Origin of the sequence: Neorhizobium sp. T7_12 (assembly GCF_002968535.1) — a bacterium.
Classification (GTDB): Bacteria; Pseudomonadota; Alphaproteobacteria; order Rhizobiales; family Rhizobiaceae; genus Neorhizobium; species Neorhizobium tomejilense.
In genome coordinates this window covers 1-111,821 of record NZ_PVBK01000007.1, presented here as the reverse complement: position 1 = coordinate 111,821, position 111,821 = coordinate 1, and the positions used below count along the sequence as shown (strand labels likewise).

114 protein-coding genes, 1 tRNA gene and 1 pseudogene (1 of these 116 running past the window's edge) are annotated in these 111,821 nt (G+C 62.1%); 63 read left to right on the top strand and 53 right to left on the bottom strand.

The features are described 5' to 3' along the window. A protein-coding gene (locus C5J26_RS17345) for an LLM class flavin-dependent oxidoreductase (RefSeq protein ID WP_105402886.1) crosses the window boundary here: on the top strand, positions 1-12 show its final stretch. It extends 1,011 nt beyond the left edge of the window; the window shows 12 of its 1,023 coding nt (coding positions 1,012-1,023); its start codon lies beyond the left edge, outside the window; it ends in the stop codon at positions 10-12. 135 nt (positions 13-147) lie between these two features. Here the strand turns inward: C5J26_RS17345 and C5J26_RS17340 are convergent, their stop codons facing one another. After that, positions 148-993, bottom strand: a complete 846-nt coding sequence (locus C5J26_RS17340) for an SDR family oxidoreductase (RefSeq protein ID WP_105402885.1) — start codon at positions 991-993, stop codon at positions 148-150. 93 nt (positions 994-1,086) lie between these two features. Here C5J26_RS17340 and C5J26_RS17335 point away from each other — a divergent pair, with 93 nt between their 5' ends. From C5J26_RS17335 to C5J26_RS33540, 4 genes are all read left to right on the top strand, one after another. Further along, the gene (locus C5J26_RS17335; protein ID WP_105402884.1) at positions 1,087-2,013 is read left to right on the top strand and encodes an AraC family transcriptional regulator; all 927 of its coding nucleotides are present in this window, start codon (positions 1,087-1,089) and stop codon (positions 2,011-2,013) included. A gap of 114 nt (positions 2,014-2,127) precedes the next feature. After that, a complete protein-coding gene (locus C5J26_RS17330) occupies positions 2,128-2,826 on the top strand; it encodes a phosphatidylserine decarboxylase (RefSeq protein WP_105403013.1) in 699 nt (232 codons plus the stop codon). A gap of 17 nt (positions 2,827-2,843) precedes the next feature. Further along, positions 2,844-3,683 (top strand): CDP-diacylglycerol--serine O-phosphatidyltransferase, encoded by an 840-nt coding sequence (gene pssA, locus C5J26_RS17325; protein WP_105402883.1) that lies wholly within the window; start codon positions 2,844-2,846, stop codon positions 3,681-3,683. A 173-nt stretch (positions 3,684-3,856) separates the two neighbouring features. Continuing rightward, complete coding sequence (locus tag C5J26_RS33540; RefSeq protein WP_255759033.1) at positions 3,857-3,985, top strand: hypothetical protein; 129 nt, start codon at positions 3,857-3,859, stop codon at positions 3,983-3,985. Between the two features lie 42 nt (positions 3,986-4,027). Here the strand turns inward: C5J26_RS33540 and C5J26_RS17320 are convergent, their stop codons facing one another. Genes C5J26_RS17320 through C5J26_RS17300 form a run of 5 tightly spaced genes read right to left on the bottom strand, consistent with a single transcriptional unit; the run spans position 4,028 to position 6,395 of the window. Then, on the bottom strand, positions 4,028-4,645 hold the full coding sequence (locus C5J26_RS17320) for a LysE/ArgO family amino acid transporter (protein WP_206051198.1): 618 nt from the start codon (positions 4,643-4,645) through the stop codon (positions 4,028-4,030). 37 nt (positions 4,646-4,682) lie between these two features. Then, positions 4,683-5,450 (bottom strand): SOS response-associated peptidase, encoded by a 768-nt coding sequence (locus C5J26_RS17315; RefSeq protein WP_105402881.1) that lies wholly within the window; start codon positions 5,448-5,450, stop codon positions 4,683-4,685. A 55-nt stretch (positions 5,451-5,505) separates the two neighbouring features. Then, entirely contained in the window at positions 5,506-5,832 is a 327-nt protein-coding gene (locus C5J26_RS17310) for a YnfA family protein (protein WP_105402880.1), read from the bottom strand. Between the two features lie 7 nt (positions 5,833-5,839). After that, the gene (locus tag C5J26_RS17305) at positions 5,840-6,121 is read right to left on the bottom strand and encodes a type II toxin-antitoxin system RelE/ParE family toxin (protein ID WP_371681929.1); all 282 of its coding nucleotides are present in this window, start codon (positions 6,119-6,121) and stop codon (positions 5,840-5,842) included. 13 nt (positions 6,122-6,134) lie between these two features. Beyond that, the gene (locus C5J26_RS17300) at positions 6,135-6,395 is read right to left on the bottom strand and encodes a type II toxin-antitoxin system ParD family antitoxin (protein WP_105403012.1); all 261 of its coding nucleotides are present in this window, start codon (positions 6,393-6,395) and stop codon (positions 6,135-6,137) included. A gap of 112 nt (positions 6,396-6,507) precedes the next feature. Between C5J26_RS17300 and C5J26_RS17295 the strand changes: the two genes are divergently transcribed. The 9 genes from C5J26_RS17295 to C5J26_RS17255 all read left to right on the top strand — a co-directional run bounded on the left by C5J26_RS17295 (position 6,508) and on the right by C5J26_RS17255 (position 12,197). After that, complete coding sequence (locus tag C5J26_RS17295) at positions 6,508-6,816, top strand: HigA family addiction module antitoxin (RefSeq protein ID WP_105403011.1); 309 nt, start codon at positions 6,508-6,510, stop codon at positions 6,814-6,816. A gap of 36 nt (positions 6,817-6,852) precedes the next feature. Continuing rightward, positions 6,853-7,269 carry an NUDIX domain-containing protein gene (locus C5J26_RS17290; protein WP_105402878.1) on the top strand — a complete coding sequence of 139 codons (417 nt, stop codon included), beginning with the start codon at positions 6,853-6,855 and terminating at the stop codon, positions 7,267-7,269. A 46-nt stretch (positions 7,270-7,315) separates the two neighbouring features. Next, positions 7,316-7,744: a TIGR02301 family protein gene (locus C5J26_RS17285; protein ID WP_105403010.1), complete on the top strand. Its 429-nt coding sequence runs from the start codon at positions 7,316-7,318 to the stop codon at positions 7,742-7,744. 101 nt (positions 7,745-7,845) lie between these two features. Beyond that, positions 7,846-8,103, top strand: a complete 258-nt coding sequence (locus tag C5J26_RS17280) for a hypothetical protein (protein WP_007752665.1) — start codon at positions 7,846-7,848, stop codon at positions 8,101-8,103. A 15-nt stretch (positions 8,104-8,118) separates the two neighbouring features. Further along, a complete protein-coding gene (locus C5J26_RS17275; RefSeq protein WP_105402877.1) occupies positions 8,119-8,877 on the top strand; it encodes a hypothetical protein in 759 nt (252 codons plus the stop codon). A gap of 298 nt (positions 8,878-9,175) precedes the next feature. Beyond that, on the top strand, positions 9,176-10,018 hold the full coding sequence (locus C5J26_RS17270) for a folate-binding protein YgfZ (RefSeq protein WP_105402876.1): 843 nt from the start codon (positions 9,176-9,178) through the stop codon (positions 10,016-10,018). Between the two features lie 35 nt (positions 10,019-10,053). Beyond that, the gene (locus tag C5J26_RS17265; RefSeq protein WP_105402875.1) at positions 10,054-10,632 is read left to right on the top strand and encodes a YfbR-like 5'-deoxynucleotidase; all 579 of its coding nucleotides are present in this window, start codon (positions 10,054-10,056) and stop codon (positions 10,630-10,632) included. Beyond that, entirely contained in the window at positions 10,629-11,153 is a 525-nt protein-coding gene (locus C5J26_RS17260; protein WP_105402874.1) for a tyrosine phosphatase family protein, read from the top strand. Before C5J26_RS17265 ends, C5J26_RS17260 begins: the two co-directional genes overlap by 4 nt. 120 nt (positions 11,154-11,273) lie before the next feature. Then, positions 11,274-12,197 (top strand): mechanosensitive ion channel family protein, encoded by a 924-nt coding sequence (locus C5J26_RS17255; RefSeq protein ID WP_105402873.1) that lies wholly within the window; start codon positions 11,274-11,276, stop codon positions 12,195-12,197. A gap of 86 nt (positions 12,198-12,283) precedes the next feature. On the opposite strand, the gene C5J26_RS17250 is transcribed toward C5J26_RS17255, so the two are convergent. Both C5J26_RS17250 and C5J26_RS17245 read right to left on the bottom strand, forming a co-directional pair. Then, positions 12,284-12,976 (bottom strand): RES family NAD+ phosphorylase, encoded by a 693-nt coding sequence (locus C5J26_RS17250; RefSeq protein WP_105402872.1) that lies wholly within the window; start codon positions 12,974-12,976, stop codon positions 12,284-12,286. Further along, entirely contained in the window at positions 12,973-13,362 is a 390-nt protein-coding gene (locus tag C5J26_RS17245) for an antitoxin Xre-like helix-turn-helix domain-containing protein (RefSeq protein WP_105402871.1), read from the bottom strand. Before C5J26_RS17245 ends, C5J26_RS17250 begins: the two co-directional genes overlap by 4 nt. Before the next feature lie 134 nt (positions 13,363-13,496). Between C5J26_RS17245 and C5J26_RS17240 the strand changes: the two genes are divergently transcribed. Then, positions 13,497-13,991, top strand: a complete 495-nt coding sequence (locus C5J26_RS17240) for an HIT domain-containing protein (RefSeq protein WP_105402870.1) — start codon at positions 13,497-13,499, stop codon at positions 13,989-13,991. A gap of 50 nt (positions 13,992-14,041) precedes the next feature. On the opposite strand, the gene C5J26_RS17235 is transcribed toward C5J26_RS17240, so the two are convergent. From C5J26_RS17235 to C5J26_RS17225, 3 genes are all read right to left on the bottom strand, one after another. After that, complete coding sequence (locus C5J26_RS17235) at positions 14,042-14,863, bottom strand: ABC transporter permease (protein ID WP_046637490.1); 822 nt, start codon at positions 14,861-14,863, stop codon at positions 14,042-14,044. Next, a complete protein-coding gene (locus C5J26_RS17230) occupies positions 14,860-15,648 on the bottom strand; it encodes an ABC transporter ATP-binding protein (protein WP_172745881.1) in 789 nt (262 codons plus the stop codon). Before C5J26_RS17230 ends, C5J26_RS17235 begins: the two co-directional genes overlap by 4 nt. Positions 15,649-15,886: 238 nt before the next feature. After that, a complete protein-coding gene (locus C5J26_RS17225) occupies positions 15,887-16,927 on the bottom strand; it encodes an ABC transporter substrate-binding protein (protein WP_105402869.1) in 1,041 nt (346 codons plus the stop codon). Positions 16,928-17,290: 363 nt separating this feature from the next. Between C5J26_RS17225 and C5J26_RS17220 the strand changes: the two genes are divergently transcribed. The 3 genes from C5J26_RS17220 to C5J26_RS17210 are packed head-to-tail and all read left to right on the top strand — an operon-like array spanning position 17,291 to position 21,601. After that, positions 17,291-20,092 (top strand): DUF2339 domain-containing protein, encoded by a 2,802-nt coding sequence (locus tag C5J26_RS17220; RefSeq protein ID WP_105402868.1) that lies wholly within the window; start codon positions 17,291-17,293, stop codon positions 20,090-20,092. Continuing rightward, entirely contained in the window at positions 20,089-20,739 is a 651-nt protein-coding gene (locus tag C5J26_RS17215) for an HD domain-containing protein (protein WP_105402867.1), read from the top strand. The genes C5J26_RS17220 and C5J26_RS17215 overlap by 4 nt, the downstream gene beginning before the upstream one ends. A gap of 10 nt (positions 20,740-20,749) precedes the next feature. After that, entirely contained in the window at positions 20,750-21,601 is an 852-nt protein-coding gene (locus C5J26_RS17210; RefSeq protein ID WP_105402866.1) for an MOSC domain-containing protein, read from the top strand. Between the two features lie 217 nt (positions 21,602-21,818). Here the strand turns inward: C5J26_RS17210 and C5J26_RS17205 are convergent, their stop codons facing one another. Next, complete coding sequence (locus C5J26_RS17205; protein WP_105402865.1) at positions 21,819-23,042, bottom strand: MFS transporter; 1,224 nt, start codon at positions 23,040-23,042, stop codon at positions 21,819-21,821. 158 nt (positions 23,043-23,200) lie between these two features. Here C5J26_RS17205 and C5J26_RS17200 point away from each other — a divergent pair, with 158 nt between their 5' ends. Continuing rightward, on the top strand, positions 23,201-23,818 hold the full coding sequence (locus C5J26_RS17200) for a TetR/AcrR family transcriptional regulator (protein ID WP_105403008.1): 618 nt from the start codon (positions 23,201-23,203) through the stop codon (positions 23,816-23,818). A gap of 16 nt (positions 23,819-23,834) precedes the next feature. Here C5J26_RS17200 and C5J26_RS17195 read toward each other — a convergent pair whose 3' ends face one another. Then, positions 23,835-24,581 (bottom strand): NADPH-dependent F420 reductase, encoded by a 747-nt coding sequence (locus C5J26_RS17195; RefSeq protein WP_105402864.1) that lies wholly within the window; start codon positions 24,579-24,581, stop codon positions 23,835-23,837. 95 nt (positions 24,582-24,676) lie between these two features. Between C5J26_RS17195 and C5J26_RS17190 the strand changes: the two genes are divergently transcribed. Further along, positions 24,677-25,066, top strand: a complete 390-nt coding sequence (locus C5J26_RS17190) for a helix-turn-helix domain-containing protein (RefSeq protein ID WP_105402863.1) — start codon at positions 24,677-24,679, stop codon at positions 25,064-25,066. Between the two features lie 130 nt (positions 25,067-25,196). Here the strand turns inward: C5J26_RS17190 and C5J26_RS17185 are convergent, their stop codons facing one another. After that, positions 25,197-25,553 carry an antibiotic biosynthesis monooxygenase gene (locus C5J26_RS17185; RefSeq protein ID WP_105402862.1) on the bottom strand — a complete coding sequence of 119 codons (357 nt, stop codon included), beginning with the start codon at positions 25,551-25,553 and terminating at the stop codon, positions 25,197-25,199. Positions 25,554-25,676: 123 nt separating this feature from the next. Here C5J26_RS17185 and C5J26_RS17180 point away from each other — a divergent pair. From C5J26_RS17180 to C5J26_RS17170, 3 genes and pseudogenes are all read left to right on the top strand, one after another. Next, positions 25,677-26,564: pseudogene (locus tag C5J26_RS17180) on the top strand (LysR family transcriptional regulator). 151 nt (positions 26,565-26,715) lie between these two features. After that, the gene (locus C5J26_RS17175; protein ID WP_105403007.1) at positions 26,716-27,615 is read left to right on the top strand and encodes a DMT family transporter; all 900 of its coding nucleotides are present in this window, start codon (positions 26,716-26,718) and stop codon (positions 27,613-27,615) included. A gap of 105 nt (positions 27,616-27,720) precedes the next feature. Next, complete coding sequence (locus tag C5J26_RS17170; RefSeq protein ID WP_105402861.1) at positions 27,721-28,980, top strand: MFS transporter; 1,260 nt, start codon at positions 27,721-27,723, stop codon at positions 28,978-28,980. A gap of 13 nt (positions 28,981-28,993) precedes the next feature. Here the strand turns inward: C5J26_RS17170 and recO are convergent, their stop codons facing one another. Next, complete coding sequence (gene recO / locus C5J26_RS17165) at positions 28,994-29,746, bottom strand: DNA repair protein RecO (RefSeq protein WP_046668412.1); 753 nt, start codon at positions 29,744-29,746, stop codon at positions 28,994-28,996. 187 nt (positions 29,747-29,933) lie between these two features. Here recO and C5J26_RS17160 point away from each other — a divergent pair, with 187 nt between their 5' ends. Continuing rightward, positions 29,934-30,323 carry a hypothetical protein gene (locus C5J26_RS17160; protein ID WP_105402860.1) on the top strand — a complete coding sequence of 130 codons (390 nt, stop codon included), beginning with the start codon at positions 29,934-29,936 and terminating at the stop codon, positions 30,321-30,323. Positions 30,324-30,332: 9 nt separating this feature from the next. On the opposite strand, the gene C5J26_RS17155 is transcribed toward C5J26_RS17160, so the two are convergent. The 7 genes from C5J26_RS17155 to C5J26_RS17125 form a co-directional block, all read right to left on the bottom strand. Beyond that, complete coding sequence (locus tag C5J26_RS17155) at positions 30,333-30,830, bottom strand: PAS domain-containing protein (RefSeq protein WP_105402859.1); 498 nt, start codon at positions 30,828-30,830, stop codon at positions 30,333-30,335. A 163-nt stretch (positions 30,831-30,993) separates the two neighbouring features. Then, positions 30,994-31,947 carry a GTPase Era gene (era, locus tag C5J26_RS17150; protein WP_105403006.1) on the bottom strand — a complete coding sequence of 318 codons (954 nt, stop codon included), beginning with the start codon at positions 31,945-31,947 and terminating at the stop codon, positions 30,994-30,996. A 10-nt stretch (positions 31,948-31,957) separates the two neighbouring features. Next, positions 31,958-32,677 (bottom strand): ribonuclease III, encoded by a 720-nt coding sequence (rnc, locus tag C5J26_RS17145; RefSeq protein WP_105403005.1) that lies wholly within the window; start codon positions 32,675-32,677, stop codon positions 31,958-31,960. Next, positions 32,674-33,423, bottom strand: a complete 750-nt coding sequence (gene lepB / locus C5J26_RS17140; RefSeq protein ID WP_046605691.1) for a signal peptidase I — start codon at positions 33,421-33,423, stop codon at positions 32,674-32,676. The genes rnc and lepB overlap by 4 nt, the downstream gene beginning before the upstream one ends. A gap of 83 nt (positions 33,424-33,506) precedes the next feature. Further along, complete coding sequence (gene acpS / locus C5J26_RS17135; protein ID WP_037080909.1) at positions 33,507-33,908, bottom strand: holo-ACP synthase; 402 nt, start codon at positions 33,906-33,908, stop codon at positions 33,507-33,509. Positions 33,909-33,947: 39 nt separating this feature from the next. Further along, the gene (locus tag C5J26_RS17130; protein WP_105402858.1) at positions 33,948-34,508 is read right to left on the bottom strand and encodes a DUF2062 domain-containing protein; all 561 of its coding nucleotides are present in this window, start codon (positions 34,506-34,508) and stop codon (positions 33,948-33,950) included. Positions 34,509-34,736: 228 nt separating this feature from the next. Then, positions 34,737-34,892, bottom strand: coding sequence for a DUF3563 family protein (locus C5J26_RS17125; protein ID WP_080951252.1), 156 nt, complete (start codon positions 34,890-34,892; stop codon positions 34,737-34,739). A 279-nt stretch (positions 34,893-35,171) separates the two neighbouring features. On the opposite strand from C5J26_RS17125, the gene C5J26_RS17120 reads away from it, so the two are divergent. Further along, a complete protein-coding gene (locus tag C5J26_RS17120) occupies positions 35,172-35,825 on the top strand; it encodes a glutathione S-transferase family protein (protein WP_105402857.1) in 654 nt (217 codons plus the stop codon). A gap of 185 nt (positions 35,826-36,010) precedes the next feature. Next, positions 36,011-37,489 carry an FAD-dependent oxidoreductase gene (locus tag C5J26_RS17115; protein ID WP_206051196.1) on the top strand — a complete coding sequence of 493 codons (1,479 nt, stop codon included), beginning with the start codon at positions 36,011-36,013 and terminating at the stop codon, positions 37,487-37,489. A gap of 2 nt (positions 37,490-37,491) precedes the next feature. Here the strand turns inward: C5J26_RS17115 and C5J26_RS17110 are convergent, their stop codons facing one another. From C5J26_RS17110 to rpoZ, 3 genes are all read right to left on the bottom strand, one after another. Beyond that, the gene (locus C5J26_RS17110; RefSeq protein ID WP_105402856.1) at positions 37,492-37,929 is read right to left on the bottom strand and encodes a VOC family protein; all 438 of its coding nucleotides are present in this window, start codon (positions 37,927-37,929) and stop codon (positions 37,492-37,494) included. Positions 37,930-38,099: 170 nt separating this feature from the next. Then, positions 38,100-40,328: a bifunctional (p)ppGpp synthetase/guanosine-3',5'-bis(diphosphate) 3'-pyrophosphohydrolase gene (locus C5J26_RS17105; RefSeq protein WP_046637507.1), complete on the bottom strand. Its 2,229-nt coding sequence runs from the start codon at positions 40,326-40,328 to the stop codon at positions 38,100-38,102. 158 nt (positions 40,329-40,486) lie between these two features. Further along, positions 40,487-40,894 carry a DNA-directed RNA polymerase subunit omega gene (rpoZ, locus tag C5J26_RS17100; RefSeq protein WP_046629916.1) on the bottom strand — a complete coding sequence of 136 codons (408 nt, stop codon included), beginning with the start codon at positions 40,892-40,894 and terminating at the stop codon, positions 40,487-40,489. A 289-nt stretch (positions 40,895-41,183) separates the two neighbouring features. Here rpoZ and C5J26_RS17095 point away from each other — a divergent pair, with 289 nt between their 5' ends. Both C5J26_RS17095 and C5J26_RS17090 read left to right on the top strand, forming a co-directional pair. Next, the gene (locus tag C5J26_RS17095) at positions 41,184-41,759 is read left to right on the top strand and encodes an NYN domain-containing protein (RefSeq protein ID WP_105402855.1); all 576 of its coding nucleotides are present in this window, start codon (positions 41,184-41,186) and stop codon (positions 41,757-41,759) included. 85 nt (positions 41,760-41,844) lie between these two features. After that, entirely contained in the window at positions 41,845-42,906 is a 1,062-nt protein-coding gene (locus C5J26_RS17090) for a bifunctional transcriptional activator/DNA repair enzyme AdaA (RefSeq protein WP_105402854.1), read from the top strand. 33 nt (positions 42,907-42,939) lie between these two features. Here C5J26_RS17090 and C5J26_RS17085 read toward each other — a convergent pair whose 3' ends face one another. The 4 genes from C5J26_RS17085 to dapA all read right to left on the bottom strand — a co-directional run bounded on the left by C5J26_RS17085 (position 42,940) and on the right by dapA (position 45,856). Beyond that, complete coding sequence (locus tag C5J26_RS17085; RefSeq protein ID WP_105403003.1) at positions 42,940-43,905, bottom strand: YbhN family protein; 966 nt, start codon at positions 43,903-43,905, stop codon at positions 42,940-42,942. Between the two features lie 81 nt (positions 43,906-43,986). Then, positions 43,987-44,280, bottom strand: coding sequence for a WYL domain-containing protein (locus tag C5J26_RS17080; protein WP_105402853.1), 294 nt, complete (start codon positions 44,278-44,280; stop codon positions 43,987-43,989). 92 nt (positions 44,281-44,372) lie between these two features. Further along, complete coding sequence (smpB, locus tag C5J26_RS17075) at positions 44,373-44,849, bottom strand: SsrA-binding protein SmpB (RefSeq protein WP_105402852.1); 477 nt, start codon at positions 44,847-44,849, stop codon at positions 44,373-44,375. 122 nt (positions 44,850-44,971) lie between these two features. Continuing rightward, on the bottom strand, positions 44,972-45,856 hold the full coding sequence (gene dapA, locus C5J26_RS17070) for a 4-hydroxy-tetrahydrodipicolinate synthase (protein ID WP_105402851.1): 885 nt from the start codon (positions 45,854-45,856) through the stop codon (positions 44,972-44,974). A 275-nt stretch (positions 45,857-46,131) separates the two neighbouring features. Between dapA and C5J26_RS17065 the strand changes: the two genes are divergently transcribed. Further along, positions 46,132-48,207 carry a lytic transglycosylase domain-containing protein gene (locus C5J26_RS17065; RefSeq protein WP_105402850.1) on the top strand — a complete coding sequence of 692 codons (2,076 nt, stop codon included), beginning with the start codon at positions 46,132-46,134 and terminating at the stop codon, positions 48,205-48,207. Positions 48,208-48,355: 148 nt separating this feature from the next. Here C5J26_RS17065 and C5J26_RS17060 read toward each other — a convergent pair whose 3' ends face one another. From C5J26_RS17060 to C5J26_RS17030, 7 genes are all read right to left on the bottom strand, one after another. Then, positions 48,356-49,432 carry a porin gene (locus C5J26_RS17060; RefSeq protein ID WP_105402849.1) on the bottom strand — a complete coding sequence of 359 codons (1,077 nt, stop codon included), beginning with the start codon at positions 49,430-49,432 and terminating at the stop codon, positions 48,356-48,358. An 87-nt stretch (positions 49,433-49,519) separates the two neighbouring features. Further along, positions 49,520-50,446, bottom strand: a complete 927-nt coding sequence (locus C5J26_RS17055; protein ID WP_105402848.1) for a site-specific integrase — start codon at positions 50,444-50,446, stop codon at positions 49,520-49,522. Positions 50,447-50,602: 156 nt separating this feature from the next. Then, entirely contained in the window at positions 50,603-51,652 is a 1,050-nt protein-coding gene (locus C5J26_RS17050; RefSeq protein ID WP_105402847.1) for a porin, read from the bottom strand. 178 nt (positions 51,653-51,830) lie between these two features. Next, positions 51,831-52,910 carry a porin gene (locus C5J26_RS17045; protein ID WP_105402846.1) on the bottom strand — a complete coding sequence of 360 codons (1,080 nt, stop codon included), beginning with the start codon at positions 52,908-52,910 and terminating at the stop codon, positions 51,831-51,833. A 419-nt stretch (positions 52,911-53,329) separates the two neighbouring features. Then, positions 53,330-53,419, bottom strand: a tRNA-Ser gene (locus tag C5J26_RS17040). A gap of 126 nt (positions 53,420-53,545) precedes the next feature. Next, complete coding sequence (locus C5J26_RS17035; RefSeq protein ID WP_105402845.1) at positions 53,546-54,346, bottom strand: aldolase/citrate lyase family protein; 801 nt, start codon at positions 54,344-54,346, stop codon at positions 53,546-53,548. Between the two features lie 11 nt (positions 54,347-54,357). Further along, positions 54,358-55,587, bottom strand: a complete 1,230-nt coding sequence (locus C5J26_RS17030; protein WP_105402844.1) for an NAD(P)/FAD-dependent oxidoreductase — start codon at positions 55,585-55,587, stop codon at positions 54,358-54,360. A 282-nt stretch (positions 55,588-55,869) separates the two neighbouring features. On the opposite strand from C5J26_RS17030, the gene C5J26_RS17025 reads away from it, so the two are divergent. From C5J26_RS17025 to C5J26_RS17015, 3 genes are all read left to right on the top strand, one after another. Then, positions 55,870-56,223 carry a PilZ domain-containing protein gene (locus tag C5J26_RS17025; protein ID WP_080951253.1) on the top strand — a complete coding sequence of 118 codons (354 nt, stop codon included), beginning with the start codon at positions 55,870-55,872 and terminating at the stop codon, positions 56,221-56,223. Between the two features lie 341 nt (positions 56,224-56,564). Next, on the top strand, positions 56,565-57,428 hold the full coding sequence (locus tag C5J26_RS17020) for a LysR family transcriptional regulator (protein WP_105403002.1): 864 nt from the start codon (positions 56,565-56,567) through the stop codon (positions 57,426-57,428). 77 nt (positions 57,429-57,505) lie between these two features. After that, entirely contained in the window at positions 57,506-58,615 is a 1,110-nt protein-coding gene (locus tag C5J26_RS17015; protein WP_105402843.1) for a pyridoxal phosphate-dependent aminotransferase, read from the top strand. A 187-nt stretch (positions 58,616-58,802) separates the two neighbouring features. Here C5J26_RS17015 and C5J26_RS17010 read toward each other — a convergent pair whose 3' ends face one another. Then, entirely contained in the window at positions 58,803-59,069 is a 267-nt protein-coding gene (locus C5J26_RS17010; protein ID WP_046637522.1) for a sel1 repeat family protein, read from the bottom strand. Between the two features lie 538 nt (positions 59,070-59,607). On the opposite strand from C5J26_RS17010, the gene C5J26_RS17005 reads away from it, so the two are divergent. From C5J26_RS17005 to C5J26_RS16960, 11 genes are all read left to right on the top strand, one after another. Further along, positions 59,608-59,946 carry a DUF2147 domain-containing protein gene (locus C5J26_RS17005; protein WP_046629900.1) on the top strand — a complete coding sequence of 113 codons (339 nt, stop codon included), beginning with the start codon at positions 59,608-59,610 and terminating at the stop codon, positions 59,944-59,946. 573 nt (positions 59,947-60,519) lie between these two features. Next, entirely contained in the window at positions 60,520-60,738 is a 219-nt protein-coding gene (locus tag C5J26_RS17000) for a hypothetical protein (RefSeq protein ID WP_105402842.1), read from the top strand. A gap of 86 nt (positions 60,739-60,824) precedes the next feature. Next, entirely contained in the window at positions 60,825-61,094 is a 270-nt protein-coding gene (locus tag C5J26_RS16995) for a hypothetical protein (RefSeq protein ID WP_105402841.1), read from the top strand. Positions 61,095-61,180: 86 nt separating this feature from the next. Next, a complete protein-coding gene (locus tag C5J26_RS16990) occupies positions 61,181-61,396 on the top strand; it encodes a hypothetical protein (RefSeq protein WP_105402840.1) in 216 nt (71 codons plus the stop codon). Between the two features lie 86 nt (positions 61,397-61,482). Next, complete coding sequence (locus C5J26_RS16985; RefSeq protein WP_105402839.1) at positions 61,483-61,749, top strand: hypothetical protein; 267 nt, start codon at positions 61,483-61,485, stop codon at positions 61,747-61,749. Between the two features lie 86 nt (positions 61,750-61,835). Further along, entirely contained in the window at positions 61,836-62,090 is a 255-nt protein-coding gene (locus tag C5J26_RS16980; RefSeq protein ID WP_105402838.1) for a hypothetical protein, read from the top strand. A 451-nt stretch (positions 62,091-62,541) separates the two neighbouring features. Beyond that, positions 62,542-62,838: a hypothetical protein gene (locus C5J26_RS16975; RefSeq protein WP_105402837.1), complete on the top strand. Its 297-nt coding sequence runs from the start codon at positions 62,542-62,544 to the stop codon at positions 62,836-62,838. A 299-nt stretch (positions 62,839-63,137) separates the two neighbouring features. Beyond that, positions 63,138-63,308, top strand: coding sequence for a hypothetical protein (locus tag C5J26_RS32745; protein ID WP_156376348.1), 171 nt, complete (start codon positions 63,138-63,140; stop codon positions 63,306-63,308). A 76-nt stretch (positions 63,309-63,384) separates the two neighbouring features. Then, positions 63,385-64,887, top strand: coding sequence for an AMP nucleosidase (amn, locus tag C5J26_RS16970; protein WP_105402836.1), 1,503 nt, complete (start codon positions 63,385-63,387; stop codon positions 64,885-64,887). A 59-nt stretch (positions 64,888-64,946) separates the two neighbouring features. After that, a complete protein-coding gene (locus C5J26_RS16965) occupies positions 64,947-65,177 on the top strand; it encodes a type II toxin-antitoxin system VapB family antitoxin (protein WP_105402835.1) in 231 nt (76 codons plus the stop codon). Then, the gene (locus C5J26_RS16960; protein ID WP_105402834.1) at positions 65,174-65,563 is read left to right on the top strand and encodes a PIN domain nuclease; all 390 of its coding nucleotides are present in this window, start codon (positions 65,174-65,176) and stop codon (positions 65,561-65,563) included. The genes C5J26_RS16965 and C5J26_RS16960 overlap by 4 nt, the downstream gene beginning before the upstream one ends. Here C5J26_RS16960 and C5J26_RS16955 read toward each other — a convergent pair whose 3' ends face one another. Next, positions 65,564-66,526 (bottom strand): lysylphosphatidylglycerol synthase transmembrane domain-containing protein, encoded by a 963-nt coding sequence (locus tag C5J26_RS16955; protein ID WP_105402833.1) that lies wholly within the window; start codon positions 66,524-66,526, stop codon positions 65,564-65,566. A gap of 82 nt (positions 66,527-66,608) precedes the next feature. On the opposite strand from C5J26_RS16955, the gene C5J26_RS16950 reads away from it, so the two are divergent. After that, positions 66,609-67,628: a glycosyltransferase family 2 protein gene (locus C5J26_RS16950; protein WP_105402832.1), complete on the top strand. Its 1,020-nt coding sequence runs from the start codon at positions 66,609-66,611 to the stop codon at positions 67,626-67,628. Continuing rightward, complete coding sequence (locus tag C5J26_RS16945) at positions 67,612-69,111, top strand: glycosyltransferase family 39 protein (RefSeq protein ID WP_172745880.1); 1,500 nt, start codon at positions 67,612-67,614, stop codon at positions 69,109-69,111. Before C5J26_RS16950 ends, C5J26_RS16945 begins: the two co-directional genes overlap by 17 nt. 165 nt (positions 69,112-69,276) lie before the next feature. Here the strand turns inward: C5J26_RS16945 and C5J26_RS16940 are convergent, their stop codons facing one another. Further along, positions 69,277-70,644 carry an aspartate aminotransferase family protein gene (locus C5J26_RS16940; protein WP_105402830.1) on the bottom strand — a complete coding sequence of 456 codons (1,368 nt, stop codon included), beginning with the start codon at positions 70,642-70,644 and terminating at the stop codon, positions 69,277-69,279. Positions 70,645-70,728: 84 nt separating this feature from the next. Between C5J26_RS16940 and C5J26_RS16935 the strand changes: the two genes are divergently transcribed. Then, positions 70,729-72,063 (top strand): glutamine synthetase family protein, encoded by a 1,335-nt coding sequence (locus C5J26_RS16935; protein ID WP_105402829.1) that lies wholly within the window; start codon positions 70,729-70,731, stop codon positions 72,061-72,063. Here the strand turns inward: C5J26_RS16935 and C5J26_RS16930 are convergent. Next, positions 72,060-72,770 carry a hypothetical protein gene (locus C5J26_RS16930; protein WP_105402828.1) on the bottom strand — a complete coding sequence of 237 codons (711 nt, stop codon included), beginning with the start codon at positions 72,768-72,770 and terminating at the stop codon, positions 72,060-72,062. The genes C5J26_RS16935 and C5J26_RS16930 overlap by 4 nt on opposite strands. Before the next feature lie 316 nt (positions 72,771-73,086). Between C5J26_RS16930 and C5J26_RS16925 the strand changes: the two genes are divergently transcribed. Next, on the top strand, positions 73,087-73,830 hold the full coding sequence (locus C5J26_RS16925; protein WP_105402827.1) for a GGDEF domain-containing protein: 744 nt from the start codon (positions 73,087-73,089) through the stop codon (positions 73,828-73,830). Between the two features lie 40 nt (positions 73,831-73,870). On the opposite strand, the gene C5J26_RS16920 is transcribed toward C5J26_RS16925, so the two are convergent. After that, the gene (locus C5J26_RS16920; protein WP_105402826.1) at positions 73,871-74,809 is read right to left on the bottom strand and encodes a diacylglycerol kinase family protein; all 939 of its coding nucleotides are present in this window, start codon (positions 74,807-74,809) and stop codon (positions 73,871-73,873) included. Between the two features lie 272 nt (positions 74,810-75,081). Here C5J26_RS16920 and C5J26_RS16915 point away from each other — a divergent pair, with 272 nt between their 5' ends. After that, entirely contained in the window at positions 75,082-76,323 is a 1,242-nt protein-coding gene (locus C5J26_RS16915; protein WP_105402825.1) for an MFS transporter, read from the top strand. 197 nt (positions 76,324-76,520) lie between these two features. Here the strand turns inward: C5J26_RS16915 and C5J26_RS16910 are convergent, their stop codons facing one another. After that, the gene (locus C5J26_RS16910; RefSeq protein ID WP_046637542.1) at positions 76,521-76,916 is read right to left on the bottom strand and encodes a helix-turn-helix domain-containing protein; all 396 of its coding nucleotides are present in this window, start codon (positions 76,914-76,916) and stop codon (positions 76,521-76,523) included. A gap of 123 nt (positions 76,917-77,039) precedes the next feature. On the opposite strand from C5J26_RS16910, the gene C5J26_RS16905 reads away from it, so the two are divergent. Beyond that, positions 77,040-78,056 (top strand): zinc-binding alcohol dehydrogenase family protein, encoded by a 1,017-nt coding sequence (locus tag C5J26_RS16905; RefSeq protein WP_105402824.1) that lies wholly within the window; start codon positions 77,040-77,042, stop codon positions 78,054-78,056. 75 nt (positions 78,057-78,131) lie between these two features. On the opposite strand, the gene C5J26_RS16900 is transcribed toward C5J26_RS16905, so the two are convergent. Beyond that, entirely contained in the window at positions 78,132-78,743 is a 612-nt protein-coding gene (locus C5J26_RS16900) for a L,D-transpeptidase (RefSeq protein WP_105402823.1), read from the bottom strand. Between the two features lie 187 nt (positions 78,744-78,930). On the opposite strand from C5J26_RS16900, the gene C5J26_RS16895 reads away from it, so the two are divergent. Beyond that, complete coding sequence (locus C5J26_RS16895; RefSeq protein ID WP_105402822.1) at positions 78,931-79,152, top strand: type II toxin-antitoxin system VapB family antitoxin; 222 nt, start codon at positions 78,931-78,933, stop codon at positions 79,150-79,152. 46 nt (positions 79,153-79,198) lie between these two features. Here the strand turns inward: C5J26_RS16895 and C5J26_RS16890 are convergent, their stop codons facing one another. After that, positions 79,199-80,860, bottom strand: coding sequence for an electron transfer flavoprotein-ubiquinone oxidoreductase (locus tag C5J26_RS16890; protein WP_105402821.1), 1,662 nt, complete (start codon positions 80,858-80,860; stop codon positions 79,199-79,201). A gap of 258 nt (positions 80,861-81,118) precedes the next feature. Here C5J26_RS16890 and C5J26_RS16885 point away from each other — a divergent pair, with 258 nt between their 5' ends. The 5 genes from C5J26_RS16885 (at position 81,119) to C5J26_RS16865 (ending at position 87,254) form a co-directional block, all read left to right on the top strand. Beyond that, the gene (locus tag C5J26_RS16885; protein WP_105402820.1) at positions 81,119-81,907 is read left to right on the top strand and encodes an SDR family oxidoreductase; all 789 of its coding nucleotides are present in this window, start codon (positions 81,119-81,121) and stop codon (positions 81,905-81,907) included. A 127-nt stretch (positions 81,908-82,034) separates the two neighbouring features. Then, positions 82,035-82,403, top strand: a complete 369-nt coding sequence (locus C5J26_RS16880; protein WP_105402819.1) for a hypothetical protein — start codon at positions 82,035-82,037, stop codon at positions 82,401-82,403. 100 nt (positions 82,404-82,503) lie between these two features. Then, complete coding sequence (locus tag C5J26_RS16875) at positions 82,504-82,707, top strand: hypothetical protein (protein WP_046668452.1); 204 nt, start codon at positions 82,504-82,506, stop codon at positions 82,705-82,707. 201 nt (positions 82,708-82,908) lie between these two features. After that, positions 82,909-84,132 (top strand): efflux RND transporter periplasmic adaptor subunit, encoded by a 1,224-nt coding sequence (locus tag C5J26_RS16870; protein ID WP_105402818.1) that lies wholly within the window; start codon positions 82,909-82,911, stop codon positions 84,130-84,132. Then, entirely contained in the window at positions 84,129-87,254 is a 3,126-nt protein-coding gene (locus C5J26_RS16865) for an efflux RND transporter permease subunit (RefSeq protein ID WP_105402817.1), read from the top strand. The genes C5J26_RS16870 and C5J26_RS16865 overlap by 4 nt, the downstream gene beginning before the upstream one ends. 215 nt (positions 87,255-87,469) lie before the next feature. Here the strand turns inward: C5J26_RS16865 and blaOXA are convergent, their stop codons facing one another. Next, the gene (gene blaOXA, locus C5J26_RS16860; RefSeq protein WP_105402816.1) at positions 87,470-88,294 is read right to left on the bottom strand and encodes a class D beta-lactamase; all 825 of its coding nucleotides are present in this window, start codon (positions 88,292-88,294) and stop codon (positions 87,470-87,472) included. 104 nt (positions 88,295-88,398) lie between these two features. Between blaOXA and C5J26_RS16855 the strand changes: the two genes are divergently transcribed. Then, positions 88,399-89,283, top strand: a complete 885-nt coding sequence (locus tag C5J26_RS16855; RefSeq protein WP_105403000.1) for a LysR family transcriptional regulator — start codon at positions 88,399-88,401, stop codon at positions 89,281-89,283. Here the strand turns inward: C5J26_RS16855 and C5J26_RS16850 are convergent. After that, complete coding sequence (locus C5J26_RS16850; RefSeq protein WP_105402815.1) at positions 89,280-92,369, bottom strand: type ISP restriction/modification enzyme; 3,090 nt, start codon at positions 92,367-92,369, stop codon at positions 89,280-89,282. The two genes, C5J26_RS16855 and C5J26_RS16850, sit on opposite strands and share 4 nt — an antisense overlap. Positions 92,370-92,610: 241 nt before the next feature. Here C5J26_RS16850 and C5J26_RS16845 point away from each other — a divergent pair, with 241 nt between their 5' ends. The 4 genes from C5J26_RS16845 to C5J26_RS32740 all read left to right on the top strand — a co-directional run bounded on the left by C5J26_RS16845 (position 92,611) and on the right by C5J26_RS32740 (position 95,657). After that, positions 92,611-93,903 (top strand): Hsp70 family protein, encoded by a 1,293-nt coding sequence (locus C5J26_RS16845; protein WP_105402814.1) that lies wholly within the window; start codon positions 92,611-92,613, stop codon positions 93,901-93,903. Positions 93,904-94,210: 307 nt separating this feature from the next. Beyond that, entirely contained in the window at positions 94,211-95,110 is a 900-nt protein-coding gene (locus tag C5J26_RS16840) for a uracil-DNA glycosylase family protein (RefSeq protein WP_105402999.1), read from the top strand. 176 nt (positions 95,111-95,286) lie between these two features. Next, positions 95,287-95,478 carry a hypothetical protein gene (locus C5J26_RS16835; RefSeq protein WP_046637552.1) on the top strand — a complete coding sequence of 64 codons (192 nt, stop codon included), beginning with the start codon at positions 95,287-95,289 and terminating at the stop codon, positions 95,476-95,478. Positions 95,479-95,504: 26 nt separating this feature from the next. After that, positions 95,505-95,657: a hypothetical protein gene (locus C5J26_RS32740; RefSeq protein WP_172724101.1), complete on the top strand. Its 153-nt coding sequence runs from the start codon at positions 95,505-95,507 to the stop codon at positions 95,655-95,657. 26 nt (positions 95,658-95,683) lie between these two features. Here C5J26_RS32740 and C5J26_RS16830 read toward each other — a convergent pair whose 3' ends face one another. After that, positions 95,684-96,622 (bottom strand): DMT family transporter, encoded by a 939-nt coding sequence (locus C5J26_RS16830; RefSeq protein WP_105402813.1) that lies wholly within the window; start codon positions 96,620-96,622, stop codon positions 95,684-95,686. A gap of 342 nt (positions 96,623-96,964) precedes the next feature. Between C5J26_RS16830 and pepN the strand changes: the two genes are divergently transcribed. After that, positions 96,965-99,613, top strand: a complete 2,649-nt coding sequence (pepN, locus tag C5J26_RS16825; RefSeq protein ID WP_105402812.1) for an aminopeptidase N — start codon at positions 96,965-96,967, stop codon at positions 99,611-99,613. 16 nt (positions 99,614-99,629) lie between these two features. Here pepN and C5J26_RS16820 read toward each other — a convergent pair whose 3' ends face one another. Continuing rightward, positions 99,630-100,193 carry a TetR/AcrR family transcriptional regulator gene (locus tag C5J26_RS16820; RefSeq protein ID WP_105402811.1) on the bottom strand — a complete coding sequence of 188 codons (564 nt, stop codon included), beginning with the start codon at positions 100,191-100,193 and terminating at the stop codon, positions 99,630-99,632. A 121-nt stretch (positions 100,194-100,314) separates the two neighbouring features. On the opposite strand from C5J26_RS16820, the gene C5J26_RS16815 reads away from it, so the two are divergent. Together C5J26_RS16815 and C5J26_RS16810 are read left to right on the top strand one after the other, a co-directional pair. Next, on the top strand, positions 100,315-101,517 hold the full coding sequence (locus tag C5J26_RS16815; RefSeq protein ID WP_105402810.1) for an MFS transporter: 1,203 nt from the start codon (positions 100,315-100,317) through the stop codon (positions 101,515-101,517). 164 nt (positions 101,518-101,681) lie between these two features. Further along, positions 101,682-104,024 carry a PAS domain-containing sensor histidine kinase gene (locus C5J26_RS16810; RefSeq protein ID WP_105402998.1) on the top strand — a complete coding sequence of 781 codons (2,343 nt, stop codon included), beginning with the start codon at positions 101,682-101,684 and terminating at the stop codon, positions 104,022-104,024. 37 nt (positions 104,025-104,061) lie between these two features. Here C5J26_RS16810 and C5J26_RS16805 read toward each other — a convergent pair whose 3' ends face one another. From C5J26_RS16805 to C5J26_RS16785, 5 genes are all read right to left on the bottom strand, one after another. Continuing rightward, positions 104,062-107,013 carry a bifunctional [glutamine synthetase] adenylyltransferase/[glutamine synthetase]-adenylyl-L-tyrosine phosphorylase gene (locus tag C5J26_RS16805; RefSeq protein WP_105402809.1) on the bottom strand — a complete coding sequence of 984 codons (2,952 nt, stop codon included), beginning with the start codon at positions 107,011-107,013 and terminating at the stop codon, positions 104,062-104,064. Between the two features lie 32 nt (positions 107,014-107,045). After that, positions 107,046-108,437, bottom strand: coding sequence for an ATP-binding protein (locus tag C5J26_RS16800; protein WP_172745894.1), 1,392 nt, complete (start codon positions 108,435-108,437; stop codon positions 107,046-107,048). 27 nt (positions 108,438-108,464) lie between these two features. After that, entirely contained in the window at positions 108,465-109,142 is a 678-nt protein-coding gene (locus tag C5J26_RS16795) for a response regulator transcription factor (RefSeq protein WP_046628356.1), read from the bottom strand. 156 nt (positions 109,143-109,298) lie between these two features. Next, on the bottom strand, positions 109,299-110,888 hold the full coding sequence (locus C5J26_RS16790) for a Do family serine endopeptidase (RefSeq protein WP_105402808.1): 1,590 nt from the start codon (positions 110,886-110,888) through the stop codon (positions 109,299-109,301). Between the two features lie 146 nt (positions 110,889-111,034). Next, positions 111,035-111,463, bottom strand: coding sequence for a cytochrome c-type biogenesis protein (locus tag C5J26_RS16785; protein WP_206051195.1), 429 nt, complete (start codon positions 111,461-111,463; stop codon positions 111,035-111,037). Positions 111,464-111,821 lie beyond the last annotated feature (358 nt).

The following is a 111,821-nucleotide window of genomic DNA, read 5'->3' as shown; positions in this document are numbered from 1 at the left end:
GGGTGGCGCTGAGATAGCCCACAGTCGGAGAACGCAGTTGCCGAAAGCTCCAGCGACCTCCTTGCGGGATGTCGCTGGAGCCAGTAGGGGGCGGTGATGCGGCAGGCACGGCGGTCGGTTGGGATCGGCCTGCTGTAGCCTCAGCGATCACTTCGGCATTTCAAGCCAGGCGGTGTGTCCGGTCAGCCGGTGCATCCCGGCACGATATTCATCTTCCGAGGTCGACCAGCGCAGGCGGGCATATTCTTCCACATCCGGGCCGACCTGATAGCGAAGGCGACCCGTCGCGTCGACGGCCGCCGCATAGATCGCCTCGACCACCGACTGCTCTTGCGTCGAAGCGAACGGGTAGTTGATCATCGACTGCAGCATGTGGTCGAAATAGGGTTTATAGCTTTCCGGCAGCGGAGCCGCTTGTGATGCGGCCATTCCGGTGGCGGTGAAATTCGTGCTGCGCATCGCGCCCGGCTGGATCAGCCGGACCTTGATGTTCTGCGACGCCAGTTCGTAGGAGAGCGATTCGGACAGACCTTCCACGGCCTGCTTTGAGGCACTGTAGAGCGATAGCAGCGGCATGGCCGCGATCCCGACACCCGAACCGACGTTGACGATAGTGCCGCCGTTTCGCCGGTGAAGATGCGGCAACGCCGCCTGGATGACGTTCATCATGCCGAAGACATTGGTCTCGAAGATCTGGCGGATCGCCTCCGCCGGCGTCGCCTCGAAGATCGAGACCATGGTGATGCCGGCATTGTTGACGACCGCGTCGAGGCCGCCGAAGCGCTCTACGCCGGCCTGGATTGCGGCCTCTATGCTCGCCGGATCGGCGACGTCGAGGGCTGCGACCAGAATGCGGTCGGGATACTGATTGGCAAGATCCGGGTCCGGCCTGCGCATCGTCGCGATGACGTTCCAGCCCTTTCCCGCGAAATGGCTGGCGGTCATCTTTCCGAGGCCCGACGAGCAGCCGGTAATGAGAATGGTCTTGGTCATGATCTGGCTCCAATATGTTGATGCGCCTTCACTAGACCAGCCGATCGGAACATTCTATAATGGAAACTCCGAAAACTATTACGGATCGTCCCGATGGATGCTCTTGCCGACGTCATCAAGCTGCTTCGCCCGTCCACCGTTCTGCTCGGCAGCATGTCGGCCAGAGGGAGGTGGGGCGTTCGCGTGCCGGAACAGCCGGGGCCGACCTTCTACTTCGTCACACAAGGCCGGTGCTGGTTCAGGACCCATGACGGCGGCCCCGTCGAGCTGCAGGAGGGAGATTATATTCTCTCGGCTAGACCGCTTTCGGATTCGTTCCTCAGCGATATCAACGCGCAAACCGAGCTGTCGGACGATGCCTTCAAGGCCCGACATACCGTTGACGGCGAGATTCGTGTTGGCGAAGAGGGATCGGGACCAGCGACGCGTGTCCTCGGCGGCCTCATCCAATGTGATCCCGCCAATGCCGATCTGCTGATCGGGCTTCTGCCGCGTCTCGTACATGTGCGGGCCACGGAGCAGACTGGCGCGCGATTGCGGGCGCTGGTCTCGATGATCCTGGAGGAAGCCGGCGACCCACGGCCCGGGCGCGACGCCGTCCTCTGCCGCCTGATCGAGGTCATGCTCATCGAGACCCTGCGCCGCGAGGCGGCCTGGGCGCCACATGCGGGCCTGCTGGGAGGGCTTGCCGATCCGCAGCTCGCCCAGGCGCTCGGCCATATCCATGCCGATGTCGCCCGCGGCTGGACGGTCGGCGAGCTGGCAAGGCGGGTCGGCATGTCGCGCTCGGTCTTCGCCCGCCGTTTTTCCGAGACTGTCGGCGTCGCGCCGGTCGAATATCTGCTCGGCTGGCGGATGGCGTTGGCGAAAGACGTGCTGCTGCGCGGCCGCGGATCGCTGGAGGAGATCGCCGGGGCGGTCGGCTACAAGTCAGCCAGCGCCTTCAGCACTGCCTTCAGCAACAGGGTCGGTTGTCCGCCGAGCGAATACGCATCGCATCTGCAGGCCGGGCGGAAATGAGGATCGGCATTTTTCCGGCATATCCGCGCTGCGGTTTCGGCGATACGGAACCGCATTGCCGCAAAAACGGTTTCGCTGTAGTCAGATGGCACTGACATACGGGAGAAAACGTTGATCAACCTCTTCGACACCATCCGCAACACGCTCGTGCCGATCCACAAGGAAGGTTACATCTTCGTCGCCGCCTTCTTCATCGCCTCGCTGATCCTCGGTTATATCGCCGAGCCGCTGTTCTGGATCGGCCTGGTGCTGACTTTGTGGTGCGCCTACTTCTTCCGCGATCCGGAACGGGCGGTGCCGCAGGACGACGACCTCATCCTCAGCCCTGCCGATGGCCGCATCAGCCATGTCGCCATGGTCGTGCCGCCGGTCGAACTGCAGCTGGGTTCCGAACCCATGCTGCGCATCTCGGTGTTCATGAACGTGTTCGACTGCCACATCAATCGCTCGCCGGTGCGCGGCCAGGTGTCGCGCATCGAATACCGCCCAGGCCAGTTCATCAATGCCGAACTCGACAAGGCCTCCGAGGACAACGAGCGCAACGGCCTCGTCATCGAAACCCGCCACGGCAAGGTCGGCGTGGTGCAGATCGCCGGCCTGGTGGCGCGGCGCATCGTCTGCTGGGTGAAGCCCAGCGAACCGGTCAATGCCGGCGAACGATTCGGCCTGATCCGCTTCGGCTCCCGACTCGACGTGTTCGTGCCGGCCGGCGGCCAGGCGCGAGTGTCCGTCGGCCAGCTCGCCATCGGCGGCGAGACCGTGCTTGCGGAATTCGGCTCGACCAAGGGCCCGATCATCAGCCGCCGCACGTAAAGGGAAGACAAAGCCTCATGGAGACGCCCGCCTCGCCGCCCTCGCCCCCTCATTCGCACAGGGAACACAACCGCCCGAACGAAGAGGCCCGCGGGCCGCGCCTGCGCGAAATCCCGCTCCGGCTGCTGGTGCCGAACCTCATCACCGTGCTTGCCATCTGCGCCGGCCTCACCGGGATAAGGCTCGCCTTCGAGGGGCGTTTCGAACTGGCGGTCGCCATGGTGCTGCTGGCCGCCTTCCTCGACGGCATCGACGGGCGCGTGGCACGGCTCCTGAAGGCCACCTCCAAATTCGGCGTGCAGATGGATTCGCTTGCCGACATTATCAATTTCGGCGTCGCGCCAGCATTGGTCTCCTACGCCTTCCTGCTCGACCAGGCACATTCGATCGGCTGGATCGCGGCGCTGCTCTATGCGATCGCCGCCGGCCTGCGCCTCGCCCGGTTCAACGTCATGGAGGACCGCAACATCAAGGCCGACTGGCAATCGGAATTTTTCGTCGGCGTGCCGGCGCCGATGGGCGCCATGCTGGTGCTGCTGCCGGTCTATCTGGGCTTCCTCGGGCTCGAGGCGACGCCTGTCTTCGTATACGTCAGCGTCGCCTATACGCTGCTGATCGGCTACCTGCTGGTGTCCCGCCTGCCCGTCTGGTCCGGCAAGTCGAGCCGCATCCGCCGCGACCTGATGCTGCCGATCATGCTTGCCGTGGTGCTCTATGTGGCGCTGCTGATGAGCTATACGTGGGAAGTGCTGTCGATCACCGTCGTCGGGTACCTCCTCGTCCTGCCGTTCAGCGCGCGCGCCTGGCACCGCCGCTACGGCACGATCACGATCGAGGATGACAGTGCTAACGTCTGAGGGCAGGCGCACTCGGTAAGTTGCAACTTCCGCGCAACAGTTTCCCGCAAGATGACAGTTCTACGAATACCGGGCGGCACTGCCGGCTTGCCGGCCACGATTCCGCCCGCTTTTATGGGAAAAGCCGCGATCGCAAAATGCAAACAAGAGATTCGCGTGTTGAGGAGACAGCCATGAGCACCGAGAAGAAGATTGAATCCAAACCGGAAATGACCACGCCCTACCGTCCGCTGGGCCTGAAGGCCGTGGTTGCGGCCGCCCTGATGCTGAACCGCAAGCCGAAGCTTACCCCTGCAGGCTGATCAGGCCCGCTGAGCCGGATCAGGGACCAGGCAAGCGACGAGTCATTCGCCGCTGAAAAAGCTCCACAGGAGTCCCAGCGCGAGAAGGCCCATGACGATCCCGATCACGACATCCAGCACCCGCCAGGCGGCGGGTCTGGCAAACAGCGGCGCCAGAAACCGCGCGCCGTAACCGAGCCCGAAGAACCAGACGAACGAGGCAATCGCCGCACCGGCGCCATAGGCCACGCGTTCCGCCCCTTCGAAGGCCGCAGACAGGCTGCCGAGCAGCACGACCGTATCCAGATAGACATGCGGGTTGAGGAAGGTGAAGGCCAGGCAGGTCAGAACCGCCGCCTTCAGCCCCATCGGTTCCGGCGCGCCCGCCACCAACGCGGCCGGTTTTACCGCCCGGCGGAAGGCCATCACGGCATAAAGCCCGAGAAACACCGCGCCGCCCAGCGTCACCACCGAGATCAGCACGGGAGATTGCGCGACGATCGTGCCGAGCCCGCCAACGCCGGCGGCGATCAACGTCGCATCCGACAGGGCGCAGATCAGGCAGAGGATGAAGACATGGGCGCGAATCAGCCCCTGGCGCAGGATGAAGGCGTTCTGGGCGCCGATGGCGATGATCAGCGAAGCCCCGAGTGCGAGGCCGGAAAGGCCGGCGGAAAACAGGTTCATGGCATTGTCCGTCTAGGAAGGAGGCCGAGGATCAGAAAAGCGACATCTGGGTGGAGTCGGATTTCGGCTTTTTCGGCGGCTCCTCTTCCGGTTGGGCGACAGCGACCGGTTTCTGCAGATCCGGACCCATGTTCGCGACCTTGTTGACGAGGTCGGAGACCGGCAGCGCCTCGAAAAAATCTTCCTGAACGGGCCGCATCAGGTCGGCCACCTCGCGCGGCTCCTGCGTCCTGCAGTCTAGCCAGCGGGAAAAATCCTCGGGCGCGACGACGACCGGCATGCGGTCGTGGACATGGCGGATGCCGCCGTTCGCCGTGGTCGTCATGATCGCGGCGGTATCCACCTCGGAACCGTCGGCCGAAGACCAGGTTTCCATCAGGCCGGCAAAGGCGACGACGCCGCCGCGCTTGGGACGTATCCAATAGGCCTGCGGCTTGACGCCGCTTTCCTTCGGCGGCCGGCGCCATTCGTAGAAACCGGTGGCGGGGATCAGGATACGGCGATGGCGCATGGCGGCGCGGAATGACGCCTTTCCGATCGCCGTTTCGGAGCGCGCGTTAATCAGCAGCGGAAACTCCTTCATGTCCTTTACCCAGCCGGGAATCAGGCCCCAGCGGGCAAGGAAGGCACGGCGCTCCGGCAGGTTGCTGCCCGGCTCACGTTTTTCCGAGGACATGACGACGAGGATCGGCTGGGTCGGCGCGATATTGTAGCGTGCAGGGAAATCGTCGAGATCCGCCAGGCTGAAGAATTCCGAAATATCCTTGGGAGTCGCCGTCAGGGCGTAGCGTCCGCACATGCGAACTATGTGGCATCGGCCTTTCAAAGGGTCAAGCGCCGATCAGGCGCTGATGTCATGCGCTCCTGGGGCCAAACAGGATGATCGCCCCGCCGACCAGGCACACAGTGACGCCGAGAATGTCCCAGCGGTCCGGCACCCGGGCCTCGATGGCCCAGAGCCAGAGGATCGAGGCGAGGATATAGATGGCGCCATAGGCCGCATAGGTGCGGCCCGCCGCCTCGCTCGGCACCAGCGCCAGCAGCCAGGCGAAAGCGACCAGCGATACCATGCCCGGCACCAGCCACCAGACCGGCTTTCCCAGCCTGAGCCATGCCCAGAAGGCGAAACAACCGGCAATCTCGGCAAGGGCGGCGAGGAAGTAGAGGGTGTAGGTTTTCATCGATTGCCTACCCGAAATCCTGCGGCTTCACATCCTGCGCACCGTGCATGACCCGGAGAACCACGATCCGGTCGAGATAGCAGCGATAGTAGATGCAGCGTTGCCGATAGGGAAAGCCGCGCAGGCCGGGCGAAATATGGTCACGCGGCGAACCGGTGAAATCCACCTCGGCAATCCAGGCGATCTTGGCGGTGATGTCCGCCAGGAACTCCCGGGCATAGAAGGGACTGCTTTCTGCGATAAAGTGACGGATGGCACGCAGGTCTTCGCGCGCAAGAGGTGCTACGATGAGGCGCTTGGGGCTAATGACCGTCGCCTTCGCTCATGACGTCAGCAAGCAGGTCTGCACCCGAGGCATATTCCTCACCGAGGCCCGCCTCGATTTCCGCATCCGCCGCATTGATCGCATGGCGCAGCGACTGGATGCGCATCTCATAGTCCGCAAGCATACGTATGCCTGCCCGAACGGCTTCGGTCTCGGTGCCAAAGCGGCCGTTCTTGACCAGATCGGACAGGATGCCATCATAGGCATCGCCCAACGAGAATGTTTTCGCACGTGCCATGGCAAGCTCCTTTGCATGAAGCATACGATGAAATACAATACTTTTACAATATTGGCTGGACGGATGCGGCAGGTCGGCCTCATTGGAACAGGCGGCGGTTTGGATGATGTCGATGGCGGAATATGAAGTAAGAAGGCCGATCCAGCGTTGCCCGTCACATCCCGGCGCGTTGCTTGAGGAGATCATCCCGGCAACCGGCAAGACAAAGGTCGAGATCGCCGGGCTGCTCGGCATCTCCCGCCAGCAGCTCTACGATATACTGCGCGAGCGCAAGCCCGTCTCGCCGAATGTCGCAGCCCGGCTCGGGAAGATGTTCGGCGATGGTGCCGCTATCTGGCTGCGCATGCAGGCCGCCCATGACGCCTGGCACGCGGAACGCGAGGTGGACGTCAGCAACATTCCGACTTTGAGCGCGGCGTGAAGTGTTCCCGGCCCATTGAACCGCAAAGACCGTAACATGCCCTCCTCCCCCCAAGCCGCGTCCTCCGCCATTCTCGAACGGGATGGCCGGTTTCTGCTGATTCGGCGGGTGAACCCGCCGTCGATGGATCTGTTCGCCTTTCCGGGCGGGCGGGCGGAGCCCGGCGAGACGCCGGACCAGACGGCGGTGCGGGAATTTCTCGAGGAGACCGGCATTGCGGTGCGCAATCCCGTCCTCTTCGCGACCTACGACCTGAAGAGCGAGAAAGAGGACAGGCGGCATTTCTTTCTGTCGGTCTTCCGTGTGGAGGCCGATCCCGACGCCCAGGCGATCGCCGCCGACGATGCGGCCGATGCCGGCTGGTATACGGTCGAGGAGATCCGCGGCCTGGCCGTGCCAGCGAGCGTGCTCGAATGCGCCGAGAGGCTGGCGGCGGAGATCAATGCCCGCTAAGAATGCTCGCAAAACCGGCGCAATCGCGCCGGATCGGGACCCGTTCATGAAGCTCCTTCCGCGACTTGGCTGCCTGACGCTGCTGGCAATCCTGGCGGCGACGCCGCTTGCCGCCCAGCCGGCGAAACAGCAGCCGGCGGCGCCGTCCCCGCCTCCGCCGGCCGAGGAAAAGCCGGCGCCTTATGACGTACAACTGACGCGGCTTGCGGAAGTGCTCGGCTCGATCCAGTATCTTCGCACGCTCTGCGGCGTACCGACATCCGAATGGCGGGCCTCGATGCAGCAGCTGTTGGATGCCGATACCGGCACCGAACCGAAGCGCCGCGAGCGGTTGACGGCGGCCTTTAATCGGGGGTACCGGTCGTTTGCCGCCGTGCACACGTCCTGCACGGATGCGGCAAGGACCGCCGAGGAGCGTTATCGTATCGAAGGCGCAACACTTGCGACAGAAATCGCCGCCCGCTTCGGAAATTAGAGGATTATTTACCTCTTTTGGCAGGAGGCCGTGTCGTTTTGATAAAAGGCTGATAAAGTTTTTAACGGGCTAGTAATTAAACGGGCACCGAGGACGACAGAATGCAGACAGGCCGCAACGACATCGACGACATGATTGTGCATGAGAAGATGCAGGCTGCCTTGGAATATCAGAGTGAGGCATGGGCAGACGGCCGTGCCGACGGTATCGAGCCGGAAATCATCGCCGACGCAGCTCTGGTACTTGCCATGCGGGAGACCATCCGCATTCATGGAGAAATGGGCGCCGAAGCCATGCTCGATTCGCTCAAGAGCCGCATGCTCGCCGGCGAATTCTCCCCCGAGCGCACTGTTCAATAACGATAGAGGTTTCCCGTGCGGAATGCGGCGGAAACGACGATAGCCCAATTGATCATCCGCCTTTCGGCGGCAACGGTGTTTGCCGCGGCGGTCGCCGGCCATGCTCTTGCGCTCTCCGAGCTGCGCCCGAGCGACGAGCCCAGTCAGCCCGAGCAGGGACAGAGCCGCGCCATCCTCCAGGCCTTCGACGGTACGACCCTGCCGCAGCCGGGTCCTGCGATCAATCGGTCGGCACAGGCCGGCGACGCCAAGACGACCGCCCCCCCGGCGGATCCCAACGCCGCCAAGCCCGCGCCGGCCGACAGCAAGCCGGCGGAAATCATCCGAGACATGACCAAGCTGCCGGCACCGGTCAAGCACATGCGCGAACAGCTCGTCGAGGCCGCGGCCTCCGGCGACATCGCCCGCCTGCGCGCCCTGATGGGAACGGGTGCCACCCAGACGCAGGTGATGAACGGCGAGTTCGAGGACCCGATCGAAACGCTGAAGAGCTTTTCGGGCGACGCCGAAGGCCAGGAAATACTCGCCATCCTGCTCGACATCCTGTCCACCGGTGCTGCGCATTTCGACGTCGGCACGCCGGACGAGGCCTATGTCTGGCCCTATTTCGCAGGAAAGCAGCTTTCGACGCTGACGCCGCCCGAACGGGTCGACCTTCTACGCATCGTGACGGCCGGCGACCTCGCCGGCATGGAAGAGAACGGCAACTACAACTTCTTCCGCGCCGGCATCAGCCCGGACGGCAAATGGAAGTTCTTCTCCGGCGGCGACTGAGCGGGCGGCTTGATGGGTGCAGAACAGTGCGCCCAGCCGATCTCCCCCCTTGTGGGGGAGATGCCCGGCAGGGCAGAGGGGGGTAAACCTCCCAGCACACTCTTCCGCCACTGCATTTGCCGCACCGTTGCTACCCCCTCTGTCACCTGCGGTGACATCTGCCGCTCAAGGAGGGAGATCAGGGATAGTGCCGCGCCGGCTCGCCTCAACGAACTTTGTTGGCAATCTCCCCGAACGCCTTGCCGCCGCCCCCGCGAAGACTTAACTCTCAGGTTCAGAACAACCGGATTCCCGTGCCATGCCCGCCGCCTTTCTTCCCTCGCGAAGCCTGATCCGCCTCACCGGCAAGGATGCGCAGGATTTCCTGCAGGGGCTGATCACCACCGACATCGATTCCCTGCCGGAAGGTGAAGCCCGGCCGGGCGCGCTCCTGACACCGCAAGGCAAGATCCTGTTCGATTTCCTGGTCTGGCGGGAGGGAGACGGTTTCCTCATCGAGACCGAAACGGCCCAGCGCGAGGCGCTGATGCGGCGGCTGACGATGTATAAGCTGCGCGCAGCGGTGGATATCACGGCCGGTCCGGAAGACGGAATCACCGTGTTCTGGGGTGATGATTCGGGCAAGGGCTCGGTGAAGGATGCTGCCTTTGCCAAGGCCGGAATCCCCCTCGCCCGCGCTCCCGGCAAGCTGGATGACGGGCCGGAAGAAACCTATCACGCGTTGCGAATCGAAGCCGGCATCTCTCTCTCCGGGCACGACTATGCGCTGCAGGACGCCTTTCCGCACGACGTGCTGCTCGACCAGACGAGCGGACTTTCCTTCCGCAAGGGCTGCTATGTCGGCCAGGAAGTCGTGTCCCGCATGCAGCATCGCGGCACGGCGCGGCGGCGGGTGGCGATCGTTTCGGGCGAAGCCGCCCTGCCCGCTTCCGGCACCGAGATTATAGCCGGCGGCAAGCCGGTCGGCGCGCTCGGATCGGTTTTCGGCAACAAGGGACTGGCGATCGTGCGCATCGACCGCGTCGGCGACGCGCTGGCACGCGGCGTGCCGCTTTCTGTGGACGACGTGACCGTCAGCCTGGCGCTTCCCGCCTGGAGCGGGCTCTCCTTCCCCGTCGAGGCTGAAGAGGCCGAGACGTGAGCCCAGTGGTGACGGCACCACGTGCCTGGCAACGAATGCTGTCGGGACGCCGGCTCGACTTGCTCGATCCCTCGCCGCTCGACATCGAAATCTCCGACATCGCCCATGGGCTTGCCCGCGTCGCCCGCTGGAATGGCCAGACGCGCGGCGACCATGCCTTTTCCGTCGCCCAGCACTGCCTTGTCGTCGAGGAGATCTTCCGCCGCTGCAACGAGGCCTGCACGGCCGATGCCCTGCAGATGACGATACTGCACGACGCGCCGGAATATGTGATCGGCGACATGATCTCGCCGTTCAAATCGGTGGTCGGCGGCGGCTACAAGGCTGTCGAACAACGGCTGGAGGCGGCGATCCACCTGCGTTTCGGCCTGCCACCGCATCCGACCCGAGAGCTCAAGGCGCTGATCAAGAAGGCAGACACGATCGCTGCCTTTTTCGAGGCCACGGAACTTGCTGGCTTCTCGGTCACCGAGGCGCGGAAATTTTTCGGCCAACCGCGCGGCATCACCCGAGACATGCTGCCGATCCAGCCGATGCCGGCGCTGACGGCGCAGCAGCTTTTCCTCGACCGTTTCCATCAGATCGAGGCCGAGCGCGCAGGCAAGACGGCATGACCGCGATCGTCGTCTGTCCGCTGAGCTCCATCGCCGAGACAGCCGTCCGCCACAAGGCGCGCGAAATGGTGAGCCTGATCGCCGAGGGCCAGGACTTTCACCGGCCGGGCGTGATTGCCGCCGACCGCCACCTGAAGCTGGCGATGAACGACATCGGTTTTGCCGGCACGGGAGGTCTGATCGCGCCCAGCGAGGCGCATGTGGAAAGCCTGATCGGCTTTGTGCGCGACTGGGACCAGGCAGCGCCGATCGTCATCCATTGCTGGATGGGCGTCTCCCGTTCACCTGCCGCAGCGGTGATCGCCGTTCTCTCGCTACACCCGGAGGAGGACGATTTCGCGCTGGCTGCGAGGCTTCGCAGCGTCGCGCCGCATGCGACCCCGAATACGCGGCTGATCGAGATCGGTGACCGGCTGCTCGCCCGCAACGGCCGGCTGATTGCTGCCATCAAGGGGATAGGCCGCGGCGCCGAGACCGATGGCCGGGCCTCCTTCATCCTGCCGCTAAAAATCTCGCCTTGAACCAGAAAGTTGAATTTTCCTAATTGTTTAGCTCGGGGTGAAAAAGCTCCACTTTTATCTTGACGTCGCGGCCTGCTGCCCCAATTAACGGCGAAACTAAAATCAGGAGCAGACCGCCGGATGGACCAGGCGTCGGAATTCGTTGTGGCGACCAGGGCGGCGCTCGCTCAGTTGAGCGCGCTGGCGGTGCAATATTCCTTCTCCGCTGTCGGCGCGATCGTTCTCCTCATTCTCGGCTGGATGGCCGCCGGCCTGATCAGCCGCTGGGCTCATCGCGGCCTGTCGCGCATCCACGGCATTGACGCGACGCTGTCGCAATTCTTCTCCAACATCATCCGTTATGCGATGCTGGTTCTCGTCGTCGTCATGGTGCTCGGCCAGTTCGGTGTGCAGACGGCATCGGTGCTCGCGGCGCTGGGCGCGATCGGCCTTGCCGTCGGTCTCGCGCTGCAGGGCACGCTGCAGAACATCGCGGCCGGCATCATGCTCCTGGTCCTGCGGCCGTTCCGGGTCGGCGAGAGCATCGAGACCGGCAGCGTCACCGGCACGATCGTCGATGTCGGGCTGTTTGCGACCGAGCTTCGGACCGCCGACGGCGTCTATCGGCTGGCGCCGAACTCGACGTTGTGGAACGTGCCGATCACCAATTACAGCCGGCTGAAGACGCGCCGCAACGAGATTTCGGTCAGTATCGGCACCGACCGCGATATCGGCCGGACCCAGGCGAAGCTGATGGCGATCGCCAGCGGCGACAAGCGGGTGCTGAAGGATCCGGCACCGACCGTCTACGTGGCCGAATTCGATGCCGGCAGCGCCAAGCTGACGCTGCGCTACTGGACGAAGAGCAGCGACTGGTGGGAAACCGGCCGCGACCTGACCAGGGAGGTCAAGCTCGCCTTTGACAAATTCCCCGGCGATAAGTTCCCTGGCGACAAATCGCCGGAACAGATTCCAGACCCTCAGGTAGAAACCCGCAACGTCACCGGTGAGAGCGGACCTCCGGCTCCTCACGGTGCGGACGAACCGGTCACGCAGCGGACCTGAAGGAAAGGATGCATCGGGGCCGGCTTTTTACGAGGAAGCCGGCCCCGATGCCCAAATTTTTACGAGAATCGAATCGGCGATCGCCGTCACACGGCCTTGAGGTCGAATTCCTCGCTGCCCGACCAGACGATGTCCCAGGATGCACCCGGGCGTACGTTACGGATGGCAGTCGGCTCGAAGGCGACAAGGCAGCGGCCTTGATCGTGCCGCACCGACGGATAGATCAGTCCGTCATGGCCGTCGCGCCTCAATCTTTCGGCGAGCGCCTGCCCCTGGGGGTAACCGATCGCCGGATCCGGATCGAGCGCCGGGTTGCCGCGCTCGCCGGTGATGTCCGGATACTCGCCGATAAAATCCGCCAGCAGTTCCACATAACGCGCGGTCTCTTCGAAGACGCCGATGAAGCGCAGTTCCCGCGTCTTGTGGAAGGCGACCTCGGCAATCGACGTCATCGTGTCCCAGCTGCAGTACCAGGCGCCGCGGTTTTCGTCGTTGAAGCGGTTCCCGCCTTTTCGCGTGTAGGTGAAGGCGGCGTTGATATGGGTGTTTCCGTAGACCTGCAGGTCGTGCTTGCGGCGTTTCCAGGCGAGCTCGCGCCGGTCCAGATGCAGGTTCAATCCCCGCTCGGCTGTCAGCCGCGCGCTGGTCATACCCTCGATCTCGGCAAGAATCGCCAGTTCCTCGTCGCTATCTACCAGACCGCGCAGGCTAGGCGGCTTGTGGTAGGTCGCCGGGATCAGCCGCACGAGGCCCCGGTCGCTGACAGGCGTGACGATCACGCGCCGCCCCGCAAGGCATCGAGGTAGTTTCGGACGGCAAGGAATTGCGGCAACCCCTCCTCGATCAGCGTATCGATCGGGCGGGTGCTGCGGAACAGCGGCCCCTCGTTCGGCAACGTCATCCACCTGGAAGCGATCGGATCGCTGAAATAGAGTTTTAGGGCCTTATAGATCCCGATGACGGCGCTGAGGCGCAGCATCTGGTCCTTGGTCAAGCCGCCCGAATAACCCGGTTTCCGGGCACGTTTCCAGGTGCTTTCCGACATGTCGGCAAGAGCCGCCGCCTCGTTCATCGGCACGCCCCATTCGGCGACGACATTGCCGAAGGCCTTCAGCGCGACGGCCGTCAGCTGTTCTGCTTTTTCTTTTCTGGCGGCGACTTCCATGGGCAAGGCTCCTGCTTCACCAGAATTTAGTCCATTTGCACTCAATGTAAAGGCCATATGACCTTTTATGGTACATTGTCGCGGATCGCCAGTATTGCTATCGCTTATGGGATTTCTGCAGAAAGTCGGTCGAGATGCACATTCCTCCAGAATTCCATGTCTTCGAAACCGAACATTGGCTGGTCAACCACCGAACCAATTCCGCCCTTCCCGGCTATCTGATGATCGGCTCGAAGCGCTTTGTGGATGATCTCTCCGAGCTTGCGGAAGAAGCGTTGCTGGAGCTCGGGCCACTGATGGCGAAGGTTCAGAGGGCGCTAGGCGGGGAATTGAATGCGGAGCGGGTCTATATCGGACGATACGGCCACATGCCGGGCCATTCGCTCCATTTCCACGTGATCCCAATCTACCGCTGGGTGGAAGCACTTTTCTGGCAGGACGATCGGTACCGGATGCTCAGTACTTTTGCGGAAGGTCCGGGCGAGACCGCGACGGATGGCGCAGAACTGACGTTCTTCGTCTGGCGGGAATTCTGCGAACGGTCGGTACCGCCACCGATCCACGGGCCGAGCGTCGCGGAGGTCGTCGAGCACCTGCGGGATGCTTTTCGGCCGGGACCGCGGGGGTGACCGGACTGCGGGTGCAGAACAAGCGCCGAAGGCCACCGGCTAGGGGCTCCTTACTGCGACATGGTCGAGCGGTGGGCCCAGCCCGTCATGCGCCGCTCGATCCAGGCCATCAGCGCATACATGGCGATGCCTTCGACAGCGAGCATCAAGAGGCCGGCGAAGACCAGCGGCACGTTGAACTGGCTCTGGGCCGAACTCATCATGTTGCCGAGGCCGTAGTTCGAGGCGACGGTTTCAGACACGACGGAGCCTACGAAAGCGAGCGTGATCGCCACCTTCAGCGAGCCGAAGAAATAGGGCATGGAACGCGGAATGCCGACCTTCAGCATGATATCGAGCTTCTTTGCGCCGAGCGCGCGCAGCACGTCCTCGGTCTCCGGCTCGATCGTGGCAAGGCCCGTCGCGACGTTGACGACGATCGGGAAGAAGGAGATCAGGAATGCGGTTAATATGGCCGGTACGGCGCCGATGCCGAACCAGATGACCAGGATCGGCACGAGCGCCACCTTGGGGATGGCGTTAAAGCCGATCATCAAAGGGTAGAGCCCGGCATAGATCGCCTTCGACCAGCCGATGAAGAGGCCGATCGCAAGGCCCGCGACGACGGCGATCGCGAAGCCGACGGTGGTCGTATAAAGCGTCTGCAGCGAGTTCTTCCAGATCGGCGACCAGTATTGGACGATTGCCTGAAAGACGCGGGAGGGCGCCGGAAGGATGGTCGGCGGCGTCTGCAGCACGATGACCAGCAGTTCCCAGAGGACGAAGAGCCCGATCGTGTAGAGCCAGGGGGCGAGCTTCACCCAGTTTATGCGCTGGGCAAGCGACTTCGCCGGCGTGGCGGGAGCGGCGGTATTTCCGGTCACGACACTCATGCGACCACCCTCGCGCTGGCGATTTCGCCGTGCAGTTCATGCACCATGTCGTTGAAGGCCTTTTCGTACATGACTTCCAGATCGCGGGGCCGCGCGAAGGGGACGGTGTGTTCCTTCAGCACCTTGCCGGGACGGGCGCTCATCACGAAGATGCGGTCGGCGAGGAAGGTCGCCTCGCGCAGGTCATGGGTGACGAGGACGATGGTGACGCCTTGCGCCGCGTGCAGGTCGCGGATGACGCACCACAGTTCCTCGCGGGTGAAGGCGTCAAGCGCGCCGAACGGCTCGTCAAGCATCAGCAGTTCGGGTTCGTGGATGAGTGCGCGGCAGAGATTGGCGCGCTGCTGCATGCCGCCGGAAAGCTGCCACGGGAATTTCGAGCCGAACCCTTTCAGGCCGACGGTTTCGAGCAGGTGCTCGGCCTTCTCGACATATTCCTTCTTGTTGGCGCGCAGGCGGTGGCGATGTCGCTCGACGATTTCGAGCGGCAGCAGGATGTTGTCGAGCGTGGTGCGCCAGGGCAGCATGGTCGGGTTCTGGAAGGCCATGCCGACGATCGAGACCGGCTTGGTCACCTGTTTGTCCGCCACGATCACCACGCCGCTCTGCGGGATGTGCAGGCCGGTGACCAGTTTCATCAATGTCGACTTGCCGCAGCCGGACGGGCCGACGACGGCCGCGAACTCGCCCTTGCCGACCTTCATAGTGAGGCCGGAGACGGCAAGCGTGCCGGCCGCGCCGCCATAGCGCATGTCGACATTGTCGATGGTAACGAGGTGCGTCATTGGGTTTCTTTCTTTCCCGCTGCCGTCATGAATGTCCCCTCACTTGCGATTTCTAACATTTAGCTACGCTAAGATGTTGAAATCGCGTTCTCTCCCGCAAGGGGAGAGATAGAGATGCCGCATCGCTGCGGGTTTACCTCTCCCTTGGCGGGAGAGGTTACAAAATCAAGATCTTAGCGAAAGCTAAGTCTTAGATTTTGTTGGTGAGGGGGTCCAAGTCCGCCCGCAACGTCACAAACTACGGCAGCATACGCTCCGCCTTGGCAGGCAGGAAGCTGGCGTCGAAAACCTGCTCAGCCTTGACGTTGCCCTTGAGGCCCATGGAGACCTTCAGCGTGTCGATCGAGGCGGCAAGGCGGGTCGGGTCGATGCCGCCGAAGCCGTTGGCGACCACGTAGGGCGTCTTGATGTTCATCGCATTCGCCATCTTGAGGCGCTCGAGCTCGATATCCTTGTTGAGCGTCTCGTTGCGCTTGAGGACGGCGGCAACGCCCTCTTCCGGCTTGGCGACGGCATCGGCAAAACCCTTGGCGAGTGCCTTCAGGAAGCCCTTGACGGCGGCCGGGTTCTTGGCCGCGAAATCGGTGTTGATGAGCACCGCGTTGCCATAGAGGTTGAGGCCGTGCTCGGCCATCAGGATGGTGGCGATGTCGTCATCCTTGATGCCCTGGGCCTTCAGGTTGAGGATGACCGAGAAAGCGAAACCGAAGACGGCGTCGACCTTACCCTGGGCGAGCATCGGCTCGCGGACCGGGAAGCCGATCGATTCCAGCGTGATCTTCGAATCGTCGATCTTGGCGACCTGCTTGAAGGCCTTCCACTGCGCGAAGGCACCATCCGGAGGAGGCGCGCCGAGCTTCTTGCCTTCCAGCGACTTCGGATCGGTGGTGATGCCGAGCGACTTGCGGCCGACGACCGCAAAGGTCGGGCGCTCGTAGACCATCATCGCGGCCTTGATCTTCTGGGAGGAATCCTCGTCCAGGAACTTGATCAGCGAGTTGATGTCGCCGAAACCCATCTGGTAGGCACCGGTCGCAACACGCGGGATCGCTTCGACCGAGCCGTTGCCGGTATCGATGGTGACGTCGAGGCCCTCGGCCTTGAAGTAACCCTTGTCCTGGGCGAGCAGGAAGCCGGCAGCCGGGCCTTCGAATTTCCAGTCGAGCGTGAACTTGACCGCGGTTTGCGCCACAGCCTGGCCGGCCGGCATAGAAAAGCCGGCAGCAAGCGCCAGTGCCGCGACGGCCGAAAGTTTTGAGAGCAGTCTGCGCGAGATCATGAAAGGTCGTCCCCCTGGAGTTTTTTGTGCGGATGGCCTGCATCCAAGCGCTTATTCAGGGGCCGCGCAAGTCGAAACTGCACATAAAACAATCATATTTTCATATCGCACACTCAATATGCATATGCAACTTTGGTGCACATGACGCTGCCTATCTTTTCAGCGAGAGCCGCCGCGCCACCTGGGACCGTCCGGACCACGTTGCAAAGGACCTGCCGGCTACCGGATGCGGCAAACGGAACTCCGAAACGACAATAGTTTCCAAGGCTTCCGATTGGAAATTGGCTGTGGAACGGCTCTTCCCTTCCCTCGTCCGGCAATTGTATAAACGCAAGACCGAACTCTTCACTCGCGAGCGTGCCGATGATCGAAATCCTCCTTCTGCTGCTGGTGATCCTGATGACGGGTCTCCACCGCAAGACATCGGCCCGGGTGACGTTGCTTGAAAAGGAGCTCGAGGCGGTCAAGGCCGATCTCCTGGCTCGGCAACCGGTTTCCGCTGCCACGCCCATGGCAGGGCCGGCGGCCGTTCCGGCTGCAGCAGCGGCTGTCACCACCGAGACGGCCGTCGAGGAACCGCCTGCTCAGGCAGAGCCGGTGCCCGAGGCTGTTCCGGCTGCGCCCGCGGCCCTGCCGGAGGAGACGATCGCGGCGAGCACGACTGCCGAGGAGGCTCCGGCCATAGAAGAGGCTCCTGCCCCGGCTGTAGCGAGGGCACCGACGCCGGCCAAACTGAAGACCACAGAAAACCTCGAAAGCTATCTCGGTGCCCGCTGGCCGGTCTGGGTCGGCGGCGTGGCGCTTGCCTTCGGCGGCATCTTTCTGGTGCGCGCCTCGATCGAGGCCGGGCTGCTCGGACCCGGCGCACGCCTCGTGCTCGCCTGCCTGTTCGGCCTCGTCCTGATGGCCGGCGGCGAGATCGTGCGGCGCCGGGCGATGCCGCAGGTATCCGACCGGTTCAGCAATGCGATGATCCCCGGCGCGCTGACGGCGGCGGGTGCAGTGACGCTGCTGGGCGCGATCTATGCGGCCTACGGCGTCTACGGATTTATCGGCGCGACGCCGGCCTTCATCCTGCTCGCGCTCGTATCCTTTGCAACCCTTGGACTGTCGCTGCTGCACGGGCAGGCGCTGGCCGGGCTCGGCCTGCTCGCTTCGCTGCTGACGCCGGCCCTGGTCGCCAGCGAACAACCGAACCCCAATGCGCTGTTCGCCTTCCTCTGCCTCACCTGGGTGGCCGTCAATGCCGCCTCGCGCTTCCGCCGCTGGACGATCGTGCCGATGCTCGCCAATATCGGCATCGGGCTTTGGGCGATCGCCTACACGTTCGGCGCCGCCGAGTTCGACCCGATGCCGTCGACGCTGACGCTGATCGTGATGATCGCCGGCACCGGCTTCTTCTGGCCCGGTGCCGCCTATAGCACAGACCGTGTAGCCAAGACCGGCTGGAGCGGGTTGCTCGGGCGCCAGCCGCTGGCCATCACGCTCTCGGTTGCGATCATGTCGGTGCTGCCGGCGCTCGCCATGCTGGTCGCGGACACGGTCACCGGCATCGATCCGTACTTCGCCTCCGCTGCCGTGATCGCGGCCCTTGCCGCACTCGGCGCCAGCCGCGCTTATACGGTTTGGCCGGCGATGATCGCCGCCTGCGGGTCGGTGCTGGTCCTTGCCGTCGTGGCGCTGATGCTGCTCGATACCTATGTGCCGCAACCGGTCGGCAACGAACCGCTGCCGGTCGTGACCTATGCGACGGAAATCGCCATCAGCCTGCTGCTCGGGGCGGTGTTCACGCTGCTCGGCTTTGCGTTCCTGAAACGCTTCCGCAGGGCGGAGCCGGAATTTTCGATGGTCTGGAGCGTGCTGATGTCCGGCGTGCCGGTGGCGCTGGCGACCATCAGCTTCCTCAATTTCGGCAATCTCGGACGCGACTGGACGCATGGGCTTTACGGGGTCGGCCTCGGCCTCGTGCTGCTGGCCGGTGCCGAATGGCTGTTCCGCGAGCGTGACGAGACGAGCGATGGACGCATCGACTGGGCGGCCAATTTCTTCATCGCCGGCTCGTTTGCCGGCTTCACGTTCGCGCTGCACGCGCTGACCAACGGCATCGTCACCACCATTCTCCTGTCCGTGCTGGGTTTTGCCTATGTACTGGGCATGCGGGCGCGGCCATGGCCGGCGCTTCCCTGGATGATGGCGGCGGCGATCCTGATGGTGTTCGGCCGGATCGCCTGGGAGCCGACGCTGATCGGCCAGAACAGTCTCGGCACCACGCCGTTCTTCAACGCGCTTCTGCCGGGCTACGGCATTCCGACGCTGCTGGCGATCGTGACGGCCTATCTCCTGAAGGGCTCTTCCGATTTCCGCATCCGCAACCTCATGCAGGCGCTGGCCTCGCTCGCCGCTCTCATGACGGTTGCCGTTCTGGTGCGCCACGCGATGAACGGCGGCGTGCTCGACGACCGGGTGCCGACGCTTGGCGAGCAGTCGATCTACACGCTGCTGACGGTCGGCTTCTCGGGCATATTGATGACGCTCGACCTCAAGTCGCCGAGCCCGGTGTTCCGCTGGGGCTCGATGATCGCCGGCGTGCTTGCGACCATCAACGTTCTGTCGCTGCACGTGTTTGCGCTCAACCCCTATTTCAGCGGCGAAAACACCGGCGCCTGGCCTTTCCTCAACCTGCTGCTGCTCGGCTACCTCCTGCCCGGCCTTGCCTATGCGCTCGTTGCCTATTACGCACGCGGGCGGCGGCCGACGCCCTACGTGGTCATGCTGGCGCTCGCCGGCGCGGTGCTCGGTTTCCTCTGGGCGACGCTTTCCGTGCGGCGCTTCTGGCAGGGTGAAAACATCGCCGACTGGAAGGGGTTCATCGCCGCCGAGACCTACACCTATTCCGTGGTCTGGCTGCTGATCGGCGTGGCGCTGCTGGCGATCGGCTCCAAGCTCGACGCCAAGAGCCTGCGGCTCGCCTCCGCCGCTCTCGTGCTGGTCGCGGTGGTAAAGGTGTTCCTGGTCGACATGTCGAACCTCGAAGGGATCCTCCGGGCGCTGTCCTTCATCGGGCTCGGTGCGGTGCTGATCGGGATCGGGCTTTTCTACCAGCGCATTCTGGTGAACAAGAGCGGTGAACCCGCAGCTATCGATTCCCAGGAACCCGCTTCGTGACCGTTTCGCTTATCGCCGCCTTTTCACCCTTCGAGGCGCTTGCCGAGACCCTGATCCCGCATGCGACCGAAGGCGACGACGGCTCGCACGACATCGCCCATATCCTGCGCGTCTTCCGTAACGCGATGCGCATCCATGCCAAGGAAGGCGGCGACGGGCGGGTGCTCGCCGCTGCCGTGCTGCTGCATGATTGCGTTTCGGTGGAAAAGAACTCGCCGCTGCGGGCGCAGGCCTCGCGGCTGGCGGCGGAAAAGGCCGCAACCATCCTTGCCGATCTCGGCTGGGACAAGACGGATATCGCGGCCGTCGCGCATGCGGTGACGGCGCACAGCTTTTCCGCCAACATCTTGCCCGAGACGCTGGAGGCCAGGATATTGCAGGATGCGGACCGGCTGGATGCGATCGGCATGGTGGGGGCGGCGCGCTGTTTCTATATCGCCGGGCGGATGGGGTCCGGCCTCTACGACCCGGCCGATCCGCTCGCCAGACATCGCCCGCTCGACGACAAGGCGTTTGCGATCGACCATTTCGAGGTGAAACTGTTCAAGCTCGCCGACGGCTTCCAGACGGCGACGGGCCGCGCGCTTGCCACCGAACGGCATGAGCGCCTGCGCCAGGTGCTCGACCTCTTCATCGACGAGATCTGAAGGAGAAACCATGCGGATCAGCGAACTCAACTTCTATCCCCTGAAAAGCGGCCGCGGCATTGGGCTTGGCGAAGCGGAGATCACGGCCGCGGGCATTCCTGGCGACCGGGAGATGATGGTCGTCGATCCGACAGGCATGTTCATCACCCAGCGGGAACTGCAGTCTCTCGCCAGGCTTCAGGTCTACCCCGGAACCGATGCCGTGCGCTTCGCGATGGAAGGTCAGGGCGAGATCAGCGTCGCCCGGCCGCCGACTGAGCGGCGCATGGAAACCGTGGTGTGGAAATCCAGCGTCAACGCGGCGCTTGCCGACGATGCGGCCAATGCGGTGCTGTCGGAATGGCTCGGCCGTGATATCCGGCTGGTGTTCTTCGATGATGCGGCAAAGCGCGTTGCAAGCCCCGAATGGGCGGGCGACAATTCGCCGGTGACGTTTGCCGACGGCTACCAGGTGCTGGTGACCACGACCGGGTCGCTTGCCGCGCTCAATGCGGACATGGCGGCGAGAGGCGAAGGCGCGGTCGGCATGGAACGGTTCCGGCCGAACATCGTGCTCGACCACGACGAACCTTGGGCGGAGGACGGCTGGACCGGCATCGAAATCGCCGGCATCCGCTTCGATTTCGTCAAGCCCTGCGCCCGCTGCATCATGACCACCCAGGACCAGCAGACCGGTTCGCGCGACGTGCCGGACCCGATCCCCGCCATGGGCCGCATCCGCATGTCCGCCGACCGGCGCGTGCCCGGCCCGCTGTTCGGCTGGAACGCCGTGCCGCGCGGCACCGGCCATATCAAGGTTGGCGATATTGCGACGGTGGTTGCCGAGCGGGCGGAGGCCTGGGCGATCAAGCGGCGGGCCTGAGACGACTGACGGAAATTGGTTCGCGGTGAAGGCTCTGGAGATGATTGCCGAGGGTAGCCCCTCATCCGCCTGCCGGCACCTTCTCCCCGCAGGCGGGGAGAAGGCTATTGCCGCGCCCTATCCGGTCCCCCTCGCCCCGCTTTGCGGGGAGAGGGTCGCCGAGCGTAGCGGAGGCGGGGTGAGGGGCTGCCTCCCCGCAGAAAGTCACCCAAAGAGATCACTCAGCAGGATTGAGCGCCCCTGCCCCTGGCACCGCCTGCCGATCCGGGCGGCTCAGCAATCCGTAACCGGCGAGCATCGTGGTAAGCGCCACCGCGCCGCCGGCGACGGCGACCCAGAAGCCGTTGGAGGCGCCGTAGGCATCGATCGTCCAGCCGGCGAGCGAGGAGCCGGCGGCAAAGCCGATGCTGACGCCGGTCATCGCATAGGTGATGCCTTCCGTGACCTGCGACGAGGGAACGATGCGCTCGATCAGGGTCATGGCGCTGATGAAGGTCGGCGAAATCGCGGCACCGGCGAGGAAGATGACGGCCGTCAACGCCCAGAGGCTGCCGACGAAAGGCATGGGTAGCGTGGTGACGGCAGCGACCAGGCTCGCGAAGAGCAGCCGGCGGGCCAGCGACGACTTGAACTTGATGGCGCCGAAGACGAGGCCGACCACGAAGGAGCCGGCGGCATAGGCCGACAGGATGTAGCTGGCGGCACCCTTGTTGCCCAGCGCTTCCGAGAAGGCGACGACCGAGACTTCCGCCGTGCCGAAAATGGTGCCCATGCCGGCAAAGACCACGACCAGGAACCACATGGGCAGCAGCCGCATGACTGAACCGCCGCCTTTCATCCGCAGCGGATCGACTTTCGGCTCGGTCGACTTCTGGACCACGAACAGCGCCGTGCCGACGGCGAGGAAAGCGGCGGAAGCGAGCACGCCGGCTTCCGGGAAGAGCGCGACGCTCAAACCGATGCCGAAGACCGGGCCGCAGATATAGACGAGCTCATCCATCACCGATTCGAAGGCGAAGGCGGTGTGCAATTCCGGCCGGTCGCGATAGATTTCCGACCAGCGGGCGCGCACCAGCGCCATCATGCTCGGCATAAGCCCGGCGACGAACGCGAAGGCGAACAGCGTCCAGTTCGGCCAGCGCATCCAGGCGGCGGCGGCGAGGCCGACAAGCGCCAGGAGGGTGATGATCGTGGTCGGCACCAGCACCGCCGACTGGCCCCTGGCGTCCACCCAGCGCGACACCTGCGGGGAGATGAAGGCGTTGGCGAGTGCGAAGGTGGCCGAGACCGCGCCGGCCAGCCAATATTCGCCATGCGTCTGGGACAGCATGGCGACAAGGCCGATCGTCGTCATCGGCAGCGGCAGCCGCGCTACGAAAGCAGCGGCGGAAAAACCTTTGGTACCCGGCCTTGCGAATATTTCGCGATAGGGATTGGGCATAACCTGCTCCTTGGGTTATTTTGAATGAGGACTTACATACGCCGCGTATGTGAGGTAAATAGTCGCATACGTTTCGTATGTCAATTCACATACGGCACGTATGCGAATAATTCGGAGTCCGCATGGCAGAGAAGATGGCAGACAAGATCGTCACCGAGATGGCTCCCGGCACGCCCCCGAGGAGCGCCGCCAGGCCGCGCAAGGAAATGATCGCCGAAACGAAGGCCAAGCTGATCGCCGCCGCACGGCATGCGTTTGCGCGCCAAGGTTATGCAGAAGCCTCGATGGACGATTTCACCGCCGGCGCCGGGCTGACGCGCGGGGCGCTCTACCACCACTTTGGCGACAAGAAGGGCCTGCTGATGGCGGTGGTCACGCAGATCGACGCGGAAATATCCGATCGGCTCTGCGAGATCTCGAGCCGGGCCGACAATACCTGGCGCGGCTTCGTCGACGAATGCGTCGCCTATATCGAGATGTCGCTGGAGCCCGAAATCCAACGGATCATGCTGCTCGACGGACCGGCGGTGCTCGGCGACCCCTCGCAATGGCCGAGCCAGAGCGCCTGCATCCGCACCACCACCGCAAGTATCCAGAAACTGATCGACGACGGCACGATCCGCCCCGTCGACGCCGAAGCCACCGCCCGCCTCGTCAACGGCGCGACCTTGAGTGCCGCACTCTGGATCGCCAGTGCCGAGGACCCGAAAGCGGTGTCGAAAAAGGCGGTGGAGGCGTTTCTGACGCTGGTTTCGGGGTTGTTGGTGGAGAGGTGAAGTTGAGGCTCGCTCGTCAGGTCAGCGGGTTGAGCGAGCGGTTCATCGCCACCACGTCAGCATGGGTGGGGTTAGGGCCAAGCGCCCCCATTTTGTCGGGCAACTGATCGCGCTTCTTAGGTGCTTCGCCCTTCACCGCAGCGCCGAGAGCCTTGCGCATGGTGGCGGCGGGGTAGTCACAGCAATAGGCGGGCGTTGAAGGCTGCTGCCGCCATGATTCCGCCAGCGATCCGGCGTCAACCGGGTCAAAACCGATCTCATTGACGATACCCATGACAACCTGCTTGGCCGCGGCGTCGTCTCCCGCAACTGCCACAGCCAATCGACCGGCAGCGCCTTCTGGCCGACCGAGTTCCGACAGGGACTCGGCAAGGATATTGTTGAAGGCCTTGATTATCGGACGGCCGAGTTGCTTTGACACCCACACGCTCTCCACCTCGCCTGCATCAAGGTCAGCAATCTGAGGGTCACGCATCCTCGGATAGTAGTTGCTAGTGTCAACGACAGGGACACTCCCAGGCACGTACTTGAAAAGGTCTTTTGGCAACTTCCCCAGGGCAGGGAGAGGGATGGACATGATGACCAAATCCGCGCCGGAGACGGCCCCGCGCACGTCCACCGCCGTGGCTCCCGCCTCGTCCGCGAATGGCTTCACATCGTCAACGCCCTTGGAGTTGGCGACCCTGACCTCATGCCCAGCAGATGTGAGCTTCCGAGCAAGCGTGCCACCGATGTTGCCAACACCGATAATGCCGATTTTCATAGTGATTACTCCTGTTATTCAGCTCCCAAAGATAATACATACTGCGATATCAGCAAGAACGGACTGAAAAGTGGGTTACCCACCAAAAGGTAAGTATGGCACAGGAACGCGAATGGAATTGCGGCGACCCGCAACAGCATCTTGTTTGGGCAGAAGCGACCACGGACGCCCTCCGAGTGTTGGAGGGCAAATGGAAGATCGTGATTATCTGCCAGTTGTTCGGTGCGAAGGAGCCCCTGCGCTTCTCGGAGCTTGAGAGGCGTGTGGAAGGCGTCAATCAGAAGATGCTCATCCAGCAACTGAAGGAGCTGGAGAAGGACGGGATAATTACCCGAACAGTCTATCCGCAGGTACCTCCGAGGGTGGAATATGCGCTGACGGACTTGGGTAAGGCGCTTGGGCCAGCGATGGCAGAATTGATCGACTGGACCTATCTGCGTCGGGAAACGCTGGACCTATCAAGTTCAGCAAAACAGCCCTTATAAGCGAGTTCTTGGATGTCCGCCGCGCGGATTTGACGATCCCCGGTGACCCCGTCGGAAACGCACCCTTGAGCCTCATTCCTACAAGGGAAGGAGCTCTACGCATCGCATACAGCTCCCTCGCCTTCCCCCCTTAGAGCGCCGCTACGCGCTTGGGCAGCACAAGGTCACCCACGGTATAGGTGTGGAACTCGCTCTTCGAGACGCCGTCCAGCTTTCGAAACTTCTCGGCGAATACCGGGTCGGAGAAGAACTCGTCGACATTTCCGGCGGCCTGGATGGCTTCGATATTGACGACGGTCTGTCCGTCCGTGCTCTTCGCCAAGGTGCTCCACAGGAACCCATCTTTCCGTTCGGCCACATAGTGGACGACATCCTGGATGATGGCGAACGCCTCCTCCTGCTTGCCGGGATGGGCGTGAATGACGTTGACGATGAATGTCGTAGGGACGGGCATCGGCGAGAAAGCGGCGGGAGAATTCGTTTCCATGAGTGTCTCCGTTTGAAAATGCGGCTGGCAGCCGCGGCGACATCTGGATATCCGGCGACGGATATCGGATAAACGAGCCCGTATTCTCATCACATCGGAATTTTGTTCCGCAATTGGATCGTCATGGACAAGCTTGGAACGCTCGGAGTTTTCCTCCAGGTCGCGGAATGCGGAAGTTTTGTCGCGGCAGCCCACCGTCTGGGATTGTCCGGCTCGGCCGTGGGAAAGGCCATTTCACGGCTTGAAGACGAGATGGGCGTGCGGCTGTTCCATCGCTCGACCCGCAGCATGGCTTTGACGGAAGAAGGCAGTTTCTTCCTCGATACCTGTCGGCGGATCCAATCCGAGTTCGACGCGGCCCGGGCGCAGTTGTCGAGGTCGCAGACGAGCCCGCGCGGACAACTTCGCGTCAGCCTTCCGCTCGCAGGCATGCTTTTGATGCCGACGATCTCGGCCTTCATGAAGGCATACCCGGAGATCAATCTCGATCTCGACTTCACTGATCGGCTGGTCGACGTCATCGAGGAAGGCTTCGATGCGGTGATCAGAACGGGCGAGGTCAGAGACACCCGGTTGATGAGCCGAAAGCTCGGGACCTTCAGGCACAGGATCGTCGCCGCACCCGGATATCTCGCCGCAAACGGTTAGCCGAAGGTTCCGGAAGACCTGCTCCGGCATCAGTGCCTTCACCACCGGTTCGCCAATTCCGGAACCCTTGAGCCTTGGCCGCTGGTTCGCGACGGACGCGAGGTGAAGATCGAACTTCCCGTGACCACCGTTGCAAGCACGCTGGAACCCTTGATCTACCTGGCGGAACGATCCTTCGGCATTACCTGCCTTCCTCCATTCGCCGTGGCATCGGAACTGGCCGAGGGAAAGCTCGTTTCGCTGCTGGAAGAGTACATGGCCGAGACCGGGACATTCCGTGTCCTGTGGCCGACCAATCGATATCTCTCCCTCAAGGTCCGGGCTTTCGTTGATTACATGGCTGGCGAACTGTTCAAGGCGTGATTCCACCCCACTCCCCCGCCACACGCATGGCAGCTATTCGCAAAAGCAGGTTGTCCGGCCCCTTGCCGAACGGCCACAACGGGGTCATCACCATATGCTGCTCATGCGCCGGCCGGGTTTCCGGGCGGTTTCCCCGAAAGAGACTGCCTTCATGACCCCTCGGTCCACCGGCCTCATCTGCGCCATCGCGGCGGTGACGATCTTTTCGATGCAGGACGGGATTTCCAAACATCTGGGCAGCGCCTATCCGCCGATCTTCATCACCATGATCCGCTACTGGGCGTTCGCGGGCTTCGCGTTTGCGCTGGCCAGCCGCTCGGCCGGCGGGGTGAAGGTTGCGGCGAACGCCCGCCGGCCCTGGCTGCAGGTTGCCCGCGGCGCGCTTTTGGCGGTGCAGATCGTCATCTCGATCTTCTCCTTCTCGCATGTCGGGCTCGCGGCCAGCCACACGATGTTTGCGGCGACGCCGCTGGTGGTCGCCTGTCTTTCGGTGCCGTTCCTCGGCGAAAAGGTCGGCTGGCGGCGGTGGACGGCGATCGGCATCGGCTTTGTCGGCATCCTTCTGATCGTCAACCCGCTCAACGCCACCTTCGACGCCCGGATCGTCATCCCGATGGTCGCGACGCTGATGTTCGGCCTCTATTCCGTCATGACTCGGCTTGCCAGCCGCACCGACACCTCCGACACGGCCTTTTTCTATACCGGCGTCGTCGGCGCGGTGACGATCACCGTCGTCGGCCCGTTCTACTGGACGCAGGTCACGCCCGCAGACTGGCTGTGGATGCTGGTGCTCTGCATCACCGGCATAAGCGGGCATTACCTTCTGATCCGCGCCTTCAACCTGCTCGATGCGGTGGTGGTGCAGCCGATGTCCTATATCCAGTCGGTGCTGGTCTGCCTGATCGGCGTCTTCGTGTTCGGCGAAGTGATGACCGCCAATATGATCCTCGGGGTCGCGATCGTCATCGGCGCCGGCATCTTCACCATCTGGCGCGAAGCCCGGCTCGGCCGCGCCGCGCCGCCGGCAATCGACCCGCCGGGCACGCCGTAAGGCGGCGCGCCATCAATCCTGGTGATGGATTGATTGAGCAAAAGTTGTTTTAAGAACGGCGGCGCACGCGGTATGTTTTGCTCCTTGTGTTCGAGGAGATCTCCCATGCCCACGTCCGCGTCGCCATCCGTGCTCCCCTCGAGGCCGAAGCCGGCTTCCATGCCCTGGCTGATCATCGTCGCCGGCGCCCTGATCGCCATGCTGACCTTCGGCCCGCGTTCCGCCATGGGCTTCTTCCAGCTTCCGATGCTCTCCGACACCGGCTGGGACCGGTCCACCTTCGGGCTCGCCATGGCGATCCAGAACCTCGCCTGGGGGCTCGGCCAGCCCTTCTTCGGGGCGCTTGCCGACAAATACGGCACAGGCCGCGTCCTCACCATGTCCGGCGTGCTCTATGCCGCCGGCCTCATCATCATGGCCAATGCCAACGCGCCGGTCTGGCTGCATATCGGCGGGGGCGTGCTGATCGGCCTGGCGATCGCCGCGGGCTCCTTCAGCGTCATCCTCTCGGCCTTTGCCCGCAACGTGACGCCGGAGCAGCGCTCGATGGCGTTCGGCATCGGCACGGCCGCAGGCTCGGCCGGCATGTTCCTGTTTGCGCCGCTGAGCCAGGCGCTGATCAGCAATTTCGGCTGGTCCGACAGTCTGGTCTATCTGTCGGTGCTGATGCTGATCGTGCCGCTGCTCGCCTTTCCGTTGCGCGGCAATGCAAACTCGGGAAGCCAGTCGCACAGCCAGTTCCAGCAATCGGTCGGTGCCGCCCTGAAGGAAGCCTTCGCTCACCAGAGCTACCTGCTCCTGACTGCCGGGTTCTTCGTCTGCGGCTTCCAGGTCGCCTTCATCACCGCACATTTCCCGGCCTATCTCGGGGATATCGGCATCGCGCCCGCTTACGCGGTGATCGCCATGGCGTTGATCGGCTTCTTCAACATCATCGGCTCGCTTGGCGCGGGCTTTATCGGCCAGCGATATTCCAAACCCTATTTCCTCGCCTACATCTATATCGCCCGGTCGATCGCGGTGACGGCCTTCCTCCTCCTGCCGCAAACGCCGACCTCGGTGATCGTGTTCGCGATCGTCATGGGGCTCCTGTGGCTCTCCACCGTGCCGCCGACCAACGGGCTCGTCGCCATCATGTTCGGTACGCGCCATCTCGGGCTCCTGGGCGGCCTCGTCTTCCTGTCGCACCAGGTGGGCTCGTTCCTCGGCGTGTGGATGGGCGGTTATCTCTACGACCGTTTCGGCTCCTACGATCCGGTCTGGTGGCTCGGCGTGGCACTCGGCCTTTTTGCCGCCGTCGTGCATTGGCCGATACAGGAAAAGGCGGTGGACCGCGGGGTATTGCAGCCGCAGCCAGCGGAGTAATGGCGGGCAAGCCTTAGCTGGCCTGACGTTCCGCATCCTTCGAAAGCGCCTTCAGCGCCGCCTGGACGAAACCGTCGCGGGCGGCGTTTTCCGTCAGGCCCCGGGGTTCGTAGACGTGGCGGTGCAGGAAATAACCGGTGAGCCGGAAGGCCTCCGCCATGCTGTCGCGGTCGGCCGCCGAAGCGGCGCCTTCTCCGAGGAACCCCGGCAAGGCCAGCATGCGGTCGGCATAAGGCGTACCAGCCTCGCGGGAAACGGCGCGGCCGCTTTTCGGCGAGACGTAGACGAGGTTTTCCCGTCCGCCGGTCGCCGCGCATTCGGTGAGGTCGAGGCCGAAACCGAGGTCGTTCAGAACCGCGAGCTCGAAACGCACGAAAAGTTCGCCAGCATCGGCGGGATCGTCGAAGGCATCGAGGATGATGTCCAGCGCATCGAAGAGATGCGGATGCGGGTCGCGCTCGGGCAGCAGGCGCAGCAGCGCGCCCATGGCCTGGACGCCGTAGACGGCGGTCGCCGTCTCCATCAGCTTGGCGGCGCGCAGGCGGATCGGTTCCAGCTTGAACTCGCCGAGATGTTCGTCGAGCCGCGCGCGCCAGACCACGTCCACCCGGTTTCCGGCCTGCAGCACCGGCTGCATCGCCCGCGAACGGCCGGAGCGGACGAGGCCCAGGTGCCTTCCGCGGTCACGGGTCATCAGCTCGGCGATGACGCTCGTCTCGCCGTGGCGCTTGACGCCTATGATGATCGCTTCGTCCTGCCACTGCATGTATCGGTTCAAGCTCCTTTCGAGCCGATTCAACAATAGAGCATAAGTCCTTCGGACTGAATCGGTTTCTGCTGTCGCGCGGTTGCGGCAAAGATGCATGTGCCCATGGACTTGCCTGGAACAAATCGGCCTCCATTTGGATTCTTGTCCGAAATTCGCGCCGCCAATACGACCCCTGGGAGTCCTCATGAAACACGCCCTCTTCGCCGCCGCCCTACTGGCCGCCTCGCCTGCCACCCTTCTCCCCTCACCGGCCGCCGCGCAATCGCAGCAGCTCGAGCAGGCCTGCATCACGGTCGCCAAAAATTTCCTGCTGGTGCCGTCGATCAAGACCGGCATCGTCCAGTCCTTCCCGGAACTGGATCCGCCTGGCGCGCGGCTGACCTATTCCACCCGCGAGGACGCCAAGCCGACCGATTTCACCAACCAGATCGAGTGCGAGTTCGACAAGGGGCAGCCGCCCTTCCGCCTGCAGCGCTTCTGCATTTCCGAGACCTGCTACGGACCCAACGAGCAGGACCAGGACAACCGACGCCGCTACCAGGAGGTCAGGGCGCTGATGGACCGGCAGAAGTGACCCACAGGCCTATTTGCCGAGCACGTTGAGCGCCGAGGTGAGATAGCGTGCGGCGAGCATCTGGCGGCGTTTGGTGGCGAGCCAGAGGGCGGCGCGGCAATGGCGTTCCAGAGGATCGGTTGCGGCAACCGCCGCGGACTGGATGGCGACGGTGCCGGAATAGATATACGGAACGCCCTCGGCATCGCGCAGACAACGGCCATTGGCGGTGACGTCGATCCGCCGCCCGTCCGGATGGGTAAGGCGGTAATTTTCCTGGTATGCGCCACCGCCGACGATCGCGTCGTGGATCGCCTTTGCGACCCGTTGCCTGTCGCCCTCGTTGATGTAGCGGATGACCCTTTCGATGGGGGCGCCGGCGGCCAGTTCCTCTTCGGAAACGCCGAATATGTCGGCGATCACCTGGTCGCCATACACCTTGTTTTCCGGGACGACCCAACTGTAGAAGCCGAGAGAATTCGGATTATCCGAGCCCGTGTCTTCCTCTTCCGATCCGACGTCCGACATTCATGACTCTCCGCGCCACTTTGTCGATAAATTGTATCGTCGGCTCTACGTTAGCAAGTCGTTATAATGATGGATAAAAACCGCTAGCTATCTACCTCGTCCGCAGATGATGCCCGAAGGAATTGACGCCGCCATGCGGCGGCGTAGGCGGATATGGCATTGCTCAGGACTTCGGAAATTCCAGTCCCATTTCGCGGAACCGTTCCGGATCGTCGCCCCAGTTCTCGCGGACCTTGACGAACAGGAAGAGATGGACCGGCTGTTCGAGGATCTCGGCCAGTTCCTTGCGGGATGCCGTGGAGATCGCCTTGATGGCGTCGCCGTTCTTGCCGAGCGCGATCTTCTTCTGGCTGTCACGCTCCACGTAGATCACCTGTTCGATGCGCACCGAACCGTCCTTGCGTTCCTCCCACTTCTCCGTCTCGACATGGCTGGCGTAGGGGAGTTCCTGGTGGAGGCGCAGGAAGAGTTTTTCGCGGGTGATCTCGGCCGCCAGCTGGCGCATCGGCAGGTCGGAGATCTGGTCTTCCGGATAATACCAGGGGCCTTCCGGCAGGGTTTCGGCGAGATAATCCATCAGGTCGCTGCAGCCGGAACCGGTGGTGGCCGAGACCATGAAGGTGCGCTCGAACGGCACGGCTTCGTTGGCCGCGGCGGCGAGCTTCAGCAGGTCTTCGTGGCGGACGCGGTCGATCTTGTTCAAGACCAGGATCTTTGGCTGGTGGACGTCCTTGAGGCCTTCGAGGATCGCCTCGGCGTCGCCGCGGATGCCGCGTTCGCTGTCGATCAGGAGCAGGATCAGGTCGGCATCCTTGGCGCCGCCCCAGGCCGAGGTCACCATGGCGCGGTCCAGCCGGCGGCGCGGCTTGAAGATGCCGGGCGTGTCCATGAAGACGATCTGGGCGTTGTTGTGGATGGCGATGCCGCGCACGATGGCGCGCGTCGTCTGCACCTTGTGGCTGACGATCGAGACCTTGGCGCCGACGAGCCGGTTGAGCAGCGTCGATTTGCCGGCATTGGTCGGGCCGATCAGCGCCACGAAGCCGGAATGGGTCGCACCAGCGGATGTCTGGCCGGCTGCGTTCTCTTCACCGGTATTGTTGTCGTTCTCGGTCATGGTGTCCAATTCATTGTTCGGCAGAGGGTTTCTGCCACACGCCTTCGCGTTCGAGCATCTTGGTGGCGGCCACCTGCTCGGCGGCGCGCTTGGAACGATCCACGCCGGTCTCCGGCGTCACGCCGGTTACCTCGACGGTCACCGTGAAACGGGGATCATGATCCGGGCCGGACCTTTCGTCCACCCGGTAGGCGGGGGTCAGCCCGAATTTCGCGTGCGCCCATTCCTGCAGCTCGGTCTTGGCATCGCGCCGCGCGCCGTCTGCGCGGGTGGCGCGGCCTTCCCAGTACCTGATGATGAAGCCGCGGGCGGCTTCCAGCCCGCCATCCAGATAGAGGGCGGCGATCAGGCTTTCGACCACGTCGGCGCGCACGTTCATCATCCGCTTGCCGGTCAGCTTCTTGACGTCGGCGCCGGTACGGATGAACTTATGCAGTTCGAGTTCGTCGGCGACAACAGCGCAGCTATCGGCGCTGACCAGCTGGTTCAGACGCACCGAAAGCTCACCTTCGGCGGCGGTGCGGAACGTCTTGAACAGCAGTTCGGCGACACAGAGGCCGAGCACGCGGTCGCCCAGGAATTCCAGCCGTTCGTAATTGGCACTCTTGGCCGACCCGGTGCTCGCGTGGGTGAGCGCCCGGTCGAGCCATTGCTTGTCGGCGAATTCATGACCTATGGCTTTTTCAAGCTGGCCGCGTTCCTCCGCCGAAAGCGTCTTGGACTTCATCACCGGACGACCTTGAAAATCCGATCCCAGCGCATGTTCGTCGGCCACTTCCAGATTTCACGGAACGAGGTGTCGTTGCCGAGCGAGAAGAAGATGACGCTGGCGCGGCCGACAAGATTCTCGGCGGGCACGTAACCGACGTCGAAACGGCTGTCGAGCGAGTTGTCGCGGTTGTCGCCCATGAAGAAATAGTGGCCGGCCGGGACGACGAATTCCTGGGTATTGTCGCCGCGCGAAACCGGCGAATGGTCGAGCGTGTCATAGGTCACGCCGTTATCGAGCGTTTCGCGGAAGACCGGCACGTCGGTGCCCGGATCGAGGCTGTAATCGGAGGTGAAGGTACCGTCGCCCTGCTTGGGAACCGGCTTGCCGTTGAGGAGCAGCACGCCGTTGGTAACCTGGACGCGATCGCCCGGCAGGCCGATCAGGCGCTTGATATAATCGATGTCCGGATGGCTCGGCAGGCGGAAGACGATGACGTCGCCGCGCTTGGGTTCACTGAATTCCAGGATACGGCCGGAGAACAGATTGGGCGAGAACGGCAGCGAATATTTCGAATAACCGTAGGCGAACTTGTTGACGAAGATATAGTCGCCGACGAGCAGCGACGGCATCATCGAGCCGGACGGGATGGTAAAAGGCTGGAACAGCACGGTGCGGATCACCATTGCCAGCAGGAGAGCCTGGATGATGACCTTGATGTTTTCCCAGAGGCTGTTCTGCGACTTGGTCTCGGCTTTGTCGGACACGTTTGACGTCTTTCTGTTCGGCTCGGCTGTTGCCAGCGGTTTTGCGTTCTCTAAACCCTTCGCAAAGCGGCGGCAATGGTCGATTAGGCCGCGAGGCGCGCTTCGATCACCACAAAAGCCTGCGCATAAGGGTATTCGTCGGTGATGGTGATGTGAATAACCGCTTCGTGGCCTGCCGGCATCATGCTCGCGAGACGTTCGGCGGCACCATTGGTGAGCACCATGGTGGGCCGCCCGCCGGGCAGATTGACGACCCCCATATCCTTCCAGAACACGCCGTGGGCGATGCCGGTGCCGAGCGCCTTGGAGCACGCCTCCTTGGCGGCGAAACGCTTGGCATAAGAGGCCGCCCGGTTCTGGCGGCGATCGGATTTCGCCCGCTCGATCTCGGTGAAACAGCGATGGGTAAAACGCTCGCCGAACCGTTCGATGGATTTCTCCACGCGTCTTATATCGATGAGGTCACTGCCCATGCCGATGATCATGAAATCTCCCCTGCGGCGCCCGGCCGGTTCTCGTCAGTCCTATACTGACTTGAGGGCTCCGGCCCGCGCCGTCAAGCGCTCCAGCCGCCGGTTGCGGAAACTGCGCACGCCCAGATAAGTGACGGCATAGAAAACCAGGCCGCACAGGATGCCCGGCGGCAGGGAACCGATCAGCATCGGCTCCAGGATCGGCCGCCAGAGCTGCGAGACGTCGAGGTGGTGAAACAACCTGCCGAGATCGAGACTGTCATGGCCGGCGGCGTCGTGGCCAAGCATGGTCTCGCCAAGCTTCCAGGTGAGTGGCCAGATGATCGGACAGGTGATGGGATTGGCAAACGTGGTCCCAAGCGCCGCGGCGATCATGCTGCCGCCGAAGAGATAGGCGAGCGGGATCGCAAACAGGATGTGGAGGCCGAGAAACGGCGTCCAGGCGCTGACCACACCGATCGCAAGCCCAGCCGCAACCGCATGCGGCGAACCGCCGATGCGCATCACCTTCAGGCGATAATATGCGAGGACGCGGCGAAAGCCCTTGGGAGGCAGGACGGCACGGCGCAGTCTTTCACGAATTCCAAGCGGTGTACGGCGGCGAAACGGCATTGGGGCGCATCTGGTTCGGCAGCGGGATATTCATCCGTCAGCTGCGGGAATCTTCGGGCGAACAGGCTTTAGCCCAAGCCGAAGATGATGGCGAAAATTGGCCCGCCCTGCATAAGAGCGGCTTTCGCAGAGGTGATCCGGTCACCGGTCGCGTCGACACGGGAAGACCTGCGGCAGCCGCGCGGCGTCATTTTCCGCGCGAACGGGTAGCTGATCGGAACGTATCGCTTAGAAGGACGACTTGCGGAACATGCCGCGGTCGATCTGGCGCATGCGGTATTCGAGGTCGATCCGGTCGTTTGCTTCGTTCAGGTAAGCGACTTCACGGTCCTGGGTGGTGGGGACGCGGAAAGCGCGGGCGAACTTGCGTACTGAGTCAAACATGATGTCTTCTTTCTTTCTAATATTGCACTGCAGCAATATAGGACGCGGCATCATGTTTTACCAACGCCGCAACTGCCGGGCAGCCCTGCGCGGGAAGCATGGCGGGTTAATGGGGATGCGCAGGAAATAGGCGAGCGCCGAGTTCTCCAGTTCCATCATGCATAGGGAACGTGCGCTTTTGAGCATGTTTGGTATGATCGCAGGCATTATTTCGAGCACGGGTGTCGGAATCTCGTTTAGCCGGCCGTCTTCAAGACGGGCAAGCCATGGAGGACGACGATGACCATTACTATTACCGCCTTCGAACGATCGCCCGACCGCGGCAGAGGGCTGGCGCGTGACATGCGCGTACGCTGGGCGCTCGATGAAGCGGGACAGCCTTACGACGTTCGCCTCGTTTCGTTCAAGGCGATAAAGGAACCCGCACATCTGGCGCTTCAGCCTTTCGGGCAGATCCCGACATATGAGGAAGGCGATCTCGCTCTCTTCGAGTCGGGAGCGATCGTACTCCATATCGCGGAACGCCACGGAGGCCTGCTGCCGGACGATGCGAATGCCCGGGCGCGGGCGATCGCATGGATGTTTGCCGCGCTCAACACCGTGGAACCGCCGATCTTCGACCGCAGCCTTGCCAGGATTCTCGAGCGCGACGAGCCCTGGTATGAAAAGCGTCTGCGCTCCCTCGACGAGACCATCCGGAAACGGCTGGCCGATCTTTCCCGCCACCTTGGCGAGGCCGACTGGCTCGATGGCGAATTCAGTGCCGGCGACCTTCTGATGGTGTCGGTGCTGCTCCGGTTGAAAGCGTCATCGAATATCCTGGACGATTATCCAAACCTCTCCGCCTATGTCGTCCGCGGCGAAGCGCGGCCCGCATACAAGCGTGCTTTCGCCGCCCAGTTGGCTGTTTTCACGGCCGCATCGGCCGGCTGACCACGGCCGGCCTCCGGGTTCGAAGCCATCATCCGGGCCTTCTTTCTCCCTCGATGGGGCCGATCCTGCCCTGAATCGAGAAAGCTCTATCGGCGGATTGGTGTCTTTCCGACCAGCCTTTTCCTTGGCTAAATCCCTCCTCGGGCTCGTCGGACGTGACGGCCGGCGGAAATGAGGAGGATGCCATGAATGATCGCAACGTATCGGTGAAGGAGATACGCCAGAACGAGAACCGCTTCCTGAGCTCCGACATTTTTGAATCAGGGCAGTATGTCTTCCCCCGTCGCAACGGCGAGGGCGTCCTCAGGGAAGAGGCGCGCGACATTCCGCTCTATCATCGCTGCGACGTGTTGGTCGTGGGTGGGGGACCTTCCGGAACCGCCGCAGCGCTCGCCGCTGCGCGAACCGGCGCGGAGGTCGTGGTGCTGGAGCGCTACAATCATCTCGGCGGGCTTTCCACCGGAGGCGTGGTGATCTGGATCGACCGGATGACCGACTGGGACGGGCGGCAGGTCATTCGCGGCTTTGCCGAGGAGGTTCTCGGCCGCCTTCCCCCTGAAGCCGTCGCCGGCCCGGACAGGAGCCTTTGGGGGCAGCGGGACGCGGATCTCGCCAAATACTGGCGGCTGCGTACATCCGCTTTCCACGGCATCGTTACCTGGGCGCCCACGATCGACCCTGAAAGACTGAAACTGACCTCGCAGGAAATGCTGATCGAGGCTGGCGTGCGGATCGTCTTCCATTCCTGGGCGGCGACACCGGTGGTCGAGGACGGCGCGGTAAAGGGCGTCATCTTCGAAAGCAAGGAGGGCCGCCAGGGGATCATGGCCAAGGTCGTGGTGGACTGCACCGGCGACGGCGACGTTTTTGCGCGTGCGGGAGCGAGTTTCGAGGCCGATATCGAAGAGGGCGACGTGCATCACTCGATGAATACCGGCTTCATGCTCGGCGGCGTGGACATGGCCACCTGGCTCGCCTTCCGATCGGAGCAGGAACAGGCGTTTGCCGACTTCAACACGCTCGGCCGTGACCAGCTCGGGTTCTTCCAGACGCCCTACGTTTCCTGGCGCAACGACATCGCGCTGTTCCTCGGGCCGCGGCAATCGGGGCTTTCGGCCCTCAACGTCGACGACATGACCGAAGTCGAAATCCGCTCGCACCGGTTCATGCAGTTACACTGCGAATTCTTCAGGAAAAATGCGCCGGGGTTCAAGGACGCTTATATGCTGCTCAGCGCGCCGCAGCTCGGCGTCCGGCATACACGGCGGCTCGCCGGTGTCGGCCGGGTCGAGCGCAGCCAGTGGCCGGTCGGTGCCGTTCTGCCGGATGAAATCGGCGTCAGTCCCTCGGTCTCGCCGAAGTTTCCGGTGATCTCAGTACCCTACGGCGCACTCGTGCCGGCAAGGCTGGACGGACTCTTGGCCGCCGGGCGGCACATCTCCTGCGATGCGAACAGCCACGGCTTCATGCGCGAAATTCCGCAGTGCTGGCTGACCGGACAGGCGGCGGGTGCTGCGGCGGGCATCGCGGCCAATCGCGGCGTCGCCCCGCGGGGTGTGGATATTGCCGAGCTGCAGTCGACCTTGCGCGCTCAAGGCGCCTTCGTGCGGGATGCGAGCGAGGCGCCTACGGTGGTGGGCCAGGCGGAAACGGTGCAGGGCTGATCTCAGGTGAGTTCCTGGGCCAGTCCGATGAGAAGCCCGCCGGGGCCACGGATGTAGCAGAGCCGATACACGTCTTGATAATCGACGACTTCGCCTACGAGCTCAGCGCCGCGTGCGAGGAGCCTTTCGAGCGTCTGGTCGATGTCGTCTACGGTGAACATGACGCGAAGGTAGCCGAGCGCATTGACCGGGGCGTTCCGGTGATCTTCGACGACAGGCGGCGTGAGGAAGCGGGAGAGCTCGAGCCTGCTGTGGCCGTCCGGTGTGCGCATCATGGCAATCTCGACATGCTGATTGCCCAGTCCGGTGACGCGTCCGGCCCATTCTCCTTCGATCGTCGCCCGCCCTTCGAGTTCGAGGCCGAGTTCACGAAAGAAATCAATCGTCTCCGCGAGATCTTCGACGACGATTCCGACGTTGTCCATCCGCTTGAGGGCCATGTTTCCAATCTCCCATGTGTCGTTTCAACCGACAGGGTCTCGCCCGTCCAATAAAGGACGCTCCAGACACCTCAACACCGACAGCCATCGATGCCCAATTCGCTGTTTTCCACATCAGAGGCTTGAATCGCGGGCACCTTTAAATTTCCGCCCCGTTTCCGAACGGCCTCTCAATCATACACCCGCTTGACGTTCGCCACGCAGTCGAGATCCTTCATCTGGCTCAACAGCTGGTTCAGCTGGCGCAGGTCCCATACCTCGACTTCCATGGTGATCTCCGAGAAATCGGCGGCGCGGTTGCTGCCCATGGTCAGCGTGCGGATGTTGATATCGAGATGGGCGATCGTCTGGGTGACGGTCGCGAGCGTGCCCGGCTCGTTCAGCGTGTTGACCTCGATGCGGGCGAGGAAGCGTGACTTGTTAGCCTCGTCCAGATCCCAGCGCACGTCGATCCAGCGTTCCGGCTGGTCGTCGAACCGCTGCAGTGCGGAGGCCTGGATCGGGTAGATGGTGATACCCTTGTCCTTTTCCATGATGCCGACGATGCGGTCGCCGGGTACTGCACCGCTCGGCGCGAACCGCACCTGCAGATTGCCTGAAAGGCCGCGGATCGGCAGCGGATCCGGCCCTGCCTCGATTTCCTCCGGCGAGACGCGCCGCTGGTTCGGCAGCTTGAAGATCATGCCCGAGGCGCTGCGCATGTTGAACCAGCCGTCGTCGGTGGCCGGCTTCACCGTGACGCGTTCGTCCTTGTAATCCGGAAACACCGCGCGCAGCACGTCGAGCGAGGAGAGCTCGCCGCGCCCGACGGCGGCAATCGCGTCCTCGACATCCTTGTGGGCGAGCCGGGGCAGAGCGGGTTTCAGCGTATCGCGGGCAAAGACCTTTCCAGCGCGCTCGAAGGTGCGTTCCAGGATGCGGTGGCCGAGGCCGGCATATTGCTTGCGGATCGCCATGCGGGTGGCGCGGCGGATCGCCGAGCGCGCCTTGCCCGTCACGACGATCTCTTCCCAGGCGGCAGGCGGCACCTGCACACCGGAGCGGATGATCTCCACCTCGTCGCCGTTGTTGAGCCTCGTCACCAGCGGCATGATCCGGCCGTTGATCTTGGCACCGACCGTGGTGTTGCCGATATTGGTGTGGACCGCGTAGGCGAAGTCGATCGGGGTGGCGCCGCGCGGCAGCGCGATCAGCTTGCCTTTCGGCGTGAAGCAGAAGACCTGGTCCTGGAACAGTTCGAGCTTGGTATGCTCCAGGAACTCTTCCGGATTGTCGCCCTCGGCCAATGACTCGATCGTGTGGCGCAGCCAGGAATAGGCGTTGGATTCCTTCGGCAACAGCTCGCCGCCCTTCACCGCCCCTTGGCCGTCCTTGTAGAGCGCATGCGCGGCGATCCCGTATTCGGCGATCTCCTGCATCAGCTGGGTGCGGATCTGCAGCTCGATGCGCTGGCGGGACGGGCCAACGATCGTCGTGTGGATCGAGCGGTAGTCGTTCTGCTTCGGGTTGGAGATATAATCCTTGAAGCGGCCCGGCACGACCCGCCACCGCGTATGGACGATGCCGAGCGCGCGATAACAGGACGGAATGTCGCCGACGACGATGCGGAAACCGTAGACATCCGAGAGCTGCTCGAAGGAGAGCGACTTCGACTGCATCTTGCGGAACACCGAATAGGGCTTCTTCTGGCGGCCCTTGACGAAGGCATCCTTAAGGCCGTTGGCGATCAGCAACTCACGCAGTTCGTCCTCGATCTTCTTGATCAGCCCCTCGTTGCGGGCTTCGAGATCGACAAGCCTCTGGGTGACGGTGTCGTAGGCCTCCGGGTTCATGTAGCGGAAGGAGAGCTCTTCCAGCTCGTCGCGCATGTCCTGCATGCCCATGCGGCCGGCAAGCGGCGCATAGATATCCATGGTCTCTTCGGAAATGCGCGCCTTCTGCTCGGCCTTCATATGCTCGAGCGTTCGCATGTTGTGCAGGCGGTCGGCGAGCTTGACGAGAAGGACGCGGACGTCGTCGGAAATGGCAAGCAGCAGCTTGCGGAGGTTTTCCGCCTGTTTGGCTTTCTTGGAGACGAGGTCTAGGCGCTTCAGCTTGGTGAGGCCTTCGACCAGCCGGCCGATATCCTCGCCGAACAGTTCGTCGATCTCGGCACGGGTAGCGGTGGTATCCTCGATCGTATCGTGCAGCAGGGCGACCGCGATCGTCGACTCGTCGAGATGCATGTCGGTGAGGATGGCTGCCACTTCGAGCGGATGGGAAATATAGGGGTCGCCGCTCGCGCGCTTCTGCTGACCATGCTTCTGCATGGCATAGACATAGGCCTTGTTGAGCAGAGCTTCGTTGGCTTCGGGTTTGTATTTCTGAACCCGTTCCACCAGCTCGTATTGCCGCATCATCCTGAAAAATGTCCTCGATACCGCTTCAGTGCCTGCGAATGGGCACCGGACGAAAAGAAAATGGCGCGCCAACCGGATAGGTTGGCGCAGCCATCATAAAACATTCAAGCAGATTAGGGCGAGAGAATGAACGAAAACTTGCGAAGCGAATGTTTCGCTTAGTAATCGTCGCTCTTTTCCGGCGGCACGAGGCCTTCGATGCCGGCAAGCAGTTCCTCTTCCGACATCTGGTCAAAGGTAACGGCTTCCGGAGCGTCTTCTTCCTCGTCGCGATCCGAAGCAGTCGATCCGCTTCCGGCAGCGATCAGCGAAGCCGGATCGGGCTCGGGCTCGTCCACTTCGACATGCTTCTGCAGCGAATGGATGAGGTCTTCCTTGAGGTCGTCCGGGGAAAGCGTCTCATCGGCGATTTCGCGAAGGGCGACGACAGGATTTTTGTCATTGTCGCGGTCGATGGTGATCGAAGCGCCCTGCGAGATCTGGCGGGCGCGATGGCTCGCGAGCAGGACCAGTTCGAACCTGTTGTCGACTTTGTCAATGCAATCTTCTACTGTGACACGGGCCATTGCCTGTCCTTTGATCGGTGATTTTCGGAATTGATACGCCCGATACAGCCATTGCGCGGCAAATTCAAGTTTTTCCTGAGAATTGACTTTTGACAAGGCGCCCCGCGTCTTCTGGGGGCGCCCGCGAATTTCAACCTCAAGCTGCTTGGATTATTATGAATCGTGCCATAAATGACAGTTATATGAATAGTTCGTAATGTAGTGGATTATTCCGGAGATTTGGTTCGGCTTATATTGACCAGGCCTCCACCTGCCAAGCAGGTTGATAAGAAAAGGGGATGGAGACCACATGTTTGACCCAAGGGAGAAGATTGCTCTCTTCATAGACGGCGCAAATCTTTACGCTGCTTCGAAAAGCCTCGGTTTCGACATCGATTACCGCAAGTTGCTTAAAGCTTTTCAGAAGCGCGGTTACCTTCTACGTGCCTATTACTATACCGCCTTGATAGAAGATCAGGAATATTCCTCGATCCGGCCGCTGATCGACTGGCTCGACTACAACGGGTACAAGGTCGTCACCAAGCCCGCCAAAGAGTTTACCGACTCGATGGGCCGCCGCAAGATCAAGGGCAACATGGACATCGAGCTTGCGATCGATGCCATGGAACAGTCGGAAACCGTCGACCATCTGGTGCTGTTTTCCGGCGACGGCGACTTCACCACCCTGGTGGAAGCCCTGCAGCGAAAAGGCCGCAAGGTTTCCGTGGTTTCGACCATGGCGACCCAGCCTCCGATGATCGCCGACGACCTGCGCCGCCAGGCCGACCATTTCATCGACCTCGTGTCGCTCAAGGCGGAAGTCGGCCGCGATCCGTCCGAACGCCCGCCCCGTCCGGCGGAGTCGACCGAAACCACCGACGTCTGATCACCCGGCATCCGCACCACTAAAAAGAAGAATAGGCGCCCGTTTTTCGGCGGCGCCTTTTTTCGTTCTGGGCTAGAAAAGGTCCATGCTTTTCGAACGCCCTTCCGATGATCTTCTTTACGACGCGCTGGTCGCCCGCGACGCCTCCTATGAAGGCTTTGCCTGGGCGGCGGTGAAGACGACCGGCATTTTCTGCCGCCTCACCTGTCCGGCTCGCAAGCCGAAGCGGGAAAACACCAGTTTCTTCGAGACGATTGCCGAATGCCTGGAGGCCGGCTTCAGGCCCTGCAGCCGTTGCCGGCCGATGCTCAAGCTCGGCGAGGCGGATCCGATGGTGACGCGGCTGCTTTCGGCGCTCGATACGGAGCCTTTCCGCCGCTGGAGCGAGGAGGATGTCGTTTCGCTCGGCATCGACCCCTCCACCGCCCGGCGTGCCTTCAAGCGCCAGTTCGGCATGAGCTTCCTCGAGATCGCCAGGCTCAGGCGGATGGGCAAGGCGGCCGAGACGCTGAAGCAAGGGGCGAGCGTTCTCGATGCGCAGCTCGATGCCGGTTATGAATCCGGCAGCGGCTTCCGCAGCGCGGTGACCAAGCTGTTCGGTGCGGCGCCCGCCAATCTGCGGACCAAAGTGCTGCTCAGGGCAGATTGGATTGAAACGCCGATCGGGGCGATGATGGCGATCGCCGACCAGCATTCGCTGCACCTGCTCGAATTCGCCGAGCGCAAGGCGCTGCCGGCGGAAATCAGGAAACTTCAAAAGTTCACCGGCAGCGGCATCGTCATGGGACGCCATCCGCCGATCGATCAGATCGAAGAGGAGCTGAAGGCCTATTTCGCCGGCGAGGACCGTGGTTTCAAGACGCGGATTGCCGGGCACGGCTCGCCGTTCCAGCGGCAGGTGTGGGAGGCGTTGCGGGCAATCCCGACCGGGGTATCGACGACCTATGGAGCGGTCGCGGCCGAGCTCAACCTCCCCTCCTCCACCCGCGCGGTGGCGGGCGCCAACGGCGCCAACCAGATCGCCATCGTCATCCCCTGCCACCGCCTGATCGGCGCCGACGGCAGCCTCACCGGTTATGGCGGCGGGCTATGGCGCAAGCGCTGGCTGCTGGAGCATGAGCGGCGGATGGCGGTGAGGAAGGGCTAGAAGCTCAAGCCGAGGATGACGCCCTTAGTGAGGTCAAGTCGATGCCGGCTCGGAAAGCTGAAGCTCCGACTGCGACTGGCGTTTTGTTTTATTGGCGCGGAAGATCGCCTCGACGATCAAGGACAGCGGCAAGCCGATGAAGAACGGAATGAAGAAATAGATCACCCGGAAGGCGACCAGGGAGCCGATCGAGGCCTGGTCCCCCATGACATGGCGGACGGTCGCTTCCAGGACGCCGAGGCCGCCCGGCGCATGGGTGATCAATATCGCCAGGTTGGCGAGCACGAAGGCGGTGGCGGCTTTCAGATAACTCACGTCGGCACTGGCGGCCATGACTTCGCGCAGGCAGGCCGAGACCAGCGCGAAATTGATGGTGCCGATCACCACCTGGGCAATGGCAATCTTCAATGTCGGCATTTCGAAGGTCCAGGAACGGATCTTCAGCGGGGTGCGGACGAAGGCCGCCAGCACCAGGTAGCCGGCTGTTGCGGCAAGGCAGGCAGAACCGGTCGCGATGATCACGGCTTCGCTCAGGCCCAGCACCGAAGCGGCATCCTTCGGGTTGAGGACCATGACGATGCCCGACAGCATTGCCATGCCGATGCCGACCGTGACGCCCGACAGCAGCACGATCTTCGCCACGTCCTCGGTGCTCATGCCCCAATGGGCATAATAGCGGTAACGCAGCGCGCCGCTGCTCAAGCCGGAAAGACCGACGCTCTGGCCGATCGACAGCGCGATGAAGGAGGCAAGGCCGATCTTCGGATAGGCGAGGTCGTTCCTCACATATCGCACGCCGGCCCAATCGAAGCCCGAGAGGCAGAGATAGGAACCGAAGGCGAAAAGGAGCGCCATCAGGAGATTGTAAATGGGGATGGCGCGGACGGATTCGACGATGTCGGAGACCGAGTGTTCGCGAAAGGTGTGATAAAGCAGATAGGCGGCGGCACTGACGCCGATCACCAGCATGCCGTAGGTGAGGATTTTCTTTCGCGTCATCGCCCCGTTGCCCATTGCCCGCTCGCGCTCAGAGATGAAAAACGAACGGGCGAAGGCGGATTTTGTTCCTAAGCCAAGATTTCACAGCCGCTCGATGATGCGCGAAAAGGCGGGATCGTCGGGGTTATATCCGCGCGCAGGGCTGTGGAAGCCCGTCTCGGTCTCGGTCAAATCGCTGATGTCGTCGACGTGAAACAGACGCCACCCGGAACCTGTTCCGGCAATCTGCCAGGCGCTGAGGGCGAGCGCGCCCTCGCCGACATAACCGAGGATATGCGGCCGCACCTTGCGCTTTACGCCCTTGTAGCGGAGTTCGATGATCCGCCGCCGCTCGATCGCACCGATGATGATATCCGGATAGCTTGTCTTCCGCACGAAAACTCCCTGGTATCTCCCTTAACGGCTGGGAGGCATGGAAGTTCACGATCGATATATGGCGAAATGGCGCGGCGGAATTGAGCGGTTACTCAGTTCGACTTCAACAGCCGCGACTTCTGGCGGTTCCAGTCGCGTTCCTTCTCGGTCTCGCGCTTATCATGCAGCTTCTTGCCCTTGGCGAGCGCGAGTTCGAGCTTGGCGCGGCCCTTTTCGTTGAAATAAATCTTCAACGGCACCAGCGTCATGCCCTCACGATTGATGCCAACGCGCAGGCGGTTGATCTCGCGCTTCGACAGGAGAAGCTTGCGGCGGCGGCGCGGTTCGTGATTGAAACGGTTGGCCTGCAGGTACTCCGGCAGATGCGAGTTGATCAACCAGATTTCGTTGCCCTCGTCCGAGGCATAGGATTCGGCAATATTGGCCTTGCCCTCGCGCAAAGACTTGACCTCTGTGCCGGTCAGGACCAGGCCGGCCTCATAGGTATCCAGGATTTCATAGTTATAGCGGGCCTTGCGGTTCTCCGCGACAATCTTGTTGACCGTACGCTGGCTGCCTTTGGGGGCCATGGGTATATTCCGTTCCGCCCTTTTTATCCGAAAACAAATCCCCGCCCATGGGCAATGAGCGGGGTTACTTGTCTATGTAATGCGGCGAGAGCCGAAAGTGAAGCGGTGAGCGCGGAAGCGTCTCAGTTCAAGAGGCCGGCGTGACGCAGTGCCGCGTCGATTGCCGCCTCGGTTGCCGGTTCCAGCGTCGAGACCAGCGGCGAGCGGACCGTGCGGTTCATGCCGCGGATCCTGTTGAGGCCGTATTTGGCGCCGCAGAGGCCGGGTTCCAGGAAGATCGCCTTGTGCAGGGGCATCAGGCGGTCCTGGTATTCGAGCGCCTTGGCATAATCGCCCGCAAGCGTCGCCGCCTGGAATTCCGCGCAGAGGCGCGGCGCGACATTGGCCGTCACCGAGATGCAGCCGACGCCGCCGTGGGCGTTGAAGCCGAGCGCTGACGCATCTTCCCCCGAGAGCTGCACGAAATCCTTGCCGCAGGTGATGCGCTGTTCCGAGACGCGCTCGATCTTGCCGGTCGCATCCTTGACGCCGACGATGTTCCGGTGCGCCTTCACCAGCGCGCCCATCGTTTCCGGCGACATGTCGATGACCGAACGCGGCGGGATGTTGTAGATGATGATCGGCAGCTTGATCGCCTGCGCGATCGCCGAGAAATGCGCGATCAGGCCCTTCTGGGTCGGCTTGTTGTAATAGGGCGTCACGACGAGCACGGCATCGGCGCCGGCCTTTTCCGCGTGCACGGCAAGCTCCACCGCCTCGCGCGTGTTGTTGGAGCCGGCACCGGCGATAACGGGAACCCGCTTCCTGGCCACTTCGATACAGAGTTCCACGACGCGCTTGTGCTCGTCATGGCTCAGCGTCGGCGATTCACCGGTGGTGCCGACAGGCACCAGGCCGCTGCTGCCTTCGACGATCTGCCAATCCACATGCGCGGCAAAAGCCTGCTCATCCACCGCATCATCGGCGGTGAACGGAGTGACCAGCGCGGGCATCGATCCCTTGAACATGCAAAACTCCCAATCGACAGCGTCCATTCTGCTGCCGCAATCCATGACTATGAGGGCTCTCGACAACTTTGGACGGGCCGCGACGCAGCCGACCTTTTCCCGAAAGCCTTTCAGGTCGCGCACCATAAAGCGACGGGAAAGCGGCGACAAGCGCAAGTGCCAGGGATTTCATATGGAATCTCATATAAGAAACCACGCATTTTCATAAATGCGGTAAGCTTTCGTTAACGTGGCTGGCGGCTAATAAGGGGACGACTATTTTCGCGAGTTACCGGATGTACAGGCCTGTTCTGATCCTCGCAGCACTGGGGCTCGGCGCTGCGAGCATGCATGCATTTGCCGCATCGCCGCCCGAAAGCATGGCCCCCCTTCCCTATATGAAGCCCGAAAACCCGGCCGCGATCACCATGCCGGCCGCGATGCCGGTGCCGGACGTGACCGGCACGATCCCGAGAACCGACCCGCTGGTGGTGGCACCTGCGCTGAAAGCCGGGCTCGATGCGCTTGCCGGCAATGACATCGCCACCGCCCTTGCCACACGCAACGGTCTCGCCGAAGGCTCGCTCGACCGGCATATCCTCACCTGGGCTATCGCCACATCCGGCGCGTCGGGCGTGCCGTCCGGCGAGATCGCAGCGGCCCAGACGGAACTGAAGGGCTGGCCGGGGCTGAAGGGCCTGCGCGCCAATTCCGAACGCGCGCTTTATCGCGAAAACCCGCCCGCCCCGACCGTGCTTGCGGCCTTCGGCTCAACCCGGCCGGAAACCACCGAGGGCGCGCTCATCCTCGCCCGCGCGCTCGTCGCCTCCGGCAAACAGGTCGAGGCCGCCCGGCCGCTTCGGCAGATCTGGTTGTCCGAGCCACTCGACAAGCCGGCCGAAGACCGTATCCTTGCCGAATTCTCTGCGCTTCTCACCGCCGCCGACCACAAGGCGCGGATGGACTTCCTGATGTACAAGGGGCGTGCGGCACAGGCGAAGCGTTTTAGCGATCTCGGCAAGGCGCAATCGCTCTACAAGGCCTGGACCGCCGTCATCAGCAATGCCAAGAATGCCGAGGCGCTGCTGAACGGCGTCGACAGCTCCCTGAAGGACGATGCCGGTTATCTCTTCGCCCGCGTCGAATATCTTCGCCGGCAGGACAAATACCGAGACGCTGCGGACCTGCTCGAAAAGGCTCCGCGCGACGCGGCAAAACTGGTCAACACGACGGAATGGTGGAACGAGCGGCGCATCGTGGCGCGCGGCCTCGCCGATCAGGGCGAGTTCAAGCTCGCCTACCGGACTGCGGCCAATTATGTCGCCGCTTCCTCCACCGATATCGTCGATGCGGAATTCCACGCCGGTTGGTATGCGCTACGGGCGCTGCATGAACCGGCAACCGCCGAAAAACATTTCCGCAAGATCCTCGAGACCTCGAACAAGCCGCTTTCGGCGTCGCGCGCCCTCTACTGGCTCGGCCGCGCGGCGGAAGACGGCGGTCCGGGCAGCGCCAAGGAGTTCTTCGCCAAGGCGGCGCATTTCTCCAGCACGTTCTACGGCCAGCTTGCCGCCGCACGGCTCGACCTCAAGTCACTCGACGTCACCTATCCGACCGCGAGCGGGACCGACCGTCAGAATTTCGAAAGCCGCGAAGCCGTCCGGGCGATCGCAAGGCTCGAAGATGCCGGCCACGGCAAACGCGCGGCGGTGCTCTATCGCGCGCTGGCGGAAGAAATGACAAGCCCGGGAGAACTGGCGATCCTCGCGGCAAGAGCTGAATCGGAAGACAATCACGCCCTGTCGTTGCAGATCGGCAAGACGGCTTTCAGCCGAGGCATCGATGTGGCGGCACTCGCCTTCCCGATCGGCGTCATCCCGGCCGGTGCCGATATTGAAGGTTCCGGCAAGGCACTCGCCTATGCGATCGCCCGCCAGGAAAGCGCCTTCAACCCGGGCGCGGTTTCTCCCGCCAATGCCCGCGGCCTGTTGCAAATCCTGCCCGGCACGGCGCAGGGCGTCGCCAAGCGGCACGGCCTCACCTATGCGGCGGCGCGGCTGACCACGGATGCGGGCTACAATGCGACGCTCGGCGCGCATTACCTCGGCGAGCAGATCGACACGTTCGGCGGCTCCTACATCCTCACCTTCATCGCCTACAACGCAGGCCCGAAGCGGGTGCCCGAATGGATCACCCGCTATGGCGACCCGCGCGGCAAGTCGCTCGATGAGGTGGTCGACTGGATCGAGCGCATCCCCTTCCCCGAAACCCGCAATTACGTGCAGCGGGTGATGGAGAACTACCAGGTCTACAAGACGAGGCTTGGGCAGAAGGCGGATATCGAAGCGGATCTGCGGTTCGGGCGGCGGTAGTCAGACCGCGGCTTGATCGGGTTTGTCTTCTACCTTCAAGACGAGAGACGACGCGGGCTTAACAGCCATCCCGCTGCAGTTTGATGTCCCTCAAAGCAAAAAGCCCGGCACAAGGCCGGGCTTCTGAACTCAATCCGATCAAATCAGATTAGAAGTCGCGCTGCAGGCGAACAATGCCCTGTACGAAACCATCGTCGTCGCCAATTTCCTGATAGTTGACAGCAACCTTGGCAGCGAAGTTTTCGACGATCTGGTAGTTGACGGTTACGCCAGCGCCCCAGAGATCGTCGCCAAAGAAGTCACCGTCCGCATCAGCCTGCGTATTCCAGATGTACTGGGCGTCCGGAATGATTTCGAGCTTGTCGGTCGCCTTGAAGGAATAGGCAACGGCCACAGCTGCTTCACCAGCGGCGGTATCGGCCACGCCGTAGTAGGCGTTGTCACCCGACGACCAGACACCGGAGAGGTAGAAGGTGCCCGGACCAACGGCCACGGAGCCGATCGCACGGATCGCACCGTTTTCGGCGCTGAAGTCATAAGAACCGAGCAGTTCGAGCTTGGCCGGGCCGATCGCAGCCTGAACAACAGCTTCGATACCGACATTCTGGCCGCCGAGGCCGCGAGCACGCGACAGTTCGTCAACCTGGATGCCAGCCGTGAAGGCAGAGCCCGTATAGGTGTAAGAGATCGACTGCAGACGGTTCGAACCGAGGTTGTCGAGTTCGCCCGGAAGGTCGTTTGCATCCCACCAGTTCAACCAGCGACCAACGCGGAAACCGCCGAGCTGGATGTAGGCTTCATTGATGTAAGCCGAGTTGCCACCGTTACCGAGAGTCGTGCCAGCAACAGGTCCACCGGTACCATTCGTGGTATAGGCGCTGTCCTGATTGGCTTCGAAACGAACCGAAGCAACCGACGTCAGCGTGCCGAGCTCAGTGTCAGACTTGGCAGTGAATTCGAGCTGAACGCGCGACCAAGCATCCCAATCGTAGTCGTTGAGGCCGTTTACGTCCTGGCCGAAGTCAACCTGGAAACGGACATAACCGCCGATCTTGAGGCAGGTTTCGGTGCCCGGGATGTAGAAGTAACCAGTGCCGAACGCGTCGCAGACACGAACGTATTCCATGGGCTCCGGTTCGGCAGCGACGATGGCGTCAGCTGCCCGAGCACCGGAAACTGCCGCGAGAGCCGCTGCAGAACCGAGAAGAAGGCTCTTAATGTTCATTCTTTTGACCTCCAGTCAAAATCACCGCGTCGCGAGCGGCAAGAACGGCTCTGGAGGAACAGGCAGGGGCGGGATTTAGTGGTACGTTTAGGGCCGCCGTTCAAGGATGGGCAGGCAGACGTCCAAGTCATAGGACGCCAGGTGCGCATAACGCATTGTCATCTGCAGGGTCTGGTGGCCGAGCCACATCTGCACGCGCCGGATATCGATCCCTCCCCGCACCAGGCGGGACGCACAGGTATGGCGAAGGACATGGGGAACGACGTCTTCGTCGGTGCCAAGGCCGACTTCAGCCTTGGCGGCGTTCCAGATCGCGCGGAAGCGCTGCTGGTCGATGGAGGCGAAAGGCCCCTCCTGCGCGCCGGCCTGGGTCTTAAGGATTTCGACGGCGCGGTTCGTCAGAGGGACGGTGCGGCTTTTACCGGATTTGGTGATCCAGAAAGTGGCACGATTCTCGTGGAGATCGTTCCAGCGAAGGCCGATTCCTTCTCCCAGACGCGCACCGGTGTCGACGAGGAAGATGCAGAGCGCGTAATACAGCTCATCCTTGGCACGGATCGCCGCGAAGAGGCGTTCTTCCTCCTCAAATTCGAGAAAGCGGATTCGGCCCGCCTTTTCCTTCTGGCGGCGGAACTCGGGTAAGCTGTGGATGTCACCCATCTTGAACGCTTTCCGCAGCAGCTTGCTCAGCGCCGCCATCTTTCGATTGATGGTCGCATTGCTGTTGCCACGTTTGCGTAGGTCGCCGATCAGTCGGTCCACCATTTCGTCCGTGAAGGTCTCGAACGCCTGGCCGAGAAGGATCTCGTCGAGTTCGCTGATAAAGGCCTTTACGTTACTTTTATGGCTTCCCGTCTCCCAAAGAATGTCCACGTACCGTTCCAGAAGGGTCGTGAGCCGGTTGGCTTTCACAACCTTGATGGGGCCGCTGGCATTGAACTGGTAATTGACAGCGTAGTGACCGAATGAGCGGAGGTCGAAAGCCTCAGCCTTTTTATCGGTTTCCTTTCCCATCCTGCCCTCGCCGGTTGCGGAACGGCAAGAATCGATGGAACGGCGAAGACTTCAATGGGTGATGATGGCGCCGGGCCTTTCTGGCCCCGCATAATTCACCGTGTCGTGGCCGAGCAGCAACAGCCCGCGGTCTTGCGGCCGCGGGCTGGCATTTGATTAGAAGTCGCGCTGCAGGCGGACGATACCCTGTACCGTACCGTCTTCGTCGCCAACTTCCACGTAGTTTACAGCAACCTTGGCAGCGAAGTTTTCGACGATCTGGTAGTTGACGGTTACGCCAGCGCCCCAGGCATCGTCGCCGAAGAAGTCGCCGTCTGCATCAGCTTCCGTATTCCAGATGTACTGGGCTTCCGGAATGATTTCGAGCTTGTCGGTCGCCTTGAAGGAATAGGCAACGGCCACAGCTGCTTCACCAGCGGCGGTATCGGTTACGCCGTAGTAGGCATTGTCACCCGACGACCAAACGCCGGAGAGGTAGAAAGTGCCCGGACCGACGGCCACGGAGCCGATCGCACGGACAGCGCCGTCTTCGGCGCCGAAGTCATAGGAACCAAGCAGTTCGAGCTTGGCCGGGCCGATCGCTGCCTGAACGATAGCCTCGATACCGACGTTCTGACCGCCATCGCCAATGGCGCGCGACAACTCATCGACTTGGATACCAGCGGTGAAGGCGCTTCCGGTGTAAACATACTGAATGGAATTCAGACGGTTCGAACCGAGATTGTCAAGTTCGCCCGGGAGGTCGTTTGCATCCCACCAGTTCAACCAGCGGCCAACCCTGAAGCCACCCAGCTGGATATAAGCTTCGTTGATGTAGACGGTGTTTGCATTCGATGAATAAAGCGTATCATTGCCGTATTCAAAACGTAGCGAAGCAACGCTGGTCAGTGTGCCAAGCTCAGTATCCGACTTAGCAGTGACGTCAAGTTGCGCACGGGTAAAAGAATCCCAGTCATCGCCACCCGGAAGATCTCCATTCGGATCATAAGCATCCTCACCGAAGCCGACTTCGAAACGGACATAGCCGCCGATCTTGAGGCAGGTTTCAGTGCCCGGGATGTAGAAGTAACCAGTGCCGAACGCGTCGCAGACGCGAACGTATTCCATGGGCTCCGGTTCGGCAGCGACGATGGCGTCGGCAGCCTGAGCGCCGGAAACTGCCGCGAGAGCCGCTGCAGAACCGAGAAGAAGGCTCTTAATGTTCACTTTATTGACCTCCAGATCAATTTCTCTGAATGCTGATTCATGCCCGCCCTAATACTGGCAAACACGGAAAGGCCGCGTAAGCAGCCATATCCCCCGGTCGTATCTCCCCACGCAGCGGCCTTAAGGCCGTCTTTTTATGAAAGAACTCCCCCGGCGAACCGGGGGAGTTCCATTATGATTAGAACGTGCGATCGAGACGAACGAAGCCATCCCAGAACTTGTCGGCGGGAGTTTCGTTGTAGTTTGCAGTTACCTTGGCAACAAAACCAGGAACGATGGTGTAGTCCAGGGTCAGACCAGCGCGCCAAGCACTGTCGCCACCCCAGTCACCGTCCAGATCAGGTTCGGCGTTCCAGATATAGGTGCCGCCCGGAGTCAGGGTCAACTTGTCCGAAAGCTTGACAGCATAAGATGCTGCGAGCGCCCATTCACCACGGTCATAGTAAGCCTGAGTCACGTCTTCGCCGAGACCGCTCGACCAAACGACAAGACCCTGCAGCGTTCCCGGGCCGACCGGAGCCGATACGAGTGCGCGGATTGCGCCTGCTTCGGCTTCGAAGTCATATGCGCCGAGAAGGTCGAAAGCCACCGAGCCGAACTTGGTGCTTACGATACCTTCGAGACCAACGTTCTGGCCGCCAGCACCGATGGCGCGGGACAGTTCGTCAACCTGAACACCGGCGGTGAAGGCGCTACCCGTGTAGAAGTAGCCGACCGAGTTCATGCGGGTCGTGCCGAAGCCCGAGTTCCAGTCGCTTTCGCCGTTGATGCCCTTATCCCAAGGGTTGTAGTAGCGACCGACCTTGAAACCACCGAGCTGGATGTAGGCTTCGTTGATGTAGACGGTATTGGCGTTCGACGAGTAAATCGTGTCAGCGCCATATTCAAAGCGCAACGAAGCAACACTCGTCAGAGTGCCAAGTTCGGTGTCGCTCTTGGCAGTTACGTCGAGCTGCGCGCGGACAAAAGAGTCCCACTTGTCGCCGTCACGAACCGCGCCTGGGGCGTAAACGCCGTTAGCGCGAACAGTATTGCTGGTTGTAGATTCGCCCAAGCTGGTCTCGAAACGGACATAACCGCCGATCTTGAGGCAGGTTTCGGTGCCCGGGATGTAGAAGTAGCCAGTGCCGAAAGCGTCGCAAACGCGAACGTATTCCATGGGCTCCGGTTCAGCAGCTACGATGGCGTCAGCTGCCTGAGCGCCGGAGACTGCTGCGAGGGCAGCAGCGGAGCCGAGAAGAAGGCTCTTGATGTTCATTTTTGACCTCCAGTCAAAGTTTCGTATGGGTCTGGGTTCTTTTTGCTGAAGGACAGCGTTCCCTGCCCCATCCCCGTCGATTGCTAGAAGAAGGACGATCCACCGCCTCGCTTCTGGATTTGAAAATACAAGACGGGGGAGGTCATGCAATCTGGAACTTCAATCGGGCGCCCTTCCGGTACCCGCTTCCCATAAGTCTGTTGCCGAAAGGACACAAAGCCGGGGGCCGCCTTAGGTGGTATTTTACGCTTTGTTAAGAAAGGGCTTATCTGGCAGCCACTTAGCGCCTCGGGAAAGCTCCGGAGGGGAATCACCTCGCCCACCACGGGGGCGCGACTGCGCGGTCCTGCGAGCAATGCGCAAAGGTCGATCAGAGCGGGATTGGATTTGAGGATTGGGCCGGCGTTTCGAGCCTGGAATGGCGGAGAAGATGGGATTCGAACCCACGATACCCTCTCGGGTATACTCCCTTAGCAGGGGAGCGCCTTCGACCACTCGGCCACCTCTCCGGTCGGGCCTGATTATTGGGAAACGATATCGATGGCAAGGTCTTTTATGGAAATGTCATGCGATTCCCACCAGTCACGACACGCGAATCGCAACAAGTGATTCCATTCCCGCAGCTTCAGTGATTCTCAGTAGCCCGAACGCTGCTTGCCGACGCCACCGCCACGGCCGTAACGGCCGGCCAGCGATCGCAGTGCGCCGGAAAATTCGGTGACATCGGCGCCGACGGCCACGAAGCTCGCGCCGAGATCTAGATAATGGCGGTTCAGGGTTTCGCTGAACGTCAGGATGCCGGCCGCCTTGCCGGATTTCACGATCGTGCTGATCGCCTTCTCGATCACCTCCTGGACCTCCGGAGCCTCCATTCGGCCGAGATAACCCATGTCGGCCGAAAGATCGGCCGGGCCGATGAAGACGCCGTCGACACCGTCCACCGCGGCGATGTTCTCCAGGTCGCGGATCGAGGCCATGGTTTCGGCCTGGACGATCAGGCAGATTTCGTCGGCGGCCGTCTCGGCATAGTCGGGAATGGAGTTGAAGCCGGAGGCGCGGGCGACGGCGGCGCCGACGCCGCGCACCCCGCGTGGCGGATAACGCACGGCCCGGACGAGTTCCCTCGCCTGTTCGGCCGAATCGACCATCGGCACCAGCAGCGTGCGGGCACCGATGTCGAGCATCTGCTTGATGACCCAGGTCTCGCCGACCGGCGGCCGCACGACTACCTCCGAAGGCGAGGTGGCAAGCGCCTGCAATTGCGCCAGAATGCTGCGCAGGTCGTTGGGGCCGTGCTCGCCGTCGATCACCAGCCAGTCGAAACCGGCATGGCCGGCGATCTCGGCTGTCAGCGCCTCTCCCATGTTCAGCCAAAGGCCGATCTGCGGCTGGCGGGCCTTCAGCGCCGCCTTGAAGTGATTCTTCGGAGACGGCATGGCGTTTCCCTTCAGGAGAGGAGCTGTTTCAGGTCGGCGGCCGGATCGGCGAGGATGGCGCGGCTCGGTTCGATGCCGCTGTCGAGCAGCTTCTTGCCGCTCACATAGGCCTTGGCATCGTTGATCGCGTCGACGGCGATGAAGCGGCCCTCGCGGAAATACCAGATCGACAGGCTTCCCTCGCGGGCGCCCTTGCGCACCAGCGTCTCGTCATATCCCATGTTGAAGCCGGCGATCTGCAGCTTCACATCGTACTGGTCGGACCAGAACCAGGGCTTTGCGTCATAGGGCGCCGAGCCGCCGGCAAGGATCGCCGCGGCGGCTTCCGCCTGGTCGACGGCGTTCTGTACCGATTCGAGACGGATGCGCTCGCCCTTCCAGGGCAGCATGGCGCAGTCGCCCATGGCGAAGATGGACGGATCCGAGGTGCGGGCGAACTCGTCGACGATCACGCCGTTGCCAACGTCGAGGCCACATTCCTGCGCCAGTTCGTCGTTCGGCTTGACGCCGATGCCGACGATGACGAAATCGACCTCGAGGGTGCTCCCGTCGGAGAGTTCAGCGGCGCGCACGTGTTTCCCTTCCGGGCCGCCTCCACCTACCAGGCGATGCAGGCCGGTCCTTTCGCGGATGATCACGCCGTGGCTGTCGTGAATGGCGCGCATCACGTCGGCGGTCTCTTTTGCAGCGACGCGCTGGAGGATGCGGTCGGCCATTTCGATCAACGTCACTTCGAGGCCGAGATGACGGGCGACGGCGGCCGCTTCGAGGCCGATATAACCGCCGCCTATAATAAGGAGCCGGCGGCCCGGCTTCATCTCGCCGGCGAGCAGGTCGGCATCGCGCTTGTCGCGTACGGTGAAGACGCCGTCGAGATCGCCGCCGACACTTGCCGGCAGCGTGCGCGGCGTCGAGCCGGTGGCGAGCGCCAGGGTGTCGTATTCAAGCACGGCACCGTCCTGCATACGGACGGACTTTGCCTTGCGGTCGATCTCCTCGACATAGGTCGAGAGCAGAAGCTCGACATCGTTTTCGGCAAACCAGGTTTCGGGCCGGAAGGTCAGCCGCTCGAACTCCATTTCGCCGAGCAGATATTTCTTGGAAAGCGGCGGGCGCTGGTAGGGGATCACGTTTTCCGAACCGATGATCGTAATCGGCCGCGCATCCTTCAGGGCCCGGAGTTTTGCAGCGAGCGCGAAACCCGCCTGGCCCGCACCAATTATCACCAACCTGCCCGTCACGTCTCGCTCCCCACACCGATCATGGTTTCGTTGATAGCACCACCAATCCGATCGCAAGGGGTATCCCCGCGACACTGGTCCGTCAACAACGCGACATGGCCGATTATGCGCAATGAGTTCGCAGCTGTCCCACACGGAAAGGAAAAACCGCCTCTACAGCGTTAAAACCGGGATTTGTCTCCAATATCCCCGCCGATCCGTCGCATTTTATCATTCCGTTTCAGAATGTGTCAGCGGAGGAGGAATATAGTCACAGAGTAGGAATGAAAACGGGAGGGTGTGATGCCCTTGACTATGGACCAGGACACCAGAAAAGACGGCCCGCGCGACCGGGCCTTCGAGAAGTTCACGATCGACCGCCCCGGCAAGGTCATCCTTGTCGGCCATCATCTCAGCACCAAAACCAGCTTCCGCTGCCTGATCCGCAGCATCTCGCTCTACGGTGCGGAAATCGAGGTCGGCCCGACCCTGCCGATGCCGAACAACTTCTTCCTCGAAATCCTCGGCATCCATGACGACATCGGATGCACGGTGATCCGCCGCGAAGAAGAGAAGGTCACCGTCGGCTTCAACATGCTGATCGACGCCGAGTTTCTGCATCACGTGATCCGGCTGAGCTTCGAGACGAGTCATTGACGGGCAGATAGTCCCGCGGTCGGGGGACCTTTTCCTCCCGCTTATGGCCGCCGCTCGCCAGCCGCGACAGAAACGGCACGACCCACAGCAGCCCAGCCCATTCGGCACCCTCGAGGGGATCGGCCATCGGATGCCGAAGCCCGTTCAGGCAGCACCTGTCCTTTCCCTTGTTCAGCTGTTCCCAAAGTCTCACCCAGTTGAGAAGCATGGCGGTCACTCCATCTATGATGCGATGCCATCGAGCTAGTGATTTGCCGCTCGGCTTGTAGACGCGCCGGCGAAAGCTGCTTTTCATCCATGAACGATGGGAAGATCACCGGTGAAACGATATGGTGCCTGATATGACGGACGCGGGCTGGGACGATCTCAAACTGTTCCTGCATGTGGCGAGCGAAGGGGGCTTGAGCGGCGCCGCCGCCCGCACGGGCCTCAGTGCCCCGACGATCGGTCGGCGGATGCTGGCGCTCGAGCGGGCAACCGGCCGGACCCTGTTCGTGCGCAGCCAGCAGGGCTATCGGCTGGCGCCGGATGGAGAAACGCTGCTCGAACACGTCCGCGCCATGCAAAGGACCGCTGACAGCATTGCCGACTGGAACGCGCAGGCCTTTGCCATGCCGATCGTCTCGATCGGCGCCGATGCCTGGCTTTCCGGTTACATCGGCGAGCACACGCCGGAGATCAGGGGCAGAGAGGACCGGTTCCGGCTCTGCTGCAAGTCTTTGCACAAGGGCGTCGATTTCACCTATCGCGAGGCGGATATCGGGATCGTCGCCCGGAGGCCGGAATCGGGCAATGTGGCGATCCGCCGATCGGTCGTCGTCGCACACTCTATATATAGGGCGAAGAGCCTTGCCGAAGACGAGACCATGCCCTGGGTTTCGCTCGGCACCGACAACTCCCATTCCCCGGCCGATAAATGGGTGTTCCAGAATCACGAGGCCGATATTCGGACCTGGACCAATTCCCCGGATATCCTGCCGAGACTGATCGCCCGCGGCAACGGGCGCGGCGTGCTGCCGTGCTTCATCGGCGATTCCGTTCCCGGCCTGGTGCGCGAGGGCGGCATCATCGCAGAGCTCACCTATACAATGTGGATCGTCGCCAATGACGACGACCGGCACCGGCCGGAGGTACGTCAGGTCATCGAAAGGCTCGGCGCGCTTTTCAAACGGGAGGCGAAAAGATTTAGCGGCGATCAAGCCTAATCGAGCCCAAGCAGACTTGCATGCCGGTGAATCGATCCTATTGTGTGCCGGTTTTAAAAGAACCGGAACTGAAGTCCATGCCCGCATTCTCGCGCTTTACGCCGCTGATCAGCGCCCTTCCCGCCACCGTCCCCTTCGTCGGGCCCGAGGCCATCGAGCGCAATCGCGGCCTCATGGTGAAGGCTCGCATCGGCGCCAATGAAAACGGCTTCGGCCCTGCGCCTTCCGTCATCGAGGCGATCAGTGCTGCGGCGACAAGCACCTGGAAATATGCGGATCCGGAAAATTTCGAACTGAAGCAGGCGCTCGCCGCGCATCTGCGCTGTCAGATCAACAACATTGCCGTCGGCGAAGGCATAGACAGCCTGCTCGGGCTAATCGTGCGGATGGTGATCGAGCCGGGCATGCCGGTCGTCACCTCGTTCGGCGCCTATCCGACGTTCAACTTCCACGTGGCCGGCCATGGCGGCCGGCTGGTGACGGTGCCTTACGTCGACGACCGCGAAAACCTCGACGGGCTGTTGGAAGCCGTTCGCCGTGAAAACGCGCCGCTGGTCTATTTCGCCAATCCCGACAATCCGATGGGAAGCTGGTGGGATGCCGACAGCATCGTCGCTTTTGCCAAGGCGCTGCCGGAAACCTGCCTGATGATTCTCGACGAAGCCTATTGCGAGACAGGCCCGGCCGGCGCGACGCCCGATATCGCCGCCCTGATCGACCGGCCGAACATCATCCGCACCCGGACCTTCTCAAAGGCCTACGGCATGGCCGGCTCGCGGGTGGGTTATGCGATCTCGACGCCCGGCACTGCTGAGGCCTTCGACAAGATCCGCAATCATTTCGGCATGAACCGGATCGGTATCGCCTCGGCACTCGCGGCGCTGAAAGACCAGGCCTACCTCTCCCAGGTGATCGGGCAGATCAAGGCCTCGCGGGACCGGATCGCGGCAATCGCTGAAACCAACGGACTGAAGCCGCTGGCGTCCGCCACCAATTTCGTGGCGATCGATTGCGGCCGCGACGGCGCCTATGCACGCTCGATCGTCGATGGGCTGATGGAGCACGGAGTTTTCATCCGCATGCCGGGTGTTGCGCAGCTCAACCGCTGCATCCGCGTCAGCACGGGCCCGGAATCGGACATGGCACTGTTCGAAGAAGCTCTGCCGAAGGTGCTGAAGGGCCTATAGGTTATACGAAAAACGACCGCGCCGGCCTTGTTCCTGCCGGTCGCGGTCTCAATTTCCGGCGATCGTCCCCGTCTAGACCGACCGCCCTGTCTCCCAATCCCTCATGGGTGCTGTCTTTTGGATTGTTCTCCCGCCGGCCCTCTTGCGGGGCCGGTCAATTCGTTGACCACGGCGCTCCTGAAGGCGCTCAGTGCATGGTCATCCATTCGCGAGCGGCGCGGAGTGCTGCGGCCAGTTGCATCTTGCTCATCGTCTGAGCGAGGTCGGCGCGCAATTCGGCGGCGCGATCGGAGCCTTTGATCGCGGCAATGTTGAGCCATTTGTGTGCGGAGATCAGATCGACGTCGCAACCACGACCGGTCGCATACATCAGGCCCATTTCGCAGAAAGTGTCAGCGCGGGTTTCGCCACCCATGGTGGCCATTCCGGAATTGTTCATTTCAAAGCGTGCCATCGGTTTGATCCCTGTTAAAGCCTGTTGTTCGTCGTCTGCCCTGTTTTTGCCCTTTCGGGCTCCATCCGGATCACCGTCTTCAAGCGGCTGTTTCGATCCTTCCGGCCGGCGATTTTTTCCGCTCGTTTGATGACTTCACTATGCGCCCAACCTTCCAAAAGACGCCTAAAAAGCATGATTAATTCAACGAAAACAAAGTTCAAACGCTTCGTAAATTTGAGTTTTTGTTAAACATGGGATGCCTTGCATTTTAAGGAATTTGCGGAGATTTTTACGAAAAGTTTAGAAAACGATTTAAACCGATCGCTAACTACGAATACGGTTCGGTTCGGTGAACCTGTCTCCAGGGCTGTGGAAAGCCCCGGCCTTCCCGAGCGCTGAAATTCTGCCATATCGGGCCCAAACTCATATTTACCTTTACGTGTGCGTAAGATAAATTTCGGCACGAGTTCGTCCAGAGGGGTGCGAACTGGAGGAAACCGCGCCGTCTGTCTGCTCTCGAAGAGCTCAGCGGCGGAAGCGAAGGAGGAGAACAATCATGATGCGCAGACTGATGCTTGTTGCCGTGCTGGCACTTGCCGCGACCGGAGCCCGGGCCGCAGAGCCGATCGAAGGCAATTGGAAGACCGCCAGCGGCGAGACCGCGGTGATCGGCAAATGCGGCACCGCCTATTGCGTGACGCTGAAGACCGGCAAACATTCGGGCAAGCAGATCGGCAAGCTCTCCGGCAAGGACGGTGAATATAGCGGCGAGATCACCGATCCCGCGGAGGACAAGACCTATAGCGGGTCCGGCTCGGTCAACGGCAATTCGCTTAAGATGAAGGGCTGCGTCCTCGCCATCCTTTGCAAGTCGCAGACGTGGACCCGCCTCTAAGCCGATCGCCCGAATATCGTCCCATATAAGAAGTGCAGAAATGGCCGCGCCGGCAACGGCACGGCCATTTTTGGTTTCCAACCGTCAAGAGGTGCCTGAATATTTTGCTGCGCCGCATCAAGAAAAGGCAATTTGATCACGCGAACGGCATCGATTTGGGGCGTAAAAATTCGCGAAATTTCAATGTCACAGTTTTGTGAAAAGCTTGAATACCTATTGAACACTATTTACGCCACATAAAAGCCTCGAAAATGACATGATTTCCCGAAAATTACACGCAGTCGGTGCAATTCTTTTTCGAACCATATATCACACTGATTTCACTTATTAATTATCTTACCAAATCGTAACTTAATCGATTTATTCGTGGCTTTTTCCGAGAAATAACCACGATAAGCACGTTTTACGTGCATTTTTTCCAAGCAGTTTTCGCTGTCAACGTTTCGTTGACAGCAGTCGCCGAAATGGGGGGCTTCCGGATCGAACCGATCGGTCCGATATCAGCATCGCAAACAGAAATTCACTCTGGTTCGGACCCAAGACCGAACCGAACATAACCTAAGGATAAAGACAATGACCAAGCTCACTTCCGCATTCGCCGCAGCCCTCATCGCTTCGGCCTCGTTCGCTTCCGTCGCCCTCGCTGAAGGCGACTATTACGAAGGCGCCTCCAAGGCTTCCGCCACCGTCGACCACGTTCAGACCGGCAGCATTGCTCAGGATCAACAGAACCAGATCCCGGCTCCGATCGGTCGCGGCGACTACTACGACGGCGCAAACCGCCCGAACTAACCGCAGCTCATTCAAAATACCGAAACAATCTCCGCAGGCCAGGTCGCAAACTAAAAGCCGCGGAACACTCTGAAGGGACTACCACCATGACTAAGATCACTTCCGCTATCGCCGCAGCCCTTATCGCTTCGGCTTCGTTCGCTACCGCCGCTCTAGCTGAAGGCAACTACTACGAAGGCGCTACTCCGCCGTCGGCCGGCCAGCAGCACCCGGCAACACATCAGAAGGCCCAGGGTTCGGCCAGCTACGGCTACACGGGCTCGGTCTCCAACGCCCAGGGTTCGAACCAGTCGTTCGACGGCACAGTCATCCTGAACCGTGGCGACTACTACGAAGGCGCAGTTCGTCCGAACTAACTGCAGCTCATTCAAGACACCAAAACAATCTCCGCAGGCCAGGTCGCAAACTGAAAGCCGCGGGTAACTCTGAAGGGACTACCACCATGACCAAGATCACTTCCGCTATCGCCGCAGCCCTTATTGCTTCGGCTTCGTTCGCTTCCGTCGCCCTCGCTGAAGGCGACTACTACGAAGGCGCCTCCAAGGCTTCCGCTACCGTCGACCACGTTCAGACCGGCAGCATCGGCCAGAAGGTTGATGCCCAGAAGGCCGACGTCAACAGCGGCGACTATTTCGACGGCGCAAACCGCCCGAGCTAATCGCAGCTCATTCAAGATACCGAAACAATCTCCGCAGGCCAGGTCGCAAACTCAAAGCCGCGGGTAACTCTGAAGGGACTACCACCATGACCAAGATCACTTCCGCTATCGCCGCAGCCTTCATCGCTTCGGCTTCCTTCGCCACCGCCGCTCTCGCCGATGAAGGCGACTATTACGAAGGTGCACAGCCCACCCAGCAGGCTCAGTCCGTCCATGGCGCCCGCGTCGACAGCTTCGGCTACACCGGTTCGATCGCTCGCGCCAAGGGTTCCGACCAGTCGAACCAGTCGTTCGACGGCACCGTCATCCTGGACCGTGGCGACTACTACCAAGGCGCAGTTCGTCCGAACTAACCGCCTCCTATTCAAGATATCGCACATATGTCCGCAGGCCGGGTCGCAAACTCACTGCCGCGGGCAACTCTGAAAGGCATAAGACAATGACAAAGATGACTTCCGCCCTCGCCGCAGCGCTGATCGCTTCGGTTTCGTTCGCCGGTGCAGCACTTGCTGAAGGCGACTACTACCAGGGCACCCAGAAGACCGGACCTGCCACAACCATCGATCGCCTGAACACCGGCAGCATCGATCGCCAGGACGGCAAGCTTCCGTTCAACAATGGCGGTGGCCGCGATAACCGTGCTTCCGACCTGGACAGCGGCGACTACTACAGCGGCGTCAACCGCCCGAACTAACCCTGAAGTTCGTTCACCATCGATAGCCGCACAGAGCCCTGCCCGGTGCGGGATCAAACAGACAGCAAACATACGAAAAAAATGAAATACCAGCCGCGCGAGCGGCTGGTATTCGCAGTTCATTCAAGACACCGATTGGAAAGACGGGTCGCAATCGTCTTTCCGGTGCGTGATGGCCGGACTCTGAAACCAGCCATCGAGTTCAAGATTAAGTGAAGCTTTTCCACGAATCAATCACGTTGATGCTCTTCTTCGTGAGATTTCCTGCATTTGGCACCGCGCCGCCGGTTTCCCGCAATATTACAGGCTTTTTGCCGTTCAAAAAAAACCGCTAGTTGGCGGCTCCGCTCCATTTCTATTGGAACGATCCTCCCTTCCAGGGATTTGTACCTCGGACGGAGCGATGAACCTCTCGCTCCGCACCATAAGAACAGATGGAAAGGACAGGACAATGAGAACCTATCTGACTTCCGGTATTGCCGCTCTTATCATTTCAGCAGGTTTTACTGGTGCAGCCATGGCGCAGGATGCCGTCTATCCTGACCCGAACGGCCTGCCGCAATCGCCGCCGACCCTCCAGCAGGATCGCGGCCAGGATCGCGGTCAAGGCGTGGACACCATGTCGACCGGCAGCATCTATCCGAGCACCGGCTACATGTACAACAACAACGCGAGCGGCAATGCCGATCTCGATGGTGGACAGGACGAAGGCGACTACTACGACGGTACGTTGCGTCCGCATAACTAAGCAGTTGCTTCAAGATACCGCATCCCGCGCAGGTCGCACCAATGCACGGGATGACCTCTCCACCGACAGACCAATTTCGAAGCCGGCCCTCGTGGCCGGCTTTTTCATGAACGCGGTGCTCTGCGAGGTGTGCCGACTCCTCGCCGAGGATGAAACCAGCGACGGAGGTCATAGACGATTCGTCGCGCATTCCGCCCCCTTTCGGCGTTAACCATTCTGAACGCTAGATGAAACCCTCTCTCAGGACGCATTCAGCCCCGCGCCTTTATTCTGCCGTCATTGGCTTTGGGGAGAGAACCATGACCATCCTTGCACGCCGCCTGACAATCGTAACGCTGATCATGACCATTTTCGCATTCGCCTTTGCCGCACTCGTCGCCGTTCCGGCGCGCAACGATCTGCGCGTGCATCTTGGCACCGGGGTGCCCTGTTATCATCCCGCCACGCCGAACTGCGTCGCCGCGCTTTGAAAAAAGTTCAGGTGTTCAATCGGCGGGAGCCTTTCAACGTCGTTTGATTGTTATTGAGTTCTCTCTATAATAGCGCATGAACACACGAATCTTTTCCTTGACCCCGCTTTCCTTCATCAGCCCCAGCCCGGTAGAGCCCCGCGCCTTCGACAATCCGGTCGAGGCGGTCGATGCGCTGACCGAACTTTACGAACGCAATACGAAATTCCTGATCGATGCGTTCGGGGCGCTTGCCGATGGTGCGGCCGTGACCGGCCGCTACCGTGCCTGCTATCCGCAGGTCAGCATCGAAACGACCTCCTTCGGCCACGCCGACTCGCGCCTCTCCTACGGCCATGTCTCGTCGCCCGGCGTCTATACGACGACGATCACCCGCCCGAAGCTGTTCCGGCATTACCTGAAAGAGCAGCTCGGCCTCCTGATGCGCAACCACAGCGTTCCGGTGACGATCTCGGAATCGACGACACCGATCCCGCTGCATTTCGCCTTCAGCGAAGGCGCGCATGTGGAAGCATCGGCGACCAGTTCGCTGGCCGACATCTCTTTGCGCGACCTCTTCGACACGCCGGATCTCAACAACACCGACGACCTGATCGCCAACGGCGAATATGACCAGGTGCCCGGAGAGCCGGCGCCGCTTGCGCCGTTCACCGCCCAGCGCATCGACTATTCGCTGGCCCGGCTCAGCCACTATACGGCGACCAGCGCCGATCACTTCCAGAACTTCGTACTGTTCACGAACTACCAGTTCTACATCGACGAATTCGCCACCTGGGCGCGCGAGATGATGGCGCGGGGCGGCGACGGCTATACGGCCTTCGTCGAGCCCGGCAATGTCGTCACGCTTGCAGGCAGCGACAAGCCGGAAACCGACCCGGTCGTCCGCCTGCCGCAGATGCCCGCCTATCACCTGAAGAAAAAGGGTCATGCGGGCATCACGCTCGTCAATATCGGCGTCGGACCTTCGAACGCCAAGACGATCACCGACCATATCGCCGTGCTGCGACCGCATGCCTGGCTGATGGTCGGCCATTGCGCCGGCCTGCGCAACAGCCAGCGCCTCGGCGACTATGTGCTGGCCCATGCCTATGTGCGCGAGGACCACGTGCTCGACGACGACCTGCCTGTATGGATTCCGATCCCGGCGCTTGCCGAAGTGCAGCAGGCGCTCGAAAGCGCCGTCGAAGAGGTCACCGGCTACCAGGGCTTCGAGCTCAAGCGGATCATGCGCACCGGCACGGTCGCGACCATCGACAACCGCAACTGGGAACTGCGCGACCAGCGCGGACCGGTGAAGCGCCTCTCCCAGTCGAGGGCAATCGCCCTGGACATGGAATCGGCGACGATCGCCGCCAACGGGTTCCGCTTCCGGGTGCCCTACGGGACGCTGCTCTGCGTCTCCGACCGGCCGCTGCATGGCGAACTGAAACTGCCCGGCATGGCGACCGCCTTCTACCGTACCCAGGTCAGCCAGCACCTGCAGATCGGCATCCGCGCCGTGCAGAAACTCGCGGCCATGCCGACCGAGACACTGCATTCGCGCAAGCTGAGAAGCTTTTATGAGACGGCGTTTCAGTGATGTTGTGAGGCCAACCACCTTGGTGTATGATTTTCGGAATTCATACACACGAGGTGGCTATGCGCACCAATATCGAACTCGATGATGAACTGATCACCGAAGCAATGGAACTGACCGGCCTGCCGACGAAGAAGGCGACGGTGGAGCAGGCATTGAAGGATCTCGTTCGGATCCGCAGGCAGATGCGCGCGGTCGACAATCTCGAAGGCATCGGTTGGGATGGCGATCTCGATGACATGCGCAAAGACTCCATTCGCTTTGCCGATTGGGGCTTAGAGGGCCGCGAATGATCGTCGCCGACAGCTCGGTCTGGATCTCGTTGTTCCGAAAAGACGATGTCGACGTCGCGGGTAGGCTGCGCTCCTTCATAGCCCAAGGCACTGTTCTTGTCGGCGATATCATCATGCTCGAAGTGCTCCAGGGCGCTCGCGATTACCATCAAGCCCGTTGGATCGAACAAAACTTCCGCGACTTTCCCGCCGCACAAATGCTGTCGCCCTCGCTCGCAGTAAAGGCGGCGGCCAATTACCGACTTCTTCGGGATCGAGGCGTCACCGTGCGGAAGACGATAGATATGATTATCGGCACCTATTGCATCGAACGCGGCCACCGCCTGTTGCATAGGGACAAGGACTACCTGCCGATGGTCGAACATCTCGGCCTGCAGATCGCCTGATCACTCGATCTTTGCCGGCCTCGCCGCCAGCAAGGACAGCGCCGTTCCTACCAGCGACGAAACGATCACCAGCAGATGCGTGTTGACCGCCGCCTGGCCGAGTTCCGCCAGGGGCAGTCCGGCCGTGCCGGCGCCGAAGGCGATGGCGCCGGCGGTGATGCCGGCGGGATAGGTGCCGACGCCGGCCGGTGCATGCATGGGGAGCACCGAAGAAAGTTCGCCGCCGAGCGCACCGCCGAAGCTTGCGGCGATGGACAGCCCGCCAAGCAGGCCGAGGACCCAGGCGAGGACGGCGATCTTGGTGAACCAGTTGATCAGTGTCGCACCCCAGGCACGGGCAAAGGCTTTTGCATCGAGCGGCATGCCGGCTTCGACCTCGTCGAGCAGTTTTTTCGCCTTGTCCGGCAGGACCTTGGCTGCAAGCCGGAAGGTCGGGCCGCGCAGCGCGAAGGCGATAGCCGGCAGGATGAGGAAGGCGAACCAGAGCGCCCAGGTCCAGAGCTTTCCTGTCTGCAGCGCCAGCCCCGTGCCGGCGGCGGCGAGCAGCGCATGCAGATCGAAGAGCCGCATGACCAATAGCGCCGCGGTGCTGCGCGCAACGCCCAGGCCAAACTCGCGCTTCATCAGCAGCGGAAAACTGGCTTCGCCTGTGCGGAAGGGTAGCATGATGTTCAAGAGGTTATGGACCTGGACCAGCCTCAGCAGCGTGCCGAACCGGCCGCCGGTCTCGACGGGAAAGTAGTCGTAGATACGCCAGGTGCGCAGAACGTAGGTGCCAAGCAGCAGCGCCAGCGCTACCGCCGCCGAACCCCAGCCGGCGCTGCTCCACAGCGACACGACGCTCTGCCAGCCCCAGGCCCATTGAATGAAGGCGGCGTAGACGAGAATGATCGCCACTGTTGCGAGCGTCATCGCGTGGCGAATTATCCACGCCCGGCGGCTGGCAACCGGAGAATTCTTCATATAGTAGGGTGCCCCATGTGAAATTTCGGGTTTCGGCCATTATCAGAGGGCCTTCAAGCCCGTGGTTTAGGAGAAACGCAAGGTGCGTACAACAGCAGAGTCGGTGACCAGCCGCATCGAGACGGCCGAGCCGATCGAACTGTCCCTCGTCGTGCCCCTCTTCAACGAAGAAGAAAGCGTGCGCCCGCTGATCGAACGGATCTGCGCGGCGATGGCCGGCTACGCGGCGAACTGGGAACTCATCCTCGTCGACGACGGCAGCACGGACGCGACGATCGCCAATGCCCGCGAAGCGCTGAACCGTCCCGGCCTCGACCTGAAGATCGTCGCGCTGCAGCGCAATTTCGGCCAGACCGCCGCCATGCAGGCCGGCATCAACCAGGCGAACGGCCGGCTGATCGCCACGCTCGACGGCGACCTGCAGAACGACCCGAAGGATATTCCCGGCATGGTAGCCGAGCTGGAGCGGCGCGAGCTGGACCTGCTGGTCGGCTGGCGCAAGAATCGCCAGGACGGGCTGCTGCTGCGCAAGGTGCCCTCCTTCATCGCCAACCGGCTGATCGGCCGCATCACCGGCGTGCGGCTGCATGATTACGGCTGCTCGCTGAAAATCTATCGCGGATCGGTGATCAAGCAGGTCAAGCTGATGGGCGAGATGCACCGCTTCATTCCGGCCTGGGTCGCAGGCGTAGTGCCGAGCTCGCGGATCGGCGAAATGCCGGTGACCCACCATGCGCGCCAGCACGGCGTTTCCAAATACGGGATTTCCCGCACCTTCCGAGTGATTCTCGATCTGCTGTCGGTGATGTTCTTCATGCGTTTCAAGGCGCGGCCCGGGCATTTCTTCGGCTCGCTCGGCCTCGGGCTGGGGGCGCTGTCGGCGATCATCCTCTTCTACCTGTTCATCGACAAGTTCATCATGGGCAACGACATCGGCACACGGCCGCTGTTCCTCATCGGCGTCATGCTGTTCCTGTCGGCGGTACAGATGATCACCACCGGCATTATCGCGGAAATGATCGCCCGCACCTATTACCGCGATGACAACTCGCTCAGCTACATCGTCAGGGAAGTCTATGAGGGCGATGCGGCGCATCAGTGACGCGCTTGCCCGCCGTCCCGACCTCATCCTCCGGCTGATCGCGGCATATTATGTGCTCGCGATCATCCTCAGGGTGCTGCGCTCGGAGGCGCTCGAAAGCGACGAGGCGGAACAGCTCTACCAGTCGCAGTTCCTGCTGATGGGCTACGGCCGTCAGCCGCCGTTCTACAACTGGCTGCAATACGGGGCCGTCCACCTGATCGGCCCGTCGGTCCTTGCGGTCGCGCTGGTCAAGAACCTGCTGCTGTTCCTCACCTGTGCGGTCTATGGGCTTGCGGCGCGGGTGTTGCTGAAAGATCAGCGGCTCGTTGCCATCGCCATGATCGGCGTGATCGCCATGCCGGCGGTCAGCGTCATGGCGCAGCGGGACCTGACGCATGCGATCGCCACGCTGTTTGCCGTCGCGCTGTTCTTCTACGGTTTCCTCAAGACGCTGACGCGGCCGACCCTCTGGACCTATCTGCTCACCGGCATCGCAGTCGGGTTCGGGCTGATCGCCAAGTATAATTTCGTCATCGTGCCCGTCGCGGCGATCCTCGCCATCCTGCCGGAACCGGAGCTGCGCAAGCGCATTCTCGACTGGCGACTGATCCCGGCACTTGCCGTCACAGCGGTGATGTGCCTGCCGCACGGGCTTTGGGTGCTCGGAAACCTGGGCGAAGCGACGGCCGGGACGATCAAGGCGATGCGCGCGGACGCGTCGGGCAACCCCATTCTCGACCGGCTGTCCGGTATCGGCACGCTTCTGGCGGCGGTATTGGCCGGCGGGCTGCCGGTGCTCGCCTTTTTCCTGATCGCCTTCCGGCGGCCGCTCATCGATGCCTGGCGAGCGACGAACCAATGGACGCGGGTGATTGGCCGGACGCTCGTCATCTGCCTGATTGCTGTCGGACTGATCGGGCTCGGTTTCGGCGCCACCAGCATCAGCGAGAAATGGCTGTCACCGTTCCTGGTACTGCTACCCCTCTATCTCTGCCTGAAGCTCGAGGCCGCCAAAGCGGACACCAGCCGCAGCATTCCGCGGCTGCTGTTTCCGGTGGCGGGGCTGGCGCTCGGCTTCGTCGTCTATATCGCGGTTGGCAATTTCATCGGCCCGATGTTCGGCGATTATACCAAGGAAAACCTGCCGTCCGGGCCGTTCATCGAACAGGTGGTGGCGGAGCATGCCGGTGCCAAGCCGGCCTATGTGATCACCGACGACCCCTATCTTGCCGGAAGCGCCCGACTGGAACTGCCGCAGGCCCGCGTGCTGCTGCAAAGTTTCGGGCAGACGCCGCCGCTCGGCGAGGCGGAGAGAAACCGGCCGGGGCTGATCGTCTGGCAGGGAGGCGGGGAAATGCTCGGTGCTCTCAAGCCATATCTGCAGGCGAACGGGGTTGCGGCGGAAGGTTTGGCGCCGGCGACCAAGGTCGTGTCTTATCTCTTCTCAGGTGGGCGGGATAGCGTCACGTTTGGATATGCCTGGGTGGAGCCGGGCAGATAGAGACCAACAGGCTCCCTCTCCCCCCTTGCGGGGGAGATGTCACCGGAGGTGACAGAGGGGGGTAGCGCCGCGAACTCGACTGCCGAAGAGTATGTTGAACCATCCCCCTCTTCCCCTGCCGGGGCATCTCCCCCGCAAGGGGGGAGATTGACTCGTGGCGACCGCTCAGTCCCTTATGCTATCCCGCAAATGATCCAGCGCCGCCCGCAACTTGTCGATCACTTCGTCCACTTCCGAACGACTGATGGTCAGCGCCGGCGAGGCGAGCATGCGGTCGCCGGTGGCGCGCAGGATGAGGCCGTTCTCAACACAGTGATTACGCACCAGCGTGCCGATATCGTCGGGCTTTGCATAACGCCGGCGGGTGCCCTTGTCGGCCGCAAGCTGCAGGCCGCCGATCAGGCCGACGCTTTCGGCCTGGCCGACCACCGCGTGATCCTCCAGGCTTTTCCAGGCAGCGGCAAAATAGGGGCCGATATCGTCGCGGACACGCTCGACCAGCCCCTCCTGCTCGATGATGCGGATGTTTTCGAGCGCAGCGGCAGCTGCAACCGGGTGACCGGAATAGGTGAAGCCGTGGTAGAAATCGCCTAACTCCTCGACCATCACGTCAGCGACGCGGTCGCTGACCAGCACGCCGCCGATCGGCAGATAACCGGAGGACAGGCCCTTGGCGATCGGCGCCAGATCCGGCTCGAAGCCAAAATGCTGGTGGCCGAACCAGGTACCCAGGCGGCCGAAGCCGCAGATCACCTCGTCGGAAACGAGCAGGATGTTGCGCGCCTTGCAGATGCGGGCGATCTCCGGCCAGTAGGTCTCGGGTGGAATGATAACGCCCCCTGCCCCCTGGATCGGCTCGGCGACGAAGGCAGCGACCCGATCCTCGCCGAGTTCGTCGATCTTCGCCTCGAGCTCTCGGGCGACTTTCAGGCCGAATTCGGCAGGCGAGAGATCGCCGCCCTCGGCATACCAATAGGGCTGGTTGATGTGGTGGATGCCCTCAATCGGCAGATTGCCCTGTTCGTGCATCAGCTTCATGCCGCCGAGCGAGGCGCCGGCGACCGTCGAGCCGTGATAGGCGTTCTTGCGGGCGATGACCAAGGTCTTCTCCGGCTTGCCCAGGGCCTTCCAGTAGACCCGCGCCATGCGGAACCAGGTGTCGGTCGCCTCCGAGCCGGAATTGGTGAAGAAGACGCGCTTCAGCTTTTCGCCGGTATGGCAGGCGATCTTCTGGGCGAGCAATGCCGCCGGCGCCGTCGTGGTGCCGAAGAAGGTGTTGTAATAGGGCAGTTCCTGCATCTGGGCATAAGCGGCGTCGGCGATCGACTTGCGGCCGTAACCGACATTGACGCACCAGAGGCCGGCAAAGGCGTCGAGATATTTCTTGCCCGTCGAATCGTAGATATGGACGCCTTCCGCGCGCTGGATGACCCGCGCACCCTTGGCGTTCAGCTGCTTCATGTCCGAGAACGGGTGCAGGTGATGCGCGGCATCGATGGCGGCGAGATTGGAAAGCGGCGGCATATCGGTCATGACTGTCTCTCTGCCCTAGATTGTGCCGTCAATTCTTATCGGCTACGAACAGAGTTCCGCAACACCCCGCAGAAGACATTTCCCATGGCTGACGAGACCGCCCCGCCCCGCATCGAAATCCTGCTCGTCGGCATGAACGGCGACCTGCGCGGCAAGCAGATTCCGCTCGAGGCTGAAAAGAAGGTCTGGGACGGTACGGTGCGCCTGCCCTCCTCCACCCAGTCGCTGGATATCTGGGGCGATGACAACGACGACATTACTGGCCTGTCGCTATCGGTCGGTGATCCGGACGGGATCTGCCTTCCCGACCGACGTAGCCTTGCGCCGATGCCATGGGCGCCGGAAGGGTCGAAGCAGGTTCTCTCGACCATGCACGAATTCGATGGCACGCCTTCCTTCATGGATCCCCGCGCCATCCTCGCAGCCCTTCTCAAGCGCTTCGACGAACGCGGCCTGACGCCGGTCGTGGCGACCGAGCTCGAATTCTACGTGATCGAGGACGATTGGCGCGAGACCGGCAGGCCACGCCCGCCGGCCAGCCTCATGTATCGCGGCGAGCCGAACGGCTTCCAGCTCTACGACATGAGGGCCCTCGATGCGCTCGACGACTATCTGCAGACGGTGCGAGCCTGGGCGAAACTCCAAGACCTGCCGGCCGATGCGACGACCGCGGAATTCGGCCCCGGCCAGTTCGAGATCAATCTCCTGCACCGCGCCGATGCACTGGCGGCCGCCGACGACTGCATCTACCTGAAGCGCATCGCCGAACAGGCGGCCAGGAAACATGGTCTCAAATCCACCTGCATGGCAAAACCCTATGCGGAGCATGCGGGCTCCGGCCTGCATGTGCATGCGAGCATCGTCGACCGGGACGGCAACAATGTGCTGGATGCCAGGGGTGGCGATCCGCTGCGGCTGAAATCTGTCTGCGCTGGAATGTTGAAGACGATGCGCGATGCACAGCTGATCTTCGCGCCGTTTGCCAATTCCTACCGCCGCTTCCAGCCAGGTTCGTTCGCGCCGGTCGATATCGACTGGGGCTACGGTCATCGAGGGACTGCGGTGCGCATTCCGGATGTCCAAGGGCCTGCCGCTCGCATTGAACACCGCGTCGCCGGCGCCGACGTCAATCCGTACCTGCTGCTCACCGCCATCCTCGGCGGCATGCTTTTAGGATTGGACGAAACGCTCGATCCGGGCCCTGCAACCGAACCGGGCAAGGAGCCGCCGATCGGTGCAAACAAGCTGACGCACGACTTCCTGACGGCGGTCGAGGAGTTTTCCGCCTCGCCCTTCATCGCCGACGTGTTTGGCGCGCGATATCAGAAGCTTTACGGCGACACGAAGCGCAAGGAGGCGATCACCTACCTGCGCACGGTCTCGGATTTCGACTATCAGACCTACCTGACGCGGATTTAGGGCTTCATCCATGCTGCGTAGAGAATATCCTTCACGTCAACAAACATAAATACATCGCCTGGCTTGAAGCCGAATGCATCACTCCAGGCGGTGGCGTATGAACCGAGTTCCATGCCGAGTTCACGTAAAGCCGTCTCGTCGCCGGTCGTGGCAGCGTTGATCTCTTCCTCCTTCATCGCGTTCATGAGGTCGCTATAGGTGCTGTTCCCCTCGCTGTCGGGAATGAAGACGATGATGCCGCTCTTGTCCTCGAACTTCACCGAAAGCTCGATCTCGTCTTCGGTGAAACGCTCGCGGTTCTTGACGATCATCTGGGGAAGCACGATTGCGAAGAGGTTTTCGCGCGAAATAGCACCGTCATGGGCCTCCTGCTGCTGTTTCACCAGCTGCATGAATTCCCATCCCCTTTCGGAGATCACCTGCTTCAGCGTCTGCTTGACGGTCAGGTCGGTGACCTTGAATTGATCCGAGTCGATAAATTCCATCGCCTCGGCGGCCAGTTCACCCTTGGCGTCCAGTTCCATGAATGCGACGCTGATCGCAAAGGCGGCCTTCAGCGTCTCTTCAGCGGGCTCTCCGGTAATACCGTTTGCCACCTTGACGAGATCGGCTTTCTTTTCCTTGTCTTCGTCAGTTTCGGCAGGCTGGGCGCTCGCCTGCTGAAGGATCAGCAGAGCCGCAGGTTGAACAGCGGAGATGGAAGTCATGCCGGCCCTCGCCCGCGACGCACCACCCTTGATGGGTATTGCCGCGATTTGTCGGGCGCTTCATGGCCAGACCAACCAATGATTCTATCAATGGTTGAAAATCTAATGCTCCCCACTTAACGAGATATGAACAAGCGGATGCAAGAGGTTGTATTGCAGGCCCTGAACTCGCCCAGATGCCGCTGCCATCCTGTTCCTGCGATTGATTGACCAGCGCATTGACCGCACACGATCGATGTTTAAGCGAATGTTTCAACCTATCTTAAATTCATGGAGGCTAAGGAAGCTTGATATTTGAAGTCTTGCGGCAAAATCGATGCATATTGTTATCGCCAAGTCACTCTTTGCCGGACTTTTGTCCCTGCTCGCATCTCTGGCTCTATCGTTTGCCTTCGTTCCGATGCTGGGCGGGGAAGTCGCCGGTGCCGGCCTGGTGATGACCATCGTTTGCCCGCTTGCTATCTCCATTCCCGCCTCGGCCGTGCTTTTCAGCCAGACAGAACGCGTTCGACGTGCGGAAGCCGTGGCCTCTGACGCACTCGCGAAACTGGCCGCCGCCTACGAGGAACTTCACTGGCAGTCCCGCCGGGACGGACTGACCGGGCTGTTAAACCGCAGCGCCTTCATGGAGGAACTGCAGACCTTCAGCGGGGAGGGTCTAACCGGAGCTCTTATTTTCCTGGATCTCGACCACTTCAAATCGATCAACGATCGCTACGGTCATGCGACCGGTGACGAGGTCCTTCGCCGCACCGGGCAGATACTCGCCACGTATGACGGGCAATTCACCATAGCGGGCCGCCTCGGGGGCGAAGAGTTCGCTCTCTTTCAAGGTGGCCTGACCGTCGACGAGATGTTGAGGTGGTGCAAGGATATCCGTGAACTCATCGAAGGCCTGGATGTGCGCTCCGCCTCACGATCGACCGTTCCGGTGTCGGCCAGCATAGGAGCTATCCACTGTGCTTCTGGCTTCGATCCTCTTGAATGCCTCAGAGCCGCCGATGTGAACCTGTACGAGGCAAAATCGCTCGGGCGAAATCGGGTCGTTTCATCCATCTGAAGATGGCGGCAGAACGGTTCAGATATCGCCGCGAGCCCGCTCAGATGCCGCTGCCGTCCCGTTCCTGTGTCACACGCTCCTGCGGCTTGTTGACCAGCACGGTCAGCTCGCCCGCATGGATCTTCAGGAGCACGTCGCGATCCATGGGCAGCAGTTCCCCGTCGATGACGCAGCGGATATCGTGGCGCTCGCGGGGGAAGTGCAGTTCCAGTTCGGTCGCCGTCATCGCCGTGACGGCCGCGTTTTCCTTCAGCCGGCCGCGCATGATATCGAAGGTCAGCCGCGCCACGCCCGCCGGCGTCAGCGGATCGGCGACATAGAAGCCGAGATGGCCGCCGGTCAGGCTGTCGGCGAACATCAGCGGATCGCGGCCGAACTCGTTGTTGGAGACGGAAATCGCCGAGACCTTGCGGTGCCCGATCTTGCCGCCGGCGTTGAACTCCACCTCGAATTCCGGCGGATTGAACATGACGCCGATCGCCGCCCGCGTACTCGCGCGTATCTTGCCCAGCCGCGAGGCGAAGGTCATCGAATTGCGGTAACGCACCATGCGCGCATGCATGCCGGCAGAAAACTGGTGCACGAAGCTCTTGCCGTTGGCGCTGGCGATGTCGATGTTTTCCGGCGTGCCGTCGGCCAGCGCATCCAGCACCTGCCAGATATCGAGCGGCAGTCTCAGCGAGCGGGCGAAAAGGTTCATGGTGCCAGCCGGCACGACGCCGAGCGTCAGGCCGCTTTTCCAGGCGATGCCGGCGGCCGCGGAGATGGTCCCGTCCCCGCCACCGGCGATCAGCCCTTCGACGCCGGTCGTCGAGGCCGCCTTTTCCATGGTCGCGACCACGTCCTTGCCGGACACCACATGGCATTCGATCTCGTGACCGGCCGCCTTGAACGTCTCGGCTGCTCGAGCACAATAGGCGTCCATATCGGTGGTTCGGAAGGTACCGCCATCGCGGTTGAAGACGGCAAAAAGGTTCATTTGATCTCGCTTGCAGAGGAGCGGATTTGGCGCGGGACAACGGCCCATCAGAGAAATGGTTGCGACCGGGAGCTTTATCAACAAGCCCGCCGTCGCTTCAGGAAAAAACTCACAATCCCGTGAGGGCACGCCTGAATAAATGGCGGATACTACCGCAACGCACAATGCCATGTTAGCCTGACGGTCGGTCATTTCGATGACCCACTCACCTCCAGAGCGGGTGGATGCCTCCCACATCCTACCCGCGTCTTTTTTCCAGCAGATTCAATATTATGACCGATACTGCCGCCGATTTTCAATCCGCACGGGACCGTTCGGAAGCCCAGGATTTTGATGGTGCACCCGCTCTTTCGCGGCTCGCCGTCATCCTGATCGAGATCGCATTGGCGGTCGGAGGCTTCGGCATCGGCACCGGCGAATTCGCCATCATGGGCCTGCTGCCGGATGTCGCCTCCACCTATCAGGTCAGCATTCCGATGGCGGGCTACGTGATCAGCGCCTACGCTCTCGGCGTGGTCATCGGTGCACCGATCATCGCGGTCGCCGCTGCCCGGATGACGCGGCGGTCGCTGTTGCTGATCCTCATGACTGTGTTCGCGCTCGGCAACATCTCGAGCGCAATGGCGCCGGATTTCTGGAGCTTTACCGCGCTGCGATTCATCACCGGCCTGCCGCATGGCGCCTATTTCGGCGTCGCGGCTCTCGTGGCTGCCTCGATGGTGCCACCCAACAAACGTGCCCGCGCCGTCGGCCGGGTGATGCTCGGCCTCACCGTCGCGACCCTGGTCGGCACACCGATCGCCACCTTCATGGGACAGATGCTCAACTGGCGCGCCGCCTTCTTCCTGGTCGGGGGCATCGGCGTCGTGACGGTAGCATTGCTCTGGTATTTCCAGCCGCGCGACGCAGTGCATGAGGGCGCCAGCATTTGGCGCGAGCTGAGCGCCTTCGGCCGCGCGCAGGTATGGCTGACGCTCGGCATCGCGGCGGTCGGCTTCGGCGGCATGTTTTCGGTGTTCAGCTACATCGCCTCGACCACGACCGTGACGGCCGGGATGTCGGTCAGCATGGTGGCGATCGTGCTGACGCTGTTCGGCATCGGCATGAATGTCGGCAATATTGTCGGCTCGCGGCTGGCCGACCTGTCGCTCAAGGGCACGATCGGCGGCGTGATGCTGTTCAACATCGTCGTCATGGGCGCCTTTGGCCTGTGGGCCGAATATCCGGTCGTGCTCTGCCTCTGCGTCTTCCTGATTGGCTGCGGGTTTGCCGCCGGACCCGCGCTGCAGACGCGGCTGATGGATGTCGCCGCCGACGCGCAGACACTGGCCGCCGCCTCCAACCATTCGGCCTTCAATATCGCCAATGCCCTCGGCGCCTGGCTCGGCGGGCTGGTGATCGCCTGGGGCTGGGGTTTTGCCGCGACCGGCTATGTGGGAGCGGCGCTGTCGCTGTTGGGCTTTGGGGTGTTTGCGGTCTCTGCGGCGCTCGACCGGAAGACCGCGACGGCTTGAGAGCCCGCAGCCCCCTCACCCCGCCTCCGCTTTGCTCGGCGGACCTCTCCCCGAGGGGGAGAGGATAAACGATAGGTCGCGGCACATTCCCTCTTCTCACCAGCGGGGAGAAGGTGGCCCGAAGGGTCGGATGAGGGGGGGTGGCTTGCGCTGCCGTCTCCCGTTAGAGTCCGCATGAACACGCAGCGCTTCGATGACTAAGCCGCTTTCGACGCAGCCTCTTCCTCCGGCATGACCATGTACTTTTTGCCGCCTTCGCAGATGACGTGTTCCTTGCCCCAGAGGCGAAGCGCGGCGATGACCGGCTCCAGGCTGCGGCCGATCGGCGTCAGCGCATAATCGACACGCGGCGGCACGACTGGAAATACGGTGCGCGACAGCAGACCCGCCTCTTCCAGTTCCCGCAGCTGCTTGGTCAGCATGCGCTGGGTGACCGCTGGAATGCGGCGGCGCAGTTCGTTGAAGCGCAGCGTGCCGTCTTCCAGAAGATGATGAAGGATGACGCCCTTCCATTTTCCGTCGAGGAAACTCAGGGTCGATTCCACCGGGCAGCCAGGGAAATTGTCGGTCAGCTTGGCACGGGGTTTCGACATGGTCAGCGTCCTTTCACGGTATACTTTTCGGTACTATAGACCAAAAATGTGCATTCTTGCGCTCATTGAACATAGGCGCCATCTAGTCTCCGGACAACAGGACACACACCAAGGAGACGTTCCATGCGCGCCGTCGGCTTCAACATGCCCCAGCCCATCACCGCCGAAACCTCGCTGATCGACATCGATCTGCCCATGCCGGAGGCGGCGGGCCGCGACCTGCTCGTCGAGATCAAGGCTGTCTCGGTCAATCCGGTCGATACCAAGGTGCGCCGCTCGGCCGCGGTCGAGCCCGGCCAGCACAGGATCCTCGGTTATGACGCTGCCGGCGTGGTGAAGGCGGTCGGCCCGGGCGTCAAACTCCTCAAGCCGGGCGACGAGGTCTATTATGCCGGCGTGATCAACCGGCCGGGCACCAATGCGGAATTCCATCTGGTCGACGAGCGCATCGTCGGCTTCAAGCCGAAGACCCTGAGCTTCGAGGAGGCCGCCGCCCTGCCGCTGACGGCGATCACCGCCTATGAGACACTGTTCCACCGCATGAAGGTGCAGGACAAGGTGGCGGGTGCCTGGAACGCGGTGCTGATTATCGGCGGCGCCGGCGGGGTCGGCTCGATCGCCATCCAGCTCCTGCGCGAACTCTCCGACGTGACGGTGATCGGCACCGGATCGCGGCCGGAGACGCAAGGGTGGATCAAGGAACTCGGCGCCCACCATGTGCTCGACCATTCGAAGCCTATGGGGCCGCAGCTTGCCCAGATGGCGATCGGCGCACCCGCCTTCGTCTTCTCCACGACCCACACGGAAAACCATCTCAAGGATATCCTGGAGTTGATCGCCCCGCAGGGCCGGCTGGCGCTGATCGACGATCCGAAGGAACCGATGGACCTGCGCGCCTTCAAGAGCAAGGCGCTGTCGGTGCATTGGGAAATGATGTTCGCCCGTGCCGTCTTCCAGACCGCGGACATGATCGAGCAGCACAAGCTCTTGAACCACGTCGCCGAACTGGTCGATGCCAAAAAGATCCGCACGACGCTTGCCGAAACTCTGGGGCCGATCAACGCCATGAACCTGAAGAAGGCGCATGCGATGGTCGAAAGCAACCGCACCAAGGGCAAGCTGGTGCTTTCGGGCTTCTGACGGGGTCCTGTGAAAGAAACAAAGAAAGCCCGCCGTGGCTGAAACGGCGGGCTTTCTTAGCGGCCTGGCGGTGGATCAGGCCTGGATGACGACGACCTTGGCGCCGACATTGACGCGGCTGTAGAGATCGACGACGTCATGGTTCATCATGCGGATGCAGCCGCTCGACATGGCAAGCCCTATCGATTGCGGCTGGTTAGTGCCGTGGATGCGGAAATGCGTGTCGTTGCCGCCGCGATAGAGATACATGGCGCGGGCGCCGAGCGGATTGTTCGGGCCGCCCGGCATGCCGCCTGCGAGCTTCCGGTATCGCTCCTCGCGGCGCTGCATGTTTGCGGTGGGCGTCCAGGTCGGCCATTCGGCCTTGCGGCCGACATAGGCATTGCCGGCAAGCGCCAGTCCGGCACGGCCGACGCCGACGCCATACCGGATCGCGCGGCCGTTGCCGAGAATATAATAGGCGCGGCGGGCCGGCGTATCGACGACCACGGTGCCGGGGGCATACGGGGTGACATAGGCGACTTCGGTGCGGCGCAGCTCCGGCTTGATGTTTTCGACCGGCACGGTCTTCAGCGGAAACTGTTCGTTCGGCAGCGCTGCGTAATTCGTCTGATCGTTGATGGTGGAAGCGCAACCGGCAAGCAGAAGCGGCAGACCCGCAAGAAAGCCGCGACGAGAAATCGACATGAATGTGTCCTTGGTGCGTCGAGAGAATGACGCTGACCTTAAGAATATTATGGTTAATGAAGTGCTAAACGGGTGATTGCCCCAGTCATCACGAACGCGTTAGGAGGGCGCTGATGTAGAGAGGCCACATTGCCATGTGTGAGATGGGAAATGCATCATCTGATGTGGGCGGCCGGGAGGCTAGGATATGCGCACGACCATAACCGTCGACGAAAAATTACTTGCAGAGGCCAAGGAATTCAGCGGGATCGAAAATACCTCCGAGGTGATCAAAAGAGCCCTCACGCTTCTCGTCCAGCACGAGGCAGCGCAGAGGTTGATCATGCTTGGAGGCAGCGCGCCGGATCTGGAAGATCCGCCACGCCGACGCTGGAACCCGGATGGCACTTGGGAGGGTAATCCGGAGTGATCTGCTTGGGGCCTCGCTCTGGCGAACTCCGCGACAGGCACCAGCCTCACATATTCGGATAGACCGGGCCTTCGCCGCCCTGCGGGGGGACCCAGTTGATGTTCTGGTTGGGGTCCTTGATGTCGCAGGTCTTGCAGTGGACGCAGTTCTGGGCGTTGATCACGTAGACTTGGCTGCCGTCCTTCTCCACCCACTCGTAGACGCCGGCCGGACAGTAGCGTGTCGAGGGACCGCCATAGACTTCCAGCTCGGAGCGCTTCTGCAGGTCCATGTCCCTCACTTGCAGATGGACCGGCTGGTCTTCCTCGTGGTTGGTGTTCGACAGGAAGACCGATGACAGGCGGTCGAATGTCAGCACGCCGTCCGGCTTCGGGTAGTCGATCTTCTTGTGCCGGGCTGCCGGTTCGAGGCTCTGCGCGTCGGTCTTGCCGTGTCTCAGCGTGCCGAAGAAGGAAAAACCGAACAACGTGTTGGTCCACATGTCGAGACCGCCGAGCGCGACGCCCAAACCGGTGCCGAGCTTCGACCAGAGCGGCTTGACGTTGCGCACCCGCTTCAGGTCCGTGCCGATCGGCGTCGAGCGCCATTCGTTTTCGATCTCGACGACCTCGTCATTGGCACGACCGGCTGCGATTGCTCTGGCGATGTTGTCGGCGGCCAGAATGCCGGACAGGACCGCATTGTGGCTGCCCTTGATGCGCGGCACGTTGACGAGGCCGGCGGAACAGCCGATCAGCGCGCCGCCCGGGAATGTCAGTTTCGGCACCGACTGGTAACCGCCCTCCGTGATGGCGCGGGCGCCGTAGGAGAGGCGCTTCGCGCCCTCGAAGGTTCCCCGGATCGCCTGATGGGTCTTGAAGCGCTGGAACTCCTCGAACGGGTAGAGATATGGGTTCTTGTAGTTCAGGTGCACCACGAAGCCGACGGCGACGAGATTGTCCTCCAGGTGGTAGAGGAAGGAACCACCGCCGGTAGACAAGCCGAGCGGCCAGCCGAACGAGTGCTGCACCAGGCCCGGCCGGTGGTGTTCCGGCTTCACCTGCCAGAGTTCCTTGAGGCCGATGCCGTATTTCTGGGGCTCGCGATCCTTCTGCAGGTCGAACCGCAGGATCAACTGCTTGGCGAGCGATCCGCGCACGCCCTCGCCGATCAGCGTGTATTTGCCGATCAGTTCCATGCCGCGGGTAAAGGCCGGGCCGGGCTCGCCATTGCGCTCGACGCCCATGTCGCCGGTCGCCACGCCCTTGACCGCGCCGTTCTCGTCATAAAGCACTTCGGTGGCGGCAAAGCCCGGATAAATCTCGACGCCGAGCGCTTCCGCCTTTTCGGCGAGCCAGCGACAGACGTTACCGAGCGAGACGATGTAGTTGCCGTGATTGTTCATCAGCGGCGGCATCATGAAGTTCGGAAGCCGGATCGAGCCTGCCGGGCCTAAAAACAGGAAATGGTCGGCGGTGACCGGCTGCTTGAACGGGTGGCCTGCCTCCTCACGCCAGCCGGGCAGCAGCGCATCGATGCCCGACGGATCGACAACCGCGCCGGACAGGATATGGGCGCCGACTTCCGAACCTTTTTCGAGCACCACGACGGTCAGGTCCGGATTGACCTGCTTCAGGCGGATCGCGGCTGAAAGCCCCGCAGGACCCGCGCCGACGATCACCACGTCGAATTCCATGCTCTCGCGTTCTGGCAGTTCTTGCTCGTTCATATCCAACTCCGCTCGCCGGCCCCTTCCGGCTTTATTCAGGCAACCTGTTTGACAAAACCGCCCCGGCTTGTCGAGGCGGGAAAACGTCCTCCGCCTTGTCATTCGCGCAAATGGCGTTTCGGTTTTCTCATATTACGTTTACGTACACGTCAATTATAGACACCGAACCGCAGAAAGCAAGATCGGCCTTTCGCAGCCTTCTGCCGCTGCTATAAAGGCCCGACAACCGATCACAGGAATTGGGGAAGGAATAAAATCATGGATCTCGGTCTAAACGGCAAACGCGCTCTCGTGCTCGCCTCGTCCCGCGGGCTTGGCCTCGGCATCGCCAAGGCACTTGCGAGCGAGGGCGCCCACGTTCTCCTCGTCGGGCGCTCCGGCGAGCGGCTGGCGGACAATTGCAAGGCGATCAATGCCGAAGGCAAGGGTAAGGCAGACTGGGTCTGGGGCGACCTTTCCGAGGAGAATTTCGTCGAGGCGATGAAGGCTGCCGTCAAGGAGAAGCTCGGCGGCATAGACATCCTGGTCAACAATACCGGCGGCCCGACGCCGGGCACGACAGAAGACATGACCGCCGACAAGCTCGACATCTTCTTCCAGTCCATGGTGCTGCGCGTCATCACGCTCACCAACGCCCTCCTGCCGCAGATGAAGGAACAGGGTTTCGGCCGCATCCTGACCGTCGCCTCCTCCGGCGTCTTCGAGCCGATCGCCAATCTGGCGCTGTCGAACACGCTGCGCTCGGCGCTGGTCGGCTGGAACAAGACGATCGCAACCGAAGTGGCGGGTTTCGGCATTACCTGCAACATGCTGCTTCCCGGCCGCATTCATACCGATCGTATCGACGAACTCGACGGCGCCAATGCCAAGCGCACCGGCAAGTCGGTGGAGGAAATCCGCTCCGCCTCGCTGAAGACCATTCCCGCCGGCCGGCTCGGCAAGGTCGAGGAATTCGCGGCCGCCGGTGCGTTCCTCTGCTCGGCCCCGGCAAGCTATGTCACCGGCACGATGCTCCGGGTCGACGGTGGCGCGTCGCGCTCGATCTGAGGCTTGCGAAAGAGGGCTAAATCCAGGTCGTTAAACATTAAATCGAATTGGGGTGCCGCTGTTGGCGGTATCTCAATTCGCCTGAGCTAAGAGGCAAGCCGGCCCCCAAAATTAAAGGATCGCCGGCATGATCGAAAGTGTTTCGGGGGCGACCGAGGCTACCCCGCCCAGTGTACCCTCCGCCGTGCCTCACGCCACGGCGCCTTCCGCTGCCTCCTCGGCGGCCTCGATCTCGGCGACACTTGCGGCCGGACAGGTCGCGACCTATGCAGGCACCTGGGAAGCAGCAACCCGGCACGCAGCCGAGACCTCGGCGATCTCCGGCCGATCGGGAAACATGCATGCGCGAAGCCTCGAGGCCGTGGACGATGTCGTGGTCCGCAATCTTCTCGACAGCCTGTCGCCTTCGAGCCGGATCGCCGGCAGTTTCTTCCTGGCCGACGGCGAAGAACCGGCACCACGGTCGCTGATCGCCACCTATTACGAAGACGTCTGACCGGAGACGTTTGCGGACGACCCGACATCACGCAAAAGCGTCTCGCGGGAGCACCGGCCCACGCTTATGATCTCCAGACCCTGCCCTCGGAGATTCTTCCATGAAATTCACTCGACTTGCGCTTTCGATCATCGGCATCCTGATGGTGGTGATCGGCCTCATCTGGATCGGCCAGGGCACCGGCGCCTTCCCCTATCCCGCCAGCAGTTTCATGATCAACCAGACGCCCTGGATCATCAGGGGCGCCGGCGTTGCGATCATCGGCCTTGCCGTCATCTGGGGCGCCCGACGGTTCCTGCGCTAGGCCGGTTGGCAGCGCTTCTCCTGCGCAGCCAAAAGGCGAAGAAAATTAACTCCAGTTCATCTAAGCCCTTCATTACAAACCTTTAATCCGCCTTCACCGGTTAGTGAGCCGGTCGGTAAAAACTTGTCTTTTTTGCGCCGCAATAGGGGCGGTTCGATGGGCCGATACCATCGAGCACAACCACAGGCGAGCGGTCACCCCATGAAGAAGATCTGGATTTTTGCCGGCATTCTTGTCGTTGCCGGCGTTGCGGGCTGGGAGTTCCGCGATCGGATTCCCTTTCTTTCATCCCTCAGCCAGCAGGCCTCTGCCGCTCCCGGCGAAGGCCTGCCGCAGGGCGCACGCCGGCGCGGCGCAGTCGGTCCACCGCCGGCGGTCAAGACGGTCGCCGCCACCCGCACCGCCCTGCCGATGGACGTCACCGCCTCCGGTGCGGCCAATGCCGACGAGAATACCACAATCGCCGCCCAGCAACCGGGCATCGTGGTCAGCATCGCGGCAACCGACGGCGCATTCGTCAAGACGGGCGACCTGATCGCCAAGCTCGACGACCGCACGGCCAAGGCCGCTTTGGACAAGGACAAGGCGTTGCTCGTCCGCGACCAGGCGACGCTCACCCAGGCTCAAACCGCGCTCACCCGCGCCAACGACCTGCTGCGAGGCAACGCCGGCACCCAGCAGACCGTGGACCAGGCGAAGGCGGCGCAGGATACCGCGGCCGCCACCGCGCAGAGCGACAACGCGGCGATCGCAGCCGATCAGATCGACCTCGACCATACCGATATCCGCGCGCCCTTCGACGGAAGGCTCGGCGACATCGACATCAGCACCGGCGCCTATCTCAGCGCCGGATCGGCGGTGGTGACGATCGCCAAATACGATCCGATCTACGTGAAATTCCACCTTCCCGAAGCCTATCTCGGCCAGCTCAAGCAGGGCGCGACGGCGAAGGCGGTAACGGTCGATGCCGTGCCGCAGGGCGGCGGCACTTCGGCCAAGGGAACCTTGAGCTTCTTCGACAACACTGTCGATCCGGCTTCGGGCACGATCCTTGCCAAGGCGCGGTTCGACAATCCGTCCGGAACGCTGTGGCCGGGGCAATCGCTGAATGTCACCGTGCATTTTGAGAGCGACGACAAGGACATCGTGGTGCCGACGGTGGCGGTCAATCCGGGCGTCGACAGACCGTTCGTCTATGCGGTTGGCGACGACAAGAAAGTTCATGTGACGCCGGTCAAAATTGCCCGCTCCAACGGCCCGGACACGGCGATTGCCAGCGGACTGACCGAAGGCGCGCATGTGGTGGTCGAAGGCCAGGTGCAGCTCGTCGATGGCGCCACCGTCGTCGAGCAGTTCGGCAACGGCCAGAAGACGACAGACGCCAAGGGCAATGATCAGCCGGTCGAAGTGGGGGCAGCGCAATGATCCCGCAATTCTGCATCCGCCGCCCGGTCGCCACCACGCTGCTCGCTATCGGCGCCGTGCTCGCCGGCCTTGCCGGCTATCAGCTGCTGCCGGTCGCCGCCCTGCCGCAGGTCGACTTCCCGACCATCAACGTCTCCGCGCAGCTGACCGGCGCCTCGCCGCAGACGATGGCGACGGCGGTATCAACGCCGCTGATCAAGCAGTTCGAGACGATCCCCGGGATCAGCGAGATCAGCGCCACCAACTCGCTCGGCAATACCTCGATCGTGCTGCAGTTCGATCTCAACCGCGATATTGACGCGGCGGCGGCCGACGTGCAGGCAGCGATCTCGCATGCGACCCGGCAGCTGCCGGACAACATGACGACGCCGCCGAGCTACCGCAAGACGAACCCGGCCGACGCGCCGGTCCTGCTCCTGTCGATCCGCAGCGATACGATGCCGCGCAGCAAGATCGACGAGATCGCCGAGGACGTCCTCTCCCCCTCGCTCTCGACGCTGCCGGGCGTCGCGGAAGTCTCGATCTTCGGCGCCCAGACCTATGCAGTGCGCGTCGAGGTCGATCCCAACAAGCTGCAGGCCCGCAACCTCGGCGTCGACAACGTCACCGATGCGATCTCCACCGCCAACAGCCAGGCGCCGGTCGGTTCGCTCGAGAACAACAGCCAGCGGCTGACCATCAATGCCGATACCCAGCGCACCAATGCCGACCAGTTCCGTTCGCTGGTGATCGCCAGCCCGAACGGCGCACCCGTCCATCTCGGCGACGTCGCCAACGTTCAGGACAGCGTTGCGAACCTTGACGCGGGAAGCTGGTATGACGGCAACCAGTCGATCATCCTCGCCATCCAGCGCCAGCCCGATGCCAATACGGTCGATGTCGTCGATGCGGTGCGCGCAAAACTGCCCGGACTGTCGGCCGAGCTGCCGGCCGCCGTGTCGATCAACGTCATGAACGATTCTTCGACGGCGATCCGTGCCTCGATCTCGGACGTGCAGTTCACTCTGATGCTGACGATCGGCCTTGTCGTGCTGGTCATCTATCTCTTCCTCGGCCGGATCACCGCCACCCTCGTTCCGGGGCTTGCCGTGCCGCTGTCGCTGATCACCACGTTCGGCGCCATGTATGTGCTCGGCTACAGTATCGACAACATCTCGCTGCTCGGGCTGACGCTTGCGGTCGGACTGGTGGTGGACGATGCGATCGTCATGCTGGAAAACATCATGCGGCATGTCGAGGACGGCATGGCGCCGATGCAGGCGGCCCTGCAAGGGGCCGGCGAAGTCAGCTCGACGATCATTTCCATGTCGGTGTCGCTGATCGCGGTGTTCATCCCGATCCTCCTGATGGGCGGGGTGGTCGGGCGGCTGTTCAACGAATTCGGCATGGTGGTGGCGCTTGCCATCGTCGCCTCGGCGGTCGTCTCGCTGACGGTGACGCCGATGCTCGGTTCGCGTCTATCCGGCGCCGAACACCACCCGGGCCTGATGGTGCGTGTCTTCGACGCCGGCTTCAGCCGCACGCTCAACGGCTATGACCGGGCGGTCGGCTGGTGCCTTCGGAACCGCGCGATCATCCTTCTCGTCTTCCTCGCCTCGATCGGCGCCTCGGTCTATCTGTTCTGGACGCTGCCCACGAGCTTCTTTCCGCAGGAGGATATCGGCCGGCTGACGATCTCGACGCAGGCCCGCGAGGACATCTCCTATCCGGCGATGCGCGACTTGCAGGCACAGGTGGCTGCCGCCGTGCAGAAAAATCCGGCGGTCAACCACGTCACCTCGATCGTCGGCAGCAATGGCCGCAGCTCGCTCAACAACGGCACGATCTGGGTGGAACTGAAGGACCGCGACCAGCGCCCGCCGCTCGACCAGACACTGCGCGAACTCCGGCAGGCGACCTCCGGGTTCGCCGGCATGAAGACCTTCATCACCCCGCAGCAGAGCCTGCGCTTCGGCGGCCGCGCGACGGCCAGCCAGTACCAGCTCGTCGTCCAGGCGCTGAATGCCTCGCAGACCACCGAATGGTCGGACAAGATCCAGGCCGCGATGCGCGCCGATCGCGCGCATTTCACCGACGTCACTTCCGACGCCCAGAACGATGCGATCGAGGCGAATATCAAGGTCGATCCGGAAAAGGCAGCTTCGTTCGGGATTACCGACGACGAATTGCGCAAGACGCTGCAGATGGCGTTCGGCGGTTATACGGCCGCCGAAATCCAGTCGACCGGCGACAGCTACGACGTCATCACCGAGTTCGACAATACCCAGCAATGGAACGACCAGATGCTGCAGGATGTGAGGGTGCTGTCCTCGAACGGCGCGCTGGTGCCGCTGTCGAATTTCGCGACGGTGGTGCGCCAGACGGCGCCGGTCACCGTCAACCAGACCGGCCAGCTGGTCTCGACGACCGTGTCGTTCAACCTGCCGGCCGGCGTCTCGCTCTCCGATGCGACGGCGGCAGTCGACCAGATCAAGGCGAACCTGCAGATGCCGAACGACGTGTTCACCTCCTATGGCGGCACCGCGCAGATTTTTCAGCAGAGCCAGGGCAATACGCCGATGCTGATTCTGGCTGCGGTGCTCACCATCTACGTGGTGCTCGGCGTGCTCTACGAGAGTTTCATCCACCCGCTGACGATCCTGTCGGGCCTGCCGGCAGCGGCCTTCGGAGCGTTGCTGGCGCTGAAACTGTTCGGTTTCGACCTTTCGATCATCGCGCTGATCGGGCTGTTGATGCTGATCGGCATCGTCAAGAAGAACGCGATCATGATGATCGACGTGGCGGTGGAGACGATGCGCTCGAAGGGGGAAACGGCGGCAGTCGCAATCCATGAGGCCTGCGTGCGGCGTTTCCGGCCGATCATGATGACGACCTTCTGCGCCCTGCTCGGTGCACTGCCGATCGCGCTCGGCACCGGTGCCTCGTCGGAACTGCGCCAACCGCTGGGTATCGCTGTCGTCGGCGGCCTGATCGTCTCGCAGGCGCTGACGCTGTTCATCACGCCGGTCATCTTTGTGGAGATGGACCGGTTCGGCCGCTTCCTCGGGAGGCTTTGGTCGAGGAAGGACAAGGACCTGCACGAGGCAAACGACGACGCGCCGACGGCGATTGCGGCCGAGTGACGCCCTCTGCCCGCCGCCTGAATGGGCGGGCGGGCAAGGATGTGGGGCTCTCAGCGAAAGTAACCTTAACCGATAACCTGAACAACGGACTCCGTTTGCATTAGCCACCGCTAAAGCTTCTTATAGGTCGTGCAGCGTAGTACTGCGTACGCGCTGCTGCGGTCGGGCTTGGGGGTCGCCCGGCCGCTTTCAGTTTCAGGCAAGGGGCTGGAAAATCAGAAACTTTCCGCCAGTTTCGGCAAATCCTTGATCAGCCCATCCCGTACCACGAAGCTGATCGGCTCGTTCGGGTACCGCTTGGTATCGACCAGCAGCCTTGCGAAGATGACACGCCGTTCGTCCTTCATTGCCCAGCCGACGAACCAGCCGAGCGGGCGGGCGTAATCCACCTTGCCGGCCTTGTCGCGCAGCCAGCCGGAACCGGTCTTGCCCTGAATGTCCCAGCCGTCGCCGGCCTCGAAATGCGGCACGATCGCCAGCGTCATGTCGACCGCATGTTCGGAGATCGGCAGGCCGCCGTTGAGGAAACGGCGCAGGAACTGGACCTGCTGGTCGGCCGAAATCTTCAACGACGACATCAGCCAGGATTCGGTCAGTCCATCGGTATTGCCCGGGCCACCGGAGATATCGCGGTTGCCATAACCGAAGCGCTGGATGTAGTCCGCGAACTTAGGCTTGCCGAGTTTGCGGGCGATTTCCTGCGAGTACCAGACGATCGATTCTTTTTCCCAGATCAGCGGATCGACATCCTTCTTCACCCGCTCCGGTCCCTTGAAATTCGCCTGGTATTTCCAGCGCGGGTTCTGGGCGTCGGTCAGGATGCCAGCGTCGTAGCCCATCATGGCCAAAGGCAGTTTGAAGGTCGACTGGGGATAAAAGCCCTGGTCGCAGGTGCCCTGGCGGTAAAGCGCATCGCCGCTCTCCTCGTCGATGATGACGGTGCAGCGGATCGGATCTGCGGCACCAGCGAAGGTGCAATCGAGAAAAATCGCGGTAATTCCGAGGGAAAATGCCAGAAGAAAAGAATTTCTGAAAGCCATCGCGGTGCTCCAAATGGGGTGACACGGCTTTTCTAGGTCGGCTTGCAAGCCCTAATCAAACGATGATATCTGCGGTCAGGCATGAATCAAATTAGGGCATGGCCATGGTTCGACCATATTTGCCGCTGAACGCGCTGCGGGCCTTCGAGGCGGCCGCGCGGCATCTCTCCTTCACCCGTGCGTCGATCGAACTCTGCGTCACCCAGGCCGCCGTCAGCCATCAGGTAAAGCTGCTCGAACAGCGGCTGGGCGTGACGCTGTTCCGCCGCCTGCCGCGCGGGCTGATGATCACCGAGGAAGGCCTGGCGCTGCTGCCGGCGCTGCAGGAGAGTTTCGACCGCATGGCCGCCATGCTGGAGCGCTTCGAAGACGGGCATGTGCGCGAGGTGCTGAAACTCGGCGTGGTCGGCACGCTGGCGGTCGGCTGGCTGCTGCCGCGGCTTTCCGACTTCCGCGAGAAATACCCGTTCATCGATCTCAGGCTTTCCACCAACAACAACCGCGTCGACATCGCCGCCGAAGGGCTCGACTACACGATCAAGTTCGGCAACGGCGCCTGGCACGATATCGAGGTGGAGCCGCTGTTCGAGGCGCCGCTGTCCGTCCTCTGCATTCCGGCGATCGCAAGGCAGATCAAGACCCCGGAGGACGTCGTGCACCAGGTGCTGCTGCGCTCCTACCGCGCCGACGAATGGCCGAGCTGGTTCGAGGCGGCGCAAGTCGCCCCGCCGCAGATCCGCGGGCTGGTCTTCGACAGTTCCGTGCTAATGGTCGAGGCGGCGATGCAAGGGGCCGGCGTGGCGCTCGCCCCTCCCCTGATGTTCTCCCGCCAGCTTGCCGCCGGCATGATCGAACAGCCGTTTCCAGTCTATATTTCCAAGGGCAGCTACTGGTTGACCCGGCTGAAATCACGCACCGTGACGCCGGCGATGGAGATGTTCAGGAACTGGCTTGCGCAGCAGGCGGCGGAGACGCGGGCGAAAACCTAGGTCTCCTCCGCCGCCCGCCGCGCGGATTTCATCGCCTCGGTGATCGCCACCGTCTCGACCGAGACCCGGGTGACGCGCGTCAGGAGATCGACGACCTTTTCCTTGTAGTCGGCAAAACGATAGGTGTTGAATTTTTCGCGGATCGTCGGGTCCTTGGGGGTCTTTTCCTTGTACTGGTCGAGGATCCATTCGAGCCCGGAGCGGTTGCCGAGGCGGTAGGTCCAGACCTCGGGCGGAATGCCCGAGAGCGTCGTTTCGCCGTCGAGCCGGATGATGCCGGCGTCCTTGTCTGCCTTGAGGACGGTTTTCGGCGAGACGCCGGCCGCGCGGGCCTTTTCGTCGGGCGTATCGAGGCGCTCCAGCGGCCAGGGCTCGACGGCCTCATAGCCGATATGCAGGTCCATCAGCCTTTTGCCCCAGCCGGCCCAAGTCCAAAAATCGGGATAGAAGGGAATGCGCGGGAATTCGCGCTTCAGGTTCAGCGCGTATTTCTCGCGATAGACCGGATCGTGCAGGACGCCGTAGACATAGTGGAAGATGTCTTCCTTGGTGATTTTTTCGCCCTTGCCGTAGTGCTCGCGGAACTGTTTCAGGCCCCAGTCGGTGATGTTATCGACCCGCTCGCCGGTGGAGGTGTAGCGGTAGAGGGGGACCTGCTGGTATGCATCTATTGACGCACCAAAGTGAATATCTGAAGGCCCATCCACACATAAAGCCATGAATTCAGATCGCCTCCCCACATCACTGAATGCAATAGAGATATTATTTCCTCCAAGAGGAAATATAGAAGGCAACTGATAAAGGGACCAATTCAGCTCCGAATCATAATAGAACCACCTCGTCGCAAACGGGCGATAGCAAGCTCTCGTTATTGAAGATTCACGAAATTCTAACGCGTCTCCACGCTCTAGTTTCCGGCGTGCGTCTTGGGACCACTTAATTCGATAATCGATATTGTCTTCCCAATTCGCTGACAGCGGGCGAGTTACCGATCTCTGCGCCTCATTGAAAGTATCAATATAATAATTCAACTTTCTTTCTAAATTATCCTTATTGAAGTCAAAAACCCATCCATCCCGCAACGAAATCGCTCCGTACGAACTAATAGAGAAAAGCGAATTTCTATTTTCCAACTTAGCGTTGGAGCTAAGCTTGTTCTTCACCATCGGTAAGAACGTATCAAACTCAAAATTCCCAATAGAGATCCAGTTTGAACTTTCATCGGGCTCGAAACGTTCCATATTAAGCGTTGACAGCTTCGACGCGCCAAGAAACGCGAGCTTATCTTCAGCCGTGTCGAATTCCGGTCGGCGGGCGTAAAAAATCTTGCAGCCCTTCTGCTTGCGCCGCTTGACCAAGAAGGAGATGGCCACACCCGTCTGGATGCCGAAGACATTGTGTTTGGTGCCGGACAGTTTCGGATTGGCTCGCACGTCGCCGCCGAGATCGACCACGTAGATTTCGTGGAACTCGTCGGCGACCACCTTGCGAAACCCGTCGAATGTGCGGCTGTCGATGAAGGAGCGGTTGGTGATGAAGCACAACACGCCGTCGTCGTGCATGCGGTCCGACGCCCAGCGGAAAAAGCGCGCATACATATCGTAGAGCTTGGTCTTGTGAGCTCTAGAAAGCCTGATGTAGCTATCTTTTATATGCTTATCGATTGCCGGGTAGTCGCGGTTCTTATTGTTGTCGTTCTCGTTTGCCTGGTTTGCATTATAGGGCGGGTTGCCGATGATCACCGAAATCTTGCGGGCGTTCTGGCGCTTCACGCGGGCGACGTTCTCCTCCGACATGGCGCCGAAAAGGTCGTGCTGGTGTCCGGAGCGGATGCCCAGCCCGCCGACATTGTCCAGCGTATCGACGAAACAGAGGTTCGGATATTCGGCGAACTGGCCGGTAATCGCCGCATAGGTCGCCTCGATATTCAGGTTGGCGACGTAATAGGGCAGGATCGCCACTTCGTTGGCATGCAGCTCGTTCTTGTATTTGTGGGCGAGCTTCTTCGGGTCGCCGCGAAAGCTTTCGAGAAGTTCGCAGATGAACGTGCCGGTGCCCGTTGCCGGATCGAGGATTTCGACATGCTCGTCGATCAGGTTCTTGCCGAAATGTTTTTCGCAGAGCCAATCGGCCCCTTCGATCATGAACTTGACGATCTCGTTCGGCGTATAGACGACGCCGAGGCGGTCGGCCTTCTTGGGATCGTAGACCTTGTAGAAATTCTCGTAGATCAGCTTCAGGAAGGTCTGCTTTTCCGGATGGCTGTTGATCTGCGCCGCATTCGCCCGGATCGCCGCATAATAGGGTTCCAGCCCCTTCAGCGTGTCGCGCTTCACCGCGCCGGTGAAGAATTTCCCTTCGAGCGCATAGAGTTCCTTGGCGATGTTGTTCTCGTGGTGGAAATCGCCCTCATTGAAGATATGGGTGAAGATTTCCTCGGTCAGGATGTGCTGGATCAGCATTTCCCGGACATCCGCCTCGCCGAGCGTCGGATTGATCGTTTCCTGGCAGGTTTTCAGGAAACGGGCCGCCTCGGCCCGGAAAGGTGCATTATCGCCATAGGCGGTGTCGATCCGCGCGCGCAGCGCATCGAGAACCGTCGGTAGATCGGCCTTGAACCGGGCGACCGCCTTGCGGAACTCGGCGATTTCCGGCCGCTCGTAGGAAAAGAACAGCGAGACCAGCCGCGACAGGCTCGCCGTATCGGTCATCGAGGCGCGGGTGACCTCCTGGCGGTTCTGGATCAGCACCGCCGTTTCGGAATTTTCAAAGACGATATTGTCCTGCGGATAGCCCTTGGCGAGCTTCTTGCGGATCTCCTCGTCGAGATCGTCCTTGGTGTCCTTGGCCTCCCAATAGCCGAGAGGCACGCGAATATCGTGAAGGACGGTGCCGTCCGGATAGACGGTCGTCTTCAAAGTGGTCTGGACCGGATATTCCTCCAGGAAGACGAGCTTGTCGGACGCCGCCCACGAGTCCAGGAGGCGCCGGAAGGCCGGGCGGATGATCTGTTCGTTGGAAAGGCCGGAAAACTTCCGCAGCCGATCGATCTCGGCAAGATATTGATTGATAAGCTGCTGACTCATGAATCCCCCTGAAGCCGGGACATTAGAACGCAGCGGCTCCAAGCGGAAGCGCGAAATCTTGCACACCCCACAACCGCTGCCAAAGCGAAGCCTCCCCTTGCCATCCCGCCTGCCTTGTGCGATCACCCGCCCTCTCAAAAATTCCGGGGCGCCAGAAGCGCCCTTTTCACATTCGGAACCTGCCGGCGCATTGCCGGGGGTTCCGGTTCAATGATCTTCGATGGGTAAAAGGAGCACGGCGATGGCACGGGCGCTCGGGCTTGATTTCGGCACGACCAATACGGTTCTGGCACTGGCGGATGGCGGCAGCGCCACGCATTCGATGCGTTTTTCCAGCAGCGCCGGCGAGAGCGATTCGATGCGCACCGCGCTCTCCTTCATGAAGGATCCGGTGATGGGGGCGCAGGCGCTGAAGGTCGAGGCCGGACAGGCGGCGATCCGCCAGTTCATCGACAATCCCGGCGACTGTCGCTTCCTGCAGTCGATCAAGACGTTTGCGGCAAGCGCGCTGTTCCAGGGCACGCTGGTCTTTGCCCGCCGGCACGTCTTCGAGGACCTGATGGAGATCTTCCTCAAGCGCCTGAAGATCTATGCCGACGACAACTGGCCGACCGACGTGTCGCGGGTGATCGCCGGACGGCCGGTGCATTTCGCCGGCGCCAATCCGGATCCGAAGCTGGCGACCGAGCGCTACAACGAGGCGCTGACGCGGCTCGGTTTTCCGGAAATCCACTATGTCTACGAACCGGTCGCCGCCGCCTATTACTTTGCCCAGACGCTGAAGAGCGACGCCACCGTTCTCGTCGCCGATTTCGGCGGCGGCACGACCGACTATTCGCTGATCCGCTTCGAAACCAGGGCCGGCAAGCTGACCGCCACCCCGATCGGCCATTCCGGCGTCGGCGTCGCGGGCGACCATTTCGACTACCGGATGATCGACAACCTGGTGTCCCCGGAAATCGGCAAGGGCAGCAAGTTCAAGAGTTTCGACAAGGTTCTGGACGTGCCGGCCGGCTATTACGTCAATTTCGGCCGCTGGAACCAGCTGTCGATCTTCAAGACCAGCCGCGAATTCACCGACCTGAAATCGCTTGTGCGCTCGGCGCTGGAGCCGGAAAAGCTCGAACTGTTCGTCGATCTCGTCGACCATGACGAAGGTTACCCGCTCTACCAGGCGATTTCGGCGACCAAGATGGCGCTGTCGGGAGCCGAGGAAGCGGAATTCAACTTCGCGCCGCTTGGGCGTGCCGGCCGGAAAATGGTGAAGCGCACCGATTTCGAAGGCTGGATCGCCGAGGACCTCGGCCGCATCGAAGGTGCGCTCGACGAGGTGCTGCAAAAGACCGGCACCGCGCCTTCCGAGATCGACAAGGTGTTCCTGACCGGCGGCACCTCCTTCGTGCCGGCGGTGCGGCGGATTTTCACGCAGCGATTCGATGCCGGCAAGATCGAGACCGGCGGCGAACTGCTGTCGATCGCCCACGGATTGGCATTGATCGGCGAGAGCGACAATGTCGCGCAATGGGCGGCTTGAGGGCGTTTTCTCCGTTGCATGCCACTATCTGCGGAGTTCCGCGCGTGGGCGACGGCCGTGCGCCCAGCCGATCTCCCCCCATGAGGGGGAGATGCCCGGCAGGGCAGAGGGGGGGTGCCGCGGCACACTCTTCTGCCACTGCATTTGCCGAACCGTCGCTACCCCCCTCTGTCACCTTCGGTGACATCTCCCCCTCAAGTGGGGAGATTAACGGGAGACTGCCGCTCCGCCGCCGTCCACATGCCAACGCCCGTTCGAGCCCAAAACCGGTTCCCTCTCGCACGCGACATGCTGTAGTGTGAATCAGATGAACCTCGCCAAAGACATGGACGCCTCCGAGCTCGCCGCCCTTCTGCATTTCTATGCGGATGCGGGCGTGGAGTGGCTTGTCGAGGATGAGCCGGTGGACCGGCTCGCGCAATTTGCGGCCCAGAAGGCGGCGCAGGCCGATGCCAGGGCGCCCGCGTCTGCCCGGCAGCAGCAGCCGACGAACTATGAACAGGCGCCGACCTCCCAGGCAGCCGCGGCAACGCCGAAACGCACAGCCCCGACGGCCCGCGCGTCAGCACCTCCACCCGCCTCCGCGCCCGTATCGGTACCGGACGAACAGGCGGTCGCCTCGGCACGGTTTGCGGCCGAAAGCGCCCGTTCGCTCGACGAACTGAAGACGGCGCTCGAGGCCTTCAACGGCTGCAACCTGAAGAACGGCGCGCGCAACACGGTATTTGCGAGCGGCAATCCCGCTTCCGGCATCATGGTGATCGGCCCGATGCCGAATGCGGACGACGACCGCGACGGCATTCCCTTTTCCGGACGCCAGGGACAGTTGCTCGACCGCATGCTCGGCGCGATCGGGCTTTCCCGCGACGGCGTTCTGCTCACCAACGTCATCCCCTGGCGGCCTCCGGGCAACCGCATGCCGTCGCAGGCGGAGATGGATATCTGCCGGCCGTTCCTGGAGCGTCAGGTGGCGCTCGCCGAGCCGAAACTCCTGCTGCTGCTCGGCAATTTCCCGGCCCGTTTCTTCTTCGGCGGCAATGGGACGATCCATTCGATGCGTGGCGAATGGCGGGACATTGGTTTCGGCGGCGTGACGCTTTCGGCGATCGCCACCCTGCATCCGCAGGAACTGCTCGCGGCCCCTGCCAACAAGGCGCTCGCTTGGCAGGACCTTTTGATGTTCAAAATGCGTTTGTCGGCGCAGTGATTGCCCGCATTTCAGGCAAATTGAACCCTAATTTCAGTAAAGTTACGGAAATATGAAAAATGCCATGCAACCGGCGCATGGCAGTGCAGCGTTTTGCTGCATTGCAGAATCGATGCTGCATTGCAATATTAGGCCTGTGTCTTGGGAGGAATTCTAGGTTTAAGGAACCAAGGCCAATGACGACCCGCTTCCGCCCGATCCATTCGGGTTTCGAAACTCTTCGCATCGCCGGCCTGTCGCCGCGCTCGACGAAGGGCTATCACCATTTCGGCTCCGCGACGAACGAGCAGCTCACCTCCTGCGCCATGGCGCGCACGGTCGGCGTCACTCGTCCGGCTTCGGTCTTCGCCGATTTCCGCGAACGTTGATCGCGCGACCCAAGGAAGCATCAGCCATGACGGCCATCCTCCACCCGATCCGCACGCTGCGTGAGAACTTTTCTCACATCGGCGCTGCCGTGAACGCATCGCGCGAATACAGCCGCGCCGGTGCTGTGCGCGCCTCCGCCGAAGCGACCAACCCGGTCGCCGCGGCCATCCCGCTTTAAGCATCCGGCTTTTCAAGCCCCGGGGGTCAAGCCCCCGGCGGCGAAGCCTTGCGCGCCGCCTTCCGCTCGAGCCCCAATTGATGCTCGCGGTAGATGATGAAAATCCCCGCCGATACCGTGATCGCCGTCCCGACCAGCATGGCCGCCGTCGGCACATCCCCGAACAGAACATAGGCGATGCAGATCCCGAGAAGGATCGAGGTGTATTCGAACGGCGCCACCGTCGAGACATCCGCATTGCGGTAGCTTTCGGTCAGCAAAATCTGGCCGACGCCGCCGCAAAATCCGGAACCGATCAGGAAAAGCTTCTCCGGCATCGTCAGCTCTGCCCAGCCGAAGGGCAGGCTGAGCAGTGAAAACAGAGCGCCCGACAGCGAGAAATAAAGCACGATCGTCGCCGTCTTCTCGGTGCGCACGAGCTGGCGCGTCTGGATCATCGCAAAGCCGGCCAGCACCGCCGAGAGGATGACGGAGGCCGCGCCCATCGCCTGCTCCGAGCCCATTCCGCCCTGTTCGAACATGGTGAGTTTCGGCCAGGAGATGATCACCACGCCGACCATGCCGACCATGACCGCGCTCCAGCGATAGATACGCACCGTTTCCTTGAGGAAGATCGCGGCGAAGACGACCGCCAGGAGCGGCGAGGAATAACCGATCGCGATCGCATCCGGCATCGGAAGGTGCACCAGGCCGTAAAAGCCGAAAACCATCGACAGGATGCCGAGAAAACCGCGTTTCACATGGCCGGTCAGGCTGTTCGTGTGGAAGGCGCCGCGCAACTCGCCCTGGAAGGCGAGATAGACCATGATCGGCACAAGCGCGAAGGCGGAACGATAGAAGGTGATCTGGCCTGCCGGGATATCGGGACCTGCGGATTTGATACAGGTCTGCATCATCACGAAGACCACCACGGAGGTGACTTTGAACATGATCCCACGCAGGGGATTCAGGGCATCGGCGGCCATCAACAACTCATGGGGATTCTTGGGGGATTTTCGGCGGAAATCCGGTCCGGCACGGAGAGGGCGTTTTGGGGAGACGATCGGGTGAGATTCAGTTTGACGGCAAAGTAACGGAAAAGTGCCGTGAGGGGGATCAAAACTGATGATAGGTCGATCAATATCCGTGACCTTGTGAAAGATTGCGCGAAATACAGCGGATCAAAATCACGCTTTATTTTAGCCAAAGTTTCAACAATCGTTTAGCATTGCGTGCAATTATCCCCGCGGCGACGGGTGTGTGTGCCAGTTCGAGGGAGTGCTGCGAAGCTCCCGACACCAATTTGAAGAGCCGGTTCAGGAAGCAACATGCGAACAGATACGGGCCAGATCGTTCATCTGGCAGATTACCGCCCCACCGACTTCGTCCTGGAACGCGTCGATCTGACCTTCGAGCTCGACCCAACCAACACCAAGGTTGATGCGCGGCTGATCTTCCACCGGCGCCAAGGTGTCGACCCTTCGGCGCCGCTGGTGCTGGATGGCGACGAACTGACGCTGTCCGGACTGCTGCTCGACCAGAACGAAGTGCCCGCGGCGCAATACGATGCGACGCCGGAGAGCCTGACGATCCGCGACCTGCCGGCCGACGCTCCCTTCGAAATCACCGTCACCACCTTCATCAATCCGGAAGCCAACACCCAGCTGATGGGCCTCTATCGGACCAACGGCATCTACTGCACCCAATGCGAGGCGGAAGGCTTCCGCCGCATCACCTATTTCCCGGACCGGCCGGACGTGCTGGCGCCCTATACGATCACCATCATCGGCGACAAGGCCGCCAATCCGGTCATGCTGTCGAACGGCAATTTCCTCGGCGGCGCCGGTTACGACGAGGGCCGCGCGTTTGCCGCCTGGTTCGACCCGCATCCGAAGCCTAGCTATCTCTTCGCGCTGGTCGCCGGCGATCTCGGGGTTGTCGAGGACACGTTCGTCACCATGTCCGAGCGCGAGGTGACGCTGAAGATTTATGTGGAGCATGGCAAGGAGGCACGCGCGGCTTATGCCATGGACGCGCTGAAGCGCTCGATGAAGTGGGACGAGGAGCGGTTCGGCCGCGAATACGACCTCGACATCTTCATGATCGTCGCCGTGTCGGACTTCAACATGGGGGCCATGGAGAACAAGGGCCTCAACGTCTTCAACGACAAATACGTTCTCGCCGACCCGGAAACCGCGACCGACCAGGACTACGCCAATATCGAGGCGATCATCGCCCACGAATATTTCCACAACTGGACCGGCAACCGCATCACCTGCCGCGACTGGTTCCAGCTCTGCCTCAAGGAAGGCCTGACGGTCTATCGCGACCACGAGTTTTCCGCCGACCAGCGTTCGCGCGCGGTGAAGCGCATCGCCGAGGTGCGGCACCTGAAATCGGAGCAGTTCCCGGAAGATGCCGGTCCGCTCGCGCATCCGGTCCGCCCGACCAAATACCGCGAGATCAACAACTTCTACACGACCACCGTCTACGAAAAGGGCTCGGAAGTCACCCGCATGATCGCCACGCTTCTCGGCCGTGACGACTTCAAGGCGGGCATGGACCTCTATTTCGAGCGCCATGACGGACAGGCCGCGACGGTCGAGGATTTCGTCAAGTCTTTCGCGGATGCGAGCGGCCGCGACCTCACGCAGTTCTCACTCTGGTATCACCAGGCCGGCACGCCTCTGGTCACGGTGTCGAGCGACTACGACCAGGCAAGCGGCACATTCAAGCTGTCGCTCGAGCAGATGATCCCGGCGACCCCCGGCCAGACGGCCAAGGAGCCGATGCACATCCCGCTCTCCTTCGCGCTCATCCTCGACAACGGCTCGGCGGCAGTGCCGACCAAGGTCGCGGGCGGCGAAGTCACCGGCGACGTGCTGCATTTGACCGAACGCCGGCAGACCTTCACCTTCTCGGGGATTTCCTCCCGTCCCGTCCTGTCACTCAACCGTTCGTTCTCGGCACCGATCAACCTGCATCTCGACCAGACGCCGGCCGATCTTGCCCATATCGCCCGCCACGACACCGACCTCTTCGCCCGCTGGCAGGCGCTGACCGATCTTGCCCTGCCGAACCTGATGCAGGCGGCGCGCAACGCGCGGGACGGCAAAAAAATCACCTGCGACCCAGCTTTCGTCGCAGCACTTCTCGAAGCCGCCGGCGACGAGACGCTGGAGCCCGCCTTCCGCGCCCAGGCGCTCACGCTGCCGAGCGAGGCAGACATTGCCCGCGAACTCGGCGGCAACAATGACCCGGATGCGATCCATGCCGGCCGCAACGCGATTCTTTCGGAAATTGCCAAGGCCGGCACCAGAACCTTCCTGCGCCTGTTCGAGGACATGAAGGTCAAGGGCGCCTTTACGCCGGATGCGGCAAGTGCCGGCAAGCGCTCGCTGCGCAATACCGCGCTGTCCTACCTGACCTATGCGGAAGGGACGCCGGCCCGCGCGGCCGCAGCCTTCGCGTCTGCCGACAACATGACCGATCTCGCCCAGGCACTGGCGGTGCTCGCCCATCGCTTCCCGGACGCGCCGGAAACGACAGACGCGCTCGCCACGTTCCTCGCGCGCTTCGACGGCAACGCTCTTGTCGTCGATAAGTGGTTCTCGGCCCAGGCGACCATTCCGGGTGCCGGCGCGCTTGCCCGCGTCAGGGCGCTGATGGAAAACCCGCGCTTCATCGCCACCAACCCAAACCGGGTGCGGTCGCTGATCGGCACGTTCGCCTTCGGCAATCCGACCGGCTTCAACCGCGCCGACGGCGAAGGTTACCGGTTCCTGGCCGAGCAGATCCTGGCGATCGATCCGCGCAATCCGCAGCTCGCGGCCCGGATCCTGACCTCGATGCGCTCATGGCGATCGCTGGAACCGCAGCGCGCCGACCATGCCCGCGCGGCGTTGACCACGATCGAACAGGCTGCAACGCTTTCGACCGACGTGCGAGACATCGTCGAGCGGATGCTGAAAAGCTGAACCTAAGGCGCCGGCTTCAAGCGCCGGCGCATTTTTCCAGGAAGCGGGAAACCAGCGAGCGGCAATAGTCGGTCGTCAGCTCGCGATCGCCGAACAGGATGTGGTAGATGATCGGCGCGACGACGACGTCGATTGCTTCGCCTACGTCGAAGCCCGTCTCGCCCCTGCTCAAGGCGCGCTCGCGCAACGTCTCCAGGTGATCGTAGGTAAACTGGCAGCAGCGGCCCGCCGCGGCGCCTTCCATGCTGCCGAGCACGTCCGCCAGCATCGAACGTCCGACCTTCGACGACATCTCCTCCGCATATTGAAGAATGAAGGTTTCGAGGTCGGACCCCATCGCGCCGGTATCTTCCGGGTCGGCGACCGGCCGCATGCGCGCGACCGCGACATCCGCCAGGAGTTCCGACAGATCGCCCCAGCGGCGATAGATGGTCGACGGCGTCACGCCGGATTTTTCGGCGATCATCGGCACGGTGATCGCGCCGCGATCCATGGTCTTCAGCATATCCCGTACCGTGCGGTGCACCTCCGACTGTATGCGGGCACTGCGCCCACCCTGGCGCACCATTTCCCTGGCCAATTTGTTCTCCTTGCCGGCACGTGCCGGAGATATGAAATTCCTTAACGCAAAGATATTGCATTAATCCGGCAATGCAACTACATGCGGCTAACGCTAAGAATTTGCGTTAAGGTGAACCGCCATGAGCAGCATCCTCCCCTCGCCCAATTCCCCGTCCGCTTTCCGGATGACGGTCTACAGTTTCATATTCGCGATGCTCATCTCCGCTACCAGCAGCGCACCGACGCCGCTCTACCATCTCTACCAGGAGCTTTTTCATCTCTCGCCGGCGATGATCACCCTGATCTTCGGTTCCTATTCCTTCGCGCTGCTCGCAGCGCTTCTGACCGTCGGCGGGCTTTCGGACTATCTCGGGCGCCGCCCGCTGATCCTGCTGGCACTGATCTTCAACGCCGCGGCGCTGATCGTCTTCATGCTGGCTGAATCGGGCACGATGCTGCTCGTCGGCCGTATCGTCCAGGGTTTCGCGACCGGCATCGCCTTCCCGACCTTCGGGGCGACGATCCTCGATACCGACAAGCGCAGAGGGCCGACGCTCAACAGCATCACCGCCTTTCTCGGCCTGATGGTCGGCACGCTTGCCGGCGGCACGCTCGTCGCCTTCGCACCCGCGCCGACGCACCTCATCTACGCACTTCTTTTCATCGTGACGGTGGCCGGCATCATCGCGCTTGCCTTCATGCCGGAGACCATCACCGGACGGCCGGGCGCGCTCGCCGCCATGCGCCCGCATATCAGCGTACCGCGGCGGGCCCGCGCGACGCTTCTGAAGGTCACGCCGGTCAATATCGCCGGCTGGGCGCTCGCGGGCTTCTATCTGTCACTGATGCCGACGTTAGTCGCCGTTGCGACCGGCGTCACCTCGCCCTTCGTCGGTGGCACGGTCGTCGCCACGCTGATGCTCAGCGCCACCGCCTCGGTCTTCATCTTCCGCACATGGGCGCCACAGCGGGTTCTCTTCACCGGCGGGGCCACGCTGATAATCGGCGTCCTGATCACGCTCTCCGGCGTATACCTTGAGGCCGTCGGGCTTCTCTTCCTCGGCACGGCGGCCGCCGGTCTCGGCTTCGGATCGATCTTCTCGAATATTCTGAAGGTCGTCCTGCCGCTTGCCGAAAGCCACGAACGCGCCGGCCTGTTCGCAGCCTTCCTGGTCGAGAGCTACCTCGCGTTCTCGATCCCCGCGATAGCCGCAGGACTGATCGCCCCTACACTCGGCCTCTCCAATGCCGCGTATGTTTATGGCGGTGCAATCATCACGCTGGCGGTGATTTCGATCGCGGCCACACGCACCAACCTTTCCGAAAGCCCGGCCGTCTCCTGAGATGGCCGGTTTGCCGCCCTCGCGGGACTCTTCCGATTCGCAATTGAATCAAATCGTTAAAAAAATCTTAGCAAGCCTCTGGACACGAAGAATCACTAATGATTCATTAAGGCAGATTCGGGCGAGCGGCGCGCCGAATCACCATGAGGGATACCATGAAAACCATGTCGGACGTGCAGCGGGCAACCGCGGCCGAGGGGCGGCTGCGTCTAAAATTTCCAAGCTTTGGAAGTTTGCGGCGGATCATCCCGGATGAGGCCCGACTCTCCGTCAAGCCCATCGCGCGGCAGATGCCGCGGGTGGAACTCGTTCTCAAGCGTTCGATCCCTCTTCTTATCATCGCATTCCTCACCGTCGTTGCCGCGTCGCGCATTCTCGGCATCGTTTCCGAATACACGCGGATGGAAGATGCCGCACGGCAGGCAACCGCGCTGATGGCAGCCACCGCGAGTGCTGCCTTCTCGGGCGACGCAACGGCACTCATCGGTCGAGACCGCGCCGCCGCGGAAAAACGCCTTGGGACCTTTCTGCCACAGGAACGCATGGAGGCCGAGGCCTTCTTCCTCTTCGTCGACGAAACCGGCCGGATCTTCGGCGGGACCAAGCACGCCGCCAGCTATGTCGGCCGGCGCCTGACCTCCGTCCTGCCGGAAACTGCAGCACTGCGGCGGTTCGGCGACGAGAGCGGCGTGATCGAGACCTATTTCGGCGAAGTTCCGCACTATGCGGCGATCGAGATGGTCGGCAGCGAAGGCGCGCTGATCGTGGCGGCCTACTCGCTGGAGAGCATCAATCTTGCGTGGCGTCACGACGTGTCCCTCAACGTCACGCTCTTCACCGGCATTTCGGCGATCCTGCTGGTCATCCTCTATGCTTACTACATGCAGGTGAAACGCGCCCGCGAGGCCGACGAAACCTTCGTCGAATCCAATCTCCGCATCGAGACGGCGCTGTCGCGCGGCCGTTGCGGGCTGTGGGATTTCGACGTCAGCAATCGGCGCCTGTTCTGGTCGGGATCGATGTATGAAATGCTCGGCCTGCCGCCTGCCGGCAACGTGATCTCGTTTACCGACGCCGCACGGATGATGCATCCGACCGACGGCAATATTTATGCGCTCGCCCGCGCCATCAGCCGCGGCAATGCCAAGCAGGTCGACCAGGTCTTTCGCATGCGCCATGCGGCTGGCCATTACGTCTGGATGCGCGCCCGCGCCCAGCTGGTGAAGACCAGCCAGGGGCGTACCCATGTCATCGGCATCGCCATGGACGTCACGGAGCAGCACCGCCTTGCCCAGCGTTATGCGGAAGCCGACCAGCGTCTTGCGGACGCGATCGAATGCACCTCCGAAGCCTTCGTGCTCTGGGACAAGAACGACCGCCTGGTGATGTGCAACACCCATTTCCAGCAGGCTTACGGCCTACCCGACAGCGTGCTGGTGCCCGGCACCGAGCGTCATGCCGTCAACGCCGCCGCCGCGCGCCCGGTCATCGAGCGCCGCGTCGCCGATCCGGACGGCAGCGGCCTTTCCCGCACCACGGAAGTGCAGCTCGCCGATGAGCGCTGGCTGCAGATCAACGAGCGCCGCACCCGTGACGGCGGCCTGGTCTCGGTCGGCACAGACATCACGCTGCTGAAGCGCCACCAGGAACGGCTGCGCGACAGCGAGCGCCGGCTGATGGCGACGATCGGCGATCTTTCCTCCTCGCAGAAGAAGCTGGAGCGCCAGAAGTCCGAGCTTTCGATCGCCAACGCCAATTATCAGGCGGAAAAGGACCGTGCGGAGGCCGCCAACAAGGCCAAGTCGGAATTCCTCGCCAACATGTCGCATGAACTCAGGACCCCGCTCAACGCGATCCTCGGCTTCTCGGAAATCCTGACGAACGGTATGTTCGGACCGCTCGGCTCGCCGAAATATTCGGAATATTCGAAGGACATCCACGACAGCGGCAAACATCTCCTCAACGTCATCAACGACATCCTCGACATGTCGAAGATCGAGGCAGGCCACATGCGCATCCAGTGCGAGGCGGTCGACCTGAAGCCGCTGATCGAGGAAAGCCTGCGCCTTACCTCGATCTCGGCCCAGGACAAGCAGATCGCCATCCATCAGCGCCTGTGCGACAGCCTCCACATGGTGGCCGATCGCCGCGCACTGAAGCAGGTGATGCTCAACATACTCTCCAACGCGGTCAAGTTCACCAACCACGGCGGCAGGATCGAACTGCGTGCCCGCAAGATGGAAAAAGGGGTGCTGCTGACGATCGCCGACACCGGCATCGGCATTCCGATGGATGCGCTCAACAAGATCGGCCAGCCGTTCGAGCAGGTGCAGAGCCAGTATGCCAAGAGCAAGGGCGGCTCGGGACTGGGACTTGCCATTTCCCGCTCGCTGATCGGCCTGCACGGCGGAAAGATGCGTATCCGCTCACGGGTCGGCGAAGGCACGGTCGTCTCGCTGCTGATCCCTGACCAGCCGATGCTGGTCGGTCGCAAGCGGGTGGCGTGAGATCGACCGCGAAACCGGATGAGGGGCGGAGGCGCCCTCACTTCCGGATAACCGACTGGAATATTCCCCGCACCGCCTTCGACAGCCGCTTTACCTCGCCCTCCAGCGTGCGGATATCCGGGCAATCCCCTGCCCGGCAGACGCGCTCGACGAGCCCTGCGGGCGCGTCGCCCGGATCGAACGGTCCGTCGACGCAGAGCCTAACGATCTGCGAAAGCTCGGTGAAAAGCCGTAGCGCCTCGACGCAGATATCAAGATCGGCCGGCTTCATCAGCTTTTCGCCGAGCGCCTTCAGGGCTTCTTCCGTGCTGAATCCGTAGGTATCGGGCGCAACGCCTTTGGCCGGCGCTATCAGCCGCAGATACTGGGCGATGAACTCGATATCGATCAGGCCACCGGGGACCAGCTTGAAATCCCAGATATCGCGCGGCGGCTTCTCCTTCTCGATCAGCTCGCGCATCTCGGCCACGTCCTTGGCGATCTTGGCGATATCCGGCTTGGTCGACAGCACTTCGCGGATCAGGGCCTTTGCTTCGTCGACGAGGCTTTCTTCGCCGCAGATCAGCCGGGCGCGGGTGAGCGCCATGTGTTCCCAGGTCCAGGCCTCCTGGCGCTGGTATTTGCCGAATGCGTTGATGCGGGTGGCGACCGGCCCCTTGTTGCCCGACGGCCTCAAGCGCAGATCGACCTCGAAGATCACTCCCTCGGCCATCGGCGCCGAAAGCGCTGCGACCAGCCGCTGCGTCAGGCGGGTAAAATAGCGGCTGGAATCGAGCGGCTTGTCGCCTTCGCTTTCCATCGCCTCGTTATCGTAGTCGTAGAGAAGGATGAGATCCACGTCGGAACCGGCAGTCAGTTCGAAACTGCCGAGCTTGCCCATGCCCATGACGGCGACGCGGCCGCCCGGATAAAGGCCATGGGCGCTGCGGATCTCCGCCGTCACCGCCTTCAGAGCGGCGTCGATCAGGAGGTCGGCGAGATGGGTGAAGGCACGTGCCGCCTGAGCACCCGAGATCGCGCCCGTCAGCAGCCGGATGCCGATCAGGAAACGCTGCTCGGCCGCAAAGATGCGCAGCCGGTCAAGCTTTTCCTCGTAGTGCCGGCCGGCGGTCAGGAATGCCGCCAGGCGATAGGAAAGATAGTCTCGGGTCGGCAATTCGGCCATCAGGCCGGGATCCAGCATGCCATCAAAGACATGCGGCTTGGAGGCGATGATATCGGCAAGCCGCGGCGCCGAGGACATGATCGTGACGATCAGCGCCAGCAGCGGTGGGTTGTTGCCGATCAGCGAGAAGAGCTGGATGCCGGCCGGCAGCCCCCTCAGAAAACTGTCGAACCGCAGCAGCGCCTCGTCGGCACGTTTGCTATCGCCGAATGCCATCAGCAGCGCCGGCATCAGCTCGGTCAGCCGCTCGCGCGCCTCTGCCGATTGGGTGGCGCGGTAGCGGCCATAATGCCAGGTGCGGATGACGCGGGAAATGTCGGCCGGGCGCTCGAAGCCGAGCGAGGCGAGCGTCTTCAGCGTGCCCGGATCGTCCTGCTGGCCGGTGAAGACGAGATTGCCGTCGCCGCCGGACAGTTTTGCCTCCTGTTCGAACAGCCGGGCATACCGTTTTTCGACGGTCTTCAGCACATATTCCAGCCTGGCGGAAAAGCTGGCGGTATCGGCAAAACCGAGCATGAAGGCGATGCGCTTCAGTTCGGGCTCGGTTTGCGGCAGGTTATGGGTCTGTTCGTCGTGGACCATCTGGATGCGGTGTTCGACATCGCGCAGGAACCAGTAGGCCTCGGTCAATTCGGCGGCGATGTCAGGCGCGATCCACCGCGCCTCGGCGAGCGCCTTCAGCGCCACTTCCGTCTCGCGCGCCCGCAGGGGCGGCATGCGGCCGCCGGCGATCAGCTGCTGGGTCTGGGCGAAGAACTCGATCTCGCGGATGCCGCCGCGGCCGAGCTTGACGTCGTGGCCCTTCACGGCGATCGCGCCGTGGCCCTTGTGCACGTGGATCTGCCGCTTGATCGAGTGGATGTCGGCGATCGCCGCATAATCGAGATATTTGCGAAACACGAAGGGGGTGAGCAGCCGCATGAAATTTTCGCCGGCGGCGATATCGCCTGCGATCGGCCGCGCCTTGATGAAAGCCGCCCGCTCCCAATTCTGGCCGCGGCCCTCGTAGTAGATCAGCGCCGCATCGAGCGAGACGGCGAGCGGCGTCGAGCCGGGATCCGGGCGCAGGCGCAGGTCGGTGCGGAACACGTAGCCGTCTGCCGTGCGTTCCTGCAGGATGCGGATCAGCCGCCGCATCATCCGGCCGTAGACTTCCGACCCGTCGAGCGGATCGGCAAGGATGCCCGTTTCAGGGTCGAAGAAGACGACGATATCGATGTCGGAGGAATAGTTGAGCTCGCGGCCGCCGAGCTTGCCCATGCCGAGCACGATGAGGCCCGAGCCCCTGCTCGGTTCTTCGAGATCGGCGAGCTTCAGTTTGCCGCTCTCGTGACCGGCGACCAGTAGGTGATCGATCGCCGCCGCGACGGAGGCTTCGGCAAACAGGCTCAGCCAGCGCGTCGTGTCCCTGGCGGAAAAGATACGGGCCAGATCGGCGAGCGCGACAAGGAAGCTCAAGGCCCGCTTGCCGGCGCGCAACGCGGTCATCACCTCGTTTTCGGAGGGCGCCTTGCCGTCCATCTTCTGCCAGGCCCGGCGGGCCGTATCCACCAGACGCTCCAGCGTCGGCTCAAGCGGCTCGGTGATTGCGATCGTCAAAAGCCTTGGCGTGATGACCGCGGTATCGCGCAGGTAAGGCGAGAGGGTGAAGGCAGCGACGATGAAATCCTTGAGCGCGCTATCCTTGCCAAGCAGTTCCGCGACGGAAGGCTCGGACTTGCCGATATCCTTCAAGGCCGCCATCGCCGCCTTGGTTTCCGTCTGGTTCAGCGGGCGGATCACCTCCGCCTTCACCGTATCGAGCCGATTTCCGGTCTCCGACACTGGCACCTCCCGTGATTCTTCCCTGGCGAAACTTAGGGCTTCGGCACGGGAAAGACCATGGTGACCGTCAGGCCGGGCGCTGCGGCATTCGTCTCGTCGGTGGCGAAGAATTCCAGCGACCCGCCGTGCAGCTCCATCACCGCTTCGACCAGCGAGAGGCCAAGGCCGGTGCCAGGTTTGGAGCGGCTTTCGTCCAGGCGAAAGAACCGCTTGGTCACTTCGCCCCGTTTGTTGGCCGGGATGCCGGGGCCGTTGTCGCAGACGGAGAGCCTGAGCGTGCCGTCACTCCTGGCGAGCTTCACGCCGATCTTCGGCGTCTGGCTTCCTTCGGAAGCATATTTGATCGCATTGTCGAGGAGATTGAAGATCGCCTGGCCGATGAGCTCCCGGTTGCCAGTGACGACGAGACCCGGTTCGAGCTCGGTGGTGAGCGACAGACCCGCCTCCTCCGCCGCCGGCTCGTAGAGCTCGGCGCTGTCGGCGGAGATCGCCGACAGATCGACATCGGACATTTCCGCAGCAATCGAGCCCGCCTCGACGCGGGAGATCATCAGCAGCGCGTTGAAGGTGCGGATAAGCTGGTCCGATTCGGCGATGATGCCTTCGAGGGCCGTGCGGCGCACATCCGCACGATCCTCGCCCAGCGCATCGGCCGCCTTGTTGCGCAATCTCGTCAGCGGCGTCTTCAGGTCGTGGGCGATGTTGTCGGAAACCTGGCGCAGACCTTCGTTCAGCTTCTCGATGCGTCCGAGCATGGCGTTCAGCGAATCCGACAGCCGGTCGAATTCGTCGCCGGACTTGCCGACCGGCAGACGCTGCGAAAGATCGCCCGCCATGATCTTCTGGCTCGCCGCCGACATGCGGTCGATGCGTTTCAACGCGTTGCGGCCGATGCCGAACCAGATCACCAGCGCTCCGACGCCCATGATGGCCAATGCCACCATCAAAGCCCGGCGCACGATGCCGCGGAACCGGCTCGGGTCGCCGAGATCGCGGCCGACCAGCAGTCGCAGACCGTTGTCGAGGCGGATGACGTTGGCGGTCGCCAGATGCCGGCCGCGGCGGTCCACTTCCGTATAGGGTTCATAAGTGAAGGGAATGTCCGTCCAGCCCTGCTCGTCGAGCACGCCGGGCTGCACCGCGGCGACGTTGCCGGCGAGCATTTCGCCGTTTGGCCCCGCGATCACATAGAGGTTGGCGCCCGGCTGGCGGGCTCGCCGCTCCATGATCCGCAGGAGCAGGCTGACGCCCCCCCGTTCATAGGCGCGCTGTATCTCCTGCACTTCCTCCTGCAGCGACTGGCGCGTCTGCTGCGCCAGCAGCCGTTCGGACATCGCCGTCACGTAAATGACCAGGAAGGCCGCACACAAGGCGAAGAGCAGGATATAGAGCGCCGACAGCCGCACGGCCGTCGAGCGGAACATCAGGCGGGCGCGTGCCAGCAACTCGGCTTACCCCTCGTCCTTGATCATGTAACCGGCACCGCGGATCGTCTTCAGAAGCGGCTTTTCGAAATCCTTCTCGATCTTCGACCTCAGCCGCGAGACATGCACGTCGATGACATTGGTCTGGGGATCGAAGTGATAGTCCCAGACGTTTTCGAGCAGCATGGTGCGGGTCACCACCTGGCCGGCATTCTTCATCAGATATTCGAGCAGGCGAAACTCGCGCGGCTGCAGCAGCACTTCCTTGCCGGCGCGCTTCACTTCGTGCGACAGCCGATCAAGCTCCAGATCACCGACCCGGTAGACCATGTCCTGTTCCGGCGTCCCCTTGCGGCGACCGAGCACTTCGACGCGGGCGAGAAGCTCGGAGAATGCATACGGCTTCGGCAGGTAGTCGTCGCCACCGGCGCGCAGGCCGGTCACGCGGTCGTCCACCTGGCCGAGCGCCGAAAGGATCAGCACGGGCGCATTGACGCCGCGCTTTCTCAGTTCGCTGATGACGGACAGCCCGTCGCGGCGCGGCAGCATGCGGTCGATGACCATCACGTCGTAGGAATTCTCGGTTCCCATGAACAGGCCGCTCTCGCCGTCGCTTGCATGGTCGACCACTATCCCGGCCTCACGAAAGGCCTTGGTCATGTAGGCTGCCGCCTCCAAGTCGTCTTCTATCACCAGAATCTTCATGTGCGGGACAATAGCGTCCGCGCCTGTCTTTGCACTACGGGAATCTGCGGTGCCGGCAGAATATCGGGTATCCGTCTCCATCACTCGCTCCATGGAAAGAAGAAGGGCGCCGACCGTTGCCGGCGGCGCCCCTGACCTTGCGACCTATTTGAGAAATCAGCCTTCGTTGATCGGCAGGGCGACGAAGCGGCTGGTATTGTTTTCACCAGCCACCTGGAACAGCGCGCGGGTGCGGCCATCCTTGCGGGCCTGGTCGAGAACCTTGCCGACATCGGCGGCGCTGGTGACCTTGCGGTTGTTGACCGAGACGATCTTTTCCCCGGTCTTCAGGCCGCGGGCAGCGGCTTCGCTATCCGGATCGACGTCGGTGACCGAGAGACCGGAACCATCTTCCGCCGGAGCGACGGTGATGCCAAGGCTGGCAAGCGCCTTGTCGCTGGATGGCGCCGGGGCGTCGGGCTGCTTCGGCGTGGCCGCGGCGGCTTCGTCGCTCTGGAGATTGCCGAGCGTGACCGGGATCTTCTGCGCCTTGCCATCGCGCCACAGGTCGACATCGACCTTGGTGTTGGGGCCGAAGGCGGCGACGCGCTTGGCGAGATCACGGGCATCCTTGATCGGCTGGCCGTTGACGGCGGTGATGACGTCGCCTTCCTTGATGCCGGCCTTCTGGCCCGGAGAGCCTTCCTGCGGAGCGACGACGAGAGCGCCGGACGCTTCCTTCAGGCCGAGCGAATCGGCGATGTCCTGGGTGACCGGCTGGATCTGCACGCCGAGCCAGCCGCGATCCACCTTGCCGTCCTTCATCAGGTCGGCAACGACGTCCTTGGCGGTGGAAGACGGGATCGCAAACGCGATGCCGACATTGCCGCCCGACGGCGAGAAGATCGCGGTGTTGATGCCGACCACTTCGCCGGAGAGGTTGAAGGTCGGGCCGCCGGAATTGCCGCGATTCACGGCCGCATCCACCTGGATATAATCGTCATAGGGACCGGAGCCGATGTCTCGGCCGCGGGCCGAAACGATGCCTGCGGTGACCGTACCGCCAAGGCCGAACGGGTTGCCCACGGCAACCACCCAGTCGCCGACACGGACCTTCGAGTCGTCCGCAAAGTTGACATAGGTGAACTTGCGGCTGGTGGCGTCGACCTTGAGCACGGCGAGATCGGTACGGCTGTCCTTGCCGACCAGCTTGGCTTCGAGTTCCGTGCCATCGTTCAAAACGACCGTGTAGGCGGAACCGTCCGAAACGACGTGGTTGTTGGTGACGACATAACCGTCTTCGGAGATGAAGAACCCGGAGCCCTGTGCCGCCGGGCGCAGGCGGTGAGGACGGTTGCCGTCCTGGCCCCGCGGGCCGTTGCGGTCGGCGCGATCCTGGTTGCGGTTGTTGCGGTCGCCCGGAGCACCGGGAGCGCCCGGCACCTGGCCGCCGAATTCACGGAAGAACCGCTTCAGCGGATGGTCATCGGGAAGCTGGTCGAAGCCGCGGCCGCCGAAACTGAACGAACTGGTGTCATCGGAAACGGGCTGGGCGTCGGACTGGACGCGCACGGAAACGACGGCAGGCGAAACGGCCGAAACGACATCGGCAAAGCTCGGGGCCTGCGGTGCGGTGACGCTGACCGGAGCAGCAAGGGACTGCGTGACCTGAGCCGGGATGCCGCTCGAGAGCATGACCGCGGCAAGACCAACAACCGTGGTGGTCTTCAAGACGGTCTTCAGAGAGGGACGTCCGATATTGCGCATGTTTTAAGCTACCTTCTTCTCTTCAGTCATTTTGGCCGGAGGTCAGCCAGGCGGTGGATGACAAGAGATATAGGCGCTCGCAGGTTAACTGCAGGTGGCGGACGAATGAAATATTGGTAATGTTTGCGGCGGTCTGTTTGCGCCGCCTATTTTTTCAAAAGCTCTTCTATGCGAGCCTGTTCCTCGGCGGAGAGCGCCGCAACCGCGCGTTGGCTGGGACGCGTGCGGACAAAAACCAGGATCGCCACGCCACCGACCAGCAGCAGCAGGACCGGCGTCGCCCAGAGAATGATCGTCTTGGCGCTGAGCCGCGGCTTCAGGAGCACGAACTCGCCGTAGCGGGACACGACATAGTCGATCACCTGATCGTCCGTGTCACCGTTCGCCAGTCGCTCGCGCACAAGCACGCGCAGGTCGCGGGCAAGCTCCGCATTGGAGTCGTCGATTGACTGGTTCTGGCACACCATGCAGCGCAACTGCGCCGAAAGATTTCGGGCGCGCTGCTCGAGCACGGGGTTGGAGAGCACTTCGTCGGGGTTGACGGCAAAAGCCGGCAGGGGGGCGAGGAGAGCCAAGAGAAGTAGGAAGGATCGGAAAAGAGCGCCGGCGGACCGGCATCCTCCCCTCTTCTCCCCCACGGGGAGAAGGTGGCCCGAAGGGTCGGATGAGGGGGGCGTAGCCATCGATTCCCAATCATATAACTTGTGCCGTGAGGCCCCCTCATCGCCTCGCATACGCTCGGCACTTCTCCCCGCTGGGGAGAAGAGGGAGGTTGCCGCACCGGCCTGCTGAAACACGTTCACTCCGCCTTACCTCTTTTCATAGTGCCTACTGCGGTGCGAAGCTGCTTGGGCGCAGGTGATGCGGGTATGGTTGTCATTCTGGCTGTCCTTGATGGCTCCGGCTGCTGAGCCGCCCGCTTCACCGACCTGG

Bases quoted from the DNA above. Each gene is read 5' to 3' on its own strand.
- C5J26_RS16980 (WP_105402838.1), top strand. From the start codon at position 61,836: ATGACAAAGATGACTTCCGCCCTCGCCGCAGCGCTGATCGCTTCGGTT.
- C5J26_RS17260 (WP_105402874.1), top strand. From the start codon at position 10,629: ATGACCGCGATCGTCGTCTGTCCGCTGAGCTCCATCGCCGAGACAGCC.
- C5J26_RS17245 (WP_105402871.1), bottom strand. From the start codon at position 13,362: ATGGAAGTCGCCGCCAGAAAAGAAAAAGCAGAACAGCTGACGGCCGTC.
- C5J26_RS16935 (WP_105402829.1), top strand. From the start codon at position 70,729: ATGGCTGACGAGACCGCCCCGCCCCGCATCGAAATCCTGCTCGTCGGC.
- C5J26_RS16965 (WP_105402835.1), top strand. From the start codon at position 64,947: ATGCGCACCAATATCGAACTCGATGATGAACTGATCACCGAAGCAATG.
- C5J26_RS17310 (WP_105402880.1), bottom strand. From the start codon at position 5,832: ATGAAAACCTACACCCTCTACTTCCTCGCCGCCCTTGCCGAGATTGCC.
- C5J26_RS16815 (WP_105402810.1), top strand. From the start codon at position 100,315: ATGAGCAGCATCCTCCCCTCGCCCAATTCCCCGTCCGCTTTCCGGATG.
- C5J26_RS16830 (WP_105402813.1), bottom strand. From the start codon at position 96,622: ATGGCCGCCGATGCCCTGAATCCCCTGCGTGGGATCATGTTCAAAGTC.
- C5J26_RS17000 (WP_105402842.1), top strand. From the start codon at position 60,520: ATGACCAAGCTCACTTCCGCATTCGCCGCAGCCCTCATCGCTTCGGCC.
- C5J26_RS17340 (WP_105402885.1), bottom strand. From the start codon at position 993: ATGACCAAGACCATTCTCATTACCGGCTGCTCGTCGGGCCTCGGAAAG.
- C5J26_RS16975 (WP_105402837.1), top strand. From the start codon at position 62,542: ATGAGAACCTATCTGACTTCCGGTATTGCCGCTCTTATCATTTCAGCA.
- C5J26_RS16910 (WP_046637542.1), bottom strand. From the start codon at position 76,916: ATGTCGAAACCCCGTGCCAAGCTGACCGACAATTTCCCTGGCTGCCCG.
- C5J26_RS17205 (WP_105402865.1), bottom strand. From the start codon at position 23,042: ATGCCCAATCCCTATCGCGAAATATTCGCAAGGCCGGGTACCAAAGGT.
- C5J26_RS16930 (WP_105402828.1), bottom strand. From the start codon at position 72,770: ATGACTTCCATCTCCGCTGTTCAACCTGCGGCTCTGCTGATCCTTCAG.
- C5J26_RS17295 (WP_105403011.1), top strand. From the start codon at position 6,508: ATGGCGGAATATGAAGTAAGAAGGCCGATCCAGCGTTGCCCGTCACAT.
- recO (WP_046668412.1), bottom strand. From the start codon at position 29,746: ATGCAGTGGCAGGACGAAGCGATCATCATAGGCGTCAAGCGCCACGGC.
- C5J26_RS16985 (WP_105402839.1), top strand. From the start codon at position 61,483: ATGACCAAGATCACTTCCGCTATCGCCGCAGCCTTCATCGCTTCGGCT.
- C5J26_RS17155 (WP_105402859.1), bottom strand. From the start codon at position 30,830: ATGTCGGACGTCGGATCGGAAGAGGAAGACACGGGCTCGGATAATCCG.
- C5J26_RS17270 (WP_105402876.1), top strand. From the start codon at position 9,176: ATGCCCGCCGCCTTTCTTCCCTCGCGAAGCCTGATCCGCCTCACCGGC.
- C5J26_RS17110 (WP_105402856.1), bottom strand. From the start codon at position 37,929: ATGGCCCTCAAGCGGATGGACAACGTCGGAATCGTCGTCGAAGATCTC.
- C5J26_RS17005 (WP_046629900.1), top strand. From the start codon at position 59,608: ATGATGCGCAGACTGATGCTTGTTGCCGTGCTGGCACTTGCCGCGACC.
- blaOXA (WP_105402816.1), bottom strand. From the start codon at position 88,294: ATGGCTTTCAGAAATTCTTTTCTTCTGGCATTTTCCCTCGGAATTACC.
- C5J26_RS17265 (WP_105402875.1), top strand. From the start codon at position 10,054: ATGCTGTCGGGACGCCGGCTCGACTTGCTCGATCCCTCGCCGCTCGAC.
- C5J26_RS16870 (WP_105402818.1), top strand. From the start codon at position 82,909: ATGAAGAAGATCTGGATTTTTGCCGGCATTCTTGTCGTTGCCGGCGTT.
- amn (WP_105402836.1), top strand. From the start codon at position 63,385: ATGAACACACGAATCTTTTCCTTGACCCCGCTTTCCTTCATCAGCCCC.
- C5J26_RS17015 (WP_105402843.1), top strand. From the start codon at position 57,506: ATGCCCGCATTCTCGCGCTTTACGCCGCTGATCAGCGCCCTTCCCGCC.
- C5J26_RS17175 (WP_105403007.1), top strand. From the start codon at position 26,716: ATGACCCCTCGGTCCACCGGCCTCATCTGCGCCATCGCGGCGGTGACG.
- C5J26_RS16895 (WP_105402822.1), top strand. From the start codon at position 78,931: ATGCGCACGACCATAACCGTCGACGAAAAATTACTTGCAGAGGCCAAG.
- C5J26_RS17035 (WP_105402845.1), bottom strand. From the start codon at position 54,346: ATGCCGTCTCCGAAGAATCACTTCAAGGCGGCGCTGAAGGCCCGCCAG.
- C5J26_RS16905 (WP_105402824.1), top strand. From the start codon at position 77,040: ATGCGCGCCGTCGGCTTCAACATGCCCCAGCCCATCACCGCCGAAACC.
- C5J26_RS16885 (WP_105402820.1), top strand. From the start codon at position 81,119: ATGGATCTCGGTCTAAACGGCAAACGCGCTCTCGTGCTCGCCTCGTCC.
- C5J26_RS16810 (WP_105402998.1), top strand. From the start codon at position 101,682: ATGTCGGACGTGCAGCGGGCAACCGCGGCCGAGGGGCGGCTGCGTCTA.
- C5J26_RS16995 (WP_105402841.1), top strand. From the start codon at position 60,825: ATGACTAAGATCACTTCCGCTATCGCCGCAGCCCTTATCGCTTCGGCT.
- C5J26_RS16925 (WP_105402827.1), top strand. From the start codon at position 73,087: ATGCATATTGTTATCGCCAAGTCACTCTTTGCCGGACTTTTGTCCCTG.
- C5J26_RS16990 (WP_105402840.1), top strand. From the start codon at position 61,181: ATGACCAAGATCACTTCCGCTATCGCCGCAGCCCTTATTGCTTCGGCT.
- C5J26_RS16955 (WP_105402833.1), bottom strand. From the start codon at position 66,526: ATGAAGAATTCTCCGGTTGCCAGCCGCCGGGCGTGGATAATTCGCCAC.
- C5J26_RS17085 (WP_105403003.1), bottom strand. From the start codon at position 43,905: ATGACGCGAAAGAAAATCCTCACCTACGGCATGCTGGTGATCGGCGTC.
- C5J26_RS17095 (WP_105402855.1), top strand. From the start codon at position 41,184: ATGTTTGACCCAAGGGAGAAGATTGCTCTCTTCATAGACGGCGCAAAT.
- C5J26_RS17125 (WP_080951252.1), bottom strand. From the start codon at position 34,892: ATGTTTGACTCAGTACGCAAGTTCGCCCGCGCTTTCCGCGTCCCCACC.
- C5J26_RS16795 (WP_046628356.1), bottom strand. From the start codon at position 109,142: ATGAAGATTCTGGTGATAGAAGACGACTTGGAGGCGGCAGCCTACATG.
- C5J26_RS16840 (WP_105402999.1), top strand. From the start codon at position 94,211: ATGAACCTCGCCAAAGACATGGACGCCTCCGAGCTCGCCGCCCTTCTG.
- C5J26_RS32745 (WP_156376348.1), top strand. From the start codon at position 63,138: ATGACCATCCTTGCACGCCGCCTGACAATCGTAACGCTGATCATGACC.
- smpB (WP_105402852.1), bottom strand. From the start codon at position 44,849: ATGGCCCCCAAAGGCAGCCAGCGTACGGTCAACAAGATTGTCGCGGAG.
- C5J26_RS17115 (WP_206051196.1), top strand. From the start codon at position 36,011: ATGAATGATCGCAACGTATCGGTGAAGGAGATACGCCAGAACGAGAAC.
- C5J26_RS16945 (WP_172745880.1), top strand. From the start codon at position 67,612: ATGCGGCGCATCAGTGACGCGCTTGCCCGCCGTCCCGACCTCATCCTC.
- C5J26_RS17060 (WP_105402849.1), bottom strand. From the start codon at position 49,432: ATGAACATTAAGAGCCTTCTTCTCGGTTCTGCAGCGGCTCTCGCGGCA.
- C5J26_RS17020 (WP_105403002.1), top strand. From the start codon at position 56,565: ATGACGGACGCGGGCTGGGACGATCTCAAACTGTTCCTGCATGTGGCG.
- C5J26_RS16850 (WP_105402815.1), bottom strand. From the start codon at position 92,369: ATGAGTCAGCAGCTTATCAATCAATATCTTGCCGAGATCGATCGGCTG.
- C5J26_RS17300 (WP_105403012.1), bottom strand. From the start codon at position 6,395: ATGGCACGTGCGAAAACATTCTCGTTGGGCGATGCCTATGATGGCATC.
- C5J26_RS16835 (WP_046637552.1), top strand. From the start codon at position 95,287: ATGACGACCCGCTTCCGCCCGATCCATTCGGGTTTCGAAACTCTTCGC.
- C5J26_RS16960 (WP_105402834.1), top strand. From the start codon at position 65,174: ATGATCGTCGCCGACAGCTCGGTCTGGATCTCGTTGTTCCGAAAAGAC.
- C5J26_RS17195 (WP_105402864.1), bottom strand. From the start codon at position 24,581: ATGAAAATCGGCATTATCGGTGTTGGCAACATCGGTGGCACGCTTGCT.
- C5J26_RS17045 (WP_105402846.1), bottom strand. From the start codon at position 52,910: ATGAACATCAAGAGCCTTCTTCTCGGCTCCGCTGCTGCCCTCGCAGCA.
- C5J26_RS32740 (WP_172724101.1), top strand. From the start codon at position 95,505: ATGACGGCCATCCTCCACCCGATCCGCACGCTGCGTGAGAACTTTTCT.
- C5J26_RS17105 (WP_046637507.1), bottom strand. From the start codon at position 40,328: ATGATGCGGCAATACGAGCTGGTGGAACGGGTTCAGAAATACAAACCC.
- C5J26_RS16915 (WP_105402825.1), top strand. From the start codon at position 75,082: ATGACCGATACTGCCGCCGATTTTCAATCCGCACGGGACCGTTCGGAA.
- C5J26_RS17200 (WP_105403008.1), top strand. From the start codon at position 23,201: ATGGCTCCCGGCACGCCCCCGAGGAGCGCCGCCAGGCCGCGCAAGGAA.
- C5J26_RS17210 (WP_105402866.1), top strand. From the start codon at position 20,750: ATGCGGATCAGCGAACTCAACTTCTATCCCCTGAAAAGCGGCCGCGGC.
- C5J26_RS17285 (WP_105403010.1), top strand. From the start codon at position 7,316: ATGAAGCTCCTTCCGCGACTTGGCTGCCTGACGCTGCTGGCAATCCTG.
- pepN (WP_105402812.1), top strand. From the start codon at position 96,965: ATGCGAACAGATACGGGCCAGATCGTTCATCTGGCAGATTACCGCCCC.
- C5J26_RS16940 (WP_105402830.1), bottom strand. From the start codon at position 70,644: ATGACCGATATGCCGCCGCTTTCCAATCTCGCCGCCATCGATGCCGCG.
- C5J26_RS17185 (WP_105402862.1), bottom strand. From the start codon at position 25,553: ATGGAAACGAATTCTCCCGCCGCTTTCTCGCCGATGCCCGTCCCTACG.
- C5J26_RS16790 (WP_105402808.1), bottom strand. From the start codon at position 110,888: ATGCGCAATATCGGACGTCCCTCTCTGAAGACCGTCTTGAAGACCACC.
- C5J26_RS16875 (WP_046668452.1), top strand. From the start codon at position 82,504: ATGAAATTCACTCGACTTGCGCTTTCGATCATCGGCATCCTGATGGTG.
- C5J26_RS17255 (WP_105402873.1), top strand. From the start codon at position 11,274: ATGGACCAGGCGTCGGAATTCGTTGTGGCGACCAGGGCGGCGCTCGCT.
- C5J26_RS17170 (WP_105402861.1), top strand. From the start codon at position 27,721: ATGCCCACGTCCGCGTCGCCATCCGTGCTCCCCTCGAGGCCGAAGCCG.
- pssA (WP_105402883.1), top strand. From the start codon at position 2,844: ATGGAGACGCCCGCCTCGCCGCCCTCGCCCCCTCATTCGCACAGGGAA.
- C5J26_RS17120 (WP_105402857.1), top strand. From the start codon at position 35,172: ATGACCATTACTATTACCGCCTTCGAACGATCGCCCGACCGCGGCAGA.
- C5J26_RS17065 (WP_105402850.1), top strand. From the start codon at position 46,132: ATGTACAGGCCTGTTCTGATCCTCGCAGCACTGGGGCTCGGCGCTGCG.
- C5J26_RS16855 (WP_105403000.1), top strand. From the start codon at position 88,399: ATGGTTCGACCATATTTGCCGCTGAACGCGCTGCGGGCCTTCGAGGCG.
- C5J26_RS16920 (WP_105402826.1), bottom strand. From the start codon at position 74,809: ATGAACCTTTTTGCCGTCTTCAACCGCGATGGCGGTACCTTCCGAACC.
- C5J26_RS17220 (WP_105402868.1), top strand. From the start codon at position 17,291: ATGATCGAAATCCTCCTTCTGCTGCTGGTGATCCTGATGACGGGTCTC.
- C5J26_RS33540 (WP_255759033.1), top strand. From the start codon at position 3,857: ATGAGCACCGAGAAGAAGATTGAATCCAAACCGGAAATGACCACGCCC.
- C5J26_RS16900 (WP_105402823.1), bottom strand. From the start codon at position 78,743: ATGTCGATTTCTCGTCGCGGCTTTCTTGCGGGTCTGCCGCTTCTGCTT.
- C5J26_RS17090 (WP_105402854.1), top strand. From the start codon at position 41,845: ATGCTTTTCGAACGCCCTTCCGATGATCTTCTTTACGACGCGCTGGTC.
- C5J26_RS16865 (WP_105402817.1), top strand. From the start codon at position 84,129: ATGATCCCGCAATTCTGCATCCGCCGCCCGGTCGCCACCACGCTGCTC.
- C5J26_RS16845 (WP_105402814.1), top strand. From the start codon at position 92,611: ATGGCACGGGCGCTCGGGCTTGATTTCGGCACGACCAATACGGTTCTG.
- dapA (WP_105402851.1), bottom strand. From the start codon at position 45,856: ATGTTCAAGGGATCGATGCCCGCGCTGGTCACTCCGTTCACCGCCGAT.
- C5J26_RS17010 (WP_046637522.1), bottom strand. From the start codon at position 59,069: ATGGCACGCTTTGAAATGAACAATTCCGGAATGGCCACCATGGGTGGC.
- C5J26_RS17290 (WP_105402878.1), top strand. From the start codon at position 6,853: ATGCCCTCCTCCCCCCAAGCCGCGTCCTCCGCCATTCTCGAACGGGAT.
- C5J26_RS17225 (WP_105402869.1), bottom strand. From the start codon at position 16,927: ATGATCTCGCGCAGACTGCTCTCAAAACTTTCGGCCGTCGCGGCACTG.
- C5J26_RS17160 (WP_105402860.1), top strand. From the start codon at position 29,934: ATGAAACACGCCCTCTTCGCCGCCGCCCTACTGGCCGCCTCGCCTGCC.
- C5J26_RS16880 (WP_105402819.1), top strand. From the start codon at position 82,035: ATGATCGAAAGTGTTTCGGGGGCGACCGAGGCTACCCCGCCCAGTGTA.
- acpS (WP_037080909.1), bottom strand. From the start codon at position 33,908: ATGATCATCGGCATGGGCAGTGACCTCATCGATATAAGACGCGTGGAG.
- C5J26_RS17230 (WP_172745881.1), bottom strand. From the start codon at position 15,648: ATGACGCACCTCGTTACCATCGACAATGTCGACATGCGCTATGGCGGC.
- C5J26_RS17130 (WP_105402858.1), bottom strand. From the start codon at position 34,508: ATGCCGTTTCGCCGCCGTACACCGCTTGGAATTCGTGAAAGACTGCGC.
- C5J26_RS17315 (WP_105402881.1), bottom strand. From the start codon at position 5,450: ATGTGCGGACGCTACGCCCTGACGGCGACTCCCAAGGATATTTCGGAA.
- C5J26_RS17055 (WP_105402848.1), bottom strand. From the start codon at position 50,446: ATGGGAAAGGAAACCGATAAAAAGGCTGAGGCTTTCGACCTCCGCTCA.
- C5J26_RS17280 (WP_007752665.1), top strand. From the start codon at position 7,846: ATGCAGACAGGCCGCAACGACATCGACGACATGATTGTGCATGAGAAG.
- C5J26_RS17335 (WP_105402884.1), top strand. From the start codon at position 1,087: ATGGATGCTCTTGCCGACGTCATCAAGCTGCTTCGCCCGTCCACCGTT.
- C5J26_RS17190 (WP_105402863.1), top strand. From the start codon at position 24,677: ATGGCACAGGAACGCGAATGGAATTGCGGCGACCCGCAACAGCATCTT.
- C5J26_RS17240 (WP_105402870.1), top strand. From the start codon at position 13,497: ATGCACATTCCTCCAGAATTCCATGTCTTCGAAACCGAACATTGGCTG.
- C5J26_RS16890 (WP_105402821.1), bottom strand. From the start codon at position 80,860: ATGAACGAGCAAGAACTGCCAGAACGCGAGAGCATGGAATTCGACGTG.
- rpoZ (WP_046629916.1), bottom strand. From the start codon at position 40,894: ATGGCCCGTGTCACAGTAGAAGATTGCATTGACAAAGTCGACAACAGG.
- C5J26_RS16800 (WP_172745894.1), bottom strand. From the start codon at position 108,437: ATGTTCCGCTCGACGGCCGTGCGGCTGTCGGCGCTCTATATCCTGCTC.
- C5J26_RS17025 (WP_080951253.1), top strand. From the start codon at position 55,870: ATGCCCTTGACTATGGACCAGGACACCAGAAAAGACGGCCCGCGCGAC.
- era (WP_105403006.1), bottom strand. From the start codon at position 31,947: ATGACCGAGAACGACAACAATACCGGTGAAGAGAACGCAGCCGGCCAG.
- C5J26_RS17235 (WP_046637490.1), bottom strand. From the start codon at position 14,863: ATGAGTGTCGTGACCGGAAATACCGCCGCTCCCGCCACGCCGGCGAAG.